At 62.2% G+C, this 110,734-nt stretch carries 113 protein-coding genes, 2 tRNA genes and 1 pseudogene (2 of these 116 cut by a window edge); 74 read left to right on the top strand and 42 right to left on the bottom strand.

Features of this window, described 5'->3' with window-relative positions:
- Window positions 1–808, bottom strand: partial view of an electron transfer flavoprotein-ubiquinone oxidoreductase gene (locus tag PSTAB_RS12855; RefSeq protein ID WP_011913717.1) — the 5' portion only. The gene continues 848 nt to the left of window position 1, outside the view; only the first 808 of its 1,656 coding nucleotides appear in the window; it begins with the start codon at window positions 806–808; the stop codon falls past the left edge of the window.
- A 331-nt stretch (window positions 809–1,139) separates the two neighbouring features.
- Here PSTAB_RS12855 and PSTAB_RS12850 point away from each other — a divergent pair, with 331 nt between their 5' ends.
- The 7 genes from PSTAB_RS12850 to PSTAB_RS12820 all read left to right on the top strand — a co-directional run bounded on the left by PSTAB_RS12850 (window position 1,140) and on the right by PSTAB_RS12820 (window position 7,009).
- Window positions 1,140–1,889 carry an electron transfer flavoprotein subunit beta/FixA family protein gene (locus PSTAB_RS12850; RefSeq protein WP_013983240.1) on the top strand — a complete coding sequence of 250 codons (750 nt, stop codon included), beginning with the start codon at window positions 1,140–1,142 and terminating at the stop codon, window positions 1,887–1,889.
- Window positions 1,890–2,819 (top strand): electron transfer flavoprotein subunit alpha/FixB family protein, encoded by a 930-nt coding sequence (locus tag PSTAB_RS12845; RefSeq protein WP_011913714.1) that lies wholly within the window; start codon window positions 1,890–1,892, stop codon window positions 2,817–2,819.
- 123 nt (window positions 2,820–2,942) lie between these two features.
- Window positions 2,943–3,767, top strand: a complete 825-nt coding sequence (locus PSTAB_RS12840) for a substrate-binding periplasmic protein (RefSeq protein ID WP_013983239.1) — start codon at window positions 2,943–2,945, stop codon at window positions 3,765–3,767.
- An 11-nt stretch (window positions 3,768–3,778) separates the two neighbouring features.
- Window positions 3,779–4,132, top strand: coding sequence for a DUF4398 domain-containing protein (locus PSTAB_RS12835; protein WP_019405818.1), 354 nt, complete (start codon window positions 3,779–3,781; stop codon window positions 4,130–4,132).
- The gene (locus PSTAB_RS12830; protein ID WP_013983238.1) at window positions 4,129–4,926 is read left to right on the top strand and encodes an OmpA family protein; all 798 of its coding nucleotides are present in this window, start codon (window positions 4,129–4,131) and stop codon (window positions 4,924–4,926) included. Before PSTAB_RS12835 ends, PSTAB_RS12830 begins: the two co-directional genes overlap by 4 nt.
- A 106-nt stretch (window positions 4,927–5,032) precedes the next feature.
- Window positions 5,033–6,463, top strand: a complete 1,431-nt coding sequence (locus PSTAB_RS12825) for an aminotransferase-like domain-containing protein (protein WP_013983237.1) — start codon at window positions 5,033–5,035, stop codon at window positions 6,461–6,463.
- A 36-nt stretch (window positions 6,464–6,499) separates the two neighbouring features.
- On the top strand, window positions 6,500–7,009 hold the full coding sequence (locus tag PSTAB_RS12820; protein WP_013983236.1) for a hypothetical protein: 510 nt from the start codon (window positions 6,500–6,502) through the stop codon (window positions 7,007–7,009).
- Between the two features lie 19 nt (window positions 7,010–7,028).
- Here the strand turns inward: PSTAB_RS12820 and PSTAB_RS12815 are convergent, their stop codons facing one another.
- Entirely contained in the window at window positions 7,029–9,596 is a 2,568-nt protein-coding gene (locus PSTAB_RS12815) for a bifunctional diguanylate cyclase/phosphodiesterase (protein WP_013983235.1), read from the bottom strand.
- A 114-nt stretch (window positions 9,597–9,710) separates the two neighbouring features.
- On the bottom strand, window positions 9,711–9,878 hold the full coding sequence (locus PSTAB_RS20975; protein WP_011913707.1) for a DUF2897 family protein: 168 nt from the start codon (window positions 9,876–9,878) through the stop codon (window positions 9,711–9,713).
- Window positions 9,879–10,036: 158 nt separating this feature from the next.
- Between PSTAB_RS20975 and pyrF the strand changes: the two genes are divergently transcribed.
- Window positions 10,037–10,732 carry an orotidine-5'-phosphate decarboxylase gene (gene pyrF, locus PSTAB_RS12810; protein ID WP_013983234.1) on the top strand — a complete coding sequence of 232 codons (696 nt, stop codon included), beginning with the start codon at window positions 10,037–10,039 and terminating at the stop codon, window positions 10,730–10,732.
- Between the two features lie 56 nt (window positions 10,733–10,788).
- On the opposite strand, the gene PSTAB_RS12805 is transcribed toward pyrF, so the two are convergent.
- Entirely contained in the window at window positions 10,789–11,793 is a 1,005-nt protein-coding gene (locus tag PSTAB_RS12805; RefSeq protein ID WP_013983233.1) for an NADP-dependent oxidoreductase, read from the bottom strand.
- A 217-nt stretch (window positions 11,794–12,010) separates the two neighbouring features.
- On the opposite strand from PSTAB_RS12805, the gene PSTAB_RS12800 reads away from it, so the two are divergent.
- Complete coding sequence (locus tag PSTAB_RS12800) at window positions 12,011–12,772, top strand: SDR family oxidoreductase (RefSeq protein ID WP_013983232.1); 762 nt, start codon at window positions 12,011–12,013, stop codon at window positions 12,770–12,772.
- 45 nt (window positions 12,773–12,817) lie between these two features.
- Here the strand turns inward: PSTAB_RS12800 and PSTAB_RS12795 are convergent, their stop codons facing one another.
- Window positions 12,818–14,005 carry a benzoate/H(+) symporter BenE family transporter gene (locus PSTAB_RS12795; protein ID WP_013983231.1) on the bottom strand — a complete coding sequence of 396 codons (1,188 nt, stop codon included), beginning with the start codon at window positions 14,003–14,005 and terminating at the stop codon, window positions 12,818–12,820.
- 246 nt (window positions 14,006–14,251) lie between these two features.
- On the opposite strand from PSTAB_RS12795, the gene fliE reads away from it, so the two are divergent.
- The 18 genes from fliE to flhB all read left to right on the top strand — a co-directional run bounded on the left by fliE (window position 14,252) and on the right by flhB (window position 29,733).
- Window positions 14,252–14,581 (top strand): flagellar hook-basal body complex protein FliE, encoded by a 330-nt coding sequence (fliE, locus tag PSTAB_RS12790; RefSeq protein WP_011913702.1) that lies wholly within the window; start codon window positions 14,252–14,254, stop codon window positions 14,579–14,581.
- Between the two features lie 13 nt (window positions 14,582–14,594).
- The gene (gene fliF / locus PSTAB_RS12785) at window positions 14,595–16,379 is read left to right on the top strand and encodes a flagellar basal-body MS-ring/collar protein FliF (RefSeq protein WP_013983230.1); all 1,785 of its coding nucleotides are present in this window, start codon (window positions 14,595–14,597) and stop codon (window positions 16,377–16,379) included.
- Entirely contained in the window at window positions 16,372–17,388 is a 1,017-nt protein-coding gene (gene fliG, locus PSTAB_RS12780) for a flagellar motor switch protein FliG (RefSeq protein WP_011913700.1), read from the top strand. Before fliF ends, fliG begins: the two co-directional genes overlap by 8 nt.
- A 19-nt stretch (window positions 17,389–17,407) precedes the next feature.
- A complete protein-coding gene (gene fliH / locus PSTAB_RS12775) occupies window positions 17,408–18,184 on the top strand; it encodes a flagellar assembly protein FliH (protein WP_011913699.1) in 777 nt (258 codons plus the stop codon).
- Entirely contained in the window at window positions 18,174–19,532 is a 1,359-nt protein-coding gene (gene fliI, locus PSTAB_RS12770; protein ID WP_013983229.1) for a flagellar protein export ATPase FliI, read from the top strand. Before fliH ends, fliI begins: the two co-directional genes overlap by 11 nt.
- A 3-nt stretch (window positions 19,533–19,535) precedes the next feature.
- Window positions 19,536–19,988: a flagellar export protein FliJ gene (gene fliJ / locus PSTAB_RS12765; protein WP_011913697.1), complete on the top strand. Its 453-nt coding sequence runs from the start codon at window positions 19,536–19,538 to the stop codon at window positions 19,986–19,988.
- Window positions 19,989–20,250: 262 nt separating this feature from the next.
- The gene (locus tag PSTAB_RS12760; protein ID WP_011913696.1) at window positions 20,251–20,556 is read left to right on the top strand and encodes an STAS domain-containing protein; all 306 of its coding nucleotides are present in this window, start codon (window positions 20,251–20,253) and stop codon (window positions 20,554–20,556) included.
- A 1-nt stretch (window position 20,557) separates the two neighbouring features.
- Window positions 20,558–22,249 carry an ATP-binding SpoIIE family protein phosphatase gene (locus PSTAB_RS12755; protein WP_193384066.1) on the top strand — a complete coding sequence of 564 codons (1,692 nt, stop codon included), beginning with the start codon at window positions 20,558–20,560 and terminating at the stop codon, window positions 22,247–22,249.
- Between the two features lie 27 nt (window positions 22,250–22,276).
- The gene (locus PSTAB_RS12750; RefSeq protein ID WP_011913694.1) at window positions 22,277–22,627 is read left to right on the top strand and encodes an Hpt domain-containing protein; all 351 of its coding nucleotides are present in this window, start codon (window positions 22,277–22,279) and stop codon (window positions 22,625–22,627) included.
- A 159-nt stretch (window positions 22,628–22,786) separates the two neighbouring features.
- Entirely contained in the window at window positions 22,787–24,016 is a 1,230-nt protein-coding gene (locus PSTAB_RS12745; RefSeq protein WP_013983227.1) for a flagellar hook-length control protein FliK, read from the top strand.
- Between the two features lie 245 nt (window positions 24,017–24,261).
- Complete coding sequence (fliL, locus tag PSTAB_RS12740; protein WP_011913692.1) at window positions 24,262–24,795, top strand: flagellar basal body-associated protein FliL; 534 nt, start codon at window positions 24,262–24,264, stop codon at window positions 24,793–24,795.
- 13 nt (window positions 24,796–24,808) lie between these two features.
- Window positions 24,809–25,780 (top strand): flagellar motor switch protein FliM, encoded by a 972-nt coding sequence (fliM, locus tag PSTAB_RS12735; RefSeq protein WP_013983226.1) that lies wholly within the window; start codon window positions 24,809–24,811, stop codon window positions 25,778–25,780.
- A gap of 40 nt (window positions 25,781–25,820) precedes the next feature.
- Window positions 25,821–26,303, top strand: coding sequence for a flagellar motor switch protein FliN (gene fliN, locus PSTAB_RS12730; RefSeq protein WP_013983225.1), 483 nt, complete (start codon window positions 25,821–25,823; stop codon window positions 26,301–26,303).
- A 1-nt stretch (window position 26,304) separates the two neighbouring features.
- Complete coding sequence (gene fliO / locus PSTAB_RS12725) at window positions 26,305–26,724, top strand: flagellar biosynthetic protein FliO (RefSeq protein ID WP_041771780.1); 420 nt, start codon at window positions 26,305–26,307, stop codon at window positions 26,722–26,724.
- A complete protein-coding gene (gene fliP, locus PSTAB_RS12720) occupies window positions 26,724–27,500 on the top strand; it encodes a flagellar type III secretion system pore protein FliP (RefSeq protein ID WP_013983223.1) in 777 nt (258 codons plus the stop codon). The genes fliO and fliP overlap by 1 nt, the downstream gene beginning before the upstream one ends.
- 12 nt (window positions 27,501–27,512) lie before the next feature.
- The gene (gene fliQ / locus PSTAB_RS12715; RefSeq protein WP_011913687.1) at window positions 27,513–27,782 is read left to right on the top strand and encodes a flagellar biosynthesis protein FliQ; all 270 of its coding nucleotides are present in this window, start codon (window positions 27,513–27,515) and stop codon (window positions 27,780–27,782) included.
- A 4-nt stretch (window positions 27,783–27,786) separates the two neighbouring features.
- Window positions 27,787–28,563 (top strand): flagellar biosynthetic protein FliR, encoded by a 777-nt coding sequence (gene fliR / locus PSTAB_RS12710; RefSeq protein ID WP_011913686.1) that lies wholly within the window; start codon window positions 27,787–27,789, stop codon window positions 28,561–28,563.
- Between the two features lie 33 nt (window positions 28,564–28,596).
- Window positions 28,597–29,733, top strand: coding sequence for a flagellar biosynthesis protein FlhB (gene flhB / locus PSTAB_RS12705; protein WP_013983222.1), 1,137 nt, complete (start codon window positions 28,597–28,599; stop codon window positions 29,731–29,733).
- Between the two features lie 43 nt (window positions 29,734–29,776).
- Here the strand turns inward: flhB and sodC are convergent, their stop codons facing one another.
- Entirely contained in the window at window positions 29,777–30,298 is a 522-nt protein-coding gene (gene sodC / locus PSTAB_RS12700; RefSeq protein WP_013983221.1) for a superoxide dismutase family protein, read from the bottom strand.
- Between the two features lie 221 nt (window positions 30,299–30,519).
- On the opposite strand from sodC, the gene flhA reads away from it, so the two are divergent.
- The 6 genes from flhA (at window position 30,520) to PSTAB_RS12670 (ending at window position 36,877) form a co-directional block, all read left to right on the top strand.
- On the top strand, window positions 30,520–32,640 hold the full coding sequence (gene flhA, locus PSTAB_RS12695; RefSeq protein ID WP_013983220.1) for a flagellar biosynthesis protein FlhA: 2,121 nt from the start codon (window positions 30,520–30,522) through the stop codon (window positions 32,638–32,640).
- A gap of 15 nt (window positions 32,641–32,655) precedes the next feature.
- Complete coding sequence (gene flhF, locus PSTAB_RS12690; protein ID WP_013983219.1) at window positions 32,656–33,948, top strand: flagellar biosynthesis protein FlhF; 1,293 nt, start codon at window positions 32,656–32,658, stop codon at window positions 33,946–33,948.
- Between the two features lie 91 nt (window positions 33,949–34,039).
- On the top strand, window positions 34,040–34,867 hold the full coding sequence (gene fleN / locus PSTAB_RS12685) for a flagellar synthesis regulator FleN (RefSeq protein WP_013983218.1): 828 nt from the start codon (window positions 34,040–34,042) through the stop codon (window positions 34,865–34,867).
- Window positions 34,868–34,884: 17 nt separating this feature from the next.
- Window positions 34,885–35,610 carry an RNA polymerase sigma factor FliA gene (fliA, locus tag PSTAB_RS12680; RefSeq protein WP_013983217.1) on the top strand — a complete coding sequence of 242 codons (726 nt, stop codon included), beginning with the start codon at window positions 34,885–34,887 and terminating at the stop codon, window positions 35,608–35,610.
- A 74-nt stretch (window positions 35,611–35,684) separates the two neighbouring features.
- A complete protein-coding gene (locus PSTAB_RS12675) occupies window positions 35,685–36,059 on the top strand; it encodes a chemotaxis response regulator CheY (protein WP_011913679.1) in 375 nt (124 codons plus the stop codon).
- 23 nt (window positions 36,060–36,082) lie between these two features.
- Entirely contained in the window at window positions 36,083–36,877 is a 795-nt protein-coding gene (locus PSTAB_RS12670) for a protein phosphatase CheZ (RefSeq protein ID WP_011913678.1), read from the top strand.
- Window positions 36,878–36,915: 38 nt separating this feature from the next.
- Here PSTAB_RS12670 and PSTAB_RS12665 read toward each other — a convergent pair whose 3' ends face one another.
- Complete coding sequence (locus PSTAB_RS12665) at window positions 36,916–37,953, bottom strand: IS630-like element ISPa47 family transposase (protein ID WP_013982509.1); 1,038 nt, start codon at window positions 37,951–37,953, stop codon at window positions 36,916–36,918.
- 44 nt (window positions 37,954–37,997) lie between these two features.
- Between PSTAB_RS12665 and PSTAB_RS12660 the strand changes: the two genes are divergently transcribed.
- The 9 genes from PSTAB_RS12660 to PSTAB_RS12620 all read left to right on the top strand — a co-directional run bounded on the left by PSTAB_RS12660 (window position 37,998) and on the right by PSTAB_RS12620 (window position 46,312).
- A complete protein-coding gene (locus tag PSTAB_RS12660) occupies window positions 37,998–40,226 on the top strand; it encodes a chemotaxis protein CheA (protein WP_011913677.1) in 2,229 nt (742 codons plus the stop codon).
- Between the two features lie 50 nt (window positions 40,227–40,276).
- On the top strand, window positions 40,277–41,395 hold the full coding sequence (locus PSTAB_RS12655) for a protein-glutamate methylesterase/protein-glutamine glutaminase (RefSeq protein WP_013983216.1): 1,119 nt from the start codon (window positions 40,277–40,279) through the stop codon (window positions 41,393–41,395).
- Window positions 41,395–42,135, top strand: a complete 741-nt coding sequence (locus PSTAB_RS12650; RefSeq protein WP_013983215.1) for a flagellar motor protein — start codon at window positions 41,395–41,397, stop codon at window positions 42,133–42,135. The genes PSTAB_RS12655 and PSTAB_RS12650 overlap by 1 nt, the downstream gene beginning before the upstream one ends.
- A gap of 5 nt (window positions 42,136–42,140) precedes the next feature.
- The gene (gene motD / locus PSTAB_RS12645) at window positions 42,141–42,977 is read left to right on the top strand and encodes a flagellar motor protein MotD (RefSeq protein WP_013983214.1); all 837 of its coding nucleotides are present in this window, start codon (window positions 42,141–42,143) and stop codon (window positions 42,975–42,977) included.
- 86 nt (window positions 42,978–43,063) lie between these two features.
- Window positions 43,064–43,852, top strand: coding sequence for a ParA family protein (locus tag PSTAB_RS12640; protein ID WP_011913673.1), 789 nt, complete (start codon window positions 43,064–43,066; stop codon window positions 43,850–43,852).
- 86 nt (window positions 43,853–43,938) lie between these two features.
- Entirely contained in the window at window positions 43,939–44,769 is an 831-nt protein-coding gene (locus PSTAB_RS12635) for a CheW domain-containing protein (protein ID WP_013983212.1), read from the top strand.
- 81 nt (window positions 44,770–44,850) lie between these two features.
- On the top strand, window positions 44,851–45,330 hold the full coding sequence (locus PSTAB_RS12630) for a chemotaxis protein CheW (RefSeq protein WP_003296576.1): 480 nt from the start codon (window positions 44,851–44,853) through the stop codon (window positions 45,328–45,330).
- A 3-nt stretch (window positions 45,331–45,333) separates the two neighbouring features.
- Window positions 45,334–45,747, top strand: coding sequence for a DUF2802 domain-containing protein (locus tag PSTAB_RS12625; RefSeq protein ID WP_011913671.1), 414 nt, complete (start codon window positions 45,334–45,336; stop codon window positions 45,745–45,747).
- Between the two features lie 124 nt (window positions 45,748–45,871).
- The gene (locus PSTAB_RS12620; RefSeq protein ID WP_011913670.1) at window positions 45,872–46,312 is read left to right on the top strand and encodes a rhodanese-like domain-containing protein; all 441 of its coding nucleotides are present in this window, start codon (window positions 45,872–45,874) and stop codon (window positions 46,310–46,312) included.
- On the opposite strand, the gene PSTAB_RS12615 is transcribed toward PSTAB_RS12620, so the two are convergent.
- Both PSTAB_RS12615 and fliK read right to left on the bottom strand, forming a co-directional pair.
- Window positions 46,293–46,625, bottom strand: a complete 333-nt coding sequence (locus tag PSTAB_RS12615) for an EscU/YscU/HrcU family type III secretion system export apparatus switch protein (protein ID WP_013983211.1) — start codon at window positions 46,623–46,625, stop codon at window positions 46,293–46,295. The two genes, PSTAB_RS12620 and PSTAB_RS12615, sit on opposite strands and share 20 nt — an antisense overlap.
- Window positions 46,622–48,148 (bottom strand): flagellar hook-length control protein FliK, encoded by a 1,527-nt coding sequence (fliK, locus tag PSTAB_RS12610; RefSeq protein ID WP_013983210.1) that lies wholly within the window; start codon window positions 48,146–48,148, stop codon window positions 46,622–46,624. The genes PSTAB_RS12615 and fliK overlap by 4 nt, the downstream gene beginning before the upstream one ends.
- Window positions 48,149–48,284: 136 nt before the next feature.
- Between fliK and ccmA the strand changes: the two genes are divergently transcribed.
- The 15 genes from ccmA to PSTAB_RS12540 all read left to right on the top strand — a co-directional run bounded on the left by ccmA (window position 48,285) and on the right by PSTAB_RS12540 (window position 61,443).
- On the top strand, window positions 48,285–48,920 hold the full coding sequence (gene ccmA, locus PSTAB_RS12605; protein WP_011913667.1) for a cytochrome c biogenesis heme-transporting ATPase CcmA: 636 nt from the start codon (window positions 48,285–48,287) through the stop codon (window positions 48,918–48,920).
- Window positions 48,917–49,588 carry a heme exporter protein CcmB gene (gene ccmB / locus PSTAB_RS12600; RefSeq protein WP_013983209.1) on the top strand — a complete coding sequence of 224 codons (672 nt, stop codon included), beginning with the start codon at window positions 48,917–48,919 and terminating at the stop codon, window positions 49,586–49,588. The genes ccmA and ccmB overlap by 4 nt, the downstream gene beginning before the upstream one ends.
- Window positions 49,589–49,676: 88 nt before the next feature.
- Window positions 49,677–50,432 carry a heme ABC transporter permease gene (locus PSTAB_RS12595; protein ID WP_013983208.1) on the top strand — a complete coding sequence of 252 codons (756 nt, stop codon included), beginning with the start codon at window positions 49,677–49,679 and terminating at the stop codon, window positions 50,430–50,432.
- A complete protein-coding gene (gene ccmD / locus PSTAB_RS12590; protein WP_011913664.1) occupies window positions 50,429–50,605 on the top strand; it encodes a heme exporter protein CcmD in 177 nt (58 codons plus the stop codon). The genes PSTAB_RS12595 and ccmD overlap by 4 nt, the downstream gene beginning before the upstream one ends.
- Entirely contained in the window at window positions 50,602–51,069 is a 468-nt protein-coding gene (gene ccmE, locus PSTAB_RS12585) for a cytochrome c maturation protein CcmE (RefSeq protein ID WP_011913663.1), read from the top strand. Before ccmD ends, ccmE begins: the two co-directional genes overlap by 4 nt.
- Complete coding sequence (locus PSTAB_RS12580) at window positions 51,066–53,039, top strand: heme lyase CcmF/NrfE family subunit (RefSeq protein ID WP_011913662.1); 1,974 nt, start codon at window positions 51,066–51,068, stop codon at window positions 53,037–53,039. The genes ccmE and PSTAB_RS12580 overlap by 4 nt, the downstream gene beginning before the upstream one ends.
- Before the next feature lies 1 nt (window position 53,040).
- Window positions 53,041–53,571, top strand: coding sequence for a DsbE family thiol:disulfide interchange protein (locus tag PSTAB_RS12575; RefSeq protein WP_013983207.1), 531 nt, complete (start codon window positions 53,041–53,043; stop codon window positions 53,569–53,571).
- A complete protein-coding gene (locus tag PSTAB_RS12570) occupies window positions 53,568–54,041 on the top strand; it encodes a cytochrome c-type biogenesis protein (protein ID WP_011913660.1) in 474 nt (157 codons plus the stop codon). Before PSTAB_RS12575 ends, PSTAB_RS12570 begins: the two co-directional genes overlap by 4 nt.
- A complete protein-coding gene (gene ccmI / locus PSTAB_RS12565) occupies window positions 54,038–55,258 on the top strand; it encodes a c-type cytochrome biogenesis protein CcmI (protein ID WP_013983206.1) in 1,221 nt (406 codons plus the stop codon). The genes PSTAB_RS12570 and ccmI overlap by 4 nt, the downstream gene beginning before the upstream one ends.
- Before the next feature lie 17 nt (window positions 55,259–55,275).
- A complete protein-coding gene (locus PSTAB_RS21315; RefSeq protein WP_011913658.1) occupies window positions 55,276–55,716 on the top strand; it encodes a hypothetical protein in 441 nt (146 codons plus the stop codon).
- Window positions 55,717–55,857: 141 nt separating this feature from the next.
- On the top strand, window positions 55,858–56,154 hold the full coding sequence (gene fliT / locus PSTAB_RS12560; RefSeq protein ID WP_013983204.1) for a flagellar protein FliT: 297 nt from the start codon (window positions 55,858–55,860) through the stop codon (window positions 56,152–56,154).
- A gap of 386 nt (window positions 56,155–56,540) precedes the next feature.
- Window positions 56,541–58,007: a sigma-54 dependent transcriptional regulator gene (locus PSTAB_RS12555; RefSeq protein WP_013983202.1), complete on the top strand. Its 1,467-nt coding sequence runs from the start codon at window positions 56,541–56,543 to the stop codon at window positions 58,005–58,007.
- A gap of 133 nt (window positions 58,008–58,140) precedes the next feature.
- The gene (locus PSTAB_RS12550; RefSeq protein WP_041771778.1) at window positions 58,141–59,328 is read left to right on the top strand and encodes a sensor histidine kinase; all 1,188 of its coding nucleotides are present in this window, start codon (window positions 58,141–58,143) and stop codon (window positions 59,326–59,328) included.
- Between the two features lie 4 nt (window positions 59,329–59,332).
- Window positions 59,333–60,727: a sigma-54-dependent transcriptional regulator gene (locus tag PSTAB_RS12545; RefSeq protein ID WP_013983199.1), complete on the top strand. Its 1,395-nt coding sequence runs from the start codon at window positions 59,333–59,335 to the stop codon at window positions 60,725–60,727.
- A 56-nt stretch (window positions 60,728–60,783) separates the two neighbouring features.
- Window positions 60,784–61,443 carry a thiopurine S-methyltransferase gene (locus tag PSTAB_RS12540; RefSeq protein ID WP_011913653.1) on the top strand — a complete coding sequence of 220 codons (660 nt, stop codon included), beginning with the start codon at window positions 60,784–60,786 and terminating at the stop codon, window positions 61,441–61,443.
- A 22-nt stretch (window positions 61,444–61,465) separates the two neighbouring features.
- On the opposite strand, the gene PSTAB_RS12535 is transcribed toward PSTAB_RS12540, so the two are convergent.
- From PSTAB_RS12535 to PSTAB_RS12520, 4 genes are all read right to left on the bottom strand, one after another.
- Window positions 61,466–62,110 carry a DUF2959 domain-containing protein gene (locus tag PSTAB_RS12535; protein WP_013983198.1) on the bottom strand — a complete coding sequence of 215 codons (645 nt, stop codon included), beginning with the start codon at window positions 62,108–62,110 and terminating at the stop codon, window positions 61,466–61,468.
- Window positions 62,111–62,193: 83 nt separating this feature from the next.
- The gene (gene htpX / locus PSTAB_RS12530) at window positions 62,194–63,066 is read right to left on the bottom strand and encodes a protease HtpX (RefSeq protein ID WP_011913651.1); all 873 of its coding nucleotides are present in this window, start codon (window positions 63,064–63,066) and stop codon (window positions 62,194–62,196) included.
- Window positions 63,067–63,154: 88 nt separating this feature from the next.
- The gene (locus PSTAB_RS12525) at window positions 63,155–63,625 is read right to left on the bottom strand and encodes a hypothetical protein (RefSeq protein ID WP_011913650.1); all 471 of its coding nucleotides are present in this window, start codon (window positions 63,623–63,625) and stop codon (window positions 63,155–63,157) included.
- A gap of 4 nt (window positions 63,626–63,629) precedes the next feature.
- Complete coding sequence (locus PSTAB_RS12520; protein WP_011913649.1) at window positions 63,630–64,841, bottom strand: pyridoxal phosphate-dependent aminotransferase; 1,212 nt, start codon at window positions 64,839–64,841, stop codon at window positions 63,630–63,632.
- Between the two features lie 270 nt (window positions 64,842–65,111).
- On the opposite strand from PSTAB_RS12520, the gene msrB reads away from it, so the two are divergent.
- The 3 genes from msrB (at window position 65,112) to PSTAB_RS12505 (ending at window position 66,986) form a co-directional block, all read left to right on the top strand.
- A complete protein-coding gene (gene msrB, locus PSTAB_RS12515) occupies window positions 65,112–65,510 on the top strand; it encodes a peptide-methionine (R)-S-oxide reductase MsrB (RefSeq protein ID WP_013983197.1) in 399 nt (132 codons plus the stop codon).
- A gap of 16 nt (window positions 65,511–65,526) precedes the next feature.
- Window positions 65,527–66,009: a glutathione peroxidase gene (locus PSTAB_RS12510; protein ID WP_013983196.1), complete on the top strand. Its 483-nt coding sequence runs from the start codon at window positions 65,527–65,529 to the stop codon at window positions 66,007–66,009.
- A gap of 86 nt (window positions 66,010–66,095) precedes the next feature.
- Window positions 66,096–66,986, top strand: a complete 891-nt coding sequence (locus PSTAB_RS12505; RefSeq protein ID WP_013983195.1) for an ATP-binding protein — start codon at window positions 66,096–66,098, stop codon at window positions 66,984–66,986.
- Window positions 66,987–67,048: 62 nt separating this feature from the next.
- On the opposite strand, the gene PSTAB_RS12500 is transcribed toward PSTAB_RS12505, so the two are convergent.
- Together PSTAB_RS12500 and PSTAB_RS12495 are read right to left on the bottom strand one after the other, a co-directional pair.
- Complete coding sequence (locus PSTAB_RS12500; protein ID WP_041771776.1) at window positions 67,049–67,726, bottom strand: glutathione S-transferase family protein; 678 nt, start codon at window positions 67,724–67,726, stop codon at window positions 67,049–67,051.
- 54 nt (window positions 67,727–67,780) lie between these two features.
- A complete protein-coding gene (locus PSTAB_RS12495) occupies window positions 67,781–68,548 on the bottom strand; it encodes a hypothetical protein (RefSeq protein WP_017243998.1) in 768 nt (255 codons plus the stop codon).
- Window positions 68,549–68,762: 214 nt separating this feature from the next.
- Here PSTAB_RS12495 and PSTAB_RS12490 point away from each other — a divergent pair.
- The 3 genes and pseudogenes from PSTAB_RS12490 to PSTAB_RS12480 all read left to right on the top strand — a co-directional run.
- Window positions 68,763–68,838, top strand: a tRNA-Glu gene (locus PSTAB_RS12490).
- Window positions 68,839–68,855: 17 nt separating this feature from the next.
- A tRNA-Gly gene (locus PSTAB_RS12485) sits at window positions 68,856–68,931 on the top strand.
- 224 nt (window positions 68,932–69,155) lie between these two features.
- Window positions 69,156–70,439, top strand: a pseudogene (locus PSTAB_RS12480) (tyrosine-type recombinase/integrase); the annotation flags it as partial.
- Between the two features lie 274 nt (window positions 70,440–70,713).
- Here the strand turns inward: PSTAB_RS12480 and PSTAB_RS12475 are convergent.
- The 4 genes from PSTAB_RS12475 to PSTAB_RS12465 form a co-directional block, all read right to left on the bottom strand.
- On the bottom strand, window positions 70,714–72,480 hold the full coding sequence (locus PSTAB_RS12475; protein ID WP_013983191.1) for a protein-disulfide reductase DsbD: 1,767 nt from the start codon (window positions 72,478–72,480) through the stop codon (window positions 70,714–70,716).
- Between the two features lie 150 nt (window positions 72,481–72,630).
- Window positions 72,631–73,089 carry a DUF411 domain-containing protein gene (locus PSTAB_RS12470; protein WP_003280447.1) on the bottom strand — a complete coding sequence of 153 codons (459 nt, stop codon included), beginning with the start codon at window positions 73,087–73,089 and terminating at the stop codon, window positions 72,631–72,633.
- Window positions 73,090–73,114: 25 nt separating this feature from the next.
- Complete coding sequence (locus tag PSTAB_RS21310) at window positions 73,115–73,387, bottom strand: heavy-metal-associated domain-containing protein (RefSeq protein WP_003280450.1); 273 nt, start codon at window positions 73,385–73,387, stop codon at window positions 73,115–73,117.
- A gap of 74 nt (window positions 73,388–73,461) precedes the next feature.
- Window positions 73,462–75,783, bottom strand: coding sequence for a heavy metal translocating P-type ATPase (locus PSTAB_RS12465; RefSeq protein WP_080564990.1), 2,322 nt, complete (start codon window positions 75,781–75,783; stop codon window positions 73,462–73,464).
- A 248-nt stretch (window positions 75,784–76,031) separates the two neighbouring features.
- On the opposite strand from PSTAB_RS12465, the gene PSTAB_RS21305 reads away from it, so the two are divergent.
- On the top strand, window positions 76,032–76,334 hold the full coding sequence (locus PSTAB_RS21305; RefSeq protein WP_080564989.1) for a hypothetical protein: 303 nt from the start codon (window positions 76,032–76,034) through the stop codon (window positions 76,332–76,334).
- A gap of 66 nt (window positions 76,335–76,400) precedes the next feature.
- Here the strand turns inward: PSTAB_RS21305 and PSTAB_RS21300 are convergent, their stop codons facing one another.
- The 3 genes from PSTAB_RS21300 to PSTAB_RS12455 all read right to left on the bottom strand — a co-directional run bounded on the left by PSTAB_RS21300 (window position 76,401) and on the right by PSTAB_RS12455 (window position 78,966).
- Window positions 76,401–76,730 carry a four-helix bundle copper-binding protein gene (locus tag PSTAB_RS21300; protein WP_080564988.1) on the bottom strand — a complete coding sequence of 110 codons (330 nt, stop codon included), beginning with the start codon at window positions 76,728–76,730 and terminating at the stop codon, window positions 76,401–76,403.
- Between the two features lie 155 nt (window positions 76,731–76,885).
- The gene (locus PSTAB_RS12460; RefSeq protein ID WP_003280459.1) at window positions 76,886–78,292 is read right to left on the bottom strand and encodes a heavy metal sensor histidine kinase; all 1,407 of its coding nucleotides are present in this window, start codon (window positions 78,290–78,292) and stop codon (window positions 76,886–76,888) included.
- On the bottom strand, window positions 78,289–78,966 hold the full coding sequence (locus PSTAB_RS12455) for a heavy metal response regulator transcription factor (RefSeq protein WP_003287667.1): 678 nt from the start codon (window positions 78,964–78,966) through the stop codon (window positions 78,289–78,291). The genes PSTAB_RS12460 and PSTAB_RS12455 overlap by 4 nt, the downstream gene beginning before the upstream one ends.
- Before the next feature lie 364 nt (window positions 78,967–79,330).
- On the opposite strand from PSTAB_RS12455, the gene PSTAB_RS12450 reads away from it, so the two are divergent.
- The 4 genes from PSTAB_RS12450 to PSTAB_RS12435 all read left to right on the top strand — a co-directional run bounded on the left by PSTAB_RS12450 (window position 79,331) and on the right by PSTAB_RS12435 (window position 83,223).
- Complete coding sequence (locus PSTAB_RS12450; protein WP_003287669.1) at window positions 79,331–79,855, top strand: cupredoxin domain-containing protein; 525 nt, start codon at window positions 79,331–79,333, stop codon at window positions 79,853–79,855.
- A 184-nt stretch (window positions 79,856–80,039) separates the two neighbouring features.
- Window positions 80,040–81,857: a copper resistance system multicopper oxidase gene (locus tag PSTAB_RS12445; RefSeq protein ID WP_080564987.1), complete on the top strand. Its 1,818-nt coding sequence runs from the start codon at window positions 80,040–80,042 to the stop codon at window positions 81,855–81,857.
- A gap of 12 nt (window positions 81,858–81,869) precedes the next feature.
- Complete coding sequence (locus tag PSTAB_RS12440) at window positions 81,870–82,178, top strand: hypothetical protein (RefSeq protein WP_003287672.1); 309 nt, start codon at window positions 81,870–81,872, stop codon at window positions 82,176–82,178.
- A complete protein-coding gene (locus tag PSTAB_RS12435; RefSeq protein ID WP_041771771.1) occupies window positions 82,168–83,223 on the top strand; it encodes a copper resistance protein B in 1,056 nt (351 codons plus the stop codon). The genes PSTAB_RS12440 and PSTAB_RS12435 overlap by 11 nt, the downstream gene beginning before the upstream one ends.
- A gap of 736 nt (window positions 83,224–83,959) precedes the next feature.
- Here the strand turns inward: PSTAB_RS12435 and PSTAB_RS21295 are convergent.
- Entirely contained in the window at window positions 83,960–84,289 is a 330-nt protein-coding gene (locus PSTAB_RS21295) for a DUF2790 domain-containing protein (protein WP_003280469.1), read from the bottom strand.
- A gap of 499 nt (window positions 84,290–84,788) precedes the next feature.
- Here PSTAB_RS21295 and PSTAB_RS12430 point away from each other — a divergent pair, with 499 nt between their 5' ends.
- Genes PSTAB_RS12430 through PSTAB_RS12420 form a run of 3 tightly spaced genes read left to right on the top strand, consistent with a single transcriptional unit; the run spans window position 84,789 to window position 90,849 of the window.
- On the top strand, window positions 84,789–86,075 hold the full coding sequence (locus tag PSTAB_RS12430) for a TolC family protein (protein WP_013983186.1): 1,287 nt from the start codon (window positions 84,789–84,791) through the stop codon (window positions 86,073–86,075).
- Window positions 86,072–87,736, top strand: coding sequence for an efflux RND transporter periplasmic adaptor subunit (locus tag PSTAB_RS12425; RefSeq protein WP_013983185.1), 1,665 nt, complete (start codon window positions 86,072–86,074; stop codon window positions 87,734–87,736). Before PSTAB_RS12430 ends, PSTAB_RS12425 begins: the two co-directional genes overlap by 4 nt.
- 2 nt (window positions 87,737–87,738) lie before the next feature.
- Window positions 87,739–90,849, top strand: coding sequence for an efflux RND transporter permease subunit (locus PSTAB_RS12420; RefSeq protein ID WP_013983184.1), 3,111 nt, complete (start codon window positions 87,739–87,741; stop codon window positions 90,847–90,849).
- Window positions 90,850–91,028: 179 nt separating this feature from the next.
- On the opposite strand, the gene mobH is transcribed toward PSTAB_RS12420, so the two are convergent.
- Entirely contained in the window at window positions 91,029–92,858 is a 1,830-nt protein-coding gene (mobH, locus tag PSTAB_RS12415; RefSeq protein ID WP_435966888.1) for a MobH family relaxase, read from the bottom strand.
- A gap of 447 nt (window positions 92,859–93,305) precedes the next feature.
- Here mobH and PSTAB_RS12410 point away from each other — a divergent pair, with 447 nt between their 5' ends.
- The 3 genes from PSTAB_RS12410 (at window position 93,306) to PSTAB_RS12400 (ending at window position 94,489) form a co-directional block, all read left to right on the top strand.
- Entirely contained in the window at window positions 93,306–93,581 is a 276-nt protein-coding gene (locus PSTAB_RS12410) for a type II toxin-antitoxin system Phd/YefM family antitoxin (protein WP_232244006.1), read from the top strand.
- Complete coding sequence (locus PSTAB_RS12405; RefSeq protein ID WP_013983181.1) at window positions 93,581–93,994, top strand: putative toxin-antitoxin system toxin component, PIN family; 414 nt, start codon at window positions 93,581–93,583, stop codon at window positions 93,992–93,994. The genes PSTAB_RS12410 and PSTAB_RS12405 overlap by 1 nt, the downstream gene beginning before the upstream one ends.
- Before the next feature lie 111 nt (window positions 93,995–94,105).
- Complete coding sequence (locus tag PSTAB_RS12400) at window positions 94,106–94,489, top strand: DUF3742 family protein (protein ID WP_041771769.1); 384 nt, start codon at window positions 94,106–94,108, stop codon at window positions 94,487–94,489.
- Window positions 94,490–94,517: 28 nt separating this feature from the next.
- Here the strand turns inward: PSTAB_RS12400 and PSTAB_RS12395 are convergent, their stop codons facing one another.
- From PSTAB_RS12395 to PSTAB_RS12305, 18 genes are all read right to left on the bottom strand, one after another.
- The gene (locus PSTAB_RS12395) at window positions 94,518–96,035 is read right to left on the bottom strand and encodes a conjugal transfer protein TraG N-terminal domain-containing protein (RefSeq protein WP_013983179.1); all 1,518 of its coding nucleotides are present in this window, start codon (window positions 96,033–96,035) and stop codon (window positions 94,518–94,520) included.
- A 12-nt stretch (window positions 96,036–96,047) separates the two neighbouring features.
- The gene (locus PSTAB_RS12390) at window positions 96,048–96,389 is read right to left on the bottom strand and encodes a hypothetical protein (protein WP_013983178.1); all 342 of its coding nucleotides are present in this window, start codon (window positions 96,387–96,389) and stop codon (window positions 96,048–96,050) included.
- Window positions 96,386–97,789 carry an integrating conjugative element protein gene (locus tag PSTAB_RS12385; RefSeq protein WP_418080424.1) on the bottom strand — a complete coding sequence of 468 codons (1,404 nt, stop codon included), beginning with the start codon at window positions 97,787–97,789 and terminating at the stop codon, window positions 96,386–96,388. Before PSTAB_RS12385 ends, PSTAB_RS12390 begins: the two co-directional genes overlap by 4 nt.
- Before the next feature lie 8 nt (window positions 97,790–97,797).
- Window positions 97,798–98,733, bottom strand: coding sequence for a TIGR03756 family integrating conjugative element protein (locus PSTAB_RS12380; protein ID WP_013983176.1), 936 nt, complete (start codon window positions 98,731–98,733; stop codon window positions 97,798–97,800).
- On the bottom strand, window positions 98,730–99,167 hold the full coding sequence (locus PSTAB_RS12375) for a TIGR03757 family integrating conjugative element protein (RefSeq protein ID WP_041771764.1): 438 nt from the start codon (window positions 99,165–99,167) through the stop codon (window positions 98,730–98,732). The genes PSTAB_RS12380 and PSTAB_RS12375 overlap by 4 nt, the downstream gene beginning before the upstream one ends.
- 223 nt (window positions 99,168–99,390) lie before the next feature.
- Entirely contained in the window at window positions 99,391–99,891 is a 501-nt protein-coding gene (gene radC / locus PSTAB_RS12370) for a RadC family protein (RefSeq protein WP_041771763.1), read from the bottom strand.
- Window positions 99,892–100,346: 455 nt separating this feature from the next.
- Window positions 100,347–103,214, bottom strand: a complete 2,868-nt coding sequence (locus PSTAB_RS12360; RefSeq protein ID WP_013983173.1) for a conjugative transfer ATPase — start codon at window positions 103,212–103,214, stop codon at window positions 100,347–100,349.
- Entirely contained in the window at window positions 103,214–103,633 is a 420-nt protein-coding gene (locus tag PSTAB_RS12355) for a TIGR03751 family conjugal transfer lipoprotein (protein ID WP_041771759.1), read from the bottom strand. The genes PSTAB_RS12360 and PSTAB_RS12355 overlap by 1 nt, the downstream gene beginning before the upstream one ends.
- Entirely contained in the window at window positions 103,614–105,029 is a 1,416-nt protein-coding gene (locus PSTAB_RS12350) for a TIGR03752 family integrating conjugative element protein (protein WP_013983171.1), read from the bottom strand. Before PSTAB_RS12350 ends, PSTAB_RS12355 begins: the two co-directional genes overlap by 20 nt.
- Window positions 105,019–105,885, bottom strand: coding sequence for a TIGR03749 family integrating conjugative element protein (locus tag PSTAB_RS12345; protein WP_013983170.1), 867 nt, complete (start codon window positions 105,883–105,885; stop codon window positions 105,019–105,021). Before PSTAB_RS12345 ends, PSTAB_RS12350 begins: the two co-directional genes overlap by 11 nt.
- Window positions 105,882–106,556, bottom strand: coding sequence for a PFL_4703 family integrating conjugative element protein (locus PSTAB_RS12340; RefSeq protein WP_013983169.1), 675 nt, complete (start codon window positions 106,554–106,556; stop codon window positions 105,882–105,884). The genes PSTAB_RS12345 and PSTAB_RS12340 overlap by 4 nt, the downstream gene beginning before the upstream one ends.
- A complete protein-coding gene (locus tag PSTAB_RS12335) occupies window positions 106,553–106,948 on the bottom strand; it encodes a TIGR03750 family conjugal transfer protein (RefSeq protein ID WP_013983168.1) in 396 nt (131 codons plus the stop codon). The genes PSTAB_RS12340 and PSTAB_RS12335 overlap by 4 nt, the downstream gene beginning before the upstream one ends.
- A 16-nt stretch (window positions 106,949–106,964) precedes the next feature.
- The gene (locus PSTAB_RS12330) at window positions 106,965–107,330 is read right to left on the bottom strand and encodes a TIGR03745 family integrating conjugative element membrane protein (RefSeq protein WP_418080423.1); all 366 of its coding nucleotides are present in this window, start codon (window positions 107,328–107,330) and stop codon (window positions 106,965–106,967) included.
- Between the two features lie 9 nt (window positions 107,331–107,339).
- Window positions 107,340–107,573 carry a TIGR03758 family integrating conjugative element protein gene (locus PSTAB_RS12325; RefSeq protein ID WP_013983166.1) on the bottom strand — a complete coding sequence of 78 codons (234 nt, stop codon included), beginning with the start codon at window positions 107,571–107,573 and terminating at the stop codon, window positions 107,340–107,342.
- Window positions 107,570–107,941, bottom strand: coding sequence for an integrative conjugative element protein, RAQPRD family (locus tag PSTAB_RS12320; protein WP_013983165.1), 372 nt, complete (start codon window positions 107,939–107,941; stop codon window positions 107,570–107,572). Before PSTAB_RS12320 ends, PSTAB_RS12325 begins: the two co-directional genes overlap by 4 nt.
- Window positions 107,942–108,072: 131 nt before the next feature.
- Entirely contained in the window at window positions 108,073–108,822 is a 750-nt protein-coding gene (locus PSTAB_RS12315; protein WP_041771758.1) for a TIGR03747 family integrating conjugative element membrane protein, read from the bottom strand.
- Complete coding sequence (traD, locus tag PSTAB_RS12310) at window positions 108,819–110,480, bottom strand: type IV conjugative transfer system coupling protein TraD (RefSeq protein ID WP_013983163.1); 1,662 nt, start codon at window positions 110,478–110,480, stop codon at window positions 108,819–108,821. The genes PSTAB_RS12315 and traD overlap by 4 nt, the downstream gene beginning before the upstream one ends.
- Window positions 110,481–110,490: 10 nt before the next feature.
- Window positions 110,491–110,734, bottom strand: the final stretch of a protein-coding gene (locus PSTAB_RS12305; protein ID WP_013983162.1) for an integrating conjugative element protein. The gene runs 284 nt beyond the window's last position; the window shows 244 of its 528 coding nt (coding positions 285–528); the start codon falls outside the window, past its right edge — the gene reads right to left on this strand; its stop codon occupies window positions 110,491–110,493.

Raw genomic sequence — 110,734 nt, 5'->3', positions numbered from 1 at the left:
TGTAGGACAGATCGACGATCAGGCCGACCACGACCTGATTGTTTTCCAGGTGATAGAGGAACGAGCCGCCAGTGTTCTCGTCGTTCAGCGGCCAGCCCGCGGTGTGCACGACCAGGCCTTGCTCGTGCTTGGCGGGGTCGATGTCCCACAGCTCCTTGATGCCGATGGCGTAGTGCTGCGGGTCGACATTGGCGTTGAGCTGGAAGCGGTTGATCAGCTGCTTGCCGATATGTCCGCGGCAGCCTTCGGCGAACAGCGTGTACTTGGCACGCAGCTCCATGCCTGGGGTGTACATGCCTTCTTTCGGGTTGCCTTCGCGATCGACGCCCAGGTCACCGGTGACGATACCGCGCACGATGCCGTTTTCGTCGATCAGCGCTTCCTGGGCGGCGAAGCCCGGGTAGATCTCGACACCCAGGTTCTCGGCCTGCTGGGCGAGCCAGCGGCACAGGTTGCCCAGGGAGATGATGTAATTGCCTTCGTTGTGCATGGTCTTGGGGACCAGCGCATTGGGCAGCTTGCTGGCCGCTTCGGCGGTCTTCAGCAGATAGATGTCGTCACGCTTGACCGGCGTGTTGAGCGGGGCGCCGAGTTCTTTCCAGTCGGGGAACAGTTCGTTCAGCGCACGAGGTTCGAAGACCGCGCCGGACAGGATATGGGCACCTACTTCGGAGCCTTTCTCGACGACGCATACACTGATTTCCTGACCAGCGTCGGCGGCTTTTTGCTTCAGGCGGCAGGCTGCGGATAGGCCTGCAGGGCCGGCGCCGACGATGACAACGTCGAATTCCATGTATTCGCGTTCCATTAGGCTTTCTCCTACTCAGGGCTTGGTTGTTATATAAGTGGTGGAGGGCTGTGATCGGCCCCTGACCGAGCCGGGCCGGCGCATTATATATAGACGCTCGAATCGGTCCAATACAAACGTTTGTTTGAATTTTCTGGAAGCCTGTTAGAATCGGCCGAACCGCGAGGTTATGACGGGTCATATGCGTTGTTGACCCCGTCTGCGGCCTGCGGTCAAGATACGGACGGTTTGCACTCGCCGAACAGGGCAGCGGCTATCGAAACCCCAAGCCACGAGCAAGGCTCGGTTCGCCTCGGCGGAATTCTATTCACCGGAGAGTAACGAGGAATCCATGAAGGTTCTTGTAGCTGTCAAACGAGTGGTCGATTACAACGTCAAGGTTCGCGTCAAGGCGGACAACTCCGGCGTTGACCTCGCCAACGTCAAGATGTCGATGAACCCCTTCTGCGAGATCGCCGTGGAAGAAGCGGTTCGCCTGAAAGAGAAGGGCGTGGCGAGCGAAATCGTTGTCGTCTCCATCGGCCCGACCGCTGCCCAGGAGCAGCTGCGCACCGCACTGGCGCTGGGCGCCGATCGTGCTGTGCTGGTCGAGTCCAACGACGAACTGAACTCCCTGGCGGTTGCCAAGCTGCTCAAGGCCGTGGTCGACAAGGAGCAGCCGCAACTGGTGATCCTCGGCAAGCAGGCAATCGACAGCGACAACAACCAGACCGGCCAGATGCTCGGCGCGCTGACCGGCTATGCCCAGGGCACCTTCGCCTCCAAGGTGGAAGTGGCTGGCGACAAGGTCAACGTCACCCGCGAAATCGACGGCGGCCTGCAGACCGTCGCGCTGAACCTGCCGGCGATCGTCACCACCGACCTGCGTCTGAACGAGCCGCGCTACGCGTCGCTGCCGAACATCATGAAGGCCAAGAAGAAGCCGCTGGAAGTGCTGACCCCGGATGCGCTGGGCGTCGCCACCACGTCCACCGTGAAGACCCTGAAAGTCGAAGCACCGGCTGCCCGCAGCGCCGGCATCAAGGTCAAGTCCGTGGCTGAACTGGTCGAGAAACTGAAGAACGAGGCGAAGGTAATCTAAATGACTATCCTGGTTATCGCTGAACACAACAACGCCGTCCTCGCGGCCGCTACCCTGAACACCGTCGCCGCCGCCAAGGCCATCGGTGGCGACATCCACGTGCTGGTAGCCGGCAGTGGCTGCGGTGCCATCGGCGAAGCAGCCGCACAGATCGAAGGCGTAGCCAAGGTACTGGTCGCCGACGATGCGGCTTACACCAACCAGCTGCCCGAGAACGTCGCGCCGCTGATCGCTGATCTGGCCAAGAACTACAGCCATGTACTGGCCGCTGCCACCACCAACGGCAAGAATTTCCTGCCGCGCGTTGCCGCGCAACTGGACGTCGACCAGATCTCCGAGATCATCTCGGTGGAAAGCCCGGACACCTTCAAGCGCCCGATCTACGCTGGTAACGCCATCGCCACCGTGCAATCCAGCGCGCCGATCAAGGTGATCACCGTGCGTTCGACCGGTTTCGATGCCGTGAACGCCACTGGTGGCTCGGCTGCGGTTGAGCAGATCTCCGGTACTGGCGATGCGGGCAAGTCCGCGTTCGTAGGCGAAGAGCTGGCCAAGTCCGACCGTCCCGAACTGACCGCTGCCAAGATCGTCGTTTCCGGCGGCCGCGGCATGCAGAACGGTGACAACTTCAAGCACCTGTACTCGCTGGCCGACAAGCTCGGCGCCGCGGTCGGTGCATCCCGCGCCGCGGTCGATGCCGGCTTCGTGCCGAACGACATGCAGGTCGGCCAGACCGGCAAGATCGTCGCACCGCAGCTGTACATCGCCGTCGGTATCTCCGGTGCCATCCAGCACCTGGCCGGCATGAAGGACTCCAAGGTGATCGTCGCGATCAACAAGGACGAGGAAGCCCCGATCTTCCAGGTTGCCGACTATGGCCTGGTCGGCGATCTGTTCGAGATCATTCCGGAGCTGGAACGGCTCGTCTGAAGCTGATCGCTGTCGAAAGAACCCGCTCATGTAGCGGGTTTTTTCATGGGCGGTCAGCGGGTTCGTCGGTGTACCATCGGCGCAACCGTTTCGCACCCGCTCAACCGCACTAAGAGGATTTTCATGCGTTTCGCCTTTGCGTTGAAATCGGCCTTGATCGCGTTGGCCCTGGCGACGCCGCTCACGGCAACGGCCGCGGGAAAATGTGATCGCCTGGTGGCAACCGGTGCCGCGGACAACCCGCCGTTTCTCTGGCGGGATCCGCAGAACCCCAAACGGCTGATCGGTGCCAATGCCGATCTGCTCGGGCAGATTGCCGATTCCCTCGGACTGAAGCTGGATCTGCTCTATACGGGCGATCGAGCGAAGGCGCTCGACGAGGTACGCAGCGGTCGGGTCGACGTGCTGGCCGATGCGACCCTCAGCGTGCAGCGCCTGGAAGAGCTGGATTTCGTGCACCCGGCGATCATCCAGCTGCAGACCGTCGCCTGGGTACGTAACGAGCCGGGCTTCTTCTATGCCAGCCGCGAGGACCTGAAGGGGCACGGCGGGCTGACCGTTGGCGCCGGGCGTTTCGGCAGCGAGTTCGATGCCTTCGCCAAGAGCAGCCTGCAGTTGCAGCAGGTCAACAGCCTCGACCAGGGCTTGCAGAGACTGGTCGCCGGCGGCAGTGATTACCTGTTGCACGAGCGCTACAGCACGGTTGCCGCGGCGGATGCATCGGGCTTGCTGGACAAGATTCAGCGGCTTGATCCGCCAGTGGTCGGGCGGGACATGCACCTGGCCATCTCGCACGATTCGGCCTGCAACGATCCCTGGCTGCGCGGACAACTGGCGCGGAAAATGACAGAATTGCGCGCCGCAGGTGTGCCGGAACAGCTGGTGGCGCACAACCTGACCGTCTGGAAAAACCAGCAGGCGGAGCGGCCAAAGGCTTCGAAAAAGTAGGATTCAGCGTGTTGAAACGTCTCTTCCCCAGCGCATCACTGGCCTTCTTCATGCTGGCCGGATGTGCCAGCGATCCCGCACCGACCGCTCAGCTGCAGCTGAGCGAGCAGGCCGTGGCGCAGGCCCGCTCCATGGAGGCCTCCAGGGCCCATGAGGAACTGGCACTGGCCGAAAGCAAGCTGAGCGCTGCGCGTGCAGCGCTGCAAGCCGGTGACAATCGTCAGGCCCGCATGCTGGCCGAGCAGGCGGAGCTGGATGCCCGCCTGGCGGAGGCGCGTGTGCTGAAGGATCAGCGCCAGGCACAGATCGACGATCTGAATCGACGCATCCAGCGTCTACGCCAGCAGTTGGGAGAGGTCCGGTGAACATGCGTTTCTTCCTCGTCATGGCCGCGCTGGCACTGGCCGGCTGCTCGAGCCAGGACACTGAGCATGAGCTCGCCCAGGCGTCGGCCGCGCTGGAGCGCATTCAGGCTGACGGCATGGTTCAGCGCGGTGCGCCGAAGGACCTGCAGCGAGCGCTGGAGACCCTGCAGCGCGCCGAACGCTTCAATGACTACTGGGGGGGAGCCGAAGACGCTCGCCATTACGCTTACCTGAGCCGACGCTACAGCGAGATCGCCGCGCAGCAGGGCGAACTGTTGCAGCATCAGGAGCAGGTGGCGCGTCTGGAGATGGAGCGCGACCGACTGCGGCGCATGCTGCAGGATGCCCAGCTGATGACCGCTGAACAGCAGGGGCGCTGGCTGGAAGACCAGATGATGAGCCTGGCCGCCAGCGAGACCGACCGAGGTCTGGTGATGACCCTGGGGGACGTGCTTTTCCACCCTGACAGTGCCGAGCTTGGCAACTCGGCCAACCGAACCTTGCTCAAGCTGGTGCACTTTCTTCAGCTCAATCCGCAGCGCAAGGTACGCATCGAAGGCTACAGCGACAGCCGTGGCGATCCGCAAGCCAATCTCGAACTATCGCGCGCGCGGGCGCAAACGGTGGCCGACCTGCTCATCAGCCTGGGCATCGAAGCCGAGCGCGTCGAGGTGCGCGGCTACGGCGAGCGCTTTCCGATCGCCGAGAACGCCTCTGCACGCGGGCGCGCGCAGAATCGGCGCGTGGAAATACTGTTTTCCGATGCAGCGGGCAATCTCGGCCCGGACCGCTAGCGCCCCGTCTGGATAGACTGTTTCGCCCACATGCTGCGTAACTGTATTGGTCCGCTGGTGGTCCGCTGAGCTACTGTTACGGTTCAGTTGGCGGGAGACCGGCGAGATGACCAATCTGTTGCTCTATCAACGCATTGCCCAGCAGCTCGCCGAGGACATCCGGCGGGGAGTGTATCGGCCTGGCGAACGTGTACCTTCGGTGCGCAAGATGAGCCGGCAGCTGAGCGTCAGTCACGCGACGGTGCTGCAGGCCTACGCCAACCTGGAGGATCAGGGCATGATCCGGGCGCGTCCGCAGTCCGGCTTCTATGTCCACCAGACGCCGGTCCTCACCGCGCCGACACCCGATATCGCCCGGGTCGAGCGACCCACGCTGGTCACGCGCAGCAGCATCATCAACCAGGTGCTCAGCGAGTCCCGTCGCGAAGGGCTGATTCCGCTGGGTGCCGCCGTGCCGCATGTGGATTATCTGCCGGTCAGGGCTTTGCACCAGCAACTTGCCAAGGTCACGCGCTTCCAGAGCCCACGGGCGTTCAGCTACATGTTCAGTCCCGGCTACGAGCCGTTGCGTCGTCAGGTGGCGATCCGCATGCGCGACGCCGGCGTGGTGGTCGATCCCGGCGAGATCGTCATCACCCATGGTTGCGTCGATGCACTGCAAATGTCGCTGCGGGTGTTGACCCGGCCCGGTGATCTGATCGCCGCCGAATCGCCAACCTATTACGGCCTGCTGCAACTGGCGGACCTGCTGGGGCTCAAGGTCATCGAAATTCCCAGCGATCCGGATACCGGCATGAGCCTCGAGGCGCTGCAGCTGGCGGCCGGGCAATGGCCGATCAAGGCGCTGGTGCTCACGGCGCGGCTGAGCAACCCGCTGGGTGTGAGCATGCCCGACCACCGGCAGAAGCAATTGCTGAACCTCGCGGCCCGGTTCGACATCCAGATCGTAGAGGACGATATCTACGGTGAGCTGATGTTCGAGCAGGACCAGTACAAGGCGCTGAAGTCCAACGACCGGGACGGGCGGGTCATCTATTGCTCGAGTTTTTCCAAGACCCTGTCACCCGGTGTGCGTATCGGCTGGATCATCGCCGGACGCCATCAACCGGAGATCGAGCGCCTGCAGACCTTCAGTACCCACTCGGCCTGCAGCGTGACGCAGATGGCGGTGGCCGCGTACCTGGAGAATGGTGGCTATGATCGACACCTGCGGGCCATCCGCCAGGAGTACCGCAAGAACCTCAGCGCTTTCCAGCTGGCGGTGCAGCGCTATTTCCCGGAAGGCACGCAGATGACGCGGCCCAAGGGCAACTTCATTCTCTGGGTCAGTCTGCCGGTGCGGGTCAATACTCAGGAACTGCACGTGAGGGCGCTGGAGCAGGGCATCAGCATCGCGCCGGGTCTGATTTTCAGCAACACCGAGCAGTTCAACCACTGCATACGGCTCAACTGTGGCCTGCCGTGGAATCATGAAACCGAGCGGGCGCTGCGTACGCTCGGGCAACTGGCGTCGGAGCTGTGCCGGGACGCACAATAGACGCTCCTGAGTCGTTCGCCGTGAGGAAAGATGCCGATGCCGAGGCCGCCCCTGTTGTTGCTGTTGTTGGCCTTGCTCGGTGGATGCGAGCGCGAGGAGCAACCTCGGGATGCCGAACGGGAAACGCCACAGTCGCAGCAACCGGCAGCGGAGCCCGTTGACGAGGCACAGGCGCCGCCTGATCTGGATATCGAGGTGGCGCCGGTGGAGCAGGCAGCGGAAACCGAGCCACCGCCTGTGCAGATCAGCATTCCGGAGCCCGAACCTCAGCCCGCGGCTCGACCGCGCCCCGCGCCAGCCAAGCAGCCGGAGAAGCCGGCCGAAGTCGAGCTCGTCGAGCCGGTGCTCGACCTACGCCTGCCGGAAGAGCTGGCCGAAGAGTTGATGCCTGCGCCAAGCAGCGAATCCACCCGCCTGCTGCCGCCGCTTTTCGACGCGGCGAAACCGTCACGCTCGATGCAGATCGGCGGTCGCCTGATCTCGGGCGAAGACGATGACGAATCGCTGATCGAAGGTGCGGAAATCCAGTTCGAATTCAAGCGCTGATGCTGCTTTATCGGCGCGCCTAGCTCTGGCGCTCCGCTGCATGCAACATCGTCCATAGGTCCTGCGCAGGCAGCGGATGGCTCATGTGGAAACCTTGCACCTCCGTGCAGCCGTCGTCGGTCAGCAGGCGCAGCTGTTCTTCGGTTTCCACGCCCTCGGCCGTCACCCGCATCCGCAGGCCACGGCCCAGCTCGATCAGGGCGCGGACGATGGAGTGATCTTCGATGGACTGGCCGATGCCGGCGACAAAGCTGTTGTCGATCTTGATCACGTCGAAGGGGTAGTGCCGCAAGGTGGTCAGGGACGAATAGCCGGTGCCGAAGTCGTCCACCGCGAGGCGAACACCCAGCGCCTTGATGCGCTTGAGCAACTCCAGGGTGTTCTGGGTTTCGCGCAGCAGTTCGCTCTCGGTCACCTCCAGTTCCAAGCGGTTGCCGGCAAGGCCGTTGTCCGCCAGTGCCTGGGTGATCTCTTCCAGCAGCCGATCATCATGCAGCTGAAGCGGTGAGAGATTGACCGATACCACCGTGTCGCCCGGCCAGCGCGCCGCCTGCTGGCAGGCCTGACGCAACACCCAGCGGCCGAGCGGGATGATCAGCCCGGTTTCCTCGGCCAGCGGGATGAACTGCTCGGGTAACAGCATGCCGCGTTGCGGATGATCCCAGCGCACCAGTGCCTCAGCGCCAATGATGTACAGGCCCTGGCTCTGGTAACGCGGCTGGTAGTGCACCTCGAGCTGCTGCTCGGTGATCGCCACGCGCAGTTCCTCTTCGCGGCGCAGCCTTTCATGCAGGCGCTGATCCATCTCCCGGCCGTAGGCGCGCCAGGTGCCTCTGCCGGCGTCCTTGGCCTGGTAGAGCGCGATGTCGGCGCAGCGCAACAGTTCATTGGCCTGGTTGGCGTCGGTCGGTGCCAGCGCCACGCCGATGCTGGCGCCGATGCTGATCTGCTGATCCTCGTAGATGAACGGAGCGCTCAGCGCATCGATGATTCGGTTGCACAGACGATCGATATCGTTGTCTTCGCCCATGCGATGGAGCACGACGACGAACTCGCCGCCGCCCAGGCGCGCCACCAGGTCGCCATCGCGGGTGCGCTCGCGCAGACGTGACGCGACGCCGATCAGCACCTCGTCGCCGGCCGCATGGCCAAGGGTGTCGTTCACCGGTTTGAAGCGGTCGAGGTCGATATACAGCAGCGTCAGGGTCGAGCCGCTACGCAGCGAGGCCAGGTTCTGCTCGAGGTAATCACGCAGGCGACTGCGGTTGGGCAGCCCGGTCAGTGCGTCATGCTGCGACAGGTATTGAACCCGCGCCTGTGCCCGGGTCTCCTCGGTCACGTCGCTGGCGGTGCCGCGGTAGCCGAGCAGCTTGCCGTCGTGCTGGATGGTGCGCGCAGCCAGCCGGCAATAGCGCTCGCAGCCATCGGCGGCGCGGTAGCTGCTGCGCAGCGGTGCGCTGTGGGGCGCCTCTAGCCAATTTTGCAGCGCCGCGCTGTCGGTGATCAGCAGCTCCAGCAGCGGGCGGCCCAGCCACTGTGCCGGTTCGTGGCCGGTGATCTGCCGGAAACGGTTGGAAAGGAAGGTCAGGCGGGCTTGTTCGTCGGTCTCCCAGATCCAGTCGGAGGCCGCTTCCGCCACATCGCGGAAGCGCTCCTCGCTCTCGGCCAGCGCTGAGCGGCTGGAGGCGAGTCGTGCGTAGCTGACGTCGAGCAGGTGCATCACGCGCAGCGCATGGCGCACCAGCAGCCAGGCCAGCAGCCCTAGGCCGAGTGCCACGGCGCCGAGAACGGGCAGGGTGACCAGAAGCAGCAGGCGCCCCGGCTGTGGCGCCGTCCAGGTGAAGTGGACGGCTGTTCCATCCTCCAGCGCCTGGCTGATGATCGGCCCGGTCTGGTCCGACGGGTCGACGAGCAATCGCAACTGCTCCACAGCGTACTGCCCGCCGATAGCTTCCAACCGCGCCGTGTCGAGCACATCGACGAAGACGAGCGTGGATGGTGGTCCTTCGTGCTCTTCGATATCTGCCCCACCCGTGGCCAGCGACGCAGCCGCGACCACCGCGGGTTGCCCGTCGACCCAGAGCAGGGCCGAAGCGCCAGCGTCATTCTCAGCCGCAGCACGGGCCCGCGTCAGCAGCTCGGGCAAGCCGTGTTGCAGATACTGGAACGCATCCACCGACTGCAGCTTGCCCTGGATGACGGCGTACGGGGTTTCGCCCGTCGGGGTGATCACCAGTACCGCCTCGTAGTCGAAATCCTTGTACAGCGAAGGGCCAAGATTGGCCTGCGTGAATGCCCAGTTCACATCGACCTGCTGATTGAGGTGCACGTACGCGTCGCCCCAGAAGGCGTAGTCGACGATGGAGCGGTTCATCCATTCGTGCTGTGCCTGCAGCGCCTTGCCAGCGAGAAAACGGCTCTGTTGCAGGGCGTCCTGGTCGATCTTGCGGGCGATATGAACGACCGCGAAAGCGGCCGCGACGATTGCCGCCACCAGCAGCGCGACCATGCCGGGGAGAATGCGACGGGCAAAGATCGCCTTGGCCTTCGGGTTGGTCGGGCCGTCAACGGGGAGGGGAGATTGCATTAAGAAAGTCCTGCCAGAACTGCATGATCGCGGCAAACGGGCATAGTGCCACTATTGAGTGCGGCGGGCATCTGTAAACGTCTGCCGGTACCTGCGCCCGGCATCGGTCGGCGCTCAGCGGTCGCGCGACTCCTGTGCGTCGGCCTCGGCATTGCGCTGGGCAATACGCTTCTTCTGCTCGTCGGTGAGCGGAATTTTCCGGGCCGTGGAGCGCAACATCAACAGACTGCCGACGATCGAGCCGAGCGCGACGACCAGAATCAGCCAGAAATACCAGGGCATGGGTTCCTCCAGACAGGCGAGCGGTTTACGCACTTTACTTGGGTGCGCCCGAGCGGTCACCGTTTTGCTGATCATGCCTGTTTGGACCCTGCGCCGAGGCTTTCGTCGCATGGGACATTTTCTGCGACAATGCGTGCCGAATTTCTCGAGGACATGCCATGACCTGCCAGACTCCGATTATCGTAGCGCTCGACTTCCCCTCCCGCGATGCCGCACTGGCATTGGCCAGGCAGCTCGATCCGCGGCTGTGTCGGGTGAAGGTCGGCAAGGAGCTGTTCACTCGCTGCGGCCCGGCGATTGTCGAGGCGTTGCAGGCAATGGATTTCGAAGTCTTCCTCGACCTCAAATTCCATGACATCCCCAACACCACGGCGATGGCGGTGAAAGCCGCTGCCGAGCTGGGTGTGTGGATGGTCAACGTACATTGCTCCGGTGGCCTGCGGATGATGGCGGCCTGTCGCGAGACACTGGCCGGCATGTCCGGCCCCACGCCGCTGCTGATTGGCGTCACCGTGCTGACCAGCATGGAGCAGGATGATCTGGCCGGCATCGGGCTGGACGTCGCGCCGCAGGAGCAGGTACTGCGTCTGGCCGGTCTGGCCGCCCAGGCGGGGCTGGACGGACTGGTGTGTTCGGCCCAGGAAGCCGTGCCGCTGAAAGCGCAGTTCCCGGCGCTGCAACTGGCTACACCGGGTATCCGGCCCGCGGGCAGTGCCCAGGACGATCAGCGCCGGATTCTGACTCCGGCTCAGGCCATGGCGGCGGGGTCCGATTATCTGGTGATCGGTCGCCCGATCAGCCAGGCCGCGGACCCGGCGAGCGCGCTGGCCAACGTGGTAGCCGAGCTGGCGTAAGCGCGAACGAGAAGGCCGAGCCACTGGGCTCGGCCTGTGACTTCACCTCGTTACGCTCAGCTGACCTTAAGGACCAGCTTGCCGAAGTTGCCGCCGGTGAACAGCTTCATCAGTGTTTCGGGGAAGGTCTGCAGGCCCTCGATGACGTCCTCCTTGCTCTTGAGCTTGCCGCTGGCCAGCCACTCGGCCATGTCGCGCATCGCTTCGGGGTAGCGCGAAACGTAGTCGGTGACCACCATGCCCTCCATCCGTGCGCGGTTGACCAGCAGCGACAGATAGTTGGACGGGCCCTTCACCGCTTCCTTGTTGTTGTACTGGCTGATGGCGCCGCAGATCACTACCCGCGCGCCGACGCTGAGGCGCTGCAGCACCGTGTCGAGGATGTCGCCACCGACGTTGTCGAAGTACACGTCCACGCCGTTCGGGCACTCACGCTTGAGCGCCGCGGCCAGGTCCTCGTTCTTGTAGTCGATGGCGCCATCGAAGCCGAGCTTCTCGGTGAGGAACCGGCACTTGTCCGCGCCGCCAGCGATGCCGACCACGCGGCAGCCCTTGATCTTCGCGATCTGCCCGGCAATGCTGCCGACCGCGCCGGCGGCCCCGGAAATCACCACGGTCTCGCCGGCCTTCGGCTGGCCGACCGACAGCAGTGCGAAGTAGGCGGTCATGCCGGTCATGCCCAACGCCGAGAGATAGCGCGGCAGTGGTGCCTGTTGCGGATCGACCTTGTAGAAGCCCTTCGGCTCGCCAAGGTAGTACGCCTGCACGCCCAGGGCGCCGTTGACGTAATCACCTTCCTTGTAATCGGGATGCTGCGAGGCGATCACCTTGCCCACGCCCAGTGCACGCATCACCTCGCCGATGCCCACCGGCGGGATGTAGGACTTGGCGTCGTTCATCCAGCCACGCATGGCCGGATCGATGGACAGATACTCGACCTTGACCAGAATCTGATTCGGTCCGGGCTCGCCCAGCGGTTTCTCGACGAACTCGAAGGTCTCGCGGGTCGGTGCACCGACAGGTCGCTGGGCGAGCAGGAATTGCTGGTTGAGCAGGGTCATGAACGTTTGCCTCGTAGTTGCGAAAGGTTTGGTGTAGCTCGCCCGGCGCGCAGCTGCAAGGGACGTCGGAGCGCTGGAATGCACAGGCATCCACTTCGGTGATATGACCGCGGCGGCGGTGAAATGCCCGTACGCATGAGGGTATAAGTCTGACCGGGACGCCTGGCGTGGTCATTTCAGGCACAAAGCGAGTCGAAAATCTTCGGGAAGAACAATCATGAGCATGACATTCTCCGGCCAGGTCGCCCTGGTGACGGGCGCGGCGGCCGGCATCGGTCGCGCCACGGCGCTCGCATTCGCCCAGCAGGGGCTCAAGGTGGTACTGGCGGACATCGACGAGGCGGGCATACGCGACGGCGCCGAGGCCATTCGCGCCGCCGGTGGCGAGGCGATCGTCGTTCGTTGTGACGTGACGCGCGACGAGCAGGTCAAGGCGCTGATCGAGCAGACGCTGGCGCAGTACGGCCGCCTTGATTATGCGTTCAACAACGCCGGCATCGAGATCGAGCAGGGGCGTCTGGCCGAGGGCAGCGAAGCGGAGTTCGACGCGATCATGGGCGTCAACGTCAAGGGTGTCTGGCTGTGCATGAAGCATCAGCTGCCGGTCATGCTCGCCCAGGGCGGCGGCGCGATCGTCAACACCGCATCGGTCGCAGGGCTCGGTGCCGCGCCGAAGATGAGCATCTATGCGGCATCCAAGCATGCGGTGATCGGCCTGACCAAGTCGGCGGCGATCGAGTACGCCAAGAAGCAGATTCGCGTGAACGCCGTCTGCCCGGCGGTGATCGATACTGACATGTTCCGCCGCGCCTATGAAGCCGACCCGCGCAAAGCGGAGTTCGCGGCCGCCATGCACCCGGTCGGGCGCATCGGCAAGGTGGAGGAGATCGCCGCGGCTGTGCTCTATCTGTGCAGCGACGGCGCCGCGTTCACCACGGGCCACGCCCTGGCAGTGGATGGTGGTGCGACCGCGATCTGACGGCGCGCCCGGCGCGGCCAGGCCGGACACCCCTTTCAGCGCCGCTCAGTTGCGGCGGCGCAGAATCAGCAAGGTGATCACCCCCGCGATCAAGCCCCACAGCGCCGCGCCGATGCCGAACAGCGTCAGCCCCGATGCCGTCACCATGAAGGTGATCAGCGCCGCTTCGCGCTCGTTGGGTTGCTGCATCGCCTGGGTCAGCCCCGAACCGATCGAGCCGAGCAGGGCCAGCGCCGCGATGGACAGCACCAGCGCGGCCGGAAAGGCCGCGAACAGCGCCGCCAGCGTCGCACCGAAGATACCGGCGATGCCGTAGAACACGCCGCACCAGGCTGCTGCGGTGTAGCGTTTGCCTGGGTCGGGGTGCGCCTCCGGGCCGGCGCAGATCGCCATGGTGATCGCCGCCAGATGGATGCCGTGGGAGCCGAATGGGGCTAGCAGCACCGAGGCGATGCCCGTTGTCGAGATCAGTGGCGAAGCCGGCACCTGATAGCCCTCGGCGCGCAGCACGGCAAGCCCCGGCATGTTCTGCGAGGCCATCGCGATAACGAACAGCGGGATGCCGATGCTGAATACGGCAGCGAAAGAGAACGCCGGGGTGGTCCACACCGGCACCGCTATCTGCAGGCTGAAGCGCTGGATATCCAGCAGGCCGGTAACCCCGGCGATCAGGCAACCCACCAGCAGTGCGGCCAGCACTGCGTAACGTGGCTGCAGGCGCTTGGTCAGCAGGTAGCTGAAGCACATGCCGAGCACCAGCACCGGCTGGACACCAACGGCGCGGAAGATTTCGCTGCCGATGTTGAACAGCACGCCTGCCAGCAGCGCGGCGGCCAGGGACGCCGGTACCCGCCGCATAAGGCGGTCGAAGCTGCCAGTGATGCCGCACAGCGCGATCAAGGCCGATGCGAAGATGAAGGCGCCGATCGCTTCGGCATAGGGAACGCCGGGCAGGCTGGTGATCAGCAGCGCGGCGCCGGGCGTCGACCAGGCAACCACCACGGGCGTGCGATAGCGCAACGACAGGCCGATGCTGCAGATCGCCATGCCGATGGACAGCGCCCAGATCCACGACGAGATCTGTCCGGCGCTCAGCCCGGCCGCCTGGCCCGCCTGGAACATCAGCACCAGTGAACTGGTGTAGCCGGTGAGCATGGCAATGAAGCCGGCGACGACAGTGGATGGCGAGCTGTCGCTCAGAGGACGCAGGGCGCTGCGACTGATTTCGTTCATTCTTTGCTGTTCTTCTGCTGAGCGATGGGAGGCCGACGGCTGCCGCGGCCTATGGTACAAGCCTAGGGGGCTGCGCTGGCCAGCGTCCCGGTACAGCCAAAGGCGCGTTGGGCGTAACAGTCGGCAATGACTGCTGCCTGTCATCGCCCCGCCAGGCGCTTCACCTGCGAACTGGCACCCTTGTTGCTATCTAGTCTTTGCTCGCCGCGCGATGCGTCAAAAAAACCGCGGCTGTTGGAGGATTAGATGAGTCAGGGCGTTCAATTCAATCGCTTGATGCTGGAAATGCGGGCCATGCAGACCGATGCCATGGCGCGTTCCAAGCCGGAGGTCCAGACCCAGGAGGTCGGCGCGCCGAGCTTTTCCGACATGCTTGGCCAGGCGGTGAACAAGGTGCACGAAACCCAGCAGGTTTCGAGCCAGCTCGCCTCTGCCTTCGAGATGGGGCAGGGCGGTGTCGACCTGACCGAAGTGATGATCGCCTCGCAGAAGGCCAGCGTTTCCTTTCAGGCCATGACCCAGGTGCGCAACAAGCTGGTTCAGGCTTACCAAGACATCATGCAGATGCCGGTGTGAGGCGGATTGAATCATGGCTGAAGCGGTGAGCAACGTTCCGGTGCCGGCAACCCCCGAGGGTGGCAAGAAGCCCTTGCTGGGCCTGTCGTTCCTGGAAAACCTTTCGGAAATGTCCATGCTGCGGCAGATCGGCCTGTTGGTCGGGCTGGCGGCCAGCGTGGCGATGGGTTTTGCCGTGGTGCTCTGGTCGCAGCAACCCGATTACCGCCCGCTGCTCGGCAGCCTGGCGGGAATGGATGCCAATCAGGTGATGGAAACCCTCGCTGCCGCGGACATCGCCTATACCGTCGAACCCAATTCCGGTGCCCTGCTGGTCAAGGCCAATGATCTGGCGCGTGCCCGCCTGAAGCTCGCAGGCGCCGGCATCGCGCCGGCCGACAGCAACATCGGTTTCGAGATTCTGGACAAGGATCAGGGCCTCGGCACCAGCCAGTTCATGGAGGCGACCCGTTATCGCCGTGGCCTCGAGGGTGAGCTGGGTCGTACCATTTCCAGCCTGAACAACGTCAAGGGTGCTCGTGTGCACCTGGCGATTCCGAAAAGCTCGGTATTCGTGCGCGACGAGCGCAAGCCCAGCGCTTCGGTTCTGGTGGAACTCTATCCAGGGCGAGCGCTGGAGCCGAGTCAGGTGATGGCCATCATCAACCTGGTCGCCACCAGCGTGCCGGAGCTGAACAAGTCGCAGATCACCGTGGTCGACCAGAAGGGCAATCTGCTCTCCGACCAACAGGAGCTGACCGAGCTGAGCATGGCGGGCAAGCAGTTCGACTACAGCCGCCGCATGGAAAGCCTCTATACCCAGCGTGTGCACAATATCCTGCAGCCGGTGCTTGGCAGTGGCCGCTACAAGGCGGAAGTCTCGGCGGATGTGGATTTCAGCGCGGTTGAATCCACCTCGGAGACCTTCAACCCGGACCAGCCGGCACTGCGCAGCGAGCAGAGCGTCAATGAACAGCGCCAGAGCAGCCTGCCGCCGCAAGGTGTGCCGGGTGCCCTGAGCAACCAGCCGCCGGGCCCGGCTTCGGCTCCCGAGCAGGCCAATCAGGCTGCTGCGGCCGCCGGTGCCGTGGCGCCCGGCCAGCCGCTGGTGGACGCCAACGGTCAGCAGATCATGGACCCGGTGACCGGCCAGCCGATGCTGGCGCCGTTCCCGGCAGACAAGCGCGAGCAGGCCACGCGCAATTACGAGCTCGATCGTTCCATCAGCTACACCAAGCAGCAGCATGGCCGCCTGCGCCGCCTGTCGGTGGCGGTGGTAGTCGACGACCAGATGTCGCTCAATGCGGCTGGCGAGATGGTGCGCGTGCCGTGGAATGCCGACGATCTGGCGCGCTTCACCCGGCTGGTACAGGACGCCGTTGGCTTCGACGCCAGCCGCGGCGACAGCGTCAGCGTGATCAACACCGCCTTCGTCGCTGACAGCTTCGGTGAAACCTTCGAGGAGATTCCGTTCTACTCGCAGCCCTGGTTCTGGGATGTCGTCAAGCAGGTGCTCGGCGTGCTGTTCATCCTGGTCCTGGTGTTCGGTGTACTGCGCCCTGTGCTCAAGAGCCTGACCAATCCGAACGCCGGTAAAGAACTGCAGGTGGCCGGCATGCCCGGTGAACTGGGCGAGGACGAAGGTCTGGATGGCGGCCTGGCCAACGACAGGGTCAGCCTGAGCGGTCCGCAGAACATCCTGCTGCCAAGCCCCAGCGAGGGATATGAAGCCCAGCTGAACGCGATCAAGAACCTGGTGGCCGATGACCCGGGACGGGTAGCCCAGGTGGTGAAAGAGTGGATCAACGCCGATGAGTGACAATCGAGTTCCAGCCAAGCTCAACAAGGTCGACAAGGCTGCCATCCTGCTGCTCTCGCTGGGCGAGACCGATGCGGCGCAGGTGCTGCGCCACCTCGGTCCGAAAGAGGTCCAGCGCGTCGGTACGGCCATGGCGCAGATGCGCAACGTGCAGAAGGCACAGATCGAGCAGGTGATGAGCGAGTTCGTCGAGATCGTCGGCGACCAGACCAGCCTGGGCGTCGGCTCCGACGGCTACATCCGCAAGATGCTCACCCAGGCACTGGGCGAGGACAAGGCCGGCGGTCTGATCGATCGTATCCTGCTGGGCGGCAACACCAGCGGTCTGGACAGCCTGAAGTGGATGGAGCCGCGCGCCGTGGCCGATGTGATCCGCTACGAGCATCCACAGATCCAGGCCATCGTGGTGGCCTATCTCGATCCGGATCAGGCCGGCGAGGTGCTGTCCCACTTCGACCACAAGGTGCGCCTGGACATCGTGCTGCGCGTGTCTTCGTTGAATACCGTGCAGCCCGCCGCCCTGAAGGAATTGAATCTGATCCTGGAGAAGCAGTTCTCCGGCAGCACCAATACCAGCCGCGCCAGCCTGGGCGGCGTGAAGCGGGCGGCCGACATCATGAACTACCTGGACAGCTCCATCGAAGGTCAGCTCATGGACGCCATCCGCGAGGTGGACGAGGACCTGTCTAGCCAGATCGAAGACCTGATGTTCGTCTTCGACAATCTCGCCGAGGTCGACGACCGTGGCATCCAGGTGCTGCTGCGTGAGGTATCCTCCGACGTGCTGGTGATGGCGCTCAAAGGCGCCGACGACGGCATCAAGGAGAAGGTCTTCAAGAACATGTCCAAGCGCGCCGGTGAGCTGCTGCGCGACGATCTGGAGGCCAAGGGGCCGGTACGTGTCAGCGACGTGGAAAATGCCCAGAAGGAAATTCTCACCATCGCTCGTCGCATGGCCGAGGCCGGGGAAATTGTCCTGGGCTCCAAGGGCGGCGAAGAGATGATCTAACCAGGACAACACCTCACACATGGCGAAGGACAACCCCAGCGACCTCATTCGCGCGAAAGACGTCAGCCTGTTCGATCGCTGGTCGCTGCCCAGTTTCGACCCGCAGGGCGAGGAAGAGGAGCTGCCGTCAGCGCCCAGCGTGGAGGAAACGGTCGAAGAGTTGGCGCGTAGCGAGGACGTGCCGGTCGAGGAAGTCAAACCGCTGACGCTCGATGAGCTCGAGGCGATTCGCCAGCAGGCCTATAACGAAGGCTTCGCCACTGGCGAGAAGGATGGCTTCCATGCGGGCCAGCTCAAGGCCCGGCAGGAGGCCGAGGCGTCTCTGGCGCCGCGGCTGCAGAGCCTGGAGCGGCTGATGGAGCAGCTGCTCGAACCGATCGCCGATCAGGACCGCAACCTCGAGCATGCCATGGTCACGCTGGTCAGCCACATGGCGCGTGAGGTGATCCAGCGCGATCTGCTGATCGACTCCAGCCAGATTCGCCAGGTGCTGCGCGAGGCGCTGAAGCTGCTGCCCATGGGTGCCAGCAACGTGCGCATCCACGTCAATCCGCAGGACTTCGAGCTGATCAAGGCGCTGCGCGAACGCCACGAGGAAAGCTGGCGCATCCTTGAGGACAGCAGCCTGTTGCCAGGCGGCTGCCATATCGAAACCGAGCACAGCCGTATCGATGCCAGCATCGAAACGCGCCTGACCCAGGCCATCAAGCAACTGTTCGAGCAGCAGCGGGAGAACGCCACCCACCCGCCGGCTGCCGACCTGAATGTCGATCTGGACGTGTCCGATGCGCCTTGAGCGGGTCAGTTTCGCCAAACGTTTCGAAACCTATGAAGCGGCGATCAAGCTGCCCAGCCAACCGCTGCTTGAGGGCCGCCTGCTGCGCATGGTCGGCCTGACACTGGAGGCCGAGGGGCTGCGGGCGGCGGTCGGCAGCCGTTGCCTGGTGATCAACGACGACAGCTATCACCCGACCGAGGTCGAGGCCGAGGTGATGGGCTTCTCCAGCGGCAAGCTGTATCTGATGCCGGTCGGCAGCCTGGCCGGTATCGCGCCAGGCGCGCGGGTCGTGCCGCTGGTCAACACCGGACGCCTGCCCATGGGCATGTCCATGCTCGGTCGTGTGCTCGATGGCGCTGGGCGCGCCCTGGATGGCAAGGGCGGCATGCGCGCCGAGGACTGGGTGCCGATGGATGGTCCGGTGATCAACCCGCTCAAGCGCCATCCCATCAGCGAACCGCTGGATGTCGGCATCCGCAGCATCAATGGCCTGCTCACGGTCGGGCGCGGCCAGCGCCTCGGGCTGTTCGCCGGCACGGGTGTCGGTAAATCGGTGCTGCTGGGCATGATGACGCGCTTCACCGAGGCCGACATCATCGTCGTCGGGCTGATCGGTGAGCGTGGTCGCGAGGTAAAGGAATTCATCGAGAACATCCTCGGTGAAGAGAGCATCAAGCGCTCGGTAGTGGTCGCCTCGCCGGCCGACGATGCGCCGCTGATGCGTCTGCGCGCCGCGCAGTACTGCACACGTATCGCCGAGTACTTTCGCGACAAGGGCAAGAACGTGCTGCTGTTGATGGATTCACTGACCCGCTACGCCCAGGCCCAGCGTGAAATCGCCCTGGCCATCGGCGAGCCGCCGGCGACCAAGGGTTATCCGCCGTCGGTATTCGCCAAGCTGCCCAGCCTGGTCGAGCGCGCCGGCAATGCCGAGCAGGGCGGCGGTTCGATCACCGCGTTCTATACCGTGCTCTCCGAGGGCGACGATCAACAAGACCCGATCGCCGATGCCGCGCGCGGTGTACTCGACGGCCATATCGTGCTGTCGCGTCGGCTGGCGGAGGAGGGGCATTACCCGGCCATCGACATCGAGGCTTCCATCAGCCGGGTGATGCCGCAGGTGGTAAGCGCCGAGCACGTTCGCGCTTCGCAGCGCTTCAAGCAGCTCTGGTCCCGTTATCAGCAGAGCCGCGATCTGATCAGCGTCGGCGCCTACGTGCCGGGTGGCGATCCGGAGACCGATATGGCCATTGCACGCCAGGCCGAAATGGTCAGCTACCTGCGTCAGGGGCTCGATGAAAGCGAGGGGCTGAGCCAGAGTGCCGCGCAATTGGCTACGGTGTTCGCCCCCCGGCAGGCGGGCTAATCGATGGCGGCCAGTCGGGCAGCGCGCCTGGCGCCGGTCATCGAGATGGCCGAGCGCGCCGAGCGCGACGCCGCGCGGTTGCTGGGGCAGGCACAGACCCAGCTGACGCAGGCCGAGGGCAAACTGGCCGAGCTCGAGCAGTACTTCCGCGACTATCAGCAACAGTGGATGCAGCAGGGCAGCCAGGGCGTATCCGGCCAGTGGCTGATGAACTACCAGCGCTTCCTGTCCCAGCTCGAGTCGGCCATCGGTCAGCAGCAGCGTAGTGTCAACTGGTATCGCGACAACCTGCTCAAGGTGCGCCAGCAGTGGCACCAGCGGCACGCGCGGGTGGAAGGGCTGAGCAAGCTCATCGAAAGCTATCAGCGCGAAGCCCGTATCGCGGCGGACAAGCGCGAACAGAAACTGCTCGACGAATTCGCCCAGCGTCTGGCCGGTCGTTCACGGGAACACTGAGCGGCACCGGCTCTGTTTCGCGGCAGCACGAGGCGGCTCCGGCGGGATTCGTGCTTGCCGCGCCGAGGCTTGAATGATAAATCTTCACCCGTTCAACGCGGCGGTCGCCGATCGGGTTATGAATAGCGGTTCGGTCCCGCCCTGTCAGTTCGCTGGCCTGGATCGCTGCCTTTTCAGCCGGTGTGCGGCTGCCCAACTCGCATAATCAACGATGGCTGCCAACGAAGCGGCCGTCGAGATGTTCCGGATCAGGGAGTGCCACATGACCATTACCTCGCAGCCTTCGGCAGATGGGCAGGAGCTGACCATAGCCATCAGCGGACGCTTCGACTTCAATGCGCATCAGGCCTTCCGCGACGCCTACCAGCGTCAGGACGTGAGCCCGCAGCGTTATGTGGTCAATCTGCAGGGCACCACCTACATGGACAGCTCGGCGCTGGGCATGCTGCTGCTGTTGCGCGACCATGCCGGCGGCGACGAAGCCGACATCCGCCTGCTCAACTGCAGCCCGGACGTACGCAAGATCCTCTCGGTTTCCAACTTCGAACAACTGTTCGTGATCGCCTGACATGCCCATGCGGCTGTCGATCCTGATCGCCGAGGACAGCCCGGTCGATCGGATGCTGCTGTCCACCATCGTCGGCAAGCAGGGGCACCGGGTGCTCACCGCCGCCGATGGGCAGGAAGCGGTGGCCCTGTTCCAGCAGGAGCGTCCGCAACTGGTGTTGATGGACGCCTTGATGCCGGTGATGGACGGCTTCGAGGCGGCGCGGCAGATCAAGCGGTTGGCCGGGGACGAACTGGTCCCGATCATCTTTCTCACCTCGCTCAGCGAGAACCAGGCATTGGTCAGCTGCCTGGAGGCGGGCGGTGACGATTTCATCGCCAAACCGTACAACCCCATCATCCTCGAAGCCAAGATCCAGGCCATGCATCGCCTGCGCCGTCTGCAGGCCACGGTGCTCGAGCAGCGCGATCTGATCGCCCGGCGCAACCAGCAGCTGCTCGACGAACATCGTGCGGCCAAAGCGATCTTCGACAAGGTCGCTCACGCCGGTTGCCTGAGTGCGCCGAACATCCGCTACCGGCAGTCCCCGCAGGCGCTGTTCAACGGCGATCTGCTGCTGGCGGCCCACGCGCCGGCTGGGCAGATGTTCGTGCTGCTCGGCGATTTCACCGGCCATGGCCTGCCGGCGGCGATCGGCGCGATGCCGCTGGCCGAAACCTTCTACGGCATGGCCGCCAAGGGCTATTCCAGCACCGACATCCTTCGCGAGATCAATGCCAAGCTCAAACAGATCCTCCCGGTGGAGATGTTCTGCTGCGCCACGCTGCTGGATATCGATGCCAAGCAGGGCACCCTGCGCGTGTGGAACGGCGGGCTGCCGGATGGCTACCTGATTTCGGCCGATGGCCGGCGTACCGCGCTGGTTTCCCGGCATCTCCCGCTGGGCGTGGTGTCCGCGACGGCGCTCGATGACAAGTTCGAACACTACCCGCTGGCCCCCGGCGATCGCCTGCTGCTGCTTTCCGACGGCGTGGTGGAGAGCCGCAACGCCGCCGACGAGCTGTTCGGCGAGCAGCGGCTGCTGGCCGCCCTGGAAGCCAATCGGGATCCCGCGACGGTGTTCGACGAGATCGAACAGGCGCTCCTGGATTTCCATGGGCAGCCGCACGACGACCTCAGTCTGGTCGAGGTCGTGGTGAGCCGGGACGCGCTCCCTATGCCGCCGACTGTCTCGGCCACGGCGCATCGCTCCCGGCCAATGGACTGGTCGATCCGCGTCGAGCTGCGGGCCGAGAGCCTGCGCAACGGCAATCCACTGCCTTCGCTGCTGCAGATCCTGTTACAGGTCAACCAGCTGCGCTCGCGCGCCGGTGCCATCTACACGGTACTGGGCGAGCTGTATTCCAACGCGCTGGAGCACGGGGTGCTGGGGCTGGACTCGTCCCTCAAGTGCGATGCCGAGGGCTTCAAGCGCTACTACGAGCAGCGCCAGCAACGCTTGCAGTCGCTGGTGGACGGGCATGTTCATCTCGAGCTGACGATCAAGACCGACAGCACAGGCGGTCGCCTGCGCATCTGCATCGACGACAGCGGTGTAGGGTTCGATGTCAAAAAGGCGCTGCAAGTCCAGCTTGGCACCGATCGTTTCAGTGGCAGGGGGCTGCATCTGGTACGCCGGCTGAGCGACGGATTCGACTGGCAGTCGGACGGGCGCGGGCTGAGCGTGGAGTTCGTCTGGCAGGCTGAGGCATAATCCACCGCTTTCGACTGGAGTGCCGCGGTGTCCAACGCTCATCTCGACAGCGCCGTGCTGGCCACGCTGCAGGATGTAATGGAGAGTGAGTATCCGGCGCTGCTGGATACCTTTCTCGCCGATTCCGAAGAGCGGGTTCGGCTGCTTCGCCAGGCATGTCAGGCTGACCAGGCCGAGGCGCTGCGCCGTGCCGCACACAGTTTCAAAGGCAGCTGCAGCAACATGGGTGCGACCCTGCTGGCCGAATTGTGTCAGGAGCTGGAAACGGCGGCTCGGGAGGAGCAGCTGGGCAAGGCGCCGGCGCTCATCGAGTCCATCGAGCGCGAGTTCGCCATCATCGGCATCCTGTTTCGTGCCGAGCGCCAGCGCTACGGCTGAGCGGCCAATTCTCTGACGCAGCAGCTCGTCGCCGGCCAGGCGATGCGGCCGAACCTGCCCGTCAAGCGCGCGGTTCAGCTTGTTCCGACAGGGCATCGCTACGCTGGCCCGGAACTTGCTCCGTTTCCCGCCACGATCCATCCGTAGCGGAATCTCCTCATGGCCGTTTCCCCCGACCTGTTGCTCAAATCCCCGACCGTCGATGCGCGACCCAAAGCCGCGACCAAGGCGCCTGATACGCCGCGCGACGGTCGGGACAACGGCAACGCCAGCTTTTCCGATGTCTACGCCAAGGAGCGCCAGGCCAAGCCGGTCGACCGACCCGCGCGCAACGATGGCGCTCGTGACAAGTCCGTCGAGGACAAGGGGCGGCAAGAGGCCGCCGGCGCTACCAGTGACGAAAAGCCGGCGGTTGCCGAGAGCGGCAATCCCTTGCCTGCCGAAACGGTGACGGACGAGGCGCCCGACAGCGAGCTCGACCCATTGCTGCTGCTCGGTCTGGGCGCCCAGTTGGTGCCCGCGGAAGACGTACAGCCGGCGACGGATGCAGGCGGTGAGACGCTTCTGTCCGGCTTGCCGACCGCGCAGTCGCCGATTGCTGCCGCCATTGATCAGACGATGGAGGAGACACTCTCTGCGGGGCTGCCGACGCTGGACGAAGCGTCGAGCGCGCTGCCGAAGGCCGTCCAGGCACAACCACAGAACCCGCTCGCGGACGCTCAGGCAAAGGCCGAAGCGGATGACGGTTTCGCCAGTCTATTGGCCGGCCAGTCCGCCGATACGTCTGAAGAGCCAGAGCTGGAGCTGGCAACCAAGGAGCTTCTGGAAAGCCTCGAGGGGCCGAAGGAGAGCCGCAGCTCGAGTTCCGCAGACCCAGCTGCGGCTCGCCTGAACCCGTTGAGCCAGGCCATCGCCCAGCAGGTCCAGCAGCCGCAGCGACCGGCCCTGGTTCCTGGCCAGCCGGTGCAGATGCAGCAGGCCGGCTGGAGCGAGGCAGTGGTGGATCGGGTGATGTGGCTGTCCAGCCAGAACTTGAAGTCCGCCGAGATCCAGCTCGATCCGGCTGAGCTTGGTCGCATGGAAGTGCGGATCGATCTGACCAAGGATCAGGCCCAGGTGACATTCCTCAGCCCTCATGCCGGTGTGCGTGAGGCCCTTGAAGGCCAGATGCAGCGCTTGCGCGAAATGTTCACCCAGCAGGGCATGAACCTGATGGATGTCAACGTCTCCGATCAGTCCCTGGCCCGCGGCTGGCAGGGCGGTGGCGAGGGTGGTTCGTCCCGCGGCGGAGCTTCGGCAGAGGCCGAAGAAGAACTGCAGGTCGGTGTCAGCGAGATCGCCAGCAACCGGGCCACGGGCGATCGTGGCCTGGTGGATTACTACGCCTAAGGCGCCCCCCGCCAATATCTTCCGACGCCGGCGCAGCCTCAAGGCTGGCGCCGGCCTGTCGCCGCCCGTCGTGCTTGTCGCTGTCCCGGGCCTGGCGCAGAGGTTGCCGTCTTCGATTTCCTGATACCTTGTCCGAGCCGTATTTGGCTGGCGGCGTAGCCGTGCCGGTGAAAGGACGTTGGCACAGCTGTTGCTCCGAACTCGCAAAACCCACAACGAAACGCTGTTGATGACGGATATTTGGCATGGCTAAGAAACAGGCTCCCGCAGCGGTGCCGCCCACCGGGCCGGATGCGGCGCCAGCGGGCAAGGGGCGACTGAAACTCATCATCCTGATCGTGGTCGCCATGTTGGTGGCCGTAGGACTTTCCGTGGGCGGCACCCTGTACTTCATGAGCAAGGGCGACGATCTGGAAGGCAGCAAGACGCAGGAGGCGGCGACTACCGTTTCCGGCAAGCAGCCGGCCATCTACGAGGTGCTCATGCCGGCGTTCGTGGTCAACTTCAACCACAAGGGGCGGCAGCGCTACATGCAGGTGAGCATCGCTTTGATGTCACGTGATCAGGCGGCGCTGGATGCGCTCAAGGTGCACATGCCGCTGTTGCGCAATCGTCTGGTCATGCTGCTGTCCAGTCAGGATTTCGAGGCGTTGAAAACGCCGGTCGGCAAGGAGATGCTGCGTCAGCAGGCGACTGCCAGCGTGCAGGAGCTGGCGCAGAAGGAAATTGGCAAGCTTGCCATCGAGCAAGTGCTTTTCACCAACTTCGTATTGCAATAGAAGGCTGCCGCAGATGGCTGTTCAAGACCTGCTCTCGCAAGACGAGATCGATGCGCTCCTGCACGGGGTCGACGACGGTCTGGTGGATACCGAAAGCGATTCCGAGCCGGGGTCCATCAAGAGCTACGACCTGACCAGTCAGGACCGTATCGTGCGCGGGCGCATGCCCACGCTGGAAATGATCAACGAGCGTTTCGCCCGTTATACCCGCATCAGCATGTTCAACCTGTTGCGCCGCTCGGCCGATGTCTCGGTGGGCGGCGTCCAGGTGATGAAGTTCGGCGAGTACGTGCATTCGCTGTACGTGCCGACCAGCCTCAACCTGGTGAAGATGAAGCCGCTGCGTGGCACGGCATTGTTCATCCTCGACGCCAAGCTGGTGTTCAAGCTGGTGGACAATTTCTTCGGAGGCGACGGGCGCCACGCCAAGATCGAGGGCCGCGAGTTCACCCCGACCGAGCTGCGCGTCGTGCGCATGGTGCTGGATCAAGCCTTTGCCGATCTGAAGGAAGCCTGGCACGCGGTGCTGGACGTCAACTTCGAGTACGTCAACTCAGAGGTGAACCCGGCGCTGGCCAACATCGTCAGCCCCAGCGAGGTGGTGGTGGTGTCCACCTTCCACATCGAGCTGGACAGTGGCGGCGGCGATCTGCACGTGACCATGCCCTATTCGATGATCGAGCCGATCCGCGAGATGCTCGATGCCGGTTTCCAGTCCGATGTCAGCGACCAGGACGAGCGCTGGGTCAAGGCTCTGCGCGAGGACATCCTGGACGTCAATGTTCCGCTGGGTGCGACGGTTGTGCGCCGCCAGCTCAAGCTGCGCGACATTCTCAACATGCAGCCCGGCGATGTGATTCCCGTGGAAATGCCGGAAGACATGATCATGCGCGCCAATGGCATGCCGGCCTTCAAGGTCAAGCTGGGTGCCCACAAGGGCAACCTGGCATTGCAGGTGCTGGAACCCGTGGTTCGCCCACGCTGAACCAGCCCTTTACTCAATTCGAGCCGATCGAGGATTAGCGATGGCAGACGAACGCGACACTACATCCCCCGAGGAACAGGCGCTGGCCGACGAGTGGGCCGCGGCCCTGGCCGAGGCGGGCGATGCCTCCCAGGACGATATCGATGCGCTGCTGAACCAAGGGCCGGCAGCGGCGGCGCCCGCCGCACCCGCGGCGCCGCGCGCGCCGCTGGAGGATTTTGCCAGTGCGCCGAAATCCAATGGTATGCAGCTGGGGCTGGACGGCCCGAACCTGGACGTCATCCTCGACATTCCCGTATCGATTTCGATGGAGGTCGGCAGTACCGAGATCAGCATCCGCAATCTGCTGCAGCTCAATCAGGGCTCGGTGGTGGAGCTCGATCGACTGGCCGGCGAGCCACTGGACGTACTGGTCAATGGGACGCTGATCGCCCACGGCGAAGTGGTGGTGGTCAACGAGAAGTTCGGTATCCGGCTGACCGATGTGATCAGCCCCACCGAACGCATCAAGAAGTTGCGCTGACATGCGTGGCCTGGCAATTCTGGCCGCGCTCGTGTCGCTTCCGGTGTGGGCGGCGGAGCCGGCAACGAGCATGAGCAGCGCGGGCATGGGTGCGCAGCTGAGCAAGCTGTTGCTCGGCCTGCTGCTGGTGATCGGTCTGATCTTCGTGCTGGCCTGGCTGCTGCGCCGTGTACAGCAGCTCAATCCGCGTGGCGCCCAGGTGATCAAGCTGGTCTCCAGTCAGGCGCTGGGGCCGCGTGAGCGGCTGGTGCTGGTGCAGGTCGGTGGTGAGCAGATTCTCGTCGGCCTGAGTGGCGGGCGCATCACGCCGCTGCATGTGATGCGCGAGCCGGTGCACCTGCCGGATGCCGAGCCGGCCAACCCTGAATTCGCCCAGCGTCTGATGGAGCTGCTCGGCAAGGATCACAAGGACAAGCCTTGATGTTGCGCATTCTGCTGCTGGCCACGCTGATGCTGGTCGGCCCTCTGGCCATGGCGCAGGAGCCTTCCGGCATCCTGGCGCAGGGCAACAATCCGCTGTCGATCCCGGCGATCACCCTGACCACCGATGCCGAGGGGCAGCAGGAGTATTCGGTCAGTCTGCAGATCCTGCTGATCATGACGGCGCTAAGCTTCATCCCGGCGTTCGTCATGCTGATGACCAGCTTCACCCGGATCATCATCGTCTTCTCGATCCTGCGTCAGGCGCTGGGGCTGCAACAGACGCCGTCGAACCAGATCCTCATCGGCCTGACGCTGTTCCTCACCCTGTTCATCATGGCGCCGGTGTTCGACCGGATTAACCAGGACGCGCTGCAGCCCTATCTGAGCGAGCAGATTCCGGCACAGGAGGCGATCGCCCGCGCCGAAGTACCGCTGAAGAACTTCATGCTGGCGCAGACCCGCGAGAGCGACCTGGAGCTGTTCGTGCGGCTGTCGCAGCGCACCGACATCGCCTCGCCGGAAGCCGCACCGATGACCATCCTGGTCCCGGCGTTCGTGACCTCCGAGCTGAAAACAGCGTTCCAGATCGGTTTCATGATCTTCATTCCGTTCCTGATCATCGACATGGTGGTGGCCAGCGTGCTGATGGCGATGGGCATGATGATGCTGTCGCCGCTGATCATCTCGCTGCCGTTCAAGATCATGCTGTTCGTGCTGGTGGACGGCTGGGGGCTGATCATCGGCACCCTGGCCGGCAGCTTCGGCACGCTTTAGGGAAGGACGCAGATGACTCCAGAAGTGGCGGTGGACCTGTTTCGTGAAGGCCTCTGGATGACCGCGATGATCGTCGGCGTGCTGGTGGTGCCCAGCCTGCTGGTCGGGCTGGTGGTGGCGATGTTCCAGGCGGCGACGCAGATCAACGAGCAGACCCTGAGCTTTCTGCCGCGCCTGCTCGTCATGCTGTTGACGCTGATCTGGGCCGGCCCGTGGCTGGTGCGCGAGCTGATGGAGTACACCCAGAACCTCGTGCACAACATTCCGTTGCTGATCGGGTAGGCGCGTGCTTGAGCTGAGCAATGCGCAGATCGGCGGCTGGGTAGGGCAGTTCCTCCTGCCGCTGTTTCGCATCGCCGCGTTGCTGATGAGCATGCCGCTGATCGGCACCCAGCTGGTGCCGGTGCGCGTGCGGTTGTATCTGGCGCTGGCCATCGCCCTGGTTCTGGTGCCGACCCTGCCGCCGATGCCGGTGGTCGAATCCCTGAGCCTGGCTTCGCTGCTGCTGATCGCCGAACAGCTGCTGATCGGCGTGATGTTCGGTTTCGTCCTGCAGCTGTTCTTCCATGTCTTCATCGTCTCGGGTCAGCTGCTCGCCATGCAGATGGGCCTGGGCTTCGCCTCCATGGTCGACCCGGCCAACGGCATCTCGGTGCCGGTGCTCGGCCAGTTCTTCAACATGCTGGTGATCCTGCTGTTCCTCTCGGTCAACGGTCATCTGGTGGTGCTGGAGATCCTCGCCGAGAGCTTCGTCACCTTGCCGGTGGGGGGAGGTCTGTCGACCAATCACTTCTGGGAAGTGGCGGGCAAGCTGGGCTGGGTGCTGGGCGCCGGGTTGCTGCTGGTGCTGCCGGCGATCACCGCGCTGCTGGTGGTTAACCTGGCGTTCGGTCTGATGACCCGGGCCGCGCCGCAACTGAATATCTTCTCCATCGGCTTTCCGCTGACCCTGGTGCTCGGTCTGATCATCGTCTGGATCGGCATGGCCGATATCTTCGCGCAGTACCAGATATTCGTCAGCGAGGCGCTGATGATGCTGCGCGAGCTGGCGGGTGCGCGCTGATGAGCCGTGCCCTGCACCTGACGGAGGTCGCTCATGGCTGAGAGCGAAAGCGGCGCCGACAAAAGCGAGGAACCCACAGAGAAACGGCTGCGCGAATCCCGCGAGAAAGGGCAGCTGGCGCGTTCCCGCGAACTCAGTACGGTGGCGGTGACGTTGGGCGGCATCGGCGGGCTGCTGGCGTCCGGTGGCGGCCTGGCGCAAACCCTGATGGCGATGATGCAGGGCACCTTCGAACTCAGCCGGGAAACGCTGCTGGACGAGGGCGCCATGGTGCGCCTGTTGATGGGCAGCGGGCTTATGGCGCTGGAGGCGATCATGCCGCTGTTGATCGCGCTGCTGATCGCGTCGATCGTCGGCCCGGTAGCGCTGGGTGGCTGGCTGTTTTCGGCCAAGGCGATGGCGCCCAAGGTCAGCCGGATGAACCCGGCCGCCGGCCTCAAGCGGATGTTCTCCACCAAGGCGCTGGTGGAGCTGCTCAAGGCGCTGGGCAAGTTTCTCGTCGTGCTCGGCGTTGCGCTGCTGGTGCTGTCGGCGTATCAGGATGACCTGCTGTCCATCGCCAAGCAGCCGCTGGACCTGGCCATCATGCACAGCGTCGAGATCGTCGGCTGGTGCGCCCTGTGGATGGCCTGCGGGCTGATCATCATTGCGGCGGTGGACGTGCCGTTCCAGCTTTGGGACAACAAGCAGAAGCTGATGATGACCAAGCAGGAGGTCAAGGACGAATACAAGGATTCCGAGGGCAAGCCGGAGGTCAAGTCGCGGATTCGCCAGCTGCAGCGCGAGGCTGCGCAGCGGCGCATGATGCAGGCGGTGCCCGAGGCCGACGTGGTGATCACCAACCCGACGCACTTCGCCGTCGCGCTGAAATACGACGGCGACAAGGGCGGTGCACCGCGGCTAGTGGCCAAGGGTGGCGACTTCGTGGCGCTGAAGATTCGTGAAATCGCCCAGGAGCACAAGGTGACGGTGCTGGAATCGCCGGCGCTGGCGCGGGCGGTGTATTACTCCACCGAACTTGACCAGGAAATCCCGGCTGGTCTCTACCTGGCGGTGGCGCAGGTGCTGGCGTACGTCTATCAGCTGCGCCAGTACCGTGCCGGCAAGGGACGGCGACCGGATCCGTTGAACGATGTGCCCATCCCGCCGGACCTGCGCCGCGACGAGTGAGGCCTAGCTCGCGGTGGTCGCCGGCTCGCCGTGTGTCCCAGCGTTACTCGATGACGCCGCAGGCGACCCGCGCACCGCCGCCGCCGAGGGGTTGCGGATGGTCGGAATGGTTGTCTCCGCCCTGGTGGACCATCAACGCCAGCCCTTTGATATCGCCGAGGCTCTTCAGTCGCGGCGCCAGCACCGGCTGACTGGCTTTGCCTTCACTGTCGACGTACAGCGCCGGGAGGTCGCCCATATGGCCGTCACCCCAGGGTTCGCCATGCTTGCCGCTGTTCTTCGGGTCCCAGTGACCGCCCGCAGCGCCAGCCGGGGTCTGCTTGCCGTCGATCTCGGCCGGCTCGCAACTGCCCTTGGCGTGAACGTGAAAGCCATGGGCTCCAGGCTGCAGGCCTGATAGCTCGGGACGGAAAACCAGCCCGTAGTCACTGCTTTCGATCTTGACGCTGCCGACCGATTCGCCGACGCCCTGGGCCGTCACGGTGTTCACCTTGACGTTCAATGTTTCAGCCTGAACGGCGACGGCAGTGCAGCCGGCCAGCGCGGCGATGATCCACTGTTTCATCTGAAGCTCCTTTGTACAAACGGCGACGGGCTGTCGCCGGTTGCTAGTGTGACTGCCAGTTGTCGGTGGCGTTCGCTGGTGCGGCGGCTCGTGGGTATGGCCTGGGGGCAGACCGTGCGGCGGGCTCTGCGACGGGCCGTCGAAGTTGGACTCCTTCTTGCTATAACCCCGGCAGGACGCTTGTCGCGTCAAGAATTCGTTCTGTATCCCCGGGGGCTAGGTTGGATCGCACGCAACTCATCAATATTCGCAATGGCCTGACGGGCGCGGGGCGCGGCAACCTCGGCGTGCCGCTGCTGCTGCTCGTGATGATGGGCATGATGATGCTGTCGGTGCCGCCGTTCCTCCTGGATCTGCTGTTCACCTTCAACATCGCGCTGTCAATCGTCGTGCTGCTGGTCAGCGTCTATGCGTTGCGCCCGCTGGATTTCGCGGTGTTCCCGACGATTCTGCTGGTCGCCACGCTGATGCGTCTGGCGTTGAACGTGGCGTCGACGCGGGTGGTGTTGATCAACGGCCATGAAGGCGGCTCCGCTGCCGGCCATGTGATCGAAGCCTTCGGCAATGTGGTGATCGGTGGCAACTACGTCGTCGGTATCGTGGTGTTCGCGATCCTGATGATCATCAACTTCGTCGTGGTGACCAAGGGTGCCGGCCGCATCTCGGAAGTCAGCGCGCGTTTCACCCTCGATGCCATGCCTGGCAAGCAGATGGCGATCGACGCCGACCTCAACGCCGGCCTGATCGACCAGGAAGAAGCCAAGAAGCGCCGTACCGAAGTGTCCTCGGAAGCTGATTTCTACGGTTCCATGGACGGTGCGTCGAAGTTCGTCCGCGGTGACGCCATCGCCGGCCTGCTGATCCTGTTCATCAACCTCATCGGTGGTATCGCCATCGGTATCGCGCAGCACCAGATGAGCTTCAGCGAAGCCGGCCAGGTGTACGCGCTGCTGACCATCGGTGACGGTCTGGTGGCGCAGATTCCATCGCTGCTGCTGTCGACGGCGGCGGCGATCATGGTTACCCGCGTGACCAGTTCCGAGGACATGGGGCAGCAGGTGCAGCGGCAGATGTTCGCTTCCCCCAAGGCGCTGGCGGTGTCGGCGGCGATCATGATCGCGATGGGCCTGGTGCCGGGCATGCCGCATTTCTCCTTTCTGGGTCTCGGGGCGGCTGCCGCGGCTGGCGCCTACTGGATCTGGCATCGGCAGAAGCAGGCGGTCAAGAAGACCGAGCAGGAAGTGCAGAAGCAGCAGGAGATGTTGCCGGCCCAGCGCGCGGCCGAGACCAAGGAGCTTGGCTGGGACGATGTGACTCCGGTGGACATGGTCGGTCTGGAAGTGGGTTATCGCCTGATTCCGCTGGTGGATCGCAACCAGGGTGGCCAGCTGTTGGCGCGTATCAAGGGCGTTCGCAAGAAGCTTTCGCAGGATCTGGGTTTTCTCATGCCGTCGGTGCATATCCGCGACAACCTCGATCTGCTGCCCAACGCCTATCGACTGACGCTGATGGGTGTGAGCCTGGCCGAAGCCGAGGTCTACCCGGATCGCGAGCTGGCGATCAACCCAGGGCAGGTGTTCGGTCCGCTCAACGGTATCGCCGCTAGGGATCCGGCGTTCGGTCTGGAGGCTGTCTGGATTGAAGCGAGCCAGCGCGACCAGGCGCAGTCGCTCGGCTATACCGTGGTGGATGCGAGTACCGTCGTCGCCACGCACCTCAACCAGGTTCTGCACAAGCATGCCCATGAGCTGCTCGGGCATGAAGAGGTTCAGCAGCTGCTGCAGCTGCTGGCCAAGAGTTCGCCCAAGCTGGCCGAGGAGCTGGTGCCGGGCATGGTGTCGCTTTCGACGCTGCTCAAGGTGCTGCAGGCGCTGCTGCAGGAGCAGGTGCCGGTACGCGACATCCGCACCATCGCCGAGGCCATCGCTAACGTGGCCGCCAAGAGTCAAGATCCCGCCGCAATGGTGGCCGCGGTCCGTGTCGCGCTGTCGCGCGCAATCGTGCAAAACGTTGTGGGACTAGAGCCGGAGCTCCCTGTGATCACCCTCGAGCCCCGGTTGGAACAGATCTTGCTCAATAGCTTGCAGAAGGCCAATCAGGGCTCCGACGACGGCATTTTGCTCGAGCCCGGAATGGCCGAAAAGTTGCAACGGTCCCTGGTAGAAGCGGCACAGCGTCAAGAAATGCTCGGCAAGCCAGCGATTCTGCTGGTGGCCGGCCCGGTCAGGGCGATGCTGTCGCGATTTGCGCGTCTGGCGGTGCCGAACATCCATGTTCTGGCCTACCAGGAAATACCGGACAACAAGCAGGTCACCATCGTCTCGACGGTGGGTCAGAATTAACCGAGGGTGCAGGCCATGCAGGTCAAACGTTTCTTCGCCGCCGATATGCGCATCGCCATGAAAATGGTGCGTGACGAGCTGGGCGCCGATGCCGTGATCATCGGCAATCGCCGGGTCGCCGGCGGCGTCGAGCTGACGGCTGTCCTCGACTACCCGATGCAGTCCGCGCCGGCGGCAGCCAAGCCGAATGCCGCGCTGGAGGCCGAATTGCGCAAGACGCAGTCGCGCCTGGCCAGTGCCCATGCCGAGCTGAGTGCCGCACCCCGCGCGAAGATGCAGGATCGTCAACTGGTTGACGAGAAGCCAGCCGCTGCGGCCAGCAAGCCGCAACCTGCCGCGGTGGCCGAGCCAGCCGCTGCGGTGGACGCCCGCGCGATCGAGGCGATGTATTCGGAACTGCACGGCCTGCGCGAGCTGATCGAAGTGCAGCTCGGTTCGATCGCCTGGGGCCAGGAGCAGAGCCGCCGCCCGCAGCAGGCAGGCCTGTGGCGTCGCCTGCAGCGTCTGGGTCTGCCGGCGGAACTGTCGCGCAGCCTGCTGGACAAGGTCGCCGCCATCACTGATGCGCGTCAGGCCTGGCGCATGGTTCTGGCGCATCTGGCGCAGGCCATCAAGGTCAGCAAGAACGAGCCGCTGGAAGAGGGCGGGGTGATTGCCCTGGTCGGGCCCGCGGGCGTTGGCAAGACCACCACGCTGGCCAAGCTTGCCGCTCGCTATGTGCTGAAGTACGGCGCGCAGAGCATCGCTCTGGCGAGCATGGACAACTACCGCATCGGCGCCCAGGAGCAGCTCAAGACGCTTGGCCGCATCCTCGACGTACCGGTGCTGCAACTCGATCCGAGCGAGCCTCTGAGCAAGTCACTGGCTTCGCTGGCGCGCAAGCGGGTGATCCTGATCGACACTGCCGGCCTGCCCGCCAGCGATCCGACGCTGCGCATGCAGCTGCAGGCGCTTTCGGACAAGGGTGTCAAATCGAAGAATTACCTGGTGCTGGCGGCAACCAGCCAGAGCCAGGTGCTCAAGGCGGCATGGCACAACTATCGTCGTTGCGGCCTGGCTGGCTGTATTCTGACCAAGTTGGATGAGGCGGGCAGCCTCGGTGATGTGCTCGGGCTCACAATCAGCCAGCACTTGCCGATAGCCTACCTCGCGGACGGCCCGCGCATTCCGGACGACCTGCATCTGCCGCGTAGCCATCAGCTGGTGAGCCGTGCGGTGAGTTTGCAATCCGGCGAGGAACCGAGCGAGGAAACCATGGCCGATATGTTCGCCGGGTTGTACAACGGTTCGTCACGGCGGGCTGGATGATGTGCCGACAGCGGTACCAGAATGAATCAGATGCGTGCCCCGCGTGCGCATCGCCGGCCGAAAGGCCCCAGCAAGATATAGGCGTGTGAACATGGGTATGCATCCCGTACAGGTGATTGCGGTGACCGGCGGCAAGGGTGGCGTCGGCAAGACCAACGTGTCGGTCAATCTGGCGCTGGCCCTGGCCGATCTCGGTCGGCGCGTGGTGCTGCTCGACGCCGACCTCGGCTTGGCCAACGTCGACGTGCTGCTGGGTCTGACCAGCAAGCGCACCCTGGCCGACGTAATCGCCGGCGAGTGCGATCTGCGTGACGTGCTCATCCAGGGGCCAGGTGGCATTCGCATCGTGCCGGCAGCGTCCGGTACCCAGAGCATGGTGCAACTGTCGTCCCTGCAGCACGCAGGGCTGATCCAGGCATTCAGCGAGATGGGCGACGAGATCGATGTGCTGATCATCGACACCGCGGCCGGTATCGGCGACTCGGTAGTCAGCTTCGTGCGCGCCGCGCAGGAGGTGCTGCTGGTGGTCACCGACGAGCCGACATCGATCACGGACGCCTATGCGCTGATCAAGCTGCTCAATCGTGACTACGGCATCAGCCGCTTCCGCGTGCTGGCCAACATGGCCCATGCGCCGCAAGAAGGTCGCAACCTGTTCGCCAAACTGACCAAGGTTACCGAACGGTTTCTCGATGTCGCATTGCAGTACGTCGGCGCCGTGCCTTACGACGAGGCCGTGCGCAAGGCGGTACAGAAACAGCGTGCGGTCTATGAAGCGTATCCGCGCTCGAAATGTGCACTAGCCTTCAAGGCGATCGCGCAGAAGGTCGATACCTGGCCGCTGCCGGCGACACCGCGGGGCCATCTCGAATTCTTCGTAGAGCGCCTCATCAGCCCCGCTTCACCCAGCCACGAATGACAGGTGCCGGATCCGCTATGTATTACAGCAAGGCTCAGGCAAAGGATGCGCAGTACCGCCTGATCGATCAGTACGCCCCGTTGGTCAAGCGAATCGCTTACCACCTGTTGGCGCGCCTGCCTGCCAGTGTGCAGGTGGACGATCTGATCCAGGCTGGAATGATCGGACTGCTGGAAGCAGCGAAGAAATACGACGCCGGCAAAGGTGCCAGTTTCGAAACCTACGCCGGTATCCGCATCCGCGGCACCATGCTCGACGAAGTTCGCAAGGGGGACTGGGCGCCGCGCTCGGTGCACCGCAACTCGCGCATGGTCAGCGAGGCGATCCGCGCCATCGAGGCGAAAACCGGGCGTGACGCTAAAGATCACGAGGTTGCGGCCGAACTTAAGCTTAGCCTCGACGAGTATTACGCCATTCTCGGCGACACGCTGGGCAGCCGCCTCTTCAGCTTTGACGATCTGCTGCAGGAAGGCGAGCACGGCGAACTGCAGGAAGACGCGAGCAGCACCCATCCGGAACCGTTTCGCGATCTGGAGGACGAGCGTTTCCAGCAGGCGCTGGCCGATGCCATCGGTAATCTGCCCGAACGCGAGAAGCTGGTGCTGTCGCTGTATTACGACGAAGAGTTGAACTTGAAGGAAATTGGTCAGGTGCTGGGAGTCAGCGAGTCGCGTGTGAGCCAGTTGCATAGCCAGTGTGCTGCGCGCTTGCGTGCACGCCTCGGCGAATGGCGCGCCAATTGACAATTGTTTGCGGTATGACGTGCTCGGTTTGCTGAGGCATTTTGGGACTTACGGAGGTCGACTTGGACAAGAACATGAAAATCCTCATCGTCGATGACTTCTCGACGATGAGACGAATCATCAAGAACCTCTTGCGTGATCTGGGGTTCACCAACACCGCCGAGGCGGACGACGGCACCACCGCACTGCCGATGCTGAAAAGCGGCAGCTTCGATTTCCTGGTCACCGACTGGAACATGCCGGGCATGAGCGGTATCGATCTGCTGCGCACAGTGCGCGCGGACGAGCGCCTCAAGCATCTGCCGGTACTGATGGTGACCGCCGAGGCGAAGCGCGATCAGATCATCGAAGCGGCCCAGGCCGGGGTCAATGGCTATGTGGTCAAACCCTTCACCGCCCAGGTGCTCAAGGAAAAGATCGAGAAGATCTTCGAGCGCGTCAACGGCTGAAGCAGTAACGCCGCGAGGGCACTATGACGCAAGCAGACCAAAGCCTGGCAGAGTTCGAAGCGACTCTGAAGGCCAATGCACCCCGCCTGATTGAAAGCCTGCAGCAAGGCCGCTTCGATGAAGCGACGCAGATGTTCAACGAGCTCAATCAGGTGCGCAACAACGGGCTCTATCAGGAAGTGGGCAAGCTCACGCGCGAGCTGCACAACGCCATCGTCAAGCTCGAGATGGACACCTGCGCCACGGGCGGCGACCCGTCACCGATCACCGATGCCACTGACCGTCTGTCCTACGTGGTGGAAATGACCGAGAAAGCCGCCAATCGCACCATGGACCTGGTCGAGGAATCGGCCCCGCTGGTGAACTATGTCAGCTACGAGGCCCAGAGCCTGACGGCCGATTGGCAGCGCTTCATGCGCCGTGACATGAATGCCGAGCAGTTCCGCGATCTGGTCAAGCGCATCGACCAGTACCTGCAGCGCAGCATGAACGATGGCAGCCAGCTTTCGCAGAATCTCAGCGAGATCATGCTGGCCCAGGACTTCCAGGATCTAACCGGCCAGGTGATCAAGCGGGTGACCCGACTGATCACCGAGCTTGAAAGCAACCTGCTCAATCTCGTCCTCATGGCGGGGCAGGTGGACCGCGTTGCCGGCATCCAGCACGACCGCGATGCCATGCGCGCCGAGCAAGAGAAGAAAAAACAAGAAAAAATGCCTTCCAACGGTGAAGGTCCGCAGATGCATGCCGATATGCGTGAAGATGTCGTTTCCGGCCAGGACGATGTCGATGATCTGCTTTCAAGCCTGGGCTTTTAGGGGAAGTGAATATTAACCCGGCAATCAAATACACCAAATCATGCTGCGTAGGCGATACGTGGATGCCGGAAATAAGAACGGATTCTTTGAGGGCGTAATTGCAATCGTCTCATGACCGAGCGAACACGCCTTTCCAGTTCGTCCTGATTACGCGCCGGCAAGCCCGTGCGAACCTGATGTTTCAAATCACAATTCAAATACTCGTCAGGGTTCAACTCCGGGGCGTAGGCCGGCAAGAAGAACAGTTCGATTTGCTCTTTGCGGTCGCCAACCCAGGCGCTCACCTTTTTGCTGTGGTGTACGCGCAGGTTGTCGAGAATCAGGAACACCTTGCGGCCCTGAGCATCGCGAATCAGGCGACTCAGGAAGCGAATCAGCACTGGGGCTGTCAGCGTTTCCCGATACAGCATGAAGCGCAGTTTGCCCCGATTGGTCACGGTGGAAATCATGTTGGTGGAAAAACGACTGCCGCTGACCAGGCGCACCGGCGTTTCGCCAATAGGGGCGTAGCTGCGGCCAGCATGGCTGTCACTGCGCATACCGGTTTCGTCGCCCCACTGAATCTCACCATTCTCAGCCTTGGCCCGCTGTGCGATGCGTGGATATTCATTATCCAGCCAGTGCTGAACCACTTCAGGTTTCTGCTGATAAGCCCGATGCAGTGGGCGCTGCGGGGTGTAGCCCCAACGCTTGAGGTATTCACCAACCGTTCGAACCGGCATGAGAAAACCACAGCGCTGGCGGATCAGTTCTCGCACCGCATCACGCGTCCAGAGCGCAAAGCCGAGCTTGAGTTGGTCGGGCATCTTATCGGTCATCAAGGTGCGAATCAGCACTTCCTGGCTGGAGCTCAAACTGCGGCGATCACCCTGGCGCACACCACGCTGGCCGCCGGCAATGGCAGCCTTTTCGCCTTTATGTTCTGCGACCTGCGCCCAGTGAGCAATAGTGCGGGGGTGAACACCAACCGCTTCGCCAATAGCCTTGTAGGTGTAACCCTGCTCACGCATGCGTAGGGCCGTGGAGCGCTTTTCACGTTGTTCTTGGGGGCTGAGTTTACGGGCATCTATTTTCATGGAGACAGATTATCTAATATGCCCTATTTATTTGCCAGGTTAATATGAGCTTCGACGCCGATGAAGAAATCCTCCAGGACTTCCTGGTAGAGGCCGGCGAGATTCTCGAACTATTGTCCGAGCAACTCGTGGAGCTGGAAAGCAGCCCCGATGACATGGCGTTGCTCAATGCGATTTTTCGCGGGTTCCACACGGTCAAGGGCGGTGCAGGCTTCCTTCAGCTTCATGAGCTGGTGGAGTGCTGCCATATCGCCGAAAACGTCTTCGACATCCTGCGCAAGGGTGAGCGTCGCGTCGATTCCGAACTGATGGATGTCGTTCTGCAGGCGCTGGACGCCGTGAACGAAATGTTCAGTCAGGTCCGCGAACGCGTCGAGCCGACGCCAGCCTCACCCGAGCTGCTGGCTGCGCTTGCGCGCCTCGCCGAGCCCGCTTCCGCCGATGCGGCGCCAGTCGTTCCGGCTGCCCCGCAGGTGGTCGCCGAGCCTGAGGCCGAGCCCGCTGGCGCCGATAGCGAGTTCGAGCAGTTGCTCGACGCGATCCAGCCGGCTGCGAGCGAGACGGCTGCGAGCGAGGCCGAACACGGCCCCGTCACCGACGAGATCACCGACGACGAATTCGAGTCGCTGCTCGATCAGTTGCATGGCAAGGGCCAGTTCTCGGCACCGGCTAGCGCCGCAGCGCCTGCGGTACCTGTTGCGCCAGATGCAGCCGCTGCAAAGACCGGTGATGAAATCACCGATGAGGAATTCGAAGCACTTCTCGACCAGCTGCACGGCAAGGGCAAGTTCGAGCCAGTCGGCTCGGTCGCCGGCTCGTCGGCCGAAGCGGCCGGCGCCGAGTCCGCCAAGGACAGTGCGCCCGCGGCGTCCAGCGACGAAATAACCGACGACGAGTTCGAAGCGCTGCTCGATCAGCTGCACGGCAAGGGCAAGTTCGAGCCGGCGGTCGCCGATGCGTCCCCGGCCGAGCCCGTTGCGGCAGCCCCGGCAAAGGCGGCACCCAAGGCGGAGCCCGCACGTGCCGCTGCGCCAGCCAAGCCGGCCGCGGCAGCAAGCAAGGCGGCCGCTCCGGCACCGGCCGCGGCGGACAAGGCTCCGGCCGAAGTCGAGACGACCGTGCGTGTCGATACCGCGCGCCTCGACGAGATCATGAACATGGTCGGCGAACTGGTGCTGGTCCGTAACCGCCTGGTGCGCCTGGGTTCCAATAGCGGCGACGAGGCGATGGCCAAGGCCGTTTCCAACCTCGACGTGGTCACCGCCGACCTGCAGAGCGCGGTGATGAAGACCCGCATGCAGCCGATCAAGAAAGTGTTCGGTCGCTTCCCGCGACTGGTTCGCGATCTGGCGCGCAGCCTGAAGAAAGAGATCAACCTGGAGCTGGTGGGCGAGGAAACCGACCTCGACAAGAACCTGGTCGAGGCCCTGGCCGATCCGCTGGTGCACCTGGTGCGCAACGCCGTCGACCACGGTATCGAGATGCCGGAGGAGCGCGAGGCCGCCGGCAAGCCGCGTACCGGTCGAGTGGTGCTGTCTGCCGAGCAGGAAGGCGACCATATCCTGCTGGTCATCAGTGATGACGGCAAGGGTATGGATGCCAACATCCTGCGTGCCAAGGCTGTGGAAAAGGGCATGCTGGAGAAGGATGCCGCAGACCGCCTGAGCGATCTGGAGTGCTACAACCTGATCTTCGCGCCGGGCTTTTCGACCAAGACCGAGATTTCCGACGTGTCCGGCCGCGGCGTCGGCATGGACGTGGTCAAGACCAAGATTTCCCAGCTCAACGGTACGGTCAACGTGTTCTCCACCAAGGGCCAGGGCTCGAAGGTGGTGATCAAGGTGCCGCTGACCCTGGCAATCATGCCGACGCTGATGGTGATGCTTGGCAACCAGGCGTTCGCCTTCCCGCTGGTCAACGTCAACGAGATCTTCCACCTGGACCTGTCGCGTACCAACGTCGTCGACGGTCAGGAAGTGGTGATCGTGCGCGACAAGGCGCTGCCGTTGTTCTACCTCAAGCGCTGGCTGGTCCATGACGCCGCTCAGGAAGAGCAGCGCGAAGGTCACGTGGTGATTCTCAGCGTCGGCAACCAGAGCATCGGCTTCGTCGTCGATCAGCTGGTTGGCCAGGAAGAGGTGGTTATCAAGCCACTGGGCAAGATGCTGCAGGGTACGCCCGGCATGTCCGGCGCGACCATCACCGGCGATGGCCGCATCGCTCTGATTCTCGATGTGCCCAGCATGCTCAAGCGGTACGCGCGCAGGGTTTGATTCGGTCAGGCAGCGCCGCCTGTGTGCGGCGCTGTCGCTAGGAGTGATGTATGGCAGTCAAGGTCCTGGTCGTCGACGATTCCGGTTTCTTTCGCCGGCGTGTCTCGGAAATCCTTTCCTCTGATCCCAATATCCAGGTCGTCGGCACCGCCACCAACGGGCGTGAGGCGATCGATCAGGTGCTGGCGCTGAAGCCGGACGTCATCACCATGGATTACGAGATGCCGATGATGGACGGCATCACCGCGGTCCGGCAGATCATGCAGCGCTGTCCCACGCCGGTGCTGATGTTTTCCTCGCTGACGCACGAAGGCGCGCGGGTCACCCTCGATGCGCTGGATGCCGGCGCGGTGGACTATCTGCCGAAGAACTTCGAGGACATCTCGCGCAACCCGGACAAGGTCAAGCAGCTGCTGTGCGAAAAGGTGCATACCGTCTCGCGCAGTAACCGTCGCTACAGCACCTTCTGCTCTTCGAGCGTTGCTACGCCTTCGACTTCACCGCGTGGCACGGCTTCGGCGCTGCCCGCTTCGACTGCGCCTCGTGCGGGCAGCGCAGCGGCAACGCCTGCGCCTGCGGCCAGCCGCTCTCCCGCGCCCAAGCGCAAGGCCTACAAGCTGGTGGCGATCGGTACTTCCACCGGTGGCCCGGTGGCGCTGCAGCGTGTGCTGACCCAGCTGCCGGCCAACTTTCCCGCGCCGATCGTGCTGATCCAGCACATGCCGGCGGCTTTCACCAAGGCCTTCGCCGATCGCCTGGACAAGCTCTGCCGTATTCGCGTCAAGGAGGCCGAGGACGGCGATGTGCTGCGCCCAGGGCTCGCATTGCTGGCACCCGGCGGCAAACAGATGATGATCGACGGGCGCGGCGCCGTGCGCATCCTGCCCGGCGATGATCGCCTGAACTACAAGCCCTGTGTCGACGTGACCTTCGGCTCGGCGGCCAAGTCGTTCCACGACAAGGTGCTGGCGGTGGTGCTGACCGGCATGGGCTCCGATGGCCGTGAAGGCGCGCGTCTGCTCAAGCAGAGCGGCAGCCAGGTGTGGGCGCAGGATGAAGCCAGCTGCGTGATCTACGGCATGCCGATGGCGGTGGTGAAGGCCAACCTCAGCGACGCCGTGTACGGTCTGGATGACATCGGCCGCAATCTGGCCGAGGCCTGCATCTGATGGACGTCCTCAGCCTTATCGGGCTGTTGCTTGCGTTCGTCGCCATCGTCGGGGGCAACTTTCTCGAGGGCGGCCATATCTCGGCGTTGCTCAACGGACCGGCAGCATTGATCGTGTTGGGCGGTACGCTGGGCGCGGTGTTGCTGCAGACGCCGATCGCGGTGTTCATGCGGGCGATGAGCATCGGTCGCTGGATCTTCTTTCCGCCGCGCATCGATCTGGCGCGCGGCATTCTCATGGTGACCACCTGGAGCAACACGGCACGCAAGGAGGGGCTGCTCGGCCTCGAGCCCGTCGCCGAGACCGAGCCCGATCCGTACGCGCGCAAAGGCCTGCAACTGCTGGTCGACGGCGCCGAGCCGGAGGTGATCCGCAGCATTCTCGAGGTTGATCTCTATACCCAGGAGGGCCGCGACCTGCGCGCCGCCAAGGTCTACGAGAGCATGGGCGGCTACTCGCCGACCATCGGAATCATCGGTGCGGTGATGGGGCTGATCCATGTGATGGGCAACCTTGCCGATCCCAGTCAGCTGGGCAGCGGTATCGCCGTGGCGTTCGTTGCCACCATCTATGGCGTCGCCTTTGCCAACCTGCTGGTGTTGCCGGTCGGCAATAAGCTCAAGAGCATCGTCCAGCGGCAGACGGCCTACCGCGAGATGCTGCTGGAGGGGGTCCTGTCGATCGCCGAGGGTGAGAACCCGCGCTCCATCGAGATGAAGCTGCAAGGCTTCATGGACTGAGCGCCATGGCCAGACGCAGAGCGCCGGAAGAGCACGAGAACCACGAACGTTGGCTGGTCTCGTATGCTGACTTCATCACCTTGCTGTTCGCCTTTTTCGTGGTGATGTATTCCATTTCCTCGATCAACGAAGGCAAGTACAAGATCCTCTCCGATTCGCTGGTCGGCGTGTTCAACCAGGTCGACCGTTCGGTCAAGCCCATTCCCATCGGTGAAGAGCGACCGCGCACCACCGAGCCCGACGTTTCGCAGGTCGAGGATCTCACCGGTCCCGGCTCCGGGGAGCCGACGCTCGATCCGCTGGAGCGCATCGCACAGAGCATGCGTGAGACATTCGGCGAGCTGATCGCCAATGACCAGCTGACGATTCGGGGCAACGAGCTGTGGATCGAGATAGAGCTCAGCTCCAGCCTGCTGTTTCCCAGCGGCGATGCGTTGCCCAACGATCAGGCGTTCCAGCTGATCGACAAGGTTGCCGGAATTCTGGCTCCGTTCGACAACCCGGTCCACGTCGAAGGCTTCACCGACAATCTGCCCATCAGTACCGACAAGTTTCCGACCAACTGGGAGCTGTCTGCCGCGCGTGCCGGCAGCGTGGTTCGAATGCTGGCGGCACAGGGCGTCAATCCGTCCAGGTTGGCCGCGGTGGGGTATGGTGAGTTTCAGCCTGTGGCGGACAATGCGACTGCCGAGGGACGGGCACGGAATCGCCGTGTGGTGCTGGTAGTGTCGCGCAATCTCGATGTGCGGCGCAGTGTGACCGGCGTAGGCAGCGGCAACGCCCGGCCGAACGAAGCCTTGCGTCGTGCTGGCACACAATCTGCACCAGCCGGGTCCATGTAAGCGCTTCCGGGCGCAGTCGTCAAAACACCGTCGCTCTGCCATTTTCAGGCGGAGCCGTTCCGGTCCATTCGCCGGGTGGATAAGCAATGAGAGTCTGGGCTGTAGCCAATCAAAAGGGTGGAGTGGGCAAGACCACCACGTCGGTCGCGCTGGCAGGTCTGCTGGCGGACTCCGGTAAACGGGTCGTGGTGCTGGATCTGGACCCGCATGGTTCGATGACCAGCTATTTCGGTCACGATCCCGACAATCTGGAGCACAGCGTATTCGACCTGTTCCAGCATCAGGGGACCGTTCCGGAGGGGCTGCCCTGGCAGTTACTGCTGGCCACGAGCCACGAGCGCATCTCGCTGATGCCGTCGAGCACCGTGCTGGCGACACTGGAGCGCCAGTCCCCGGGGCAGAACGGTCTCGGGCTGGTGATCGCCAAGAGTCTTTCTCAGCTCTGGCAGGATTTCGATTACGCGATCATCGACAGTCCGCCACTGCTTGGCGTGCTGATGGTCAATGCCCTGGCGGCGAGCCAGCAGCTGGTGATTCCGGTACAGACCGAGTTCCTGGCGATGAAGGGGCTGGAGCGGATGGTCAGTACGCTGGCGATGATCAACCGGTCGCGCAAGCAGGCGCTGCCGTACACCATCGTGCCGACGCTGTTCGATCGCCGGACCCAGGCGTCGATGAACACGCTCAAGGTGCTGCGTGCCGGTTATGCCGATCACCTGTGGCCGGCCTTCATCCCGGTCGATACTCGCCTGCGCGATGCCAGCCGCGCCGGCCTGACGCCGTCGCAGTTCGACCCGGCCAGCCGGGCGGTGATTGCCTATCGTGCGCTGCTCAAGCATCTGCTGGCGTCGCAAGCCTCACCGCAGGTGGCATGAATGGCATGCCGCTCGGCGGCTGATGGCTCAAGTTTGTCGCGCACATGGCCGATAGCCTGTTCAGATTCTCATCACGAGTTCGCTCCATGAACCGCACCGTTCTCACCGAAACCCGATCCCAGCAGGCGCTGCAGTCCTATCTCGATGGGCTGCTGCAGGATGCTGCCATCGAGCTGGCGGATTCGGTCAGTCAGGATGAATTCAAGGCCGCGGTGCTCGAGGAGCAGCTGCGCGATATCCGGCAAAGCCAACCTCCGCGGCTGGAAATCGTGCCGTCCGCGCCGCCGGTTGCCGTCCCCGAGACGGCTCCTGTCGCTCCGACCCTGGTCGTTGCCGAAGCAGTAGCGGCGCCAGCGGCCCCCGAACCGGTCGTAGAAGTGCTGGTGGCACCGCCGCCTGCCAGCGAACCGCTGGAGGTTCCGGCACAAGCACATCCGGGTTGGGGTGATGAGCCCTTCGAGTGCCTGCTGTTCGATGTCGCCGGCCTGACGCTGGCGGTACCGCTGGTGTGTCTGGGTTCCATCTATCCGCTGGCAGGGCAGGAACTGACCCCACTGTTCGGTCAGCCCAGCTGGTTTCTTGGCATACTGCCGAGCCAGGCGGGCAATCTCAAAGTACTGGATACCGCGCGTTGGGTGATGCCGGACCGTTATCGCGACGATTTTCGTGAGGGCCTGCAGTACGTGATCTCTGTCCAGGGCTACGAGTGGGGGCTGGCGGTGCACCAGGTGAGCCGCTCGATTCGTCTGGACCCTAGCGAGGTGAAGTGGCGCACCCAGCGTCATCAGCGCCCCTGGCTGGCCGGCACGGTGATCGAACACATGTGCGCACTGGTCGACGTGACTGCGCTGGCCGAGCTGATTGCCAGCGGTGCGGTCAAGCATATGCACGACGCGGCGAAGCCGAAAACACATTGACACAACCAACGAGGGGGCCGTGCTTTGCGCGGCCCCACGATAGAATCGACCGCCAAAGCGGTAACTAGAGAAGGTGGGACTATGAAGATGACGTCTGCGCAGGGTTCCGAAGATCCTGTTCTGCAATGGGTGACCTTCCGTCTGGACAACGAGACGTATGGCATTAACGTGATGCAGGTTCAGGAAGTGTTGCGCTATACCGAGATCGCTCCGGTGCCGGGTGCACCTAGCTATGTGCTGGGCATCATCAACCTGCGCGGAAACGTGGTCACGGTCATCGATACCCGCCAGCGCTTCGGTCTGGAGCCGGCGCCGGTGTCGGACAACACCCGCATCGTGATCATCGAAGCCGACCGCCAGGTCATCGGCATCATGGTCGATAGCGTTGCCGAGGTGGTCTACCTCCGCCAGTCCGAGATCGAAACCGCGCCGAACGTGGGCAACGACGAATCCGCCAAGTTCATTCAGGGCGTTTGCAACAAGAACGGCGAGCTGCTGATTCTGGTCGAACTCGACAAGATGATGAGCGAAGAAGAATGGGCCGAGCTTGAGAGCATCTGATACATGCTGATCGCGTCGCTGGTCGCATCGCTGGTTGCGCTGGCCTTCTGCTGTCTGGGACTGCTGGGGTTCTGCCTGTGGCTGCTCAGACGGCAGCGCCTGCTGGCCGAGCAACAGCAGCAGCGTGACGCCAGCAGGGACAAGCGAATCAAGGAGCTGAGCAGCCGTCTGGATGCCTATCTGGAGGGCAGCCTGCGCATGGGCGACGAGCTACGCGAACTGAGCCGTACCGTTGCCCCGTTGCCGGACAAGCTCACTCAGCTGGAGCAGCGCGATCCCAACAACTTCGCGCTGTCCCAGGCCGCCAAGCTGGTCGGCATGGGCGCCAGCATCGACGACCTGACCCAGTCCTGTGGGCTGTCGCAGTCCGAAGCCGAGCTGATGAGCAAGCTGCACAAGGCCCGTCAGAAGCCCTGATCCCGGCTGATCGAGCCCCTCGTCGGCCTGATCGGAACCTCCTGAATCCCCCATATTCCAACACCGTATCGGCTTGGCTTAGCTGAGCGCATCCATGTCCCGGCCTGGGACGAGGAGGGCAAAGATGCGGCGCATACTGGTTGTGCTGTTGGTCGTGGTTTCGTTTGGCGCGCATGCTGCCGAGGCCCCGGACAATGTCGACGGGGCGATGACCGTCAACGTCTTTCAGGCCAAGCGACTGCACGAGCTGGGCGCAGTGTTCATTGACGTCCGTGCTGATCGGGAATGGCTGTGGGGACATGTGGAAGGCGCCGTACATTTCGATCTCGCCAGTGACTTCGTGAGCCTGGCCGGGCCGGAATGGCCCCGCGAGCTGCCGCTGGTGATCTACTGCGACAGCGAAGTCTGCCCGCGCAGCGCGGAAGCGGCGCGCATGGCTGTCAGCTGGGGCTACACGCGGGTGTTCTACTTCCGCTCGGGCTATTTTGCCTGGCAGCTGCACGATTTCCCGCAGGTCACCGGAGAAGACCGGGCGGCCGCCACGCTCAATGCCCAGGCCCACTGAGCAGCGGCAGATTCGCCGCAGAACCGGAGTCGGACGCTGCCTGAAAACCGGGTGGGCACTTGCCCTTGAGGTACCAGGCGAACGCGATGATCTCGGCGATGGTCCGGTACAGGGCCTCGGGAATCTCGTCGCCCAGCTCCAGTCTCGCCAGCAGTTTTACCAGGTCGGCGTTCTCGTAGATCGGCACTTCATGTTCCCGAGCGATCGCAAGAATCGCCTCGGCCAACTCATCGTCACCCTTAGCGCTGAGGCTCGGCGCGTTGACGCCGTCGTAGCTCAGGGCGATGGCTTGGCGCGGCTGCTTGTCGGTCATGCTTTTTCGTCCACGAAACGTTGTTCCAGCGTGGTGCTGGGACCCTGCGGCGGTGTGCCCTGGCGGCAGCTCAGTTCGCCTACGCTCAGCCCGGCCGCTTGCAAGCGCTCGCGCAGATGAGCTAGTTCCTTGGCGACCAGCTGGGCGGTGGCGCTGCGCTCGGCCCAGAGCTGGCTGGACAGCGTTCCGCGCGTCAATTGGGCCTGAACCTGCAACGGCCCGAGCGGAGCGACGTCGAACGCCAGTTCGATCTTCCACAGCGGATCGCCGCGCTCCTTTTCCTGTCGTTTCGGCTGATCTTCGCGCTGCAGCTTGATCTGCAGTGGCACGATGTCGCGGTGGTCCCGCATCGGCAATTCCAGCTGCCAGGTGGTGACCATAGTGCCGTCGGGCCCGACCTGTGTCTGCGCCAGGCTGGAAAGCTGGTGGGTCTGGAGCCTCGATACGGCAGCGGCAGCGAGCTTGAGCAGCATTTCCAGATCGGCTTCTTCCTCGAGACCGGGCGGTAACCTGGCCGGCAGCGGAAAGCCGAGCGCGAGCTGACGCGGACTGTTCTGCGCCAGCGAGCCCAGCGCATGCCGCGCGAAGGCAGGCAGTGCCTGGCCGATGGCGCCGGCCTGCGCTCCCCCCAATGGCGTACTGCCCGGCAGATTGGGCATCTGCGCCAGCAGGCGCAGCAGTCCGGCCTTGAGGTCACCTTGCAGTCCATCGGTATGGCCGGCAAGCAGGCGGGCCTCCAGGAACACGCCGCTCCGAGCCAGCGCTGCTGCCAGCGCCTTGGCGTCGCCCAGCTGCTGCATCTCCGGGATCAGCCCGAGCAGCTTCTCCGCCGCGCCGCGCAGCCCTTCCGGGAGCGCGCCCGGCGCGCCCTGCAGCGCCCTGAACAATCCTTCCAGCGAAGCCTGTCGGTTCTGCTGCGCGCCCAGTTGCTCACCGACATGCAGTTGATCGAGCCGACCGCTCAGTGGCAGAAACGCCAGGGACTGGCTGTCCTTGACCTGCGCCGTCAAAAGACTGCCGAGCGCCAGCGGGTTGGCCGATTCGATGCTGAGTTTCTGCCCGGCAACGGGTGAGTTGAGCAGGCTGACAACGATCTTGAAAGACGTTTGCCCGTCCTCCGTGCGCTGCTGGCTGGTCGCCACGACGCGGCCCTGGATCACGCTGCCTACCGAAAGCTGCTGCAGATCGATCATCGAGGCCGGCTGACGTCCGGCCGCTTGCGGCGTGGCCAGCAGACGGGTATCGGACAATGCGGTGACGACCAGCGCCGTGCCGGGCGCGGCGGGTTTGTTGCTGCTGACTTCTACCGTGGCCTGGCGTCCGCTGCCCATGGTCAGGCGCAACACCAGGCGGAACGCTTCGGCGGCCTCCCTGATGCTGACCACTTCGGCTTCGATCTGCTCGCCAGCTGCCAGCAGGTTCTGCATCGGTTGCAGCACCTTGAGGGCGAGATCCTGTGCCGCTACAGCCGGACGTGTCGCGCTGGTCGGGGGCAGGGCAGTGGTACTCTTGATCTCGGTCATCTTTCCTCAAATGCTCTTACAACCTTTCGCGTTTGCGGCCCTCGGCACCTGGGGTTGCCATGTATAATTCCGCCCGCCTGGCCCTGATGCCTGAGTATAGCGGCCGGGCCTTTTTCATCTTGAGGTGTCGCCAGCCGTGTCAACTCCCTTTCTCGAAGCTGTAGCGCTCGCCTGCGAGCGGGATTGGCGGCTGTTGTTCGACAAGCTCGATCTCCGTCTCGAGCGCGGCGAGATGCTGCAGATATCGGGCCCCAACGGCAGCGGCAAGACCAGCCTGCTACGCCTGCTTTCCGGTTTGATGCAGCCGACCTCCGGCGAGGTGCGGCTCCAGGGGCAGCCGCTGGATGCCCAGCGTGGCGAATTGGCGCGCAACCTGTTGTGGATCGGTCATGCAGCCGGAATCAAGGGGCTGCTGACTGCGGAAGAAAATCTCACCTGGCTCTGCGCTCTGCATCAACCCGCGGGCCGCGACGCGATCTGGCAAGCCCTTGCCGAGGTAGGACTGCGGGGCTTCGAAGACGTGCCCTGTCACACCCTGTCCGCCGGTCAGCAGCGTCGCGTCGGCCTGGCACGGTTGTATCTCTCGCCGCCGCCTTTGTGGATCCTCGATGAACCCTTCACCGCGCTCGACAAGCATGGCGTGGCGCAGTTGGAACGGCATCTGGCAGCCCATTGCGAGCAGGGCGGGCTGGTCGTGCTGACCACCCACCACAGCCTGACGGAGAAGCCTATCGGCTATCGTGAGCTGGATCTGGGGCAGCGGGCCGCATGAGCAGCGTCTTCACTCTCCTGCTGGCGCGCGAGACTCGCCTGTTGTTCCGCCGCCCAGCCGAACTGGCCAACCCGCTGGTCTTCTTCGCCATCGTCATCGCGCTGTTTCCTCTGGCGGTCGGGCCGGAAACGCAATTGCTGCAGACGATTTCGCCGGGACTGGTCTGGGTTGCCGCGCTGCTTGCGGTTCTGCTTTCACTGGATGGCCTGTTCCGCAGCGATTTCGAGGATGGTTCCCTGGAGCAGTGGGTCGTTTCGCCGCACCCGCTCGCGCTTCTGGTGCTCGCCAAGGTGCTGGCACACTGGGCATTTTCCGGCTTGGCGTTGGTCTTGCTGGCGCCCCTGCTGGGGTTGATGCTCGGCCTCCCGCTTGGGACCATCCCGGTGTTGCTGGTATCGCTGCTGCTGGGAACGCCGATCCTCAGCCTGCTCGGTGCGGTCGGTGCGGCGCTTACGGTTGGGCTCAAGCGCGGCGGTTTGCTGCTGGCGCTGCTGATCCTGCCGCTCTACATCCCGGTACTGATCCTTGGCAGTGGTGCACTGCAGGCGGCGCTGCAAGGCCTGCCTGCGGTCGGACACCTGCTCTGGCTGGCCAGCCTGACCGCGCTGGCCGTTACTCTTGCACCCTTTGCGATAGCCGCCGGGCTGAAGATCAGCGTCGGCGAATAGCGATACCCAGATGGCCGGCATGTGCCGGTCGATGTAACGAATTTCGAGGCCTGATCCATCTGGGCCTCGCTGGACGACGAGTCATCCGATGAACTGGACATGGTTTCACAAGCTGGGCTCACCGAAGTGGTTCTACGAGATCAGCGGGCGCTGGTTGCCCTGGCTGGCCTGGGCAGCCGTGTTGCTGGTCAGCGCCGGCGTGGTCTGGGGCCTGGCGTTCGCTCCCGAGGACTACCAGCAGGGCAACAGCTTCCGGATCATCTACATTCATGTCCCCGCCGCATTCCTGGCCCAGTCCATCTACGTGATGCTCGCCGTCGCCGGCGTGGTGGGGCTGGTCTGGAAGATGAAGCTGGCTGACGTTGCGCTGCAGCAGGCGGCGCCGATCGGCGCGTGGATGACTTTCATCGCACTGCTCACCGGCGCGGTCTGGGGCAAACCGACCTGGGGCGCCTGGTGGGTATGGGACGCGCGGCTGACCTCGATGCTGATCCTACTGTTCCTGTACTTCGGCATCATTGCGCTGGGCCAGGCAATCAGTAACCGTGACAGCGCGGCCAAGGCCTGTGCGGTGCTGGCGATCGTCGGCGTAGTGAATATCCCGATCATCAAGTACTCGGTGGAGTGGTGGAACACGCTGCACCAGCCAGCGACCTTCAAGGTGACCGAGAAACCGGCCATGCCGATGGAGATGTGGCTGCCGCTGCTGGTGATGGTGATCGGCTTCTATTGCTTCTTCACCGCGGTGCTGCTGATGCGCATGCGCCTGGAAGTGCTGCGCCGCGAGTCGCGTGCAAGCTGGGTGAAGAACGAGGTCAAGGCTCTGGTGGGAAATAACTCGTGAACTTTTCATCCTTCGCCGATTTCATCGCCATGGGCAATCATGGCGTGTACGTCTGGACCGCATACGGCATCAGCCTGGCGGTGCTGATTCTCAACGTTGCGCTGCCCGTACTGGCGCGTCGGCGTTACCTGCAAGATGAGGCGCGTCGTTTGCGCCGGGAGGAGTCGAAGTGAATCCGGTGCGCAAGAAGCGTCTTTTCATCGTCCTGGCGATTCTCGCCGGTGTCGGTATCGCCGTGGCGCTGGCGTTGTCCGCCCTACAGCAGAACATCAACCTGTTCTACACGCCGTCCCAGATCGCTGCCGGCGAAGCGCCGGAGGGCACCCGAATCCGCGCAGGAGGGCTGGTGGAAGAGGGTTCGGTCAAGCGCACCAACGATTCGCTCAGCGTCGCCTTCCGTGTCACCGATGGCGCTCAGGCGATCACCATCACCTATCAAGGCATCCTCCCGGATCTGTTCCGTGAAGGGCAGGGTATCGTCGCACTGGGCCGGGTCAACGCCGACGGCGTGCTGGTCGCCGACGAGGTCCTGGCCAAGCACGATGAGAACTACATGCCGCCGGAAGTGACCCAGGCGCTGGAGAAGAGCGGCATGATGAAGCATTACGAGGGCGGCAAGCAGGAGTACGCGAAATGATTCCGGAGCTCGGCCATCTGGCAATGATTCTGGCCCTGTGCCTGGCCGTGGTCCAGGCCACGCTGCCGCTGATCGGTGCCTGGCGCGGTGACCGGCAATGGATGGGCCTGGCGCAGCCGGCGGCCTGGGGGCAGTTCGCGTTTCTCGGTTTCTCCTTTGCCTGCCTGACCTACGCCTTCATGGTCGACGATTTCTCCGTCGCCTATGTGGCGCACAACTCCAACAGCGCCTTGCCCTGGTACTACAAGTTCAGTGCCGTGTGGGGTGCCCACGAAGGTTCGCTGCTGCTGTGGGCCTTCATTCTCGCCGGCTGGACCTTCGCGGTGGCGATCTTCTCCCGTCAGCTGCCGGAAGACATGTTGGCGCGCGTGCTCGGTGTGATGGGCCTGATCAGTATCGGTTTCCTGCTGTTCCTGATCGTCACCTCCAATCCGTTCGAGCGGTTGCTGCCGCAGGTGCCGATGGATGGCCGGGACCTCAACCCGCTTCTGCAGGACTTCGGTCTGATCGTGCATCCCCCGATGCTCTACATGGGGTACGTCGGTTTCTCGGTTGCCTTCGCCTTCGCTATCGCCGCGCTGCTCGGCGGGCGTCTTGATGCCGCCTGGGCGCGCTGGTCCCGTCCATGGACGCTGGTGGCCTGGGCGTTCCTCGGTCTGGGCATCGCGCTGGGTTCCTGGTGGGCCTATTACGAGCTCGGCTGGGGTGGCTGGTGGTTCTGGGACCCGGTGGAAAATGCCTCGTTCATGCCCTGGCTGGTCGGTACCGCGTTGATCCACTCGCTGGCCGTTACGGAGAAGCGCGGCGTCTTCAAGAGCTGGACGGTGCTGCTGGCGATCGCGGCCTTCTCGTTGAGCCTGCTCGGCACCTTCCTCGTCCGCTCCGGTGTACTCACTTCCGTTCACGCCTTCGCTACCGATCCCGAGCGCGGCGTGTTCATCCTGGTGTTCCTGCTGATGGTGGTCGGTGGCTCGCTGACCCTGTTCGCCCTGCGCGCGCCGGTGGTCAAGAGTCAGGTCGGCTTCGGCCTCTGGTCGCGCGAAACCCTGCTGCTGGTCAATAACCTGCTGCTCGTCGTGGCGACCGCGATGATCCTGCTGGGTACGCTGTATCCGCTGCTGCTGGATGCCCTGTCTGGTGCCAAGCTGTCGGTGGGGCCGCCGTACTTCAATGCCATGTTCGTGCCGTTGATGGCCGCGCTGATGCTTACGCTGGGTGTCGGGATCATGGTGCGCTGGAAGGACACGCCGGTGAAGTGGTTGCTCGGCATGCTCACGCCGGTGCTGATCACCAGCGTGGTACTCGGCGGGCTCGGCTCGCTGCTGTTCGGTGACTTCAACTGGGCCGTGCTGGCGGTATCCCTGCTGGCGGCATGGGTGGTTATCGCCAGCGTCCGCGATCTGCTCGACAAGACCCGTCACAAGGGCCTGTTGAAGGGGGCACGGAGCCTTGCACCGAGTTATTGGGGCATGCACCTGGCGCACCTGGGCCTCGCTGTCTGTGCGATCGGTGTGGTGTTGACCAGCCATCAGAGCTCCGAGCGTGACCTGCGCCTGGCGCCGGGCGAGTCGCTGTCGCTGGGTGGCTACGAGTTCGTCTTCGAGGGGGCGGTGCACCACGAGGGGCCGAACTTCACCTCGGACAAGGCCACCATCCGGGTTTTCGACGGTGACAAGCAGATCGCCACCCTGCATCCGGAGAAGCGCCTGTACACCGTGCAGCAGATGCCGATGACCGAGGCGGGCATCGACGCCGGCTTCACTCGCGACCTCTATGTGGCCCTCGGCGAGCCGCTGGGCGACGGTGCCTGGGCAGTGCGCGTGCATATCAAGCCGTTCGTGCGCTGGATCTGGTTGGGTGCGCTGATGATGGGCCTGGGCGGTGCCCTGGCCGCCAGTGATCGTCGTTATCGTGTCAAGGTAAAGACCCGCGTGCGCGAAGCATTGGGTATGGCGGCGCAAGGAGCCTGATGTGAAAAGACTGCTGATGTTGCTGCCACTGGCGATCTTTCTGGTGGTGGCAGTGTTCCTCTACCGGGGGCTTTTTCTCGATCCGTCCGAGCTGCCTTCGGCGCTGATCGGCAAGCCGCTGCCCGCGTTCTCGCTGCCCTCGGTGGAAGATGAGCAGCGCCTGATCACCGACGCAGATCTCAAGGGCAAACCCGCACTGGTCAACGTGTGGGCAACCTGGTGTGTCGCCTGCAAGGTCGAACACCCGGTACTCAATCGCCTGGCCGCGCAGGGCGTGGTCATCCATGGCGTCAACTACAAGGATGACAACGCAGCGGCGCGGAAATGGCTGAAGGAATTTCACGATCCCTACCAGCTGAACATTCGTGACGAGCGCGGCAGCCTGGGCCTGGACCTGGGCGTATATGGCGCGCCCGAGACCTTCCTGGTCGACAAGCAGGGCGTCATCCGTCACAAGTTCGTCGGCGTGATCGATGATCGTGTCTGGCGCGAGCAGCTCGCAGCGCTCTATCAGGAGTTGGTGGACGAATGAAACGATTGATCCACGCTGCGCTGCTGGGGCTGTTCCTGGTTTCCACGGCCCAGGCAGCGATCGACACCTACGAGTTTCGCGATGAGGCCGAACGCGAGCGCTACCGGACGTTGACCGAAGAGCTGCGTTGTCCGAAGTGCCAGAATCAGAACATCGCCGATTCCAACGCGCCCATCGCGATGGATCTGCGCCAGGAAATCTTCCGCATGCTGGAGGAGGGGCAGAGCAACGACCAGATCGTCGATTACCTGGTGGACCGTTATGGCGACTTCGTTCGTTACAACCCGCCGGTGAATGCGAAGACCCTGCTGCTCTGGTACGGCCCGGCGGGCCTGCTGGTGCTGGGCTTTGGTGTGCTGGCCGTGATCCTGGTACGTCGCCGCCGCGTCGAGAAGGCGCCTGCATCGAACACCCTTTCCGAGACCGAGCGCGAGCGTCTCGCCAAGCTGCTGGATAAAAAAGACTCATGACCGATTTCTGGATAGCCGCCAGCGCTTTGCTGCTGGTGGCGCTGGCCTTCCTGCTGCTCCCCATCCTGCGTGGTCGTCGTGCCCAGGCCGAAGAAGACCGTACGGCGCTCAACGTTGCGCTCTACGAGGAGCGCCTGGCTGAACTCACCGCCCAGCATGCGGCGGGAACACTGAGCGATGCCCAGCTCGAAGCGGGGCGTGCGGACGCGGCGCGCGAGTTGTTGGAAGACACCGAAAACAGCGACAGCCCCAAAATCGCCAAGTTGGGTCGTAGCGTGCCGCTTATCGCAGCCGTGCTGGTGCCCCTGGTGGGCTATGGGCTGTACATGCACTGGGGTGCCAGCGACAAGGTGCAGATGGCTCGTCAGTTCTCGGAGCAGCCACGCACCGTCGAAGAAATGACGGCTCATCTTGAGCAGGCCGTGAAGGAGCAGCCCGACTCGGCCGAAGCCTGGTACTTCCTCGGGCGCACCTACATGAATCAAGAGCGCCCGGCCGATGCGGCCAAGGCATTCGCGCGCGTGGTAGAGCTTGCCGGACGCCAGCCCGAACTGCTTGGCCAGTGGGCTCAGGCGCAATACTTCGCCGGCGATCGGCAGTGGTCGGAACAGCTGCAGGCGCTTACCGATGAGGCGCTGCAGGCCGATCCGCAGGAACTGACCAGTCTCGGCCTGCTCGGTATCGCGGCATACGAGGAAGGTCGCTATCAGGATGCCGTGCGCTTCTGGGAGCAGCTGGTGGCTGCGTTGCCCGAGAACGATCCTTCTCGCGAAGCCATCCGCGGCGGCATCGAACGCGCCAGGCAGCAGGTCGACGGCGGTTCCGGCAACGCTGAAGCAGGCGAGGCTCCGGCTGCGGCGAGCACGCAGGCCGCTGCGCTGCAAATCCAGGTGCAGCTGGATCCGAAGGTGGCGGAAACGGTATCGCCCGAGGACAGTGTTTTCGTTTTTGCCCGGGCAGTGAACGGACCGCCGGTTCCGCTGGCGGCCAAGCGCCTGACCGTCGGTGATCTTCCGGCGACCGTCACGCTGAGCGACGCCGATGCGATGGTGCCGTCCCTCAAGATCTCCAGCGTCGAGCAGGTGACGGTGATGGCGCGGGTTTCTCGTACGGGTGACGCAACAACGGGTGAGTGGATGGGTCAAAGCGAGGCGCTCGAGACTCGCGGTGATAAAAACGCCGTGCGGTTGACGATCGATCGCGCCGAGGCGCCCTGATCCCAGTAGAGGTGGAGATGAACCTGAAGCCAACAGCGAACCCGTTTGCTCCCGCGCGCATTGTTCTGCGGGCCGCGCTGATTGGTCTGACGCTGTTGCTCGGCGCCTGTGCTGGGAATCCGTACGATTCCGCACCGCAGGCACCGGCACCTGCACCTGTTCCGCGGGCACCGGAGCCCTCCGGTCCGGTCATCGCGCCACCGCCTATCAAGGCGCCACCGGCACCCAGGGCTCCAGCCACGCAGAGAAGCCATCCGCGTTACGCGCCGCCGCCGCACGTGGCGGCTCATTGGGACAATCGCCTGGGTGTCTATGTGGTGGAGGGGCGCGAGCTGTACTATCGCGAGCGCCTTTACTATCGCTGGGATGGCGACTGGTTCTGCGCGGCGCGCCCGGATGGCCCTTGGGAACCGGTTGCACCACCCAGCGTGCCGCCGGGGTTGCGCGAACGCTACTGAGCTGCACGCAGAGGCAGTCTTTTTGCCGTTCGGTCTAAAGGCTGAGCGTCGATTGCCGATAAGGATTCAGCACCGTTGCTTTGCAACGTATCCGCTGGCTCGGCAAGACCGCCGCATCGGGCTCAGGCCCCGGAGTCGAACATGAATGCTTCCGTCAAGCGCCTAGAAGAAACCGGCACCTCACTGCGCGACGCGCTGACGCGGCAGGATTGGTCGGCCATCGGCATGCTCGACCGCGAGTGCCGCAGCGCTGTCGATGAGGCGATGCGCGAACATCAGCGTGATGATGGAGCTGTCCGGCAACGTTTGCAGGAGCTGCTCGATCTCTATCGCGAACTGGTCATGACCTGCCAGATCGAACAGGCCAGGGTGGCAGGCGAACTGCGTCAGCTCAATCAGTCGCAGCAGGGCGCCAAGGTCTACCAGCTGTTCGGTTGAATGCCGAACGCAACATGCTTGTGCGCACCGTTCCCGACCGTCCTCGGCTCACCATGGGCCAGTCACGACCTCTCGCTTTTTATCATTACAAAGTATGTGGCATTATGTCGCCAGTGCCGCACTGGCGGTCATCTGTTTGACGCGTACTGCTTGGTAAATCCCTATCTTGTCCACGATCTTGCGCGCAACTGACCGGTTGAGCTGCTGGGCGTTTCTCAACACTCTGATTTTCGGCTCGTTCTTTGGTCGTTAATTCACGCCATAAATTTGACTCAGTTCATTTTTTCATTAATCTACGTTTCATCTGCCATGAAGTGTGATCGCCTTTATTTCCATGGATGCGAGCGCAGGCTTTCTTTCAGCCTCTAAAGAGCCCTATAAACAAGATGTGGCGTGAAACCAAGATTTTGTTGATAGATGATGATCGTGACCGTCGGCGGGATTTGACGGTCATTCTGAATTTTCTCAGTGAGGATCATCTGGCTTGCTCCAGCAGTGAATGGCAGGACGCTGTCGCCGGCCTCGAGTCCAGTCGAGTCGTGAATGGCGTCATGCTGGGGGATGTGACCACCAGGGGTGGCGCCATTGAACTCATCAAGCAGATGAGCAAATGGGATGAGAACGTCCCGTTGATGCTGATTGGCGAGCCGGCACCGACCGACTGGCCCGAGGAGATTCGACGCCGGGTCCTTACCAGCCTGGAAATGCCGCCCAGCTACAACAAGCTGCTCGACTCGCTGCACCGCGCGCAAATCTACCGTGAAATGTACGAGTCCAAGACGCGCGGCCGGCAGCGCGAACCCAATCTTTTCCGCAGCCTGGTTGGCACCAGCCGAGCGGTGCAGCATGTCCGTCAGATGATGGAGCAGGTCGCCGATGCGGAGGCCAGCGTGCTGATCCTCGGCGAATCCGGTACCGGCAAGGAGGTGGTCGCGCGTAACCTGCACTACCATTCCAAGCGGCGCCAGGGACCGTTCGTTCCAGTCAATTGCGGTGCTATCCCGGCGGAATTGCTGGAAAGCGAACTGTTCGGACACGAAAAAGGCGCCTTTACCGGCGCGATCACCGCGCGGGCAGGGCGCTTCGAGCTGGCCGAGGGCGGTACGCTGTTCCTCGACGAAATCGGCGACATGCCGTTACCCATGCAGGTCAAGCTTCTTCGTGTACTGCAGGAGCGCACATTCGAGCGCGTCGGCAGCAACCGCACGCAGAATGCCGATGTTCGGATCATTGCCGCGACCCACAAGGATCTGGAAAAGATGATCGAAGAGGGGACCTTCCGTGAGGACCTCTACTATCGCCTGAACGTCTTCCCGATCGAAATGGCGCCGCTGCGCGAGCGTGTGGAAGACATTCCACTGCTGATGAACGAGCTGATCTCGCGCATGGAACACGAGAAGCGCGGCTCCATCAGGTTCAACTCGGCTGCCATCATGTCGCTCTGCCGGCACGACTGGCCAGGTAACGTTCGCGAATTGGCCAACCTCGTCGAACGCATGGCGATCATGCATCCTTATGGTGTGATCGGTGTAATGGAGCTGCCGAAGAAGTTCCGGCACGTTGATGATGACGATGAGCAGTACGCAACCAGTCTGCATGACGAGATGGAAGAGCGTGCCGCCATCAGCGCGCCGATGGTGGTGCCTGAGGCGCAGGCCATGCTCCCTGTCGAGGGGCTGGACCTGAAGGAATACCTCGGCAACCTTGAGCAGGGGCTGATCCATCAGGCGCTCGAAGACGCCGGTGGTGTGGTTGCCCGTGCCGCGGAGCGGCTGCGCATCCGGCGGACCACACTGGTGGAGAAAATGCGCAAATACGGAATGAACCGCCGCGACGACGAACTGGGCGAGTAGTATTCGTGCATGACAAAGGCCACCTTCGGGTGGCCTTTTGCGTTTCTGGGACGCATCAGCGGATAATGCCGCCGGGCATGAACCTTGCTAGTTTCACTTCACCGACCATCTTTTGACAGGCGCAAGTGAATCAGTGAATTTCGTCACCAGGCCGTCCATAGCGTCCTTTGAGCCCACCGATGCCGTGGACCTCACAGGCTCGCTCGAGCGTTTCCGAGAGCTTGCCGGGCAGCTGGGCGAGTCCGAGGGGCTTTTGCAGGCACACGTCGCTGAGCTCCGGGACCAGCTTGCCGAGGCGGGGGCGCAGCGTCGCCACGAGCTCGAGGAGAAGGAGCGGCTCGCTCAACGGCTGCGGAACGTGCTGGACCTGCTTCCGGGCGGCGTGATCGTCATCGATGGCCAAGGGGTGGTGCGCGACGCCAATCCTGTGGCCTTGGAGCTTCTGGGTGAGCCCCTGGTGGGTGTCAACTGGCGCGACGTCATCGTCCGCAGTTTCGCCCCGCGCAAGGATGATGGCCATGAGATTTCCCTGCGCAACGGACGCCGTCTGTCGATCGCCACTCGTTCCCTCAGCGGCGAGCCCGGCCAGTTGGTGCTGTTGACCGACCTTACCGAAACCCGGCGTCTGCAGGATCAGTTGGCGCGCCATGAGCGCTTGTCGTCCCTGGGGCGAATGGTGGCATCGCTAGCCCATCAGATTCGCACACCGCTTTCCACCGCGCTGCTGTATGCCAGCCACCTCGAGCAAGGTGGTTTGAGCGAGCAACAGCAGCAACGTTTCGCCGGCAGTCTGAAAGCGCGCCTGCACGAGCTGGAGCACCAGGTTCGCGACATGCTGGTGTTCGCCCGGGGCGATCTGCCGCTGAACGACCGCGTGACCCCGGCCGAGCTGCTGTCCGCTCTTCGCGCGGCGGCGGAGCCGAAACTGAGGGATGTCGCCGTGCGCTGGCAGAACGATGCGCAAGGCGGCGAGCTTCTTTGCAACCGCGACACACTGGTCGGCGCGCTGCTCAACCTTGTCGAGAACGCCTTGCAGGCCTGCAGTGGCGCATGTCGTTTGAAGATTCATCTGTATCGGCGTGATGCCACGCTGTACCTGTGCATCAGCGATAACGGCCGCGGCATAGAGGCTGGCGTCCTGGGGCGGTTGGGCGAGCCGTTCTTCACTACCCGGGACAACGGAACCGGCCTCGGGCTTGCGGTCGCGAAGGCTGTCGCCCGTGCCCATCAAGGCGAGCTGCGCCTGCTTTCCCGGCCAGGTCGCGGCACTTGCGTCATCGTTGCGTTGCCGTTGATTCCTATCGTTCAGAAGGTCGTGTGAGCTGATGGCTGCGAAAGTACTGCTGGTCGAAGATGACCCATCCCTGCGAGAAGCACTGGGTATCACGCTCGAACTGGGCGGCTATGCACATCGAGCCGTCGACTGCGGCGAAGCCGCACTCATCGCCCTGGAGCAGGAGCCCTTTGGTCTGGTCATCAGCGACGTGAACATGCCGGGTATGGATGGCCATGAGCTGCTCGCCTCGATTCGCAAACGTTATCCGCAGATTCCGGTGCTGCTGATGACGGCCTTTGGCGCCGTGGCGAAGGCGGTGGAGGCGATGCGTCAGGGGGCGGTCGATTACCTCGTCAAGCCCTTCGAGCCCGGCACACTGCTCGAACTGCTGGGTCGGCACGTCAACGGCGCCCTCGGTCCGGTGGAGGCACAGGGTCCGATCGCCTGCGAGCCGTCCAGCCAGCGGCTGCTGGATCTTGCTGCGCGCGTGGCGCAAAGCGACTTGACGGTGCTCATTTCCGGCGAGTCGGGTACCGGCAAGGAAGTGCTGGCACGTTACATCCACCAGCGCTCGCCGCGTGGTGCAAAGCCGTTCATCGCCATCAACTGCGCCGCTATTCCGGACAATATGCTGGAGGCGACGCTGTTCGGCCACGAAAAGGGCGCCTTCACCGGGGCCATCGCCAGTCAGCCTGGCAAGTTCGAGCAGGCCGATGGCGGTACGCTGCTGCTCGACGAGATTTCCGAGATGCCGCTCGCGCTGCAGGCCAAGCTGTTGCGGGTGCTGCAGGAGCGCGAGGTGGAGCGGGTTGGCGGGCGAAGGTCGATTGCCCTGGATATCCGGGTGCTTGCGACCACTAACCGCGATCTGGCCGCTGAGGTGGCCGCCGGGCGCTTCCGCGAAGACCTGTTCTATCGATTGTCCGTTTTTCCCCTGGCCTGGCCGCCGCTGCGCGAGCGTCCGGCCGATATCCTGCCGCTGGCCGAGCGCCTGCTGGCGGGCCATGCCCGACAGATGCGACAGGTACCGGCTCGGTTGTCGTCGGCGGCGCAATGCTGCCTGCTCGGACACGGCTGGCCGGGTAACGTGCGTGAACTGGACAATGCCATTCAGCGTGCGCTGATCCTTCAGCAGGGTGGTGTCATTCAGCCCGAAGATCTCTGCCTGCTCGGCTCTGCTGGTGCTGTCGGTGCGCCGCTTACCAGTAATCCAGCGCCACTGCCGAGCGAGGCCTCTGCCGCTGATGGCGAAGTCGGTTCCGCTTTGGGTGATGATCTGCGGCGGCGCGAATTCCAGTTGATCATCGACACGCTGCGCGCCGAACGCGGGCGTCGCAAGGAGACCGCTGACCGGCTGGGCATCAGTGCGCGAACCTTGCGCTACAAGCTGGCACAGATGCGCGACGCCGGGGTCGATGTGGAAGCGTTGCTCTACGCCAGCTGAGCCGGGGGCGCAATGGCTCTGCTAAGCTGCGGCTTTCATGCAGCGGAGGCGCGCAGGTGCACCAGAACTTCTGGCAAGAACGTTGGGCTCGCAACGAAATCGGTTTTCACCTCGAAGACGTGCATCCTGGCTTGCGCCGTCACTGGCCGCGGCTGGCTTTGCCCGAGGATGCAGCTGTGCTGGTGCCGCTGTGTGGCAAGAGCCTGGACCTGGCCTGGCTCGCAGGGCAGGGCCATCGCGTACTGGGGGTGGAGCTGAGCCAGAAAGCCGTCGAGGCGTTTTTCGCCGAGCAAGGACTGGAGGCGGAAATTTCGCAGGTCGGCGCATTCAAAGTTTATCGATCCGGCAGGCTTGAGATCCGTTGTGGCGATTTCTTTGCGCTGGCGGCGCAAGACGTTGCCGACTGCCGGGGCGTCTACGATCGCGCCGCGCTGATTGCGCTGCCGCCGGCGATGCGCCAGCGCTACGCCGCGTTGCTGACGAACATTCTGCCGGCCGGCTGCCAGCAATTGCTGGTTACGCTCGATTACGACCAGGCGGAAATGGATGGCCCACCATTCGCTGTCAGCCGGGCGGAAGTGAGCACGTTGTATGACGGCGCGTGGGACGTGCAGCAGCTGGAGGCCAAGGAAGTGCTGGAGCGCAATCCGAAGATGCGTGAGCGTGGGCTGCAGCGCCTGCAAGAACAGTTTTACCGGCTGCAACGGCGGGATTGACCGCCGTTGCCGCTCGCTGCGCTCAGCTGTCCGCCTGGAGTCTGCGGATAAAGGTGTCGGCCTCGTCGATGGCGCGCTGCATGTCCGCCATCAACTGGTCGACATTGCCTTGCAGCGTGCGGTACTCGCCATGCAGGGCGCTGATCGCGCGAGCATTGAGGTTGTGCTTGAGAAACAGCACCTGATCGCGCAGTACGCTGAGCACCGGCTCGATGCGTTGCTCGGCTGCCTTCATGCGTTGCAGCAGCGTCCGGTATTCGGCGCGGGTACGGCTCAGCTCCTTCGCACTGGCAGCCTTCAGGCTGGCATTGCTGTACTGCTTCAGTTCGCTCTCCCATTCCTTGAACAGCGCATTGGCGACGTCTTCCACCGCGTCGATGCGGGCCCGCACATCCCGGGCGCTGGCGACGCTCGCCTCGTACTGTCGGTTCAGTGCGTCATAGCGCTTCTCCAGGTCGCCGCCTTTGACCTCGACCACGCTGCGATAGCGCTCCAACGCATCCTTGAACTGCTCCTTGGCGGCTTGCTGCGAGTCGCGTGCGTCCTTCACCCGGTCGACCAGGATGTCACGCTTGTGGATGCCGGCTTTTTCCATTGCGGAGTAATAGGCACTCTGGCAGCCAGCGAGGGCGAGCAGGGCGCAGCAGACGAAGATGAGGCGGCGCATGGCGATTCCTTCTATGCGGAGTTGAATCTGCATAGACAAACGAAAAGGGCGACTTGCGTCGCCCCGGTACCACTCGGTCGATCTCAGCCACGCTGACGCAGGGCTTCGATGCGATCCTCCAGAGAGGGATGGGTCATGAACAGGCCGGCCATGCCGTGCTTGAGCGAGCCGTTGATGCCGAACGCCTTGAGCGAATCGGGCATGTGCACCGGCAGGCCCTGTTCGGCCCGCAGGCGCTGCAGGGCGCCGATCATGGCGCTGGTGCCGGCCAGTTGCGCGCCGGCTTCGTCGGCGCGGTATTCACGCTTGCGCGAGAACCACATGACGATGATGCTGGCCAGGATGCCCAGTACCAGTTCGGCGAAGATCGTCGCGACGAAGTAGCCGATGCCATGGCCATCCTCGTTCTTGAGGATCGCCTTGTCGACGAAGTTGCCGAAGATTCGTGCGAAGAACATGACGAAGGTGTTCACAACGCCCTGGATCAGCGCCAGGGTGACCATGTCGCCATTGGCCACGTGGCCGATTTCATGCGCCAGCACCGCGCGCACTTCATCCGGGGAGAAACGTTCGAGCAGGCCCTGGCTGACGGCTACCAGCGCGTCGTTGCGATTCCATCCGGTGGCGAAGGCGTTGGCCTCGTAGGCCGGGAAGATACCGACCTCGGGCATCTTGATGCCGGCTTCGCGCGACAGTTGCTCGACGGTCTGCAGCAGCCACTGCTCATGCCGGGTGCGCGGCTGGCTGATGATCTCCGTGCGTGTGCTCATCTTCGCCATCCACTTGGAGATGAACAGCGAAATCAGCGATCCCGCAAAGCCGAACACCGCACAGAAGACCAGCAGGCTGCCATAGTTCTGGCCGGTGTAGCGATCGACCCCGAGCAGCTTCAGGGTGATGCTGGCGATGACCAGGACCGCAAGGTTGGTGGCCAGGAACAAGAAAATGCGCATCATGTTGCGGCAGACTCCAGGGTAGGATTTGAAGAACGATAGGCTATATAAGGCGCGCCCTTGAGCTATTCAACCGAGCGACTATTTCAAGCTATGTCGCTTGTGCGCCAAGGCTGGAGTGCAGCGGCGAGCCGGTGTCGTTTTCGAACAGCAAGCGGGCAAGATGGGCGATGCGCTCGCTGTGACCGCTTTTCAGTGCGTCGCGAAGCTGATGGGCGAGACTGGCCTGGATGCGCAGTACGCTGGGAGGCAGGCTGCGGTCGCCCGCCAGGTATCCGGGGACGGCGCGGGTCAGGCGAATGAAACCCTTCTCGGTCAGCACGGCCTGGTCCAGTGCGAGGAACTGGATGGTGCTCTCGAAGCGCAGATAGCCTTCGTCGGCCAGCCAGAGCAGGGCGCCCAGGCAGCTCTGGTGGCGTTTGGAGGGCAGGCCGAACTCGTCCGGCTCTTCCCGGCCTATCAGGTCTTCCACATACAGCGCGATCTTCCGTGGAAACGCCTGATACAACGCGAGCAGACCGCCCGCGGCGTCCTTGTAGAAGTCGTCTATCTGCAGATCCATTCGGTTACTGCTGGTAGGTCTTGAGGAAGTTGCCGATGCGTCCGATCGCCTGCTCCAGGTCATCCACGCGCGGCAGGGTAACCACCCGGAAGTGATCCGGCCACGGCCAGTTGAATGCCGTGCCCTGGACAATCAGCAGTTTCTCGGAAAGCAGCAGGTCGAGCACGAACTTCTCGTCGTTGTGAATCGGGCAGATCTTCGGATCGATGCGCGGGAACGCATACAGCGCGCCCATGGGCTTGACGCAGCTGATGCCGGGAATGTCGTTGAGCAGCTCCCAGGTGCGGTTGCGCTGCTCGAGCAGCCGACCCGGCGGCAGGACCAGGTCATTGATGCTCTGATAGCCGCCCAGTGCCGTCTGAATCGCATGCTGCGACGGTACGTTGGCGCACAGGCGCATGTTGGCAAGGATATCCAGACCTTCGATATAACTCTGGGCCTTGTGTTTGGGGCCGGAGATGGCCACCCAGCCGGAGCGGAAGCCGGCGACACGATAGGACTTGGACAAGCCGTTGAAGGTCAGGCAGAGCACGTCCGGCGCCAGCGAGGCGGTGGAGATATGCACCGCGCCGTCATAGAGAATCTTGTCGTAGATCTCGTCGGAGAACAGCACCAGCTTGTGCTGGCGAGCCAGCTCCACCATGCCTTCCAGGACTTCCTTCGGATAGACCGCGCCGGTGGGGTTGTTCGGGTTGATCAGGACCAGCGCCTTGGTGTTTGGCGTGATCTTGGCTTTGATGTCGGCCAGGTCGGGCCACCAGTTGGCCTGTTCGTCGCAGAGGTAATGCACCGGCTTGCCGCCGGCCAGGCTCACGGCGGCCGTCCAGAGCGGATAGTCCGGAGCGGGGATCAGCACTTCGTCGCCGTTGTTGAGCAACGCCTGCATGGACATCACGATCAGCTCTGACACACCGTTGCCGAGATAGATGTCCTCGATGCCGATGCCTTCCACCTGCTTTTGCTGGTAGTACTGCATGATCGCCTTGCGGGCGCTGAACAGGCCTTTCGAGTCGCTGTAGCCCTGGGCAGTCGGCAGGTTGCGGATCACGTCCTGGAGAATTTCCTCCGGTGCTTCGAAACCGAACGGCGCCGGGTTGCCGATGTTCAGCTTGAGGATGCGATGGCCTTCCTCTTCCAGGCGTTTGGCGTGCTTGAGCACTGGCCCACGGATGTCGTAACAGACATTGGCGAGCTTGTTCGATTTGCTGACCTGCATGATCCTGAGTGTCCCGAAGTGAAAACGTGCCAGTTCCGGAAATGGCTGGTCACGTTTGGCATGAACCCGGGCGCCTTGGCAGTCGGAAACCCCGCTGCCAGACTAGGCGTCGAAGAGGGAGGCATGATACGTGCGGCCCGACCACCGGAAAAGGTACAGATCGGCCTTTTTTATATAGCGTGCTGTTGCGCTTCGTGTGCGTTCCAAACAACCGGTGCGCCATGTCGTGGCCATGGGACGAAACGCGAACAGACCCCGAGGAGGCTACCAATGGACAAGCTGGAAAAACCGCTCGACGCCTGGCGTGAGGAGCTGTCCGATGAGCAGTTCCAGATCTGCCGGCTCGGCGCCACCGAGCGCCCCTTCACCGGCAAGTACAACGACACCCGGACGCCGGGCGTCTACCATTGCGTCTGCTGTGATGCGCCGCTGTTCGATGCCGATGCCAAGTTCGACTCCGGCTGTGGCTGGCCCAGCTATTTCCAGCCTGTAAGCGATACGGCCATCGCCAGCCTGGATGACTTCAGTCATGGCATGCACCGGATCGAGGTCAGGTGCGCTCGCTGCGATGCCCACCTGGGGCATGTGTTCCCCGATGGCCCTAAACCGACCGGTCTGCGCTATTGCATCAATTCGGCCTCGCTCGACTTGAAGCCCCGCGAAGCCTGAGCCGCAAGGAACCAGCATGCGCGATCCTCTGTTAGATATTCCCTGCGTCACCATCGACGGCGAGCACAAGACGCTCGCCGATTTCGATGCCAAGGTGCTGCTGGTGGTGAACACCGCCAGCCAATGTGGTTTCACGCCCCAGTACAAGGGATTGGAGGAGCTCTGGCAGCGCTACGGCGAGCGTGGCCTGGTCGTGCTCGGTTTTCCGTGCAACCAGTTCGGCGGACAGGAGCCGGATAGCGAGGCGCAGATCGCCACCTTCTGCGAGCGTCGGTTCGGCGTGTCCTTCCCGTTGTTCGCCAAGGTCGAGGTCAATGGCGGCGACGCCCATCCGCTGTTCATCGAGCTGAAGAAGCGCGCGCCCGGCCTGCTGGGCAGCAAGGCGATCAAGTGGAATTTCACCAAGTTCCTCATCGCCGGTCAGGGCCGCACGGTGCGGCGCTATTCCTCGCGTACCGCGCCGCAGGCGCTGGCGGCGGATATCGAGGCGCTGCTCTGAAACAAGAGCGGCGCGGGATCGATAGCTTTTGCAGGCGTTGATGTCTGGTCCGGCATCGGCCGGACTTTTTCTGTTTGGAGTCAATCATGGATGTCGAGTTGAAAGCCTTCCTGCAGCGTGCCGAAGGCCTGTTGGCGCGTATCGAGCCGTTGCTGCCCGCGCAGCCGCCCAATATCGATTGGGAGCATACGCTGGCGGCGCGCTGGCACCGTGACGGCCGAAGCGGCTATCTGGCGCCGCTCGAGGTCAATCTCGATCTGCGTCTGGACGACCTGATCGGCATCGACCGACAGCGTGATCTGCTGGCTGCCAATACTCAGCAGTTCGTCGATGGTCTACCCGCCAATCACGTCTTGCTCTGGGGCGCCCGTGGTACTGGAAAATCGTCGCTGATTCGCGCTCTGTTGGCCGAATATGCCGGCCGTGGGCTGCGCCTGATCGAGATCGAGCGCGACCATCTGGCGGATCTGCCGCGCGTGGTGGAGCTGCTTTCAGGGCAGCGTCAGGCCTTCGTGCTGTTCTGCGACGACCTGTCCTTCGAGGCCGGCGAGGGTGACTACCGGGTCCTCAAGAGCGTGCTCGACGGTTCCCTGGAGCGTGCGCCGGAGAACGTGCTGCTGTATGCCACGTCGAACCGCCGTCACCTGGTGCCGGAGCGCCAGAGCGACAACGAGAACTGGCAGATGGTGGACGGCGAGCTGCATCCGAACGAGGCGGTGGAGGACAAGATTGCCTTGTCCGATCGTTTCGGCCTCTGGCTGTCGTTCTATCCCTTCAGCCAGCAGCACTACCTCAGTGTGGTGCGCCACTGGATCGATTCGCTGGCAGGCAAGGCGCGCCTGCAATGGGATTGGGACGAAGCGCTGGAAAAGGACGCGATTCGCTGGGCCACCGGACGCGGCAATCGCAATGGACGCTGCGCGTATCAGTACGCCCGTCAGTGGGTGGGCGCGCGTTTGCTCGACGCGCGGCGCTAACTGACGTTGGTAGCTTGTCGAGCCCGCCGCAGCTGTTGCGGCGGGCCCGATGCCGGCCGACCCTAGACGGTAGCGGCCTTGCCCATCTCCTGCAGCTTGGCATTCATGCGTTGCTCGCCCGGCAGCAGGCTTTCGATGGCGGGACGCGCCAGCATGCGCGCATGGTGTGCAGCCAGCCCCGGCCAGCGCTGGGCATCGAGCTGTTCGCCGCCGTGGCTCATGTTGATCAGCTGACAGGTCACGGCGATGTCCGCCATGGATAACCGGGCGCAGACGAAGAAATCGTTGTCGCCGAGCTGCTGCTCGAGGTAGTCGAAATGAGGCGGCAGCTTCTGCTGCATCGCTGTCTGCACCGCCTCTTCGTTGCACGGCTGGCCGGAGGTCGGCTTGAGAATTCGGTTGCGAAACACGGTGAAGGTGGTCAACGGCGCCAGCTCGTAATCCGCGTATTTCTCGAGCCAGCGCACCTGGCCGCGCGCTTGGGCGCTGTCGCCGTACAGGGTTGGCGTGGCGGGATAGGCTTCTTCGAGGTACTGGCAGATCACGCTGGAGTCGGCGAGGGTGCAGTCACCATCCTTGAGCGCGGGAATACGTCCCAGCGGGTTGATGGCGTAGTACCAGTCTGGCGGGGTGAAGGGCATCACCGTTTCAAGCTGATAGTCGAGTCCCTTTTCCTGCAGGCACAGCCGTACCTTGCGGACGAAGGGGGAGAGGGGCACGCCGTACAGGGTCACAGACATCATCGTCCTCCGCGGTGGATTCGTTCTTGTTATGAGCTGTCGCCGGTGATGCGATCAGTAGACGTTGTTCTTCTTCCAGAGGTCTTCGTCGTCGAATGCCTTCATGCCTTCGGCCAGCTCGCTCGACTCGTCGGCCTTGGGCACCTCGTTCTTCAGCACCAGTGCGTTGGCATGCTCCAGCAGGGCCTCCAGCTGTTTCAGTTGAGCCTGGTAAGGCGCCGGTGCCGGCTGCCGTCGAATGTGCTGGACGCCTCGTTCGAAGGCCAGGCGTGCACGCTGCGGCTGGTTCTGCTGCAACGCCTGCTTGCCCAGGTTAGTGAAAAACTCGATGTGCAGGATGGCCAGCATCCGCTGGATATCCTGTACCCAGCGCTTGGCCTCGGCTTGTTCCAGGAGGCCTTCCTTGGTGGCGCGCACGATCTGGGCGTGGAGATCCTCGAGCATGAAGCGGCTCTCCTTGGCCTGGGCCTCGGTGAGGATCTGCCGGGGCGGATTGCGCACTTCGATCGCCTCACCCTTCGCCACGTCTGCGCGCAATGTCTGAAGGCGGGCTGCCAGTTTGTCGTTACCCTTGTCCAGCGGCTGCAGGCGCTCGCTGAGCGCCAGCTCGAGGCGGGTGAGCAACAGCTTCAGGGCCGGGGTCATCATCTGCCCGGGCAGGCCGTCAGAAAGATCGGCGCAGCGGCGGCAGCGGTCGGTCAGCTCGGCGCGCTTGCGGGCCTTTTCCAGATTGCCTTTTTCGACGATCTGTATGGAGTAGACGATGATGACCAGAACGAGCAAACCGGCCAGGATCAATCCCGTGATCATTAGTGGGGACACTTGACTACCTCTCGAGCCGCTGGCTTTTCGTCTGAGTGTAGTGGCTTGATGATGTGGCCGATAGCTCCAGCTGCCGCACGGTGATGCTGCGAAAATTTTTTTTAAAACTATGCTTGACGACCTTCGGAGGCCTCCATAGAATGCGCGCCACTTGCAGCGTGAAGCGCCAAACAGAGCGCTGCAAGCCGGAAGTAAGCTGTAGTTTCCGGGCAGCGTCCCCTTCGTCTAGTGGCCTAGGACACCGCCCTTTCACGGCGGTAACAGGGGTTCGAGTCCCCTAGGGGACGCCACTTTTTGTTGTAGATAAGCGGGAATAGCTCAGTTGGTAGAGCACGACCTTGCCAAGGTCGGGGTCGCGAGTTCGAGTCTCGTTTCCCGCTCCAAATTATGATCTATAGACGTCCACTGAAGCCTATAAGTCATTGAAGTAAGGGCCGTAAGGCCCTTTTTTCGTTCCAGTGAAATCCACTGTAAACCACCCCCAGCCAGGACGTTTGAGTCCAGTTTTAAGTCCATCTTACGGGGCGCGTGGTTTCCGGATTGTTGCTGGAGGAGCGTGGCCTGCGAGACAAGCATCTAGCCCTGACCTATGTTCAGGAGCTATACCATGGCGCTCACAGACGTCACTGTCCGGCAGGCTCGGGCGACTGGCAAAGACTATACCCTCACCGACTTCGATGGCCTTTCTCTGGCGGTATCTGCCGCTGGCGGAAAGTCTTGGCACTTCAGATATTACTGGGCTACCAAACAGAAACGAATGTCGCTGGGCACCTATCCGAAGGTTAGCCTTCGGGAAGCACGTGCATTACGCGATGAGGCCCGCGCCCTGGTGGCGAAAGGCATCAATCCCAAGATTGATCGTAAGCAAAAACTTCGAGCTGTCTGTTTCGCGACGGAGAACAGCTTCAAGGTGGTGTATCTGCAGTGGCTTGCGCACCGAAAGCTGGAACTCAAGGAAGGCAGGCAAAGTACCCTCTCGCAGATCCAGCGTATCTTCGATAAAGACGTGTTGCCCGCGTTAGGCTCCGTATCCATCTTTGATATTTGCCGTCCCGACCTGTTGGACGTGCTCGTGAGTATCGAGCAGCGCAGGGCATTTACCACTGCCGAGAAAGTGCGCACCTGGCTCAGGCAGTTGTTCCGCTTTGCGATGGTGAAAGTCGCAGGGCTGGAAAGCAATCCAGCATCGGACTTGGATGTTGTTGCTATCCCCAAGCCACCTGTGGTCAATAATCCCTTCCTGCGGCTACCTGAACTGCCCAATCTGCTGAACAAGCTACGCCGCTATAGAGGCAGGTTCACCACGCAACTTGGTATTCGTCTGTTGTTGTTGACGGGTGTGCGTACTGGTGAGCTGCGCCTGGCGACCCCTGATCAGTTCGATCTTGAGCGCGGCTTATGGATCATTCCCCCTGAGGTGGTCAAGCAGCTGCAGGATGGTATGCGCAAGCGTGGACAGAGGCCGCAGGATATTCCGCCCTATATCGTGCCGTTATCGGTCCAGGCCATCGAGATCGTTCGCTATCTGCTGGAGCAGACCAAGCCAGCCCAGCGCTATCTACTTGCACACCGAAGCGAGCTGAGAATGCGCATTAGCGAGAACACGCTGAACGGCGCGATCAAGCGCATGGGCTATAAAGATTTGCTCACTGGTCACGGCATCCGTGGCACGCTCTCCACGGCGCTCAACGAGTTTGGTTACCCCAAGAACTGGGTGGACGCCCAGCTCTCGCACGCGGACCCCAACAAGGTCAGCGCCACGTACAACCACGCTCTGTATGTGGAGCCCCGCCGGAAAATGATGCAAGACTGGGCCGATCGGCTCGATTTGTTAGAGCAGAACAAGGTCAAAGCGGCCAGTACGCACCTTACTATCCGCTTCGATGGTATGCCGCTGCTAGACCAAGGTGCGGAAATGTCCTTCGACCCTGTGGATGATGGTAAGTCGCTAATTCTGGGGTCGTCAGTTGGTGGGCCTATTGAGCGCCTGTCGATGGTGGCTAGAGCTTAGATTTCAGTTGTTGCGGTGTGCTTGGCCTGAAAGGAATGACAGCCGGCATCGCCGGCTGCTCTGATGACAGTAGGCTGTAGTGGCGATTGCATTTCCGTTAGCCTGTTGGCCTGCCAGGGGTAGAACACTCCCCTCCAGAAGTGGAGGGGCTAATCTAGATTCGGCCGTTGGCTTGGCGCAGGCGTTTGACGAAACTCTCAGCGTCGGTTTCGCCAACAGTGCGGAGATCTTGCCATTCTTCGCCATTGGGAGCGAATAACTGCAGTGCCGGTGGGCCGAACAGCTGGTAGCGGTCGAGCAGGGCGCGTTGCTCGGCATCGCTACGCGTTATGTCGAAGCGCACCAGTCGGTAACCGGTCAGTTGCTCACGCACGGCGGGTGCTGCCAGCACTTCTCGTTCAATTACTTTGCAACTGATGCACCAGTCGGCGTACCAATCCAATAGCAGTGGTTGGTCGGCATTTTTTGCTGACAGCAGAGCGGCATCCAGAGCAGCTGGTGTATCCACGGTCTGCCAGCCGGCGTTAGCGCCGCTCGGAAGTACGGCTTTGGCGTCCAGCTGACCCAGCGGTCGCAGCGGATCGGATTGACCTTGCAAAGCGCCGAGCCAGGCGCTGACACCGTAGACCAGTAGTGCCACACCGAGTAGTTGGGCGAGCCTTTGCCGGCCGGACTTGAGGGTGAACTCCAAGGCACCGAGCCAAATCGCGCTGCCAACTGCCAAAAGGCCCCACAAGGCCAAAGTCACTGGAGCGGGTAGCACGCGTTCTAGCAGCCATACAGAGACAGCCAGCAGCATCACGCCGAAAGCTTTGCGCACACCGACCATCCAGGTGCCAGACTTGGGTAGCAATGCTCCGCCGCCGATGGCGAACAATACCAACGGCGCGCCCATGCCCAACCCGAGGGCAAACAGCTTAAGGCCGCCACCCAGTGCGTCGCCGGTGGTGCTTATGTAGAGCAGTGCGCCGACCAGAGGGGCAGTCACACAGGGCGAAACCAGCAGGCTCGACAGTACGCCGAGCGTGGCGGCGCCCAACATTGAACCCCCGCGGGCCTGGCCGGCTAGGAGATCTAGTCGTTCGGTGATAAAGCGCGGCATGCGCAGCTCGAATACGCCGAACATGGCCAGAGCGAAAACAGTGAAGAACATCGCAAAGGGCACCAACAGCCACGGTGACTGCAGGCGCGCTTGTAGGTTGAGGCCAGCGCCGAACATGCCCATTAGCGCACCAAGCAGGGCGAAGCTGGCAGCCATGGGGAGTACGTAGGCAAGCGATAGGCGTAATCCACGCGTTCCGCCGAGTTGTCCGCGTAATACCACGCCAGACAGAATTGGCAGCATCGGTAGCACGCAGGGTGTGAAAGTCAGGCCCAAGCCCGCCAGGAAGAACAGCGCCAGACTACGCCAGTCAATGGCGACCCCTTGTTGCAGGGCTGCAATGAGGGGGGGATCACCTACCTCGAAGCTGCGAATCTCTGGCGGATAGCACAGCCCCAGATCAGCGCAGCCCTGATAGCTCACCTGTAAGGTGAACGGTGTGTTCTGAGGGTTATTAACGGGTAGCAGCAAGTCGGTAACGCCGTAGAACACCTCGACATCGCCAAAAAATTCATCGGTTTTCGGTTCGGCCGCGGGCCATTGCGGGGTGCCGATTGACACTTGCGGGTGGTCGCTGGTGAATGCGAAGCGATGTTTATAGAGGTAATAACCCTCGGCATTTATGAAGCGCAGGCGGACGCTGTCCTTACCGGCTTCCAACAGGTCGAGGCGGAAGGCCCTGTCTACCGGAAGGAAATCCTGGCTGTTATTCAGCGGAGTGCCGAACAGAGCCGACTGAGGACGCGAAGAATCAAATATCTCGGCGTTGGCTGGCAAGGTAAGCAGTAGCAGCAGCAGACACAGCAGGAGGCGGGACATGACCATCTCGCGGGCTAATAACGAAAAGGAGGTGAATTTCAGCTTGTTAACGGAGCCGGGCTTTTTGAAGTGCGGGCTGGGGATGGTCTCCGCTGCGATTCAGTGCATCGCAGGATGCCAGCCAGTACCAGCCCGCCCGGCGAGCTGCTATTAATTCGGGGCTTGTTCCAGCGGATAATTGGCAATGACCTTTTCTCGGCCAGTGCGAGTTATCCCGATCACCTGGTAGGGATGTTTGACGTCGCCATACTCCATGCCTGGTGAGCCAGCCGGCATGCCTGGCACGGCGATGCCCAGCAGGTCAGGGCGCTTGCGAAGCTCCAAAATCTGCGCAACGGGCACGTGGCCTTCAACGAACTTTCCATCGATCACGCCTGTATGGCAGGAAGCCAGACGCGGTTTCACGCCGAGGTCTTGCTTGACCGTGTTCATGTTGCGTTCGACGTGATCGCGGACTTCGAAGCCGTTGTTCTCCAGGTAGGTAATCCAGTCCTTGCAGCACCCACAGTTGGCGTCGCGGTGCACATCAATGATCAGGGGTTGCGCGGCCTGGGCGGCGCCACTTAGCAGCAGGGCTGCGAGCGCCGCGGTAGTCAGTGTTCTGGACATAAAAAACCTGTTTCCAATGGTTTGCTCACTTGCAACAGCAGCCACCGCTTCCACCGCATCCGGTTTTCCTGGCGGGGCTCGATGAGGCCGCCGGACTGCTCAGTTGGGCGGGGTATCCAGCATCACCCAGGGCGGCGACAAGCACATCGCTGTCGCACTCAGCGCTGACCCGCACACTGGCCGCTTGCAGATCGACGTCGACCTCGGTGACGCCTTCAACTGCGTTGAGCGCCTCGGTGACATGCAGGACGCATGAGCCGCAGCTCATGCCTTTGACACTCAATTCAACGGTGCTCATGACAATCTCCTTGCGAGGTTGCTGCTGGGGTTGAGGCAATTCTCAACCTTGCCAAGGTGGCAAGGTCAAGAGTTTCAGTCGATTGATACCTTGCGCAGTCTCAAGGCGTTGAACACCACCGAAGCGGAGCTCATGCTCATCGCCAGCGCTGCGATTATTGGTGACAGCAGGAGGCCGGTCAGCGGGTAGAGCAGGCCGGCTGCCAAAGGAATGCCCAGAGCGTTGTAAAGAAAGGCGAAGGTCAGGTTCTGGTGCATGTTGCGCACGGTGGCCACCGACAGGCTGCGCGCGCGCAGGATGCCGAGCAGGTCGCCCTTGACCAGCGTGACCTGGGCGCTGTTCATCGCCACATCGGTGCCGGTGCCCATGGCAATGCCGATATCGGCGCGCGCCAGGGCCGGGGCGTCGTTGATGCCGTCGCCGGCCATGGCCACGCGGTGCCCTTGCTGTTGCAGCGAGGCGGTCAGGCGTTCCTTGTCCTGCGGCTTGACCTCGCCGTGCACCTCCTCGATACCCAGTTCGCGGGCTACGGCACGGGCAGTCGTCAGGCCATCGCCGGTGGCCATGATCACCCGTATGCCGTCTGCCTGCAGGCGCTGGATCGCCAGTTTTGAGGTCGGTTTGATCGGGTCGGAAACCGCCAGCAGACCGGCCAGTACGTTGTCCACGGCCAGGAACATGATGCTCACGCCTTCGCCGCGCAGCTGTTCGGCATGCCCCTTGAGCGGGCTGGCATCCACGCCGGCATCATTCATCAGCGCGGTGTTGCCCAACTGCAAGTCGCGGCCGTCAACCTTGCCACGCACGCCGATGCCGGAGGCCGATTCGAAGGTTTCAGGCGTGCTCAGCGCAAGGCCCTGGGCACGGGCATGATCGACGATGGCGTGTGCCAGGGGATGTTCGCTGCCCTGATCCAGGCTGGCGGCCAGTCGCAGCACCTCGTCCCGCGTGAAGCCGGGCGCCGCCTCGACGCTGTGGAAAGCAGGGCGGCCTTCGGTGAGGGTGCCGGTCTTATCGACGATCAGAGTGTCGATCTTGCGCAGGTTTTCTATCGCGGCAGCATCGCGGAACAGCACGCCGCTGCCGGCCGCTTTGCCGGTGGCGACCATCACCGACATCGGCGTGGCCAGGCCCAGGGCGCAGGGGCAGGCAATGATCAGTACCGCGACTGCGTTGATCAGACCGAACACCCAGCTCGGTTCCGGCCCCCACAGGCCCCATACGACAAAGGTCAGAGCAGCGATGGCGATGACCGCCAGCACGAAACGCCCGGCAATGACGTCGGCCAGCCGCTGCATTGGCGCCTTGGAGCGCTGCGCTTGGGCTACCATCTGCACGATCTGCGCAAGCACGGTCGAGCTGCCGACCTTTTGTGCCTGCATCACCAAGCTGCCGTGGCTGTTGAGGGTAGCGCCGATCAGGCTATCACCGGCGCGTTTCATGATCGGCACCGGCTCGCCGGTCAGCATCGACTCGTCCACCGCGCTTTCGCCTTCCACCACCATGCCATCAACCGGCACTTTTTCGCCTGGGCGCACCCGCAGCTTGTCGCCGCTGTGCACGTGGGTGAGGGGAATGTCCTCTTCGCTGCCATCGGCCTTGATGCGCCGGGCGGTCTTGGGCGCCAGACCGAGCAGCGATCTGATCGCCGCCGAGGTCTGCGAGCGCGCCTTGAGTTCCAGGATTTGGCCGAGCAGAGTCAGCGAGATGATTACCGCTGCCGCCTCGAAGTACACGCCGATGCGTTCACCCTGCATGAAGTGGTCGGGGAATACGCCGGGCGCCAGGGTGGCGATCAGGCTATACAGGTAGGCGGCGGAGGTTCCGAGGCCGATCAGCGTCCACATGTTCGGGCTGCGGTTGATGAACGATTGCACGCAGCGCACGTAGAAGGGCCAGCCGGCCCAGAGCGCCACCGGGGTGGCTAGCGCCAGTTCGACCCAGTTCTGCGTGGCGCCGTGAAACAGCGAGATAGCGTGCTCACCCATTGCCAATACAGTGACAATCACGGTCAACGGCAACGTCCACCAGAAGCGTCGAGAAAAGTCTCTGAGCTCCGGGTTGTCCTCTTCTTCCAGTTCGGGCATGACCGGCTCCAGGGCCATGCCGCATTTGGGGCATGTGCCTGGGCCGATCTGCAGTATTTCCGGGTGCATCGGGCAGGTGTATTTGGCGCCGTGATCGACGGTCGGCGTCTCGCCGTGAGCATCCCCAGCATCCAAATATCTGCTTGGCTCGGCATTGAATTTTTCCAGACAATGCTGGCTGCAGAAGAGCAGTTGTTGGCCGGCGTGGCTGGTCTGGTGCGGACTGTCGGATTTGACCGTCATGCCACAAACAGGGTCACGATCCGATGGGGTCTGAAGTGTGGGATGTAGCTGATTGGCCTGAGACATTACCGCTCCTTTTAAACCTGTCTACGCACACGCGGGGGTATTTTATATAGGGTATCCCTGACGGGCTGACAGCCGCCTGACCCAAGAATTACATTATTGTAAGCTTGCGGCAGACACCTGGGCATTCCGCCAAGAAATGGTTCCTATATAGATAATTAGTTAACTTACGAATTTGTAACAAGCGAAACAGCATGCCGTAAGGGTGGTGCCTTTAAGATTTAGGCATCAATTACCCAGAGGTGTTAATCATGAAGATCCTGCGGAAAGCACTCACTGTTCTCGCTCTAACAATGGCCGCCTCTTTGGCGGTGGCGACTGAAACTGGCCAAGAATCGCAGATGCGACATGATTATTCGGCGGCTGATGGCAAGCAGGTTCTAAAGCAACTTCTTAAGGACGGTAAGGTTTTAAGCGTAAATTATAAGGGCAAGAGAGTTATGGGCCGCTCTGATGGTCGCGTACGGCCATATGAAATAAAGATCCGCACCCCCGATGGCGTCATTCATACTGTAGAATACCGAGGCGTGCCGGTTGGCATCAATAACGGCTGATTTTTTAAAGGATAATTGCTGCTCTGCCAAGGCCTGATATTGCCTTGGCAAAGGCAGCGAGTTCGACTACGCAGCCATGCGTTCACATTCCTCAGCACATTCCATACAAGCCTTCGCGCACTCTTGGCAGTGATCCATCTGATGCTTGGCACACTCTTCGCCGCAGGCCCGGCAGATCTTTGCACACAGTGCGCATAATTCTTTGGATAGCTGGCTCTGGCGACTCATAAGTCTGGCTGCCAGAGCGCACACGTCAGCACAATCCCTGTCGAGTTCAATGCAACGAGCCATCGCCTGGACGTTTTCTTCACGTAGACAGGCAGATGCGCATTTTTCGCACACGAGGGCGCAGTTAGAGCAAGCTTGAATACAGTTATCGAATATTTTGTTGTCCATATGTCCTCCTGAAGTTCATGGTTAGCTTTGAACCTTACGCCGGTCGCGGCAATCATCAGCTAGGTCCATTCAATACGACAGGCTTAGAGTCCTTCTGTTTCGATGACTTACATTACAATATTGTAAGGCTATTGGTTCGCTGTAGCTGCTTGATATCAAAGGTGATTGCCTTTGCTGCTATGCGGCTTGCCGGGGAACTCCATATAAAAGGCCGTTACGCCACCTGCAGAGGTACACCAGATTCTCCCGTTATGGGCTTCAACGATGGATCTAGTGATTGCCAAACCGAGGCCAGCGTTGCTTGGGTTGCCCTCACGCCGTGCTGGATCGACCCGATAGAAACGATGGAAAAGTTTTTCCAGATGTTCTGGTTTGATCGTCCCGCCGGGATTCTCGACGCTAAGGACGACCGTCTCTTCCGTCTCACGAATCGTTACAGAGATGTTTTCCCCGGTCGGGGTATAGCGCAGCGCATTGGATAACAAGTTGGAGAGCGCTCTATTGAGCATCAACTTATCTCCCAGCACCTCGCCTCTGCCTGAAGCTGAGAGGTGTATACCGCGCTCTTCGGCCAATAGGTGGTAATACTCAAGCAGCTTGGAAACTAATCTCGAAAGTTCGATAGTGCTTTGTTCTGGAATTATCAATCCGTTGTCAGATTTTGCTAGAAAAAGCATGTCATCAATCATGCGTGACATTCGCTTAAATTCTTCCAGATTGGAGTAGAGGTTATCCTCGTAAGCATCAAGGTCCCGCTTTCGGGTGAGCACTACCTCGGTGTGGGTCATCAGATTGCTGACAGGGGTTCGCAGTTCATGGGCGATGTCAGCCGAGAAATTGGACAGCCGTACGAAGGCATCTTCCAGGCGGCCCAGCATCGCATTGAAGGACAGAACGAGCTGCTGCAGCTCTAGTGGTACTGGCTCTAGCGGAATTCGCTCCTGTAACGACCGGGCTGACATTGATGTTGCGAGGTGGGTCACTTGCCGAAGAGGTCTTAACCCGCTTCGAACAACGACCCAGCCTAGAGCGGCACTGATCAGGGCGCTGATTACTAGCCCGGCAATGAACCATCGCTGCAAGGTCTCGAAGAAGTGCGCATGGCTCGTGACATCGAGAATCAACAGAGCTGTGAGGGGTTCGGACTTGTCTGCCACGGAAATTTGCGCAGTCATCCCTCGATACAGGTGTCCTGCATTCTGCCATTCCCACATGCTTTGCTCTTCCGCATGCCTGAAGCTTTCCGGGACATCGGCTGCCTTGGGATCGGAAAAAAGCACCCTGCCATCACCGCTCAGGATGGTCGCCGCCAGATCATGATGGGCACCGAGCAGCGCTCGTAACTGCGGCAGTTCCTCGGTGAGGCTTGCGTCGCTGCGTGCGTTATTAAGGATGTGTCGGGTCGATTCGAGCTTCTCGACCAGGGCCTGTCGATCCAGCACTTCGAAGTGGTGCTGGCTGAGCACGTTGAAACTCAGGCCGGCCATCGTCAGAACCACCACCACTACTGACATGAACATCAGGCTCATGCGGGCGGTCAGCGAAAGGTGGCGCACGCTCATTCCGGCGCATCCATCATATAGCCCATGCCGCGCACGGTCTGAATCAGCTTGGGCTCGAAGTCGTCGTCTATTTTTGCGCGCACACGGCGCACCGCGACCTCGATGACATTGGTGTCGCTGTCGAAGTTCATATCCCATACCTGAGAGGCAATCAGGGATTTCGGCAGCACCTCGCCGCGCCGGCGCATCAGCAATTCCAGCAGTGCAAATTCCTTGGCGGTCAGGTCGATCCGCTTGCCGGCACGGATGGCGCGGCGTTTCAGCAGGTCCACTTCGAGATCAGCAATTTTCAGGGTGGTCTGGGTAGGGGAGCCATTGCCCCTGCGAAGCAAGGTCCTGACCCTTGCCAGAAGCTCGGAGAAAGCGAACGGCTTGATCAGGTAGTCGTCCGCGCCCAGCTCAAGGCCTTTGACGCGGTCTTCCACGCCATCACGGGCGGTCAGGAACAACACCGGCATGTCTTTCCCGGCTGCCCTGACCATGCGCAGCACCTCCCACCCATCCAGCCCGGGCATCATCACGTCCAGAATCAGCAGGTCATAGGTTTCACTCAACGCGTACTGAAGCGCATCTGTCCCGGTCATGACCCGGTCAACAGTGAATCCGGCTTCAGTCAGGCCTTGTTGCAGATACGCCCCGGTTTTGGGTTCGTCTTCAGCTACCAGTAATTTCATGCGTACAGACTCCGAAACTCGACAGCCTGAGTGTGCAGGCAATTAGTGCCCTCAACCAGAAGCTTACAAAAATGTAACGCCCGCTTCAGGTTGCCGACAGAACAGGGCGTTTAGAGTTTGCAGGGTATCGGTTGTGCTCACGATCCGGTGTGGCTCCGCACGGCGTTATGGCGAGTAGATTTTTTAGGCCCTCCTCATTGCTCCTTGGCCTTCACGGCGCCTTCGGGCGCCTTTTTTTCTGCTTGCGCCTTTTGCTAAAGAGGCGGGCCGAACGTTACACAAATGTAATTTCAGGGTAAGCCAGCCGGCAGGTCAGCCGTCCTACTCTTGGGTACTCCTCAATCACTTGAATGAGCTCCAGCCAATGAAAATTTATTCTCTTTCCCTTTTTTCCGCACTGGGTTTGGTTTTCAGCACGACTGCTGCAATGGCCGCCCCTGGCCATAGTCATGCGCTCGACTTTGGACAGCCGGGCGACGCGCAGGCGGTGGATCGCACCATTGAGGTACGAATGAGCGATAACGTCTTTGCGCTTGAGACGATTGAAGTCAAGGCGGGTGAGACGGTCCGTTTCGTGTTGCATAACGACGGAGCCCTGCTGCATGAATTCAACCTCGGCTACTCGGACACCCATGCCGCGCACGAGCAGGAAATGATTGCGATGTTTCGCAGCGGCATGCTTACCCCGACAGGTGCTCATGACATGAGTCATATGGCGGGTGAAATGGATGGCGGGATGACACACGACGATCCGAACAGTGTTCTGATCGAACCCGGCGCCCGCGAAGAGTTGATCTGGACGTTCTCGAAAACAAAGAATCTGGAGTTTGCTTGCAATATTCCGGGACACTATCAAGCGGGAATGGTCGGCAAGGTAGAGATACGTTAAGCGCCTAACGTAAAAGTACTGCCCCGCTTAATGAGTGGGGCATGGTTGTTATCTTGTAAGTTCGCTTATCAGGACTGATCAGCAAGTTTTTTGAGTTACTGCGTGCTTTAAATATTCATCAGGGCGCCACAAGCCCGAAGCTGGATTAAAACTACCAGCTCATCTAATAATTGGATGAAGAAATATGCATAGAAAACCCACAAGGCGGACCTTCATCAAAGGGTTAGCCGCAACTGGAATACTTGGTGGCTTGGGCATGTGGCGCGTGCCGGTTTGGGCGGTCACTAGCCCAGGACAAGCTAACGTGCTGACCGGTAACGACTTTGATCTGTTCATTGGTGAGGTTCCAGTAAACATAACGGGTGCGGCCCGCACCGCAATGACTATCAATGGTTCACTTCCAGGGCCGATCCTGCGCTGGCGGGAAGGAGATACAGTCACTCTTCGGGTTCGCAATCGTTTGCAGGAGGATACGTCCATTCACTGGCACGGCATTATCCTGCCGGCCAACATGGACGGTGTGCCTGGCTTGAGCTTCCATGGCATCGCTCCGGACGGCATGTACGAGTACAAATTTGATGTCAACCAGAATGGTACCTATTGGTACCACAGCCATTCGGGCCTCCAAGAACAGGCCGGAGTTTATGGTGCCTTGGTGATCGATGCGAAAGATCCCGAACCTTTCAGCTACGATCGTGACTACGTGGTGCTGTTGAGCGACTGGACCGACGAGAATCCGGATCGGGTCCTGGCAAAGTTGAAGAAGCAATCGGACTATTACAACTATCACAAACGCACCGTCGGTGACTTCATTGATGACGTGAGCGAGATGGGATGGTCCGCTGCTATTGCCGACCGCAAGATGTGGGCCGAGATGAAGATGAGCCCTACGGATCTTGCCGACGTCAGTGGCTACACATACACCTACCTCATGAACGGCCAGGCGCCGGACGGCAACTGGACGGGCATCTTCAAGCCGGGCGAAAAAATTCGACTGCGTTTCATTAATGCTGCAGCCATGACCTACTTCGATGTCCGTATTCCTGGTCTGAAGATGACGGTGGTTGCGGCTGATGGGCAGTACGTCAAACCGGTCAGTGTCGATGAGTTCCGCATCGCCGTGGCCGAAACCTACGACGTCATCGTCGAACCCGAAAACGAGCAGGCTTACACCATCTTCGCGCAATCCATGGATCGTACCGGCTATTCCAGGGGCACCTTGGCGGTTCGCGAAGGGCTGAGCGCGCCTGTCCCAGAGGTCGACCCTCGTCCGCTTATCTCAATGGCCGACATGGGCATGGATCACGGCAGCATGGATGGCATGGAGCATGGCTCTATGCAGAGCGGGATGGCCTCTATGGCCGGTATGGATCACAGCAAGATGGCAGGCATGGACCACAGCCAAATGGCAGGCATGAGCCATGGCAGCATGTCCGGTATGGATCACAGCCAAATGGCGGGGATGGACCATGGCACGATGCAGTCGCACCCGGCTTCCGAAACCAATAACCCTTTAGTTGACATGCAGACCATGACGCCGGCGCCAAATCTGAGCGACCCGGGAATCGGCCTGCGTGACAACGGGCGTCAAGTCCTCACTTACTCTGATCTTCGCAGCACCTTCCTCGATCCGGACGGCCGCGATCCGAGCCGCACCATTGAACTGCACCTCACCGGGCACATGGAGAAGTTTTCTTGGTCGTTCGACGGTATCAAGTTCTCTGATGCTGAACCGCTGCGACTCAAGTATGGCGAGCGTGTTCGTATCACTTTGGTCAACGACACGATGATGACCCACCCAATTCACCTGCATGGCATGTGGAGTGATCTTGAAGACGAGAACGGCAACTTTCTGGTGCGCAAACACACCATCGACATCCCGCCGGGCTCGAAACGTAGTTATCGCGTGACGGCCGATGCATTGGGGCGTTGGGCTTACCACTGCCACCTGTTGCTTCACATGGAAATGGGCATGTTCCGTGAAGTTCGTGTGGACGAGTAGAGGAGAGATTCAATGAGCAATTTGCTGAAACGAAAAGCGCTGTTTGGTGGTGTCGCCGTGCTGAGCCTGATAGCCACCTTGTACGTCCCTACCTCGATGGCAAATCAAGATCACAACGAGCATGCCCAGCACTCGGCTGAAACGCACAAGGGTGCTGGTGGCAAAGCGGCTCCTGCGTCGCAAGAAAAGACATCCCAGATGAAGCAAATGGACCATGGCGCTATGGATCACGGTTCCATGAATCATGATGGGATGGATCATAAAAAAATGATGGGTGGGCATGGCGGCAAAGCCGAGGCAGGTTCGAACCATGACCACTAGGATCACGCGTCCTTCGTTCATAGCGCTGGCTGTATCGCTGAGCGCCCTCAGCGGTGGTTTCACCGCAGCTGCTGAAATGGACCATTCCGCGATGGTCCATGGCTCTATGCCCATGGACCATAGCCAGATGAATCATGGCTCTGCACCGAGCGCAATGGGAGGCATGGATCATAGCCAGCCAACCAGGGTGCGAACGTCGCAGAACCAGACTCCTGCGGCTGATCACAGCAAGATGGATCACGGCGCCATGCAAGGGCAAATGGGTGAGATGGATCATAGCGCCATGGATCATTCCAAGATGAACCATGGCTCCGCTGACGTTGCGAGAGCGACCAGTCGTACGCCCATTCCGGTTCTTACGGACGCCGACCGGAAGGCGGCGTTTCCGCCGCTGCCCGGCCATCAGGTGCATGACAGCGCCATCAACAGCTTCTTTCTGCTTGATCGATTCGAATATCAGGATGCCGATGAAGGCAGCACCTTGGCTTGGGACGCCTCCGGCTGGCTGGGCGGTGATATCAATCGGGTCTGGTTTCGCTCGGAGGGGGAGCGCACCAACGGCGTTACCGAGGATGCTGAACTGCAGCTGCTTTATGGGCGCTCAATCGGACCCTGGTGGGATGTGGTTGCCGGCGTCCGCCAGGATTTTAAGCCGGAGTCACCTCAAACGTGGGCGGCGTTTGGCATTCAGGGGCTGGCGCTCTATGACTTCGAAGCAGAGGCTACCGCATTTATTGGTGAGAATGGCCAGACCGCAGCCCGCTTCGAGGGTGAGTACGACATTTTGCTTACCAACCGGCTGATTCTCCAGCCGACAGCCGAGGTGAACTTCTATGGCAAGAACGATCCAGAACGAGGCGTAGGGTCGGGGCTGGCCAATACCGAACTTGGTTTGCGTCTGCGCTATGAGATCGTCCGGCAGTTTGCGCCCTATATCGGTGTTTCCTGGAGCCGCTCCTATGGCAACACTGCAGACCTGGTGCGTGAGGAGGACGGGGATGTTTCAGAGGCGCGCTTTGTCGCTGGCATCCGGGTATGGTTTTGAGTCAGAGAGGACGAAGACAGTTATAAGCTAGGAGGCAGAGGGCACTGTCGGTAACGCTGAAGTTTTAGCCGGAGGCGACGTCGGTGCTCTTGATGCCCATTCCCCGTAGTGCATGCTTCGCCCGCGAAGGCGCACGAACGTTCCATTGATGCCCCCCATGGAACATCCACGTGTCGGAGTTGAGTAGTAAATCGCTTATCCGTGTTCGCATTGGTAAACGCATCTTCAGATGCGTTAGATGCCGCTTAGCACCAAGACTCGTCGATATTGAACTGAGCCAAACGCTATACCCAGCAGCCTTGACCAATATCAAAGCCACCGGTATGTCTGTTTGGGGCATGAGTGACGAGTAAATTGAGGCATGGTTGCTTTCCTGCAAGCTGCCGAAATGGGGCGCTGAGCAAGATCAGGCTCTACCGTTATCGGTCATTGGCTCACCAAGCGCACTGACTTCATCGGGATCGCCGCTGTCTGGCACGCTAGATATGGATGTAGGCGGAGTTTTGCATGTCTGCAAGGTGATTGGCATGTATACAGCGTGACGCTGGTCAGGTAGCTGCCGTGTTACCACTAGCCGGTAGTGGTATCACAGCTTTCAATGCCCCTGACCCGCATTGTTGGACGCGATACATAAAGTCGGCTGAAAGCTCAGCGATAGGTGGGTTATCTCTCTGGTATATAGCGTAATCATATGCGAGCGGCCTTCATGCCGCTCGACAGTTGAACGCTCCTTGTGTTATCCCGGGCAGTTAGTTCCAGCTACATGATATTCAAGAATATTTAAGTTGCCCTTGGAGTCCTCGTAAGTCATCTGTGCTGGTATCACCTCATTGCAAGTTATGTCAGTTCGTGTGGTTTGGATGACTTTGGCAATGTCTAGCTCCATTCCATAACGATAGTGCACTACTTTTGGTGGATTCTTTCCGGTGGAGATGGCGTATTCCTGCATCGCCTTTTCGTTTGCGCGAATCATTTCTCCATAAGTGCTATCCGAACTACCTCCAGCCATGGTCAGCGAAGTTACCGTCATCAATGATAATGCGGCCATGATTCTGCCAGTGTTCATGTTCAACTCCTGATTAAAATGTCGCTGGCACTATAAGCTTGGCGGGATTTCAGGTGGATGACTTCAGGATTACATTGTTGTAATTGATTGGTTTGTCCGGCTAATGTTTTTTAAAAAGTTAATATTTAAGAACGCAAGTCTCGTTGCGCCAGATCTCCGTGTTGGATTTTCGGCATATCAGTATTGCTTTGAAAAAGCTGACATCGATGTAATGTCCAGGTCATCTGCATGACAGGCCTGATCTGCAATAAAGCCAGGCAATAAAAAACGCTTCTTAATTCGAGGCTCGGATCACTAACGAGCCCATGCTTTTCCTTGTGCCGACTCCGCGTGCTACGGAGCTAGATCTGATGAATATTTTGAGAAAAGGAAGTGGCTCATTGGTGCACCTTTCGCTCTGCGCGATGAGAGAGAGCCTGGTGGACCTAGCCGAAGCTGGGAAAGGTTTTGGCTTTCGGCGCTGCGATCAAAGGGGCCGGCATAGCAGAAAGGGGAAGCTATGAACTGGATCGTTCAACCGTTGCCTGGCAGCCAACGAGTGCTGCTGGCTGCTGTCACCCTGGGCCTTGTTCTGAGCGGCAGTGTTCAAGCCGCACCAGAGTCAGCCGAATTTGGCGCCACCTTGCCTCCGCTGCTCGACCTGCTCGAACGCCAGAGCCCTGAGCTGCGGGCTGCAGGGTATGAGAGACAGGCCGCCTGGGAGCGGCCCGACGTGGCCGGCTCGCTTCCTGATCCGATGCTCACGTTCGAAGAAATGGGTATCGCCCGTGACGACCCGAGCCTCTCGCCGAGCGGCGTCGGCAGCACACGCTACGCGTTCCGTCAGACCTTTCCGCTGGGCGGCAAGCGAGGGCTTGCCCGCGAGATCGCCGAGGCGGGCGCAGAGCAGGCGGTGGCGCGCGAGCGCCTGAGCCGGGTCGAGCTCAGGAGTCTGGTCAAACTGGCCTTCAACGAATACCAGTACGCCCATGCCGCCACCCAGGTGACCGAGGAGTTGCGCAGCCTGGTGGATGAGCTTGAGAGCATCGCCCAGGCGCGCTACCGGGTCGGGCTTGCACCGCAGCAAGACGTGATCAAGGCGCAGACCGAGCACAGCAGCCTGCAGAGCGAGTTGCTAACCCTGGAGCGTGACCGGCGCAGTACTGCGGCGCGGCTCAACGGTATTCTGGCGCGCCCGGCGAACGCGCCGCTGGCGACGCCTGCCGGCTGGTCCGCGCTGCCTGCAGCGGTGCCTACCCTGGCGGAGCTGCAGGCGCGAATCCTTGGCGGCAACCCTCAAGTGGCCGAGCTCAATGCACGGATTCAGGAAGCCCGACGCGCCGAGGAGCTCGCGAGCCGGAACTGGATTCCGGATGTCACCGTCGGCACCGCCGTCGTGCAGATGGGTAACCGCGCCGAAGAATTCGAATTGATGCTGGAGATGAACATTCCCCTGTGGGGCAAGCGCCGCAGCGCCGAACAGCGCGAGGCCGTCTCCATGCGCTACGCCGCAGAAGCCCGGCGTGAAGCGGTCAACAGCCGCCTCGCCGGTAGCGTCGGTGAAGCCTGGTCGGCGTTGGAAACCGCCTTTCGACAGCACGCGCTGACCGCAAGAACACTCTTGCCGCAGGCAGAACTCACCTATCAGTCAGCGCTTGCCAGCTATCAGACCGGCAACGTCGATTTCGCCACCTTGCTCGATGCCCAGCGACAGATCCGCCAACTGCGGCTGTCGCTCCTTTCGTACGAACTGGAGCAGCGCGTACGGGTAGTGGAACTGGAGCGTCTTGTCGGAGCAGAACTATGAAACGCAGCATGATTCTGGGCGCCGGCACGTTCGCCCTCGCCACCGCAATCGCCGGGTTTGCCGGCGGTTACCTGATGGCGCAAAAGCCAATTTCCTCAGAGACCGTCGATAGCAGCGCGCCACAGGAGCGCAAGGTCCTCTACTACCGTAATCCCATGGGCCTGGCCGACACCTCGCCGGTGCCGAAGAAGGACCCGATGGGGATGGACTACATCCCGGTGTATGCCGACGAGGCGCCCACTGTCGCGCAGGGCGAGCGCAAGGTTCTCTACTACCGCAATCCCATGGGGCTGCCGGACACCTCGCCAGTGCCGAAGAAGGACTCTATGGGCATGGACTACATCGCCGTCTACGAGGGTGAGGAATCCGGAAGCACCGTCACCATCAGCCCCGAGAAGATCCAGCTACTGGGCGTGTTGACCTCGCCGGTCGAGCGCCGAGTGCTCACGCGCACGGTGCGTGCCGTCGGTACGGTGCAGGTGGACGAGCGCGGCCAGTACACCCTGGCGCCGAAGTTCGACGGATGGATTGAGAAGCTCCACGTAAACACCACCGGTGAGCCGGTCCGCAAGGGTCAGCCGCTGATAGACGTGTATAGCCCCGAGTTGGTCTCGGCGCAGCAGGAGTTCTTGATCGCCAATGCTGGACGACAGCGCCTAGCGGCTGGCAGTGCGAATGCCAGGCAGGGGGTCGCCTCACTCTCAGAATCTGCCATGCAGCGGCTACGCAACTGGGATATTGGCGAAGCACAGCTTGAGCGCTTGCGCCGTACCGGCAAAACCAGCCGTACCTTGACGATCACCGCTCCGGTGGATGGGGTCGTACTGGACAAACCGGCGTTGGAAGGCATGCGCTTCCAGGCCGGGGACGCTCTCTACCGAATTGCGGACCTCGATACCGTCTGGCTTATCGCTGAGGTATTCGAGCAGGACCTGGCGTTGGTAAAACCGGGGCAAGCGGTACAGCTCACGGTCAGCGCCTATCCAGGCCGCCATTTCACTGGCGAGGTGACCTTCATCTACCCCGATCTCTCGCCGCAGACCCGCACTGTAAAGGTTCGTATCGAGCTGTCCAATCCCGACGGCCTGCTCAAGCCGGCCATGTTTGGCACTGCCCAGCTGGCTGCTGGGGAGCGCACACCCGTGCTCGCGGTTCCCGACTCGGCGGTGATCGACAGCGGCACTCGGCAGGTCGCACTGGTCGCCCTGGGTGAGGGTCGCTTTGAGCCGCGCGAACTGCTCACCGGCAGACTGGCAGACGGCTTTCTTGAAGTGCTTGAAGGGCTGGGCGAGGGAGAGTCCGTGGTCACGCGGGCCAACTTCCTGATCGATGCCGAGAGCAACCTCAAGGCAGCGCTGAGCGGCATGAGCCCGAAGTCGGCGGCAGCCGATGCCCATGATCATGGGAGCCACGAAAGTCCTGGCCATGCCGCCACCCCGACCGATGCCGACGCACACAGCGCTCATGCCGCTCATGCCAGTCACGCCGGCCACACCGTCCCAATTGAGAGCAGCACTGACGCTCATGTCGGCAGTCACGGAAGCAGCGAGGCTGATGCGTCGCCAAGTGATGGGCATGACCATGAAAACCACGCCACGCCAGACGCGCATTCCGGCCACGTCATGCCGGATAGCCACAGCAATTCCCATGGAGGGCATTGAACATGCTCTCCAGAATCATTGAATGGTCGGTTCGCAACGTCTTCCTGGTGTTGCTCGCCACGTTGATCATTATCGGCGCCGGCGTCTACGCCGTGGTGAAAACCCCGCTGGACGCGTTGCCGGATCTGTCCGACGTGCAGGTGATCGTCTACACCGAGTTTCCAGGGCAAGCGCCGCAGGTGGTAGAGGATCAGGTTACCTACCCGCTCACCACCGCACTGCTCTCGGTACCCAATTCCAAGGTGGTACGGGGCTTCTCGTTCTTTGGCGCCTCCTTCGTTTATGTGATTTTCGAGGACGGCACCGATATCTACTGGGCGCGCTCGCGGGTGCTTGAGTACTTGAACTTCGCCTCCAAGAGCCTTCCAGCTGGAGTGACACCGGCGCTGGGGCCGGACGCCACCGGCGTTGGCTGGGTCTACCAGTACGCGCTGACCAGTGCGCGGCATACCCTTGCGGAGCTGCGCACGCTGCAGGACTGGTTCGTGCGCTATCAACTCACCAAGGCCGAGGGTGTGTCCGAAATCGCCAGCATCGGCGGCTTCGTCCAGCAGTACCAGGTCACCGTCGATCCGCAGAAGCTGCAGGCCTACGACATCCCGTTGAGCCGCATTTCCGACGTCATTCGCACCAGCAATGCCGACGTGGGCGGTCGCATCGTGGAAATGAGCGAGACCGAGTACATGGTGCGCGGTCGCGGCTATTTGCGTGGTGCAGCGGACATCGAGAAACTGGTGCTCAAGGCCGCGGGCGGGGTGCCGGTTCTGCTGCGCGATGTGGCGCGCGTCGAGCTCGGCCCTGATGAGCGTCGCGGCGTGGTCGAGCTCAACGGGGAGGGCGAGGTGGTCGGCGGCATCGCCGTCGCCCGCTACGGCGAAAATGCCATGAACGTGATCGACAACCTGAAGGCCAAGATAGAGGAGATTCGTCCCGGCCTGCCGGAAGGTGTCGAGATCGAGCCGGTATACGACCGTTCGGATCTTATCCAGCGCGCCGTGGACAATCTCAAGGTCACGCTGCTGGAAGAGTCGATCATCGTCGCGCTGGTGTGCATTGTGTTTCTTCTACATGTACGCAGTGCGCTGGTGGCCATCCTCATGCTGCCGGTGGGCATCCTGATCGCCTTCATCCTCATGCGCTGGCTGGGGCTCAATTCCAACATCATGAGCCTGGGCGGCATCGCCATCGCTATCGGCGCAATGGTGGACGCGGCCATCGTGATGATTGAGAACGCGCACAAGCACCTGGAGCGAGCGTCGCCGGACAAGCCGAGGGCAGAGGTCATCATTGAAGCCTGCCGCGAGGTGGGGCCGGCGCTGTTCTTCTCGCTGCTGATCATTACCGTTTCCTTCCTACCGGTGTTCACGCTGGAGTCCCAGGAAGGACGGATGTTCTCGCCGCTCGCCTTCACCAAGACCTTCGCCATGGCGGGTGCGGCGTTACTCTCGGTGACGCTGGTGCCGGTGCTGATGCTGTTGTTCGTGCGCGGGCGGATCATCCCCGAGCACAAGAACCCGGTGAACCGTTTCCTGATCTGGATTTATCGCCCGATCATCCATATCGTGCTGCGATGGAAGGTGACAACCATCGTGGTGGCGCTCGTGGTTTTGGGCGTGAGCATCCTGCCGGCGCGCCAGCTTGGCAGCGAATTCATGCCGCGCCTCAACGAAGGCACGCTGCTGTACATGCCGGCCTCGCTCCCGGGCATGTCCATCACCAAGGCTGCGGAACTCATGCAGGTGCAGGACCGGATCATCAAGAGCTTTCCCGAGGTAGCCTCGGTATTCGGCAAGGCGGGCCGCGCGGCCACGGCCACCGACCCGGCCCCGATCGAAATGTTCGAGACGGTGGTCAACCTCAAGCCGGAAGAGCACTGGCGGCCGGGAATGACGATGGATAAGCTCATCGCCGAGATGGATGAAGCGCTCCGGTTTCCGGGTGTGGCCAACAGCTGGACCATGCCCATTCAGGGGCGCCTGGACATGCTATCTACCGGCATACGAACGCCCATTGGCATCAAGGTGTTTGGCATGGACCTCGCCGGGATCGAGCGGCTGGCCACCCAGATCGAGACGGTTGTGCAGGCGGTGCCCGGGACAACCAGCGCGTTTGCCGAGCGCATCACGGGTGGCTTCTATCTTGATATTGCCCCCGACTACGATGCCCTGGCCCGCTACGGCCTGACGGTGGGTGAGGTGCAGATGGTCATAGCCACTGCGTTGGGCGGCGAGCTTGTGACCACGACCGTGGAAGGGCGCGAGCGATTCGGCGTCAGCGTTCGCTACCCACGGGAGCTGCGCTCCGACCCGCAGCGTATTGCCACCGAGGTGCTGGTGCCAACGCCGGGCGGCGCACAAATTCCGCTCGGGCAGCTCACCGATATCAGCGTTTCCAAGGGCGCGCCCAGCATTCGTACCGAAAACGCGCTGCTCTCAGCATATATCTATGTCGATATTCGCGGCCGCGACATCGGCAGCTATGTGCGAGAGGCACAGCAGGCGGTCAATGATCAGGTGACCTTTCCACCCGGTTACTACGTGACCTGGAGCGGCCAGTTCGAATACATGGAGCGGGCGGCGGAGAGGCTAAAAATCGTCGTGCCGCTGACCCTGGTGTTGATCTTCCTGCTGCTGTACCTGAATTTCCGCCGGCTTACCGAGACGCTGATCGTCATGCTCTCGGTGCCGTTCTCGCTGGTGGGTGGTATCTGGCTCATGTGGGCGCTGGGCTACAACTTCTCGGTGGCCGTGGTGGTGGGCTTCATCGCCCTGGCTGGCGTGGCTGCCGAGACCGGTGTGATCATGCTCATCTACCTTGACCATGCGCTCGCCGAGCGCCGAGCCGAACGGGAAGCAGCCGGCGAGCAGTTAACGGTGGCTGATCTCTACCAGGCAGTCATAACTGGTGCAGTCGAGCGAGTACGGCCGAAGATGATGACGGTAGTGGCCATCATGGCCGGCCTGCTGCCGATCATGTGGGGCACCGGTACCGGCTCGGAGGTGATGCGACGCATTGCCGCGCCGATGGTGGGTGGGATGATTTCTTCCACCGTACTGACGCTTGTGGTCATTCCGGCGATCTACATGCTGGTCAAGCAGCGCAGTCTGCGGTGATCGCTCGGTAGCGTGTTCATTCGCAGCTTACCCGGAGGTTTGGAGGCGCCACCCAGGCCTCCGGGAGCAAATAAGCAGACAACAAAAGCCCGAGTAGCTGCTGAGTCCAGAGATGGTTGTATGTTGCAACGAGCGAGGCTTCGGCACTTTCGTAGTCCACACTAGCGACATTCTCTTGCTCAAGTCGGGTCAGCTGCGATCAACGCCAAGTTGTAAGAACGGGTTGTTGAGCGGCACTTCCTCGAACAGATGCCTCGGATCTGCCAGCAGGTAACCATGCAGTCGTCGTGACTTGCGTGGTCCTTCACCTCGCAGGTCCAGATGTTCAGACCATTGACCTGCTTGCGGTGCAGTTGCAGCTTTTCGAAGCGCTTTTGCACCCACTGCCAATCTGCAACCTGATCCTGCTTGGCGAGCGTGGCCGTGTTCGGGTGCTCTTGTGCGTAGCGCTGAAACACACCGGGGCTAACCAGAAATGCCGTGTCGGCCACGGTGTGCACCAGGGCCCTGGCGTCATTGATGATGAGTTTGCGGCTCTGTACACGCTGCCGCAGCCAAGCCAGGAAATGTTCGCCGGAAGGTGACTCCGGTGAGTTTCCACCGTTTTCGATGGGCGGAAGTACAGCGGCAGGGGGCAGCATTGAATCGTTCGCCTGGGAAGGTGCGGCCGGGTCATTGATGCCCGTTGCTGGGGGTGGTTCAACCTCCGGCCTCTGTGGGTGCGGTTCGGTATCTGAGGTGCCGAGCAATGCCAGCAGGGCGTCGACGCTATCGGCAGCGGGTGCAGCAGAGGCCGCACGTGCGGCGGTCGCCACGGGTGAGGTTTCACCGCTATCGATGAATGATTCTGTGGTCGCATCGTTGCGCTCTACCTCAATCACGACAGTGCCAGTGAACGGCTCCGGCCGACCATCTCCCTCCCAGATCAGAGCCGGCGCCAATCGCAGCAGTGTGAACGTGTGCGACCAGCCTGCGTCGCTCGTGACCGTTGCTCGCCAGATTGCCTTGCCGTCAGTGGTGGGCTGGAGCATGCCGTGATCCTGCAGCACGTTGAACACGGCAGTGTTGTTCGCAGGGATACCTTCGATGCCCTGTGCCAGCAAGTGCGCGCGCAACTTGTCCGAAACAGTCTTGCTGACCAACCACAGAGAATCCTGCGTCAGCCAGCCGTCCGACGCCTGGGGTTGGTTGAGTTTCAGCTCCTCCTTCAGCAGGTAGCGCAGGCCATTGAGCAGCTTGCGCTGCAGCGCTTGCTTCGGGGCCGCCATAGCCCGTGCAGGATCGCCGCCCAGGGCCTGGGCAACCGAAGCACGGTCGGCCTGAATGACCAGCTCACCGAGGACGCCGGCGTGTTCGTACTGGCCGGCCAGAACGTACAGCAGTGCGGACCAGAGTGGCGGGAAGGTGCTGAGCCAGTCGAGAATCTCGCCATCGAGCACCTGGCGATACAGCAAGCCCGTGGCCGCGTTGTGTAAGCGGTATTCGCGATCCTGCCGGTAGCGGAATCGGTAGGGGCGTGCCAGCGGGCCGTACCAGGGGTGCCAAATGCTGCCGTCGGCATGTTCGACGTGCAGATCGACAGCGATCTTGCCGATGTCATGCAGCAGCGCGGCGTAGGCTATGGCGGCGGTCCAGGCTTCTGCCTGCACGACCTGGTCCTCGGGTGTGGTGCCACTGGGTAGCAGGTACGACTGCCGCAGTTTGAGCGCATACGCGACGATTTCCAGGCCGTGGTCCAGCATCCCCCCTGGATACGCATGATGATGCGCTTCCGACGCAGGAAACTGCTGGACCAGCTCGGCATAGCGTTGCAGCGGAGCCAAGTAGAGTGAGGCGAAATGCTTGCGCGAGAGCGAGGTGCGTTGCCAGATGTGTTCCAGCAGTTTCTGCCGGCGCGTTGTGGACAGCAGGGAGGCGACCGACTCGGGCCGCATCAGTCCTTTTTCCTTGCCTCCGGTGGAGGGGAGAGAGGCTGCTGTTGGGCGTTTTCGTTGGAATAGCGAGAGCATCGATGGCACCTGGAGTTGAGGCAGGCGAGGGCCTTTTCCCTTTCCGGGTAAGCCCGTTTCCCTTGAGTCCCATTCCCTTGCGCCCTTGCTGGAATCCTTTGATATAGCAGGCGCGAACGGCCATCCGCGAGCGTCTATGCGGTGTGGGTGATTGCTCTTTGAGGGCGCCCCTAGAAGGAGCACGTTTGGCCGTGCGCTTTGCTCAGTTCAGGCAGGGCCTTTCCTCGTGACTTCTAGTCTCTTGCCCTTTTCCAGACTTTTGGTGCGGGCAGTTGCTCCTTTGCTGGCACCAGACAATGCGGTGATGATCCAAACCGGATTGTTTAGAGAAGGCAGGCTGTTCCCCCTCTACCGTGGTGACCCACACAGGCCAGCCGGATGGACACCATGCCGAACCTATACCATAATGATCATATCAATCATATTGACCGATATGGTCCGAGGTGGATGATGATTACCGAAGTCAGCGCCGTGAGCTTCCGGCAGAACCTGGGCGAGATGCTCAACCAGGTGCAATACCGCAACGACAGCATCGTCATCAAGAAGGACGGCAAACCGGTTGCGGCCCTTGTAGACGCCGAGCTGTTCGCCCGCATTCGACGCATGCAGGAGCGCTTCGATGCGTTGAGCGGCCGGATCGGCGAGGCCTACGCCAGCGTATCGGTCGAGGACGGTCTGGCCGAGATCGAGGCTGCGGTTGCGGCTGAGCGGAAGCGGGGCTGATGGCAGGGCTGCGCGTCGTGCTCGATACCAACGTGCTGGTGTCGGGCTTGGCGTATCCGGGCAGCGTGCCGGGGCGCATTGTGGCGGCCTGGCGCCAAGGCGGTCTGGATGTCGCGCTTTCGCACTACATCCTGGACGAGCTGGCCCGTGTGTTGCCGCGCTTGCCCCGAATCGGCATGACCCCCGTGGAGATCCGCGATCTGGTCGACAGCCTCATGTTCCTGGTCGATATCGTCGAGCCGGAGGGCGAACATGCGGCAGACCTGCGTGACCCGGCTGACCAGCTCGTATTGCTCACGCTGATGGCGGCGCAGGCCGATTATCTGATTACCGGCGACAAGGACTTGCTTGCGCTGGCAAATCGGTATCCCATCGTAACGCCTGCGGAGTTTTGGTCGCGCCACGGTGTCTGACGGGCATCGCGGGCAGCGATGCCCGTTGCGCCTGAATAACCACGCGAGCCACGAGCACGGCTGAACCGATGTTGAGAGGGACACAACAGAACGACCAAGAGGTAACCCACCATGAAACCTTCTGCACAGCATTCATTCGCGGAGCGCCTTGGCCAAATACTCGGCCGGATGTGGCGTGGATGCCTGCGTCAGGAGCGGAAGATGAATGGTTGGCTTGTAGCGCATGGTTTAACTGCAGGTGGAGCTATCGCCTTGCTCTGGATTACCAAGTTGGCGGTGCTCGGTGTGCTGCTATACGTCGCATTCTGGATGGTTCTGGTGCTTCTGTTTGCAGTGGTTGCGGCATGGATGGTCCGCGACTCCGATGATGATGCGTCAGAAGAGTGGGCGGTCGGTGAGCAAGCTGAACATAAGATCAATCCTGGCTACCACCCGGCTCTTTACAACGACGCTCCCGATTCGCGTTATGCAGACGCGCAGCATGACGATGACTAACATCATCCTTAGCTGTCGGGATCACCGCCTACCTGAGTTTACCTGAGAGCATTCCGGGCGCTTTGCCTCCTGCTTGACTTACCGGTCGTGTGCCATCCGAGAGCCCTTGGAGCAGGCCGCCGATGCGAACGCCGACCCAGGATAAGGCAGCAACCCAAAATGCAGGCAGCGTAATAAACATCGTCGCCATCACGAAGCTGACGACCATATCGCCGAAGGTATTATTCAAGCCGATCAGCGGATCGAAGTTTGCGTGCGGTCGGTTCCAGCCCCAGCCCCAGCCATAGAGCGCGTCGAGGATCGTCGAGTCGACCCAGCGCGCGAGCTGGAACCAGAAATCGACGAAAAACAACGCGAACTGCACGATGCTGATCGTGACTACGGTTTTGAGATCGTAGGTGCCGATAACCAGCACCAACGGGATGCAGATCACCAGTGCCATCTTTAGCAGTGCCAGAACCATCGGCAGCGCCTGCCGCATCGCATCTATCGCGGGGAAGAATCCAATGGAGCCGATAGTCAGCCCGGCGTCACCGACGGCACGGGTGGCGACATTGGGGATGGTCATTTCGATCTGGCCGCCGTAGTCGCTGTAGACCGCCCCCTGGTTGAGCTTCTGCTGCCGGGGCGACGCGATGGCGCGAATCACCGAATCGTTGACTTGATCCTGTGACAGGAAACCGGCCCAGCCGCCGATCCGCGTCAGCAAGCTGGGGTCGACCTGGCCGAGCAGGCGCGCACGCAGTCCGTTCGCGCTGCTGGACCACCATTGACTGCAGGTTGGATAACCCGCGCCGCTGGGCACCTCAGTCAACCCAGCATCGCGGGCACTGTCGTAGGCCCAGCCCTCGCGTGGCGTCATTGCCCGGTAGATGTCGTAGTAACCCGCAGTGTTGAGGAAGAAGCGCGAACCGATCCAGGTCACGTCGTACATCTGCTCCTCGTCCAGGGTCGGGCGATTCATGAAGAGCTTGGCGCGTGCAGGTCCATAGCAGTCGTGAGTGAAATCGCTCACCTCTTGGGCGAGGACTGGATCATCGATGCGGGTGGCGTCGACCTCCATGCGCATCTGCCGCAGATCGGTGCCGCAGGGGATCGCCGCCACCGCAGCGCCGGTGAGCGCCCGCGAGACGGTGTGCATGAAGGCCCACCACACCGGCACTTTGGCTGATTGGTTGTTGAGGGTACTGAAGGACTGTGACCAGCCTGTCTCAGCAGGGGCTGGGACACTCACCTGGCATTGAGCTGAGCGGGTGCGATCGAACTGGAGCGTGTTGAAATCCACGTCGATAAACGGCATGCCCGCGAACAGGATAACCACGATGGACACATAGATGCGGTTCTCGATACGCACGGCCGACAACGCGCCTTTGTTTCCTTCGTCGGCACCTTCCGCGCGGGCCTTGAGCCATTCCTGAATGATGATGGCCAAAAAGGGTATGGCGAATACGCCGCTGGCGACGAGAACTGCCCAAATGCCGTTGTGGACGATCCAGGAGACAAGCGTCAAGTAATACTCAAGGTAATCGGTGGTGTAGAGGGTCATTGCAGCCTCCGGTTATCCGCCTTGTACGAACTGGCTGATCTCCAGTGCCGCTACTGCGATGACGGCAGCGATTTCGGCCGTCCGCAGGCGCCGGTGAGTGCCGGCTTCCGCCTCGCGTGCCAGTACACGGCGCCGCATCCAGCACCAGCCCCAAGTAGTGCCGGCATAGAGCAGTAGCCGCCAGGCCAGGAAATGGCCGCTATGATCATCCAGCCATTGCTGCCAACCCTCGATGCCGCCGGCTAAGTGGATGCCGACGACATTGGCAGTGATTGTCGCGACCAGTAGCAGAAGGACCCACAGCAGCGTCAAACCTGCGCGACGTAGCCAGTGGCGCCGCCACGCCATGCTCATGGAGTGCTCCCGCTGCTTGGTGGGCGCTGCAACTGATCGAGCCGGTCGCGGGCCGGATCACCTTGATAGATGCCTCGCGAGCCCGCAGAGCGTGCGCTGTGACGCTGGATGATGGCAGTGGGCGAATTGCTCGCCAGCTCGCGGCGCAGCTCCAGCTCGGTTTTCAGGTTATGGATTTCGCGGTCGAGTAGGTCGCTTTCGTGTGAAACTGCTTTTTGCGCCAGTTCGTTGGCTGCAACGTTCGGTTCTTTGCGTCCAGTCAGCAGGGTACGTTGCAGCAGCAGTGCTTTTTCGAGCACGCTGGACAAGGCGATTTCCGAAGCGAGGCGTCGCGCCAGGATGTCTTGGTCGGGTTCATCGCGCAGTGCTTCGACCACGCCGCGCGTAATCGGCAGCGAGGCGCTGCCGGCCGTTTGTAAATTGTCGAAGCTCAGGGGCTGGCTGCCGGCGATCAGCCCCTGTAGTACTTCGAGCCTCTCCTCGTATTCCTCCTGGATCAGCGGGGTCAGGCCGACGCCGGGCGTCGCCATGGTCTTGGTGCATGCTTCGCATGTGCGCTGCTCTTGCTCGCCCAACACCCGTACGGCCCAGGCTGAGGCTGCGGCGGGCGAGTTCCAGGTCTGGCAGGTCAGGTTGCCACCGCAACTGCTCGGATCGATCGAGCTGGTGTCGTCGACATCGCGCCCGTTAACCAGGTTGTAACCGGCGCGGGTGACATCACTGACGACGCGAATCGGGCGCTGCCCTGTGCCTCCCGCATTCTCGCCACCGACCCAGGCCACCCCTTCATTGCCGCGGCTCGCTTCGGTCTGCTCAATGGCAGATACAGCGTCGGTGCTGGATACGGCTTGCTTAAGTACCATCCCATCGGCGAGCTGGCTCCATCCGATCTGGCCGCCAGCCATGTCGCCCATTTTCTCCGCCATTGCGCGACAGGTCAGTTTGGAGCGGTCGAAGTCCAGCCGAGCCTGCAACACGCCGTTGGTGAGCAGGTTATAGAGCCCTGGGTCTGCCCTCTGGATGATCAGTGCTGGCAACGACGCTACGGCGGCCGTAGCGTTCTGAATAACTGACGACATGATGGTCTGGAACCCGTTGGTCACGCCGTTCAGCTGGTTCTGGATCGTGGTCGAGATAGACATGTCGCCGCAGATCAGATTGCTGTTCCAGCCGACGCCGACGCCAATGGAGCGCATATTGGGCGCGGGTGTCATCGACACGGCCTGGCCGCCGCCGATCGAATACAGCACATCGTCACCGATCACGGAGCCCTGGTGTTGCACACCATGCTGGTTGACGCTGGTCTGAGCGAATGTGTTTGTGCTCGCCATCATCAAAAAGGCGGTTAGAAGGAGAGGGCCCGGCATTACAGCAGGAAAGGACGTGCAACGGGTCATCATGGCCTGCCTCAATTGAAATCGACGCTGCCAAGAAAGACCTGACCTTCGCGTTCGCAGCAGCTATAGGGTCGCCACAGCGCCCAGGCGTAATCACCCTGCTGCGCCTGCACGCGGTTTTCGGAGTGAGGGAAGACCGCGCATGTGGGAGAGAGGGTCGGTGTCAGTTCCTGCCATTTGCCTGTCGTGGCGTCGCTCTCAACCAGTTCACCGGCTGGCCAGTAGCCGTCTTCGGCATCGGCGAGCAGAGGTTGGTAGACGTGGATCTGGCCGCGGCGTGTGACGACATCCCCGGCACGTTGGGCTACTACCGCACCGGCCATATAGTCATCGCTTTGGTGCAGGAAGCCGCCGCGTGGATAGACGTTGCCCCAGAGATTGCGGTCAGTGCGGGTGCCGATCTCGCGTTCGCCCGGAGTCAGCGCTTCCGGGTACACCATTTCGGGGATGTTGTAGCGCCACGCGATGGTGTCGAGAGTACTCAAAAGGTAAGGCATGAAGGCGGTGCCGGCACCTTTGCAGATATAGCCGAAGCCGGAGGCGAACTGGCTCAGCACATAGCCGCCGGGGTGGCCGATCACGTCAGCGTTCTTGAACTTCGCCAGGTTGTTTTCGTGGTTCTCGTTGGTCGTACCGTCGCCGCCGGCTTGTGCCATGGCGTTGGGTTGGCTTATCGATTGCACATCCACCCATGGATTCTCGCCAGTGTTCGAGTAGCTGGACACAACCGCGTCGGGCACGTAATGCCTGACCTTCACCGAGGTCTCCACGGAGTAGCTGAAATACGTGCAGAGCAGCCAGAAACAGATCCCGGCAACGCGATATTCCAGACAGTCCGGTGAGAGCGTCGAGGAAGCGATGGTCGAGGTGTCGAGCGCGAAAGACGGGACTCCCATCGTCAGCAGAATGGCGGCGATGCCGGCGCGCAGGCGGCGAGAACACATCATGGCTGCGTTCTCTGATGTGCTTCGATGAGCGCAACCGCCTTGGCGACGTCCGGCTCGCCATAAACCACATAGCGTTGATCAACCACTACAGCGGGGATCGTGGTAATGCCCAGGCTCCAGGCATCCACCACGTCTTGGTAAGCCGCACCAAGGCGTGCCAGGAGAGCGTTACCGCCGTCCTTCAGCCGCTGTTGCACGACTGCTGTACTGCGAGTGGGGTCGGCAGGCAGATGGGCACCCAGCTCGCCCTTGATTCGGGCCGGCTGATCCAGCTCGATAACCCGAACGCCGCTGGTAGCTAGTACCGGGTGCTGGCTATCGGTAACGACGAGAATGTTCTTGGCCTGCGCCAGTGGGCCGAGCAGCGCTGCGCAAAGCGCTGTGGCAAGTACGTACATGCGCAGTTTGGATGGGCAAGGAAGCGGGGCTGGCATGTCAAGCTACCGTGAAGTGGATTGTGTCGGCAGTTGACTCGACGGAAAGGGACACGGCGACAAACAAACGGGAATCACGGCCTTCCGATTTAATCGCGAGCCGGAGAACAACGGGGAGCCAAAAGGTTTCTGTGCGGGGATAAGCAGGCGCGGGGCGGCCCGCCCGAGTGGGCGGCCGACTCCGTGCAGGTAGGGAAAAGATTGCGCCGCGCAGCGACGAGGACTACAGCAGGCCATTCGAGGCGAACGAGAACGGTTCGCCCTTGCCGACGATGAAATGATCCAGCAACCGTACTTCCACGCAGTCCAGCGCATTTTTCACGCGCTGGGTCAGTCGTTCGTCCGAGGATGAGGGGTCTGAGCAGCCGGACGGGTGCTGGTGCGCGACGATCAGGGCGGCGGCATTGTGGGCAAGCGCTCGCTGAACAAGCACGCGGGGATGAATTTGAGCTGCGTCTATTGTGCCCCTAAACAGCGTTTCACAGGCGATGACCTGATGTTTTGAGGACAGGAATACTGCGACGAACACTTCGCTGGGTTCTGGCATCAGCTTCAAACGCAGATAGTCGCTGACAGCCTCCGGGTTGAGCAGTAGGGGGCCATCGTTGAATAAGCGGCGCTCCAGTAGCTCAATAGCCTGCGCGATGATGCGGTTTTCGTAGTCGAGAGCCGTTGGCGGACAGGATTTTGCCATAGAGTCGAGGCGGACTAAGGATGTGAGCATGGGATGACCTCCGCGGGAGAGTTCGGAGGTGCGCCCATGGAGGGTTTTCCCTCCGGGGACGATGGTTGTGGTGTCTGGATGAGCATGGCATCCGCCAACGCCTTGGCGGTGGCTGTTCGCACAGGGATGCAAGGCGAACGGGAGTGGTCAGCGCGGCAATGCGGCGCCGTAGCCTTGAGGACCGTGGCTACCGACTTGCAACGTCAGTTGAGCGCAGCATGGCTCTGAGCACGACAAAGAATCGGAAACTGATTCGTCCGGTTTAAGTGTCGCTTTAACTGATGCGTCGCAGAGCACGTAGGAATGGCGGGATTCGGCGTTTGGGCCAAGGCGGTTCCGCTCCCAGGATAGCGCCTGGCCGTGAGTTCGGGTGTGCAGGAGGATTTGGTTCCCATCGCTCAATAGTCGGCGAAACACCGATTACACCTGTACATTTAGTCTAATTTAAGAGTTCTTCAACGGACCTTGCTCAGGATGCTCCAGTCCATCGACAGCGGGGCGATACCGCGCGCCCGGTCAATGTTCTCGGCAATCTTGAGCGCGGCGTCGAGTTCGCTGATGCCATGCTGTTGCATGAGTTGGTAGCGCTCGGCTTTTTCCTCCGGCTCGGTTTGGGCGAGCGCGAGATAGAGGCTAGGGGGCACCGCGCGGAACAACAGCTCCATACTGCGCGACAGGATTACGCCTTCCGAGAACTTGCCGGTCTCCTTTCTGGCAGAGAGCATCAGGGCTTTCTGCGCCGGAGTGAGTTCGCGGAACTTGGCGATTTTCTCTACCTCGTCTGGTGGCATGCCCATACACAACCACCACTCCATCATGTTCAACATTGGCTCGGCGGCTTTGGGCAGGTCGTCCAGGTTCTGCGTTGCCAGCCAGAACCAGGCCCCAAGTTTGCGCCACATCTTGGTGATTTTGACGATATAGGGCGCGAGTAATGGGTTCTTGGTGATGATATGCCCCTCGTCGGTGACGTTGATGATCGGACGGCCCAGGAACTGGTCGCGCTCGGCGATGTTGTTGACGGTGTTGATCAGCGAGATATAGGCGATGGAAAGCTGAGCGTTGTAGCCCTCCCTGGCATAGGTAGCCAGGTCGACGATGGTGATGTCGGCTTCCGGCCAGGGCGTGCCGGGGCGGTCGAACATATCGCCATCGCTGCCCTGGGTGAACATGTCCATGGCATCGGCCATTTCCATCAGCCGTGCAAGGCGAACCTCGGGTAAAGTCGTGTCGCGGCTGCGCTCGCGCAGGGCATCGCGAACGTCCCGCGTGAGCACCGCGCGTTGCTCGGCGACACAGCGCTCTGCCGCGTCGAGGATGCATTGGCGAACCAGGCTGCGATCAGCACGCGTCATGCGCGCTTCCTCGCGTTCTTCTCCTCCTGTGATCATTAGGCGGGCGGTGATCTCCAGCTCACCCAGGACGTCGCGCTGCTCATCGCCATCGTTAGCTGCGTCGTCTTCATCCAAGGCATCGGCGTCGAGCGTTTGCACCTGGCAGGGCGTTTCCACCAGCCGGTGCGCATCGGCGAACGGGGCGAGGCTGACGCCCGAGCCGGGCGCGAGTTTCACACGATGCACGGTGAGACCCAGCCGCGCGGCGAAATCGCCGTACAGGCCAAAGGAGTTGCCGGCTTCGACGATGAACAGTCTTGGTCGGTAGATCGCGGTGACTTGGTTGAGCAGATTGTTGAGCGTGGCCGACTTGCCGGAGCCGGTCGGGCCGGCGAGGAACAGGTGCGCATTCATTTGCCGATCGAGGCGATTGAGCGGATCGAAGGTGATGGTGCCGCCGCCGCGGTTGAACAATGTGAGACCGGGGTGGCCGGTGCCCTGGCTGCGCCCCCACAGCGGTGCCAGGTTGGCGGCGTGTTGGGCGAACATCAGCTGGGTGTACCACTGGCGCTTGTCCAGCGCAGGGTCGTAGACGCAGGGCAGCCAGCGCAGATAGGTGTTGAGCGGTGCGACCTCATCTTCTTCGCGTACCGGTTGCAGCCCGGCACCGAGCAGCACGTTGCCAAGTTGCAGGCCGCGTGCGTCCAGTTCCGCCTCGTCGCGGCCGCGCAGGTAAAAGGTGAGTGCGCTTCGGTACAGCTTATGGGCGCTGCCGATCAGGCTGCGGGCCTGTTGCACATCGGCACGGGTCTGTTCCGATGCCAAGGTGTCGCCCACGGATTTGCGGCCAAGGTGGTTGAGGTGCGCTTCGAGCACATCCTGCGGGGTGATGACCAGCGTCAGGCACTGAATCGTGTCTTCCGGCAGTTGGTCGAACAGCGCATTGATTGCGTCACCCTTGCGGGTTTCGCCGGTGATATGCCCTGTGGTGGGTGGGCTGCGCAGGCGGTCGACGGCGATGGCGCGGTGTGGCATGCCATCGAAGTACCACTGGCCCAGGGCGGCATCCGAGCGCGGCTGGCCGAAGAACAGCCGTTGTGCGAAATCGGTGCCGCTGGCCAGCTCGATCTCGCCAGGCTCCTGTTCGTCCGGGTAGCGGGTCAGGGCATAGAAGCGCTCCCGGTTTTTGGCGCTGTTACCGAGCTGGGTTGGATGGGGATTGAACCAGCGCAACAACCAGGCGTGGATATCCGCCGCGCCGAGACGCCGGGCGCGCACGCCAGCATGGGCCAGGCCGCCGACGAGGCGGTCGCAGACCCGATTGAGCGCCTGCTCGGGCGATTGTCCACGGCGCTGCGGTGCCTGGCCGACACGGCGATAGACGACCAGCCGCGTGCGCCGAGTTTGCCCGCGCCAGGGCAATTGGGTGACGGTATTGTCCTCGAACAGACCGCCGGGCTTGGCGATGGCCTGCAGATGGTGGCCAAAGAACCGCAGGTAGAACTCGGTGAAGGCGGTGCCTTGGGCGCGGGGCTGGACGTAGTGGCGCAGCTCATCAAGGTAGCGATCCCAGTTGGTGTCGTCCTGCGCGTAGAGCTGCACGACCCAGGGGTTGTCCTCCAGCTCGTCGAAGGCATCCTGCAGCACGTTTTCCAGGGTGTCGCGGACCTGCAACAGCCAGGCAGGCTCGCGTCCTTCCGTGCCGACCGGGAGCAGCTCGTAGAAGGCCGCTACCGAGGTGCCGTCATCAAGCAGCATGCATTGTGACTGGGGCAGGTACTCGGCCCACGGCAGCAGGTCGGTGAACGAGGGGGCGGCATCGTAGAGCGCTTGCTCGTCGGCCTGGGTGGCTGGCCGCCGCGAAGTGTGCGCGGTGCCGGGTTCGGCAATGCCGTGAGCGCGCAGATCGGCGACATGGCGTGCCCAGGTGTCCGCAGGTGGCGCGGGTTCCTCGGCCTGGCGCCGGTGCTTGAACAGGGACCAGGCCATCAGTAATCCTCGACACGTTCGCCAGGCAGTGCGTACTGCACACGCTGGTACAGGGGGAACAGTGTGGTGTAGCCGGGCACTGGCACCGGGTCGCTGCCGGCCAGATGCGGGAATACATACATCAGCAGATCGGGATTGGGCAGCCGGTGGAACTGCCGGTGTATTTCGTTTTGCGCCGTGCGGGTGTAGCGAGCCTGTACGGCGGGTGCGGCGTGTACATAGGCCTCGGTCAGCGGTCGGCGCAACGCCTGGCGGGCATCGAGCAGTTGCCGGGCGGTGCCGCCGCCGGTCTCGACGTTCCAGATATCGAGCATGGTGGTGTCGTCGTGAGACAGTAGCGTCTCCTTGCTGGTGGCGCAGCCACCGAGCACCAGGGCTATGGCTAGCGGGGCCAAGCAGTCAGTCCAATTCCTGCGCATGGGGCAGCCCTCCAAGGCGGTGATCGACGCGGCGACCTTGCGGGTCGTAGTCGATGGTCAGGGGTTCTTCGAGATGCACGGCCACCTTGGCGCCGGGCTTGACGTAGACGGCTGCGAACGCTTGGCCGTAGAGCTTGTTGACCCAGGCGGACATGTCCTGCATGCCACCAGCGAGTATGCGGCCCATGGCCTCATTCGAGCCGATGCCGACCGTGCCGATGGAGCCGTCGCTGCTCATGTAGGCGGCCTGGCCGTTGTCGGAGTCGATCAGCGAGGCGACGCCCGCGCCGGCCGCGGTGATCAGGGCCTGGGTACCCAGGTACTGCTGGGCATTGCTGCGCCGTTGGCCACTGACGCAGGGGATGCCGTATGGGTCGCTGATCCAACCTATGCTGTCCTGCGTGTTGCTGCTGTCCTGTTGGCGGTTGCCGCCGCGTTCGTCGTCTTTGGGGATGGTTCGGATGGTGCCGTCGTCGAACACGAAGGTGACCGAACGGATCTGCCCGCGCACGCAGGAGAGGGTCCAGTCGCCCGAAGCCGTGCCGCTGACCACCGCACCGGCCACGTCGGGAATGTCGATGCCGTTCGCGGTGAGATTGTCGCGCCCGATCAGGACTTTGAAGGGGTACGGGTCGTTGACGGTTCCGTCGATCGGTACGCGGCCGATCAGTGCCGTCATGGAGATCGAGCCAATCAGGGTCGCGTTGGTCGGCACGGTGTAGACGGCTGTCGTCTCCGGCACACCAGTCGCGCGGCGGCCGGCATCGACGGCGGAGCTTGCGGTGGTTTCGAGTGTCTTCTGCGCCGGCGCGAAGCTGCTGGGAAAGCTGAAGCTGGCGGCATTGCCGGAACGCTGCTTGCCGTCATCGCGCCGATCCTCCGGCTCTACCCAGCGCAGGGTATCGCCAGCCAGGCCGTCGCCCAGCTCAAGGCCTAGACCGACCGGTAGATCGGCGGGGTTATCTTTGCCGATGCCATCGAGCCGCTGCTGCAGTTGTTGAAGCAGGCTCTGGGTTTTCTGCCGTTCGCTGCTGACCTCCTGCCGATCCTGATGCAACTGGCTGCGTTCGCTGTCGAGCGCGCTCTGGATGCGCCGGTCGATGGTGCCTTCGCGTTGCCGCAGCCGTTGGTTTTCTTCGCGTTGGACCTTGTTGTCGCCGAGTGCGGTCTGCAGCTCGGTGCGTAGCTGACGGACTTGCGCTACCAACGTCGCCACGGTGTCGCGTGGGGTGTCGCCCTCGATACCGAGCGCTTTGGCTTCATCGGGCGTGAGCCGGGAAGCTTCTTCCGGTGTGCTGGTAACGTCGTTGCCGCCGGAGAACAGCTTGATGCCGACGAACACCAGTAGTAGCGCCAGGGGGATCATCAACCATTTGAGCAGGCCATTACTGTGCATCGCGGTCTCCGTTGTGTTGCGGCCCCGGCAGGTTGAGGGAGGCATCGACAGGCGCAATGGTGGGCAGCAGAGCCTGCGCCAGCCCATTTCCACGGGTGACGAGGTAGACGACGGTGGTGTCGTCCGGCGTGCCGCTCGGCCCCAGCGTCGAATGCTGGAAAGTCGCGCTGAGGAAGTGGCCCTGCAGCGCACGCGGGTCCAGGTCAAGCCAGTGCGAGGCGCTGTTGCGCAGGCGCACAGCACTCACCCATAGGTTGTCCAAACGCCATGCCGCTAGCGCCTGGGCCTGTATCGGCAGTATCGGCAACAGGCTGTCCAGCGGCAGGTCGCGGCGCAGGGTTGCGGGTGTAACGCCGGGCACGGGTTCGACGGTTCGCAGTGGTGCGTAGAGGTTCTGTGCCGCGTAACGGGTCAGGATGACGGGCTGCGGTGTTGCCCGCACGGGCGGGGCGGCTGCGGCACTGTCATCTGCATCCGTTTGAGCAGCGGATGATGCGGTCTCGATGATGCGCACCGGCTCCAAGGGAGGCTGGCCCGCCTGCTCGGGTTCGGCGGCGATGTCGAGCAAAATCACGGTACCGGTATCGGCGTCCTGCAGTTGCAGCCGGGTCGGTTCGATTGGCTCGCTCGCCAGCAGGTAGATGGCCCCGGCGGCGCTCTGCACCCGCAGGAGGTTGTCGACCGATGCGGGTACCCCGACGCGTACATTGCGCTCGACGAAGACTATGCGCTCCTGGCCGACCACGAGCGGTACGGCCAGCGGCAACCTTTCCCAACGCAGGAGTTCGGTGGCGTGGGCGGCGCTGAATAGAACCAGCGCGAGCGCTGCAAAAGCCGGTTGCAAAAGGCGGTTCATGGCATGTTTTCCAGGGAGGGGGCGGGAGCTGCTGCCGGATCGACAGGGGTGGCAATACGCTGCGGCGCGCCGTCGTAGCAGTCGATGGCAAGCCCGAACGGGTTGCGCTGAGGGTCGACGTCGATCCGCAGGACCTTGAGCGGGTAGCGCACCAGGGCACGCTTGACTTGCTCCGAGGCGTAGTATTCGTCTGCCGTAACGTCGAGGCTCACGACCCACTCACGGGTGGAGATGGTGCGCACGCGCAGCGTCGGGTTGTCACCGTAGCCGCGGCCAGGAATCTCGTAGATGCCGCGCACGCGCCGCCGCAGCTCTCCAGCATTGCGGCGGTACTCGTAGTCCTGCTGCAGGAACGCCTGGCAGGCGGGCGTGAGGTAGGGCGACAGCGCGTGCAGGTTGCGCGGGTAGTCCTCGTCGCCATTGGTGGGCCAGCGCTGGAGCTGCTGCCATACGTAGAAGGTGAAGGCGTAAACGCTCTCAGGCGGCACGTCCCACCATTTACGCATACTGCCTGAGCGCAGGTCAGGCGGTACATGGATGGTCAGATCGCGTGGTGCGCTCCACCAGCCGACGCCCATGACCAGAGCCAGTACGACCAGCACCGAGGCCCCGATTCGTAGGGTCCTGATGTGGGCTTCGAGCCGCAGCACTTCGTTCTTGAACCGGCTCACCGCGCCTTGCTCCGGCGTGTGCTCCAGTAACCGGAGCGAGTTACCAGGGCGTGACTGTCGGTGAGCGGCGCGAGCTGCGGCAGATTAACTGCGATCCACCACTGCAACTGCCGATACAGCCAGGTTTTGGGGCGGCCGCGTTTGAATCGGCGCAGCGCGCCGCCACCGATGAAAATCCCAGCGGTGACCGCCAGCAGGATGGCTGTGGGGACGATGGCAATCGTTGTAAACATGAAGGCCAGCGGGATGCCGCTCGCGAGACCGATCACGCCTGATAATCCCGCGCAGACCCACAGTTCATTTGCCGTCAGCCCTCGCACCACCACGGGGTGACGGTTGAGGCGGTGGGGCAAGAACGCCACCGTCCCGTCCGGGCGGATGTCTTCAGCCATATCGACATTCCTTGGTTCAGAGAACGCCGATGGCTTCGGTCAGCAGCCAGATGCCAACCACGAGCAGGATCGCACCGACCGCCACGGTCAGACCGAACTGGCCCCAGGTTGAGCGGCCTATGTGGATTTCCGCATAACGGGTGTAGGCGTGGTAGCAGACGCCGACGAACATCGAGGCGACCACGAGCAGTGCGATGAGCATCACGATGTCGTAACCGTAATTCTGCAACGTTTCCATGATGCCGCCGCCCGTGCCACGTGAAGGGTTTTCCAGGGTGGGCAGGTCGGCGTGGGCGAGAGGTGTCAGCACGCTGAACATCGGCAGTGCAGCCAGGCTAGCGACATGGAGGGGGCGGAAAGTGCGGGTGAGCGGCTTCATCATGGCTACCTCTTACGAGAGCAGGAAAAAGGTCAGGACCAGGTACAGCACGGCAAAACGCACCACGACCACCAGGAACTGACGTTGGGAAAGTTGCGCTTCTGCCCAACCGACGTAGGCGCTGCGCATCGCCCAGACACCCCACACGAGCAGCACGGCGAATACCGCACCGAGCAGCATGGTCGACATGACGGATGGGGTGATGCCGCTGTTGGCCTGGAACGCGGCGGTTTGAGCGGCGTTCATGGCGTGACCAGCGGTTCGAGGGCGGCGGTAGACTGGCGGTAGTCGCCAAGCAGCAGGGCGGGGTCGCGCGGTTGCGCACGCGTTGGGGTGAGGTAGTCGTGGATGCCGGCGCGCACGCGCTCAAGGTCAGCGGTCAGACGGGCGTAGTCGAAGTGGTAGCGGGCGCGTTCGTCCCGCTGCTGCGCGGTTTGTTGTGCGACAAGCCGTTCGATGCTGTCGAGCTGGCGCAGCGCGGCTGCGAGCCGTGCGTGCTCGAACGTGGCATCGTCGGCGCTGGCATGTGCAGAAAAACACAGGCCGAGCAGCAGTGCGAAGGTCAGGCCGGGCGCGTGATGCCTATCGGCTGGTGGGAGAGGTTGCATCGACATTGGCCAGTCCACGATTTGCGAGGAATGGCGGAATGCTCTCGGTAAACCCGTGGCAATACCCTAAACAATGGGAATCTGTGCGTACCCCTATTACTGGTGGGCTCAAGTGCCACTATCCACTGATTAGCGACTCACAAATATTTCTTGAAACTGGCTGCGGTGATGTTCACAGCCAGGGCGAGCAGCGCCGCGCTCGGCAGCAATATCAGCAGCGGATGTACGCTGACGGGCAGGGTGAGGTAGATGATCCACGGCAGGATCGCCAGCGGCATCAGACTCGCCTTGGCACGGTGGTAGACGAAGCCCGATTCGCGGCCCGCACCGAATTTGCGGATGTCACGCCGCACCAGTCCGTCGATGAGGCCGACGAAGGCAGCCATGAGGAACAGGGGCAGCGTCAGCATCAGGACCAGCAGGCGGACGACGAATGTCAGCGTCGTGAATGCCGCGGCGATCAGATAGTTCTCGCTCCAAACGTAGATCTGGCTGATGCAGTGGCGGATGTCCCGTGCGCCACTATGGCTGGGCGCACGGGCGAGTGCCGATGCTTGGCCCATCCAGTCGAGCAGTCCGGTCTTCACGAAAATCCATTCGTAGGCTCCATCGACCAACAGGCGCGCGGTACGGCCTGGCTCCTGTACCACCGCGCTTCGGGTGAAGTGGCTGGAAAGGTGGTTCAGTTCGTAGTCAAGCATGCTTTGGGAGTGACGCCAGCCCTGTTCAGACCAGAACAAGTGCATGCCGACGCACTCGATAATGATCGACATCAGAAGCGAGCCGATCAACACGCCGAGCATACGCAACGGCAGGGTGGCGATGCTTGAGAGCAAGCCTCGCTGGCGGCTTTGTTCGCGTTGCGTGGTGCTGGCTGGGTCCTTCATGGACGTGGCTCGGCGGTGCGTGTCTCGGTGGTGGCGGGGTGGCGGAAGCCATCTAGCAGGTCGTCGGGGAGTGGTTGATCCTGTAGACCGGGAATGCCCTGGTTCTCCCACCAGTCGCTGGCCTCGGCATAGTGCTGGCGCATGTAACCTGCAAGCTGCTGGAGGTCCTTGGGCATGATTTCGTCAGGGTCGGGTACCGGCAGCGGCATGCGAATTTTCCAGAGCTGGCCGCCTTGCAACAAGGCAAAGGCCTGACCTTTTGGCAAGCCCACCACGTGGGCGGGTTCGATCATCGGCACGCTCGCAGTGCTGATGCGATCCTGCGCATTGGAGGTGAAGTCCGTCTGCCCTTGAACATCGGAGCTGTCAGTAGCTCCGCTGACCAGCGTCGTGGTGTAGACGTCCACTTTTGGAAGTTGCCGGGTGAGTAGCTCGGCGGTCGCGGTTTCACGCACTCTCAGCATGAACAGATTGTTGAAGTTGCCGATAACTTGGCCAGCTTTTGCGCGGTTGCCGAGACGGGCTTCGATGTCAGAGAGCGTCTGCGTATAGGCGGTAATCTGTAATCCCGCGCCGCCACCCTTGTTGACGAGTGGCACGAACTCATCACCCATCAGCTCATTGAACTCGTCCGCATGGACGTTGATAGGGACTCGTGCTCCTGCTGTTGCGCCGGGCAGCCCGTCGTCGATGCCAAATTTGTAGATATGGCCGGCGACCGATACCAGGTCAGCGAACATCGAGTTGCCGACTGCAGCGGCAACTTCCGCATCCGACAGGGCATCAAGGCCGATATAGACCACCGCTCTTTTGCGGACGATTTGCATCCAGTCGAAAATGGGCCTGGGATCGTTAAGATCGGAGTAGTTTGGTGCGAGTAGTTGCGCGGTTTTGCCGGTGGTGAGTTTTTCCAGCAATGGCAAAAGGCTGGCGACGATTTTGTCGAAGTACGTCCGGTCGTAGCGCACGGCACTGCGCAGACCGTCGAGTACCGGGTCGTAGGTGCGTACCTGCGAGAGGTATTGCTCCAAGGCCACGACCCGCTTCTCACGCCCGATCATATTGCGCGGGATATTTTTGTCGTTCAGCCGGCTTTCGAGCTGGACGATGATTTCCCAGGCCTTCGGTTCGTGCTTGGCGAAATAGTGCTGCGCGTACTCGATAAAGAGGGCGTCGATGTTGACGACATGCCTCTGAATCAGCAGGTAGTCCGGTCGCTGGCCCAGCTCGACGAGGGCACGGGCGATGATGTTGACGAACCGCCAGGCAAACTCACGGAAGGCGACGCTATTGCCCTCACCTGAGAGCTGTCCGGCGATGCGCGTGGCCACCTCGCTGATCCGCCCGAACCGGCCCACGGCGTTGTAGCGCGCGCTGAAATCAGGCCACCCAAGGTGAAATACATAAAACTCGTGCTCGCGGCCAGCTCGTGGCAGCCGACGGATATTGCGCCGGTAGCGCAGGATGACCAGTGCATCACGCAGGCGGATCGTGCCGAAGGCAAGGAAGGCCACGGCACTGCCCAGGCCAATAGCGGGACTTAGCGCCAATGACCACGGTGCCACCAGGGACAGAAACGCGGCGGCGGCGCAGACCACCACGGTGTGCAGCTCCACGGCTGGCCGCAACAGTACTTCGATCGCGTGGTCCTGGGCCATGGTCGGCGCTTCACTGCTCGATGCCGGTTGCCGTGATCAGCACCGGATAGTGAAACAAGCCAAGGCGCTCGGCGAGGTCGTCACCCGCAACTGGTGACAGCGACAGCCCTGGCAGCAGTGCACGCAGCGCGGCCAGGGACTCGACCGACGTGACGTTGACTACCAAGCCCACGGCATCAAGTTCGTGCAGGCGCGGTGAGCGCTGGCGCAGCCAGGCGCGCGAGCGTTTGTCGTCGCCGACGAGAAAGAATGGC

Source organism: Stutzerimonas stutzeri (assembly GCF_000219605.1).
Taxonomy (GTDB): Bacteria; Pseudomonadota; Gammaproteobacteria; order Pseudomonadales; family Pseudomonadaceae; genus Stutzerimonas; species Stutzerimonas stutzeri.
The sequence above is the reverse complement of the archived record's forward strand: the minus strand, read 5'-3'. Positions and strand labels throughout refer to the sequence as shown.

Excerpts from the sequence above, each read along its gene's own strand:
- PSTAB_RS12620 (WP_011913670.1), top strand. The coding sequence starts at position 45,872 with ATGCGGCGCATACTGGTTGTGCTGTTGGTCGTGGTTTCGTTTGGCGCG.
- PSTAB_RS12800 (WP_013983232.1), top strand. The coding sequence starts at position 12,011 with ATGAGCATGACATTCTCCGGCCAGGTCGCCCTGGTGACGGGCGCGGCG.
- PSTAB_RS12375 (WP_041771764.1), bottom strand. The coding sequence starts at position 99,167 with ATGCCAGCCCCGCTTCCTTGCCCATCCAAACTGCGCATGTACGTACTT.
- fliN (WP_013983225.1), top strand. The coding sequence starts at position 25,821 with ATGGCAGACGAACGCGACACTACATCCCCCGAGGAACAGGCGCTGGCC.
- PSTAB_RS12320 (WP_013983165.1), bottom strand. The coding sequence starts at position 107,941 with ATGTCGATGCAACCTCTCCCACCAGCCGATAGGCATCACGCGCCCGGC.
- PSTAB_RS12390 (WP_013983178.1), bottom strand. The coding sequence starts at position 96,389 with ATGAGCATGGCGTGGCGGCGCCACTGGCTACGTCGCGCAGGTTTGACG.
- PSTAB_RS12650 (WP_013983215.1), top strand. The coding sequence starts at position 41,395 with ATGGACGTCCTCAGCCTTATCGGGCTGTTGCTTGCGTTCGTCGCCATC.
- PSTAB_RS12440 (WP_003287672.1), top strand. The coding sequence starts at position 81,870 with ATGAGCAATTTGCTGAAACGAAAAGCGCTGTTTGGTGGTGTCGCCGTG.
- PSTAB_RS12395 (WP_013983179.1), bottom strand. The coding sequence starts at position 96,035 with ATGACCCTCTACACCACCGATTACCTTGAGTATTACTTGACGCTTGTC.
- PSTAB_RS12665 (WP_013982509.1), bottom strand. The coding sequence starts at position 37,953 with ATGAAAATAGATGCCCGTAAACTCAGCCCCCAAGAACAACGTGAAAAG.
- PSTAB_RS12580 (WP_011913662.1), top strand. The coding sequence starts at position 51,066 with ATGATTCCGGAGCTCGGCCATCTGGCAATGATTCTGGCCCTGTGCCTG.
- pyrF (WP_013983234.1), top strand. The coding sequence starts at position 10,037 with ATGACCTGCCAGACTCCGATTATCGTAGCGCTCGACTTCCCCTCCCGC.
- mobH (WP_435966888.1), bottom strand. The coding sequence starts at position 92,858 with ATGCTCTCGCTATTCCAACGAAAACGCCCAACAGCAGCCTCTCTCCCC.
- fliI (WP_013983229.1), top strand. The coding sequence starts at position 18,174 with ATGCGCCTTGAGCGGGTCAGTTTCGCCAAACGTTTCGAAACCTATGAA.
- fliE (WP_011913702.1), top strand. The coding sequence starts at position 14,252 with ATGAGTCAGGGCGTTCAATTCAATCGCTTGATGCTGGAAATGCGGGCC.
- PSTAB_RS12820 (WP_013983236.1), top strand. The coding sequence starts at position 6,500 with ATGCCGAGGCCGCCCCTGTTGTTGCTGTTGTTGGCCTTGCTCGGTGGA.
- PSTAB_RS12630 (WP_003296576.1), top strand. The coding sequence starts at position 44,851 with ATGAAGATGACGTCTGCGCAGGGTTCCGAAGATCCTGTTCTGCAATGG.
- fliK (WP_013983210.1), bottom strand. The coding sequence starts at position 48,148 with ATGACCGAGATCAAGAGTACCACTGCCCTGCCCCCGACCAGCGCGACA.
- PSTAB_RS12430 (WP_013983186.1), top strand. The coding sequence starts at position 84,789 with ATGAACTGGATCGTTCAACCGTTGCCTGGCAGCCAACGAGTGCTGCTG.
- htpX (WP_011913651.1), bottom strand. The coding sequence starts at position 63,066 with ATGATGCGCATTTTCTTGTTCCTGGCCACCAACCTTGCGGTCCTGGTC.
- PSTAB_RS12410 (WP_232244006.1), top strand. The coding sequence starts at position 93,306 with ATGATGATTACCGAAGTCAGCGCCGTGAGCTTCCGGCAGAACCTGGGC.
- PSTAB_RS21295 (WP_003280469.1), bottom strand. The coding sequence starts at position 84,289 with ATGAACACTGGCAGAATCATGGCCGCATTATCATTGATGACGGTAACT.
- PSTAB_RS12525 (WP_011913650.1), bottom strand. The coding sequence starts at position 63,625 with ATGGATCTGCAGATAGACGACTTCTACAAGGACGCCGCGGGCGGTCTG.
- PSTAB_RS12405 (WP_013983181.1), top strand. The coding sequence starts at position 93,581 with ATGGCAGGGCTGCGCGTCGTGCTCGATACCAACGTGCTGGTGTCGGGC.
- fliL (WP_011913692.1), top strand. The coding sequence starts at position 24,262 with ATGGCTAAGAAACAGGCTCCCGCAGCGGTGCCGCCCACCGGGCCGGAT.
- PSTAB_RS12670 (WP_011913678.1), top strand. The coding sequence starts at position 36,083 with ATGACGCAAGCAGACCAAAGCCTGGCAGAGTTCGAAGCGACTCTGAAG.
- PSTAB_RS12450 (WP_003287669.1), top strand. The coding sequence starts at position 79,331 with ATGAAAATTTATTCTCTTTCCCTTTTTTCCGCACTGGGTTTGGTTTTC.
- PSTAB_RS12840 (WP_013983239.1), top strand. The coding sequence starts at position 2,943 with ATGCGTTTCGCCTTTGCGTTGAAATCGGCCTTGATCGCGTTGGCCCTG.
- PSTAB_RS12400 (WP_041771769.1), top strand. The coding sequence starts at position 94,106 with ATGAAACCTTCTGCACAGCATTCATTCGCGGAGCGCCTTGGCCAAATA.
- motD (WP_013983214.1), top strand. The coding sequence starts at position 42,141 with ATGGCCAGACGCAGAGCGCCGGAAGAGCACGAGAACCACGAACGTTGG.
- PSTAB_RS12385 (WP_418080424.1), bottom strand. The coding sequence starts at position 97,789 with ATGATGACCCGTTGCACGTCCTTTCCTGCTGTAATGCCGGGCCCTCTC.
- PSTAB_RS12845 (WP_011913714.1), top strand. The coding sequence starts at position 1,890 with ATGACTATCCTGGTTATCGCTGAACACAACAACGCCGTCCTCGCGGCC.
- PSTAB_RS12745 (WP_013983227.1), top strand. The coding sequence starts at position 22,787 with ATGGCCGTTTCCCCCGACCTGTTGCTCAAATCCCCGACCGTCGATGCG.
- sodC (WP_013983221.1), bottom strand. The coding sequence starts at position 30,298 with ATGAAACAGTGGATCATCGCCGCGCTGGCCGGCTGCACTGCCGTCGCC.
- fliJ (WP_011913697.1), top strand. The coding sequence starts at position 19,536 with ATGGCGGCCAGTCGGGCAGCGCGCCTGGCGCCGGTCATCGAGATGGCC.
- PSTAB_RS20975 (WP_011913707.1), bottom strand. The coding sequence starts at position 9,878 with ATGCCCTGGTATTTCTGGCTGATTCTGGTCGTCGCGCTCGGCTCGATC.
- PSTAB_RS12435 (WP_041771771.1), top strand. The coding sequence starts at position 82,168 with ATGACCACTAGGATCACGCGTCCTTCGTTCATAGCGCTGGCTGTATCG.
- PSTAB_RS12465 (WP_080564990.1), bottom strand. The coding sequence starts at position 75,783 with ATGTCTCAGGCCAATCAGCTACATCCCACACTTCAGACCCCATCGGAT.
- PSTAB_RS12595 (WP_013983208.1), top strand. The coding sequence starts at position 49,677 with ATGAACTGGACATGGTTTCACAAGCTGGGCTCACCGAAGTGGTTCTAC.
- PSTAB_RS12510 (WP_013983196.1), top strand. The coding sequence starts at position 65,527 with ATGCGCGATCCTCTGTTAGATATTCCCTGCGTCACCATCGACGGCGAG.
- fliH (WP_011913699.1), top strand. The coding sequence starts at position 17,408 with ATGGCGAAGGACAACCCCAGCGACCTCATTCGCGCGAAAGACGTCAGC.
- fliM (WP_013983226.1), top strand. The coding sequence starts at position 24,809 with ATGGCTGTTCAAGACCTGCTCTCGCAAGACGAGATCGATGCGCTCCTG.
- PSTAB_RS12815 (WP_013983235.1), bottom strand. The coding sequence starts at position 9,596 with ATGCAATCTCCCCTCCCCGTTGACGGCCCGACCAACCCGAAGGCCAAG.
- msrB (WP_013983197.1), top strand. The coding sequence starts at position 65,112 with ATGGACAAGCTGGAAAAACCGCTCGACGCCTGGCGTGAGGAGCTGTCC.
- PSTAB_RS12545 (WP_013983199.1), top strand. The coding sequence starts at position 59,333 with ATGGCTGCGAAAGTACTGCTGGTCGAAGATGACCCATCCCTGCGAGAA.
- ccmI (WP_013983206.1), top strand. The coding sequence starts at position 54,038 with ATGACCGATTTCTGGATAGCCGCCAGCGCTTTGCTGCTGGTGGCGCTG.
- PSTAB_RS12355 (WP_041771759.1), bottom strand. The coding sequence starts at position 103,633 with ATGCGCAGGAATTGGACTGACTGCTTGGCCCCGCTAGCCATAGCCCTG.
- PSTAB_RS12640 (WP_011913673.1), top strand. The coding sequence starts at position 43,064 with ATGAGAGTCTGGGCTGTAGCCAATCAAAAGGGTGGAGTGGGCAAGACC.
- ccmB (WP_013983209.1), top strand. The coding sequence starts at position 48,917 with ATGAGCAGCGTCTTCACTCTCCTGCTGGCGCGCGAGACTCGCCTGTTG.
- PSTAB_RS21310 (WP_003280450.1), bottom strand. The coding sequence starts at position 73,387 with ATGAGCACCGTTGAATTGAGTGTCAAAGGCATGAGCTGCGGCTCATGC.
- PSTAB_RS12380 (WP_013983176.1), bottom strand. The coding sequence starts at position 98,733 with ATGATGTGTTCTCGCCGCCTGCGCGCCGGCATCGCCGCCATTCTGCTG.
- PSTAB_RS12520 (WP_011913649.1), bottom strand. The coding sequence starts at position 64,841 with ATGCAGGTCAGCAAATCGAACAAGCTCGCCAATGTCTGTTACGACATC.
- fliO (WP_041771780.1), top strand. The coding sequence starts at position 26,305 with ATGCGTGGCCTGGCAATTCTGGCCGCGCTCGTGTCGCTTCCGGTGTGG.
- fliP (WP_013983223.1), top strand. The coding sequence starts at position 26,724 with ATGTTGCGCATTCTGCTGCTGGCCACGCTGATGCTGGTCGGCCCTCTG.
- flhB (WP_013983222.1), top strand. The coding sequence starts at position 28,597 with ATGGCTGAGAGCGAAAGCGGCGCCGACAAAAGCGAGGAACCCACAGAG.
- PSTAB_RS12555 (WP_013983202.1), top strand. The coding sequence starts at position 56,541 with ATGTGGCGTGAAACCAAGATTTTGTTGATAGATGATGATCGTGACCGT.
- PSTAB_RS12675 (WP_011913679.1), top strand. The coding sequence starts at position 35,685 with ATGAAAATCCTCATCGTCGATGACTTCTCGACGATGAGACGAATCATC.
- PSTAB_RS12805 (WP_013983233.1), bottom strand. The coding sequence starts at position 11,793 with ATGACCCTGCTCAACCAGCAATTCCTGCTCGCCCAGCGACCTGTCGGT.
- PSTAB_RS12315 (WP_041771758.1), bottom strand. The coding sequence starts at position 108,822 with ATGAAGGACCCAGCCAGCACCACGCAACGCGAACAAAGCCGCCAGCGA.
- fliF (WP_013983230.1), top strand. The coding sequence starts at position 14,595 with ATGGCTGAAGCGGTGAGCAACGTTCCGGTGCCGGCAACCCCCGAGGGT.
- traD (WP_013983163.1), bottom strand. The coding sequence starts at position 110,480 with ATGGCCCAGGACCACGCGATCGAAGTACTGTTGCGGCCAGCCGTGGAG.
- PSTAB_RS12500 (WP_041771776.1), bottom strand. The coding sequence starts at position 67,726 with ATGTCTGTGACCCTGTACGGCGTGCCCCTCTCCCCCTTCGTCCGCAAG.
- PSTAB_RS12425 (WP_013983185.1), top strand. The coding sequence starts at position 86,072 with ATGAAACGCAGCATGATTCTGGGCGCCGGCACGTTCGCCCTCGCCACC.
- PSTAB_RS12475 (WP_013983191.1), bottom strand. The coding sequence starts at position 72,480 with ATGTCCCGCCTCCTGCTGTGTCTGCTGCTGCTACTGCTTACCTTGCCA.
- PSTAB_RS12335 (WP_013983168.1), bottom strand. The coding sequence starts at position 106,948 with ATGGCTGAAGACATCCGCCCGGACGGGACGGTGGCGTTCTTGCCCCAC.
- PSTAB_RS12655 (WP_013983216.1), top strand. The coding sequence starts at position 40,277 with ATGGCAGTCAAGGTCCTGGTCGTCGACGATTCCGGTTTCTTTCGCCGG.
- PSTAB_RS12330 (WP_418080423.1), bottom strand. The coding sequence starts at position 107,330 with ATGATGAAGCCGCTCACCCGCACTTTCCGCCCCCTCCATGTCGCTAGC.
- PSTAB_RS12505 (WP_013983195.1), top strand. The coding sequence starts at position 66,096 with ATGGATGTCGAGTTGAAAGCCTTCCTGCAGCGTGCCGAAGGCCTGTTG.
- PSTAB_RS12360 (WP_013983173.1), bottom strand. The coding sequence starts at position 103,214 with ATGGCCTGGTCCCTGTTCAAGCACCGGCGCCAGGCCGAGGAACCCGCG.
- fliT (WP_013983204.1), top strand. The coding sequence starts at position 55,858 with ATGAATGCTTCCGTCAAGCGCCTAGAAGAAACCGGCACCTCACTGCGC.
- PSTAB_RS12825 (WP_013983237.1), top strand. The coding sequence starts at position 5,033 with ATGACCAATCTGTTGCTCTATCAACGCATTGCCCAGCAGCTCGCCGAG.
- PSTAB_RS12635 (WP_013983212.1), top strand. The coding sequence starts at position 43,939 with ATGAACCGCACCGTTCTCACCGAAACCCGATCCCAGCAGGCGCTGCAG.
- PSTAB_RS12350 (WP_013983171.1), bottom strand. The coding sequence starts at position 105,029 with ATGCACAGTAATGGCCTGCTCAAATGGTTGATGATCCCCCTGGCGCTA.
- PSTAB_RS12615 (WP_013983211.1), bottom strand. The coding sequence starts at position 46,625 with ATGACCGACAAGCAGCCGCGCCAAGCCATCGCCCTGAGCTACGACGGC.
- PSTAB_RS21300 (WP_080564988.1), bottom strand. The coding sequence starts at position 76,730 with ATGGACAACAAAATATTCGATAACTGTATTCAAGCTTGCTCTAACTGC.
- PSTAB_RS12345 (WP_013983170.1), bottom strand. The coding sequence starts at position 105,885 with ATGAACCGCCTTTTGCAACCGGCTTTTGCAGCGCTCGCGCTGGTTCTA.
- PSTAB_RS21305 (WP_080564989.1), top strand. The coding sequence starts at position 76,032 with ATGAAGATCCTGCGGAAAGCACTCACTGTTCTCGCTCTAACAATGGCC.
- PSTAB_RS12420 (WP_013983184.1), top strand. The coding sequence starts at position 87,739 with ATGCTCTCCAGAATCATTGAATGGTCGGTTCGCAACGTCTTCCTGGTG.
- flhF (WP_013983219.1), top strand. The coding sequence starts at position 32,656 with ATGCAGGTCAAACGTTTCTTCGCCGCCGATATGCGCATCGCCATGAAA.
- PSTAB_RS12570 (WP_011913660.1), top strand. The coding sequence starts at position 53,568 with ATGAAACGATTGATCCACGCTGCGCTGCTGGGGCTGTTCCTGGTTTCC.
- PSTAB_RS12460 (WP_003280459.1), bottom strand. The coding sequence starts at position 78,292 with ATGAGCGTGCGCCACCTTTCGCTGACCGCCCGCATGAGCCTGATGTTC.
- PSTAB_RS12760 (WP_011913696.1), top strand. The coding sequence starts at position 20,251 with ATGACCATTACCTCGCAGCCTTCGGCAGATGGGCAGGAGCTGACCATA.
- fliQ (WP_011913687.1), top strand. The coding sequence starts at position 27,513 with ATGACTCCAGAAGTGGCGGTGGACCTGTTTCGTGAAGGCCTCTGGATG.
- PSTAB_RS12455 (WP_003287667.1), bottom strand. The coding sequence starts at position 78,966 with ATGAAATTACTGGTAGCTGAAGACGAACCCAAAACCGGGGCGTATCTG.
- PSTAB_RS12535 (WP_013983198.1), bottom strand. The coding sequence starts at position 62,110 with ATGCGCCGCCTCATCTTCGTCTGCTGCGCCCTGCTCGCCCTCGCTGGC.
- fleN (WP_013983218.1), top strand. The coding sequence starts at position 34,040 with ATGGGTATGCATCCCGTACAGGTGATTGCGGTGACCGGCGGCAAGGGT.
- PSTAB_RS12850 (WP_013983240.1), top strand. The coding sequence starts at position 1,140 with ATGAAGGTTCTTGTAGCTGTCAAACGAGTGGTCGATTACAACGTCAAG.
- PSTAB_RS12755 (WP_193384066.1), top strand. The coding sequence starts at position 20,558 with ATGCCCATGCGGCTGTCGATCCTGATCGCCGAGGACAGCCCGGTCGAT.
- PSTAB_RS12625 (WP_011913671.1), top strand. The coding sequence starts at position 45,334 with ATGCTGATCGCGTCGCTGGTCGCATCGCTGGTTGCGCTGGCCTTCTGC.
- PSTAB_RS21315 (WP_011913658.1), top strand. The coding sequence starts at position 55,276 with ATGAACCTGAAGCCAACAGCGAACCCGTTTGCTCCCGCGCGCATTGTT.
- PSTAB_RS12660 (WP_011913677.1), top strand. The coding sequence starts at position 37,998 with ATGAGCTTCGACGCCGATGAAGAAATCCTCCAGGACTTCCTGGTAGAG.
- PSTAB_RS12470 (WP_003280447.1), bottom strand. The coding sequence starts at position 73,089 with ATGTCCAGAACACTGACTACCGCGGCGCTCGCAGCCCTGCTGCTAAGT.
- PSTAB_RS12445 (WP_080564987.1), top strand. The coding sequence starts at position 80,040 with ATGCATAGAAAACCCACAAGGCGGACCTTCATCAAAGGGTTAGCCGCA.
- radC (WP_041771763.1), bottom strand. The coding sequence starts at position 99,891 with ATGCTCACATCCTTAGTCCGCCTCGACTCTATGGCAAAATCCTGTCCG.
- PSTAB_RS12325 (WP_013983166.1), bottom strand. The coding sequence starts at position 107,573 with ATGAACGCCGCTCAAACCGCCGCGTTCCAGGCCAACAGCGGCATCACC.
- PSTAB_RS12795 (WP_013983231.1), bottom strand. The coding sequence starts at position 14,005 with ATGAACGAAATCAGTCGCAGCGCCCTGCGTCCTCTGAGCGACAGCTCG.
- fliA (WP_013983217.1), top strand. The coding sequence starts at position 34,885 with ATGTATTACAGCAAGGCTCAGGCAAAGGATGCGCAGTACCGCCTGATC.
- fliG (WP_011913700.1), top strand. The coding sequence starts at position 16,372 with ATGAGTGACAATCGAGTTCCAGCCAAGCTCAACAAGGTCGACAAGGCT.